Annotated in this window: 119 protein-coding genes, 2 tRNA genes and 1 pseudogene (2 of these 122 cut by a window edge); 62 read left to right on the forward strand and 60 right to left on the reverse strand. The window is 61.3% G+C overall.

From position 1 onward, the window contains the following. Window positions 1–292, forward strand: partial view of an Asp-tRNA(Asn)/Glu-tRNA(Gln) amidotransferase subunit GatB gene (gene gatB, locus GJR98_RS00285; protein WP_151134301.1) — the final stretch only. Its footprint begins 1,199 nt before the window's first position; 292 of the gene's 1,491 nt are visible here — the last part of the coding sequence; its start codon lies off the left edge, out of view; the stop codon is at window positions 290–292. A gap of 66 nt (window positions 293–358) precedes the next feature. Here the strand turns inward: gatB and GJR98_RS00290 are convergent, their stop codons facing one another. From GJR98_RS00290 to GJR98_RS00300, 3 genes are all read right to left on the reverse strand, one after another. Further along, the gene (locus GJR98_RS00290) at window positions 359–538 is read right to left on the reverse strand and encodes a hypothetical protein (RefSeq protein WP_151134303.1); all 180 of its coding nucleotides are present in this window, start codon (window positions 536–538) and stop codon (window positions 359–361) included. An 81-nt stretch (window positions 539–619) separates the two neighbouring features. Beyond that, window positions 620–1,312: a hypothetical protein gene (locus tag GJR98_RS00295; RefSeq protein ID WP_151134306.1), complete on the reverse strand. Its 693-nt coding sequence runs from the start codon at window positions 1,310–1,312 to the stop codon at window positions 620–622. A gap of 61 nt (window positions 1,313–1,373) precedes the next feature. Further along, window positions 1,374–2,777, reverse strand: a complete 1,404-nt coding sequence (locus GJR98_RS00300; RefSeq protein WP_151134309.1) for an MATE family efflux transporter — start codon at window positions 2,775–2,777, stop codon at window positions 1,374–1,376. Between the two features lie 249 nt (window positions 2,778–3,026). On the opposite strand from GJR98_RS00300, the gene GJR98_RS00305 reads away from it, so the two are divergent. Then, window positions 3,027–5,549 carry a DNA topoisomerase I gene (locus GJR98_RS00305; protein WP_151134312.1) on the forward strand — a complete coding sequence of 841 codons (2,523 nt, stop codon included), beginning with the start codon at window positions 3,027–3,029 and terminating at the stop codon, window positions 5,547–5,549. 107 nt (window positions 5,550–5,656) lie between these two features. Next, window positions 5,657–6,382: a phosphoglycerol geranylgeranyltransferase gene (locus GJR98_RS00310; RefSeq protein WP_151134315.1), complete on the forward strand. Its 726-nt coding sequence runs from the start codon at window positions 5,657–5,659 to the stop codon at window positions 6,380–6,382. Window positions 6,383–6,505: 123 nt separating this feature from the next. Here GJR98_RS00310 and GJR98_RS00315 read toward each other — a convergent pair whose 3' ends face one another. Then, window positions 6,506–7,054 (reverse strand): cupin domain-containing protein, encoded by a 549-nt coding sequence (locus tag GJR98_RS00315; protein WP_151134318.1) that lies wholly within the window; start codon window positions 7,052–7,054, stop codon window positions 6,506–6,508. A gap of 98 nt (window positions 7,055–7,152) precedes the next feature. Here GJR98_RS00315 and aspS point away from each other — a divergent pair, with 98 nt between their 5' ends. Next, window positions 7,153–8,457: an aspartate--tRNA(Asn) ligase gene (aspS, locus tag GJR98_RS00320; protein WP_151134321.1), complete on the forward strand. Its 1,305-nt coding sequence runs from the start codon at window positions 7,153–7,155 to the stop codon at window positions 8,455–8,457. A 91-nt stretch (window positions 8,458–8,548) separates the two neighbouring features. Here aspS and GJR98_RS00325 read toward each other — a convergent pair whose 3' ends face one another. Then, window positions 8,549–9,073, reverse strand: a complete 525-nt coding sequence (locus GJR98_RS00325; RefSeq protein ID WP_151134324.1) for a hypothetical protein — start codon at window positions 9,071–9,073, stop codon at window positions 8,549–8,551. Then, on the reverse strand, window positions 9,074–9,376 hold the full coding sequence (locus GJR98_RS00330; RefSeq protein WP_151134327.1) for a UPF0175 family protein: 303 nt from the start codon (window positions 9,374–9,376) through the stop codon (window positions 9,074–9,076). Window positions 9,377–9,496: 120 nt separating this feature from the next. Here GJR98_RS00330 and GJR98_RS00335 point away from each other — a divergent pair, with 120 nt between their 5' ends. The 3 genes from GJR98_RS00335 to GJR98_RS00345 all read left to right on the forward strand — a co-directional run bounded on the left by GJR98_RS00335 (window position 9,497) and on the right by GJR98_RS00345 (window position 11,663). Further along, window positions 9,497–9,922 (forward strand): SHOCT domain-containing protein, encoded by a 426-nt coding sequence (locus GJR98_RS00335; protein ID WP_191965395.1) that lies wholly within the window; start codon window positions 9,497–9,499, stop codon window positions 9,920–9,922. Window positions 9,923–10,012: 90 nt separating this feature from the next. Further along, entirely contained in the window at window positions 10,013–10,846 is an 834-nt protein-coding gene (locus GJR98_RS00340; protein ID WP_151134330.1) for a pantoate kinase, read from the forward strand. A gap of 67 nt (window positions 10,847–10,913) precedes the next feature. Next, entirely contained in the window at window positions 10,914–11,663 is a 750-nt protein-coding gene (locus GJR98_RS00345) for a 4-phosphopantoate--beta-alanine ligase (protein ID WP_151134334.1), read from the forward strand. Here GJR98_RS00345 and GJR98_RS00350 read toward each other — a convergent pair. Then, on the reverse strand, window positions 11,660–12,733 hold the full coding sequence (locus GJR98_RS00350) for a molybdopterin-dependent oxidoreductase (RefSeq protein WP_151134337.1): 1,074 nt from the start codon (window positions 12,731–12,733) through the stop codon (window positions 11,660–11,662). The two genes, GJR98_RS00345 and GJR98_RS00350, sit on opposite strands and share 4 nt — an antisense overlap. Before the next feature lie 173 nt (window positions 12,734–12,906). On the opposite strand from GJR98_RS00350, the gene GJR98_RS00355 reads away from it, so the two are divergent. Further along, window positions 12,907–13,881 carry an LLM class flavin-dependent oxidoreductase gene (locus GJR98_RS00355; RefSeq protein WP_151134340.1) on the forward strand — a complete coding sequence of 325 codons (975 nt, stop codon included), beginning with the start codon at window positions 12,907–12,909 and terminating at the stop codon, window positions 13,879–13,881. 96 nt (window positions 13,882–13,977) lie between these two features. Here the strand turns inward: GJR98_RS00355 and GJR98_RS00360 are convergent, their stop codons facing one another. Continuing rightward, window positions 13,978–14,955: a glutathione S-transferase family protein gene (locus tag GJR98_RS00360; RefSeq protein WP_151134343.1), complete on the reverse strand. Its 978-nt coding sequence runs from the start codon at window positions 14,953–14,955 to the stop codon at window positions 13,978–13,980. 209 nt (window positions 14,956–15,164) lie between these two features. On the opposite strand from GJR98_RS00360, the gene GJR98_RS00365 reads away from it, so the two are divergent. From GJR98_RS00365 to GJR98_RS00375, 3 genes are read left to right on the forward strand one after another with little or no spacing between them, the layout of a single operon-like run. After that, entirely contained in the window at window positions 15,165–16,220 is a 1,056-nt protein-coding gene (locus tag GJR98_RS00365; protein ID WP_151134346.1) for a thiamine pyrophosphate-dependent dehydrogenase E1 component subunit alpha, read from the forward strand. Next, window positions 16,217–17,227 carry an alpha-ketoacid dehydrogenase subunit beta gene (locus GJR98_RS00370; protein ID WP_151134349.1) on the forward strand — a complete coding sequence of 337 codons (1,011 nt, stop codon included), beginning with the start codon at window positions 16,217–16,219 and terminating at the stop codon, window positions 17,225–17,227. The genes GJR98_RS00365 and GJR98_RS00370 overlap by 4 nt, the downstream gene beginning before the upstream one ends. After that, a complete protein-coding gene (locus GJR98_RS00375; RefSeq protein WP_151134352.1) occupies window positions 17,228–18,223 on the forward strand; it encodes an NAD(+)/NADH kinase in 996 nt (331 codons plus the stop codon). It begins immediately after the preceding gene. A gap of 33 nt (window positions 18,224–18,256) precedes the next feature. Here the strand turns inward: GJR98_RS00375 and GJR98_RS00380 are convergent, their stop codons facing one another. The 5 genes from GJR98_RS00380 to GJR98_RS00400 form a co-directional block, all read right to left on the reverse strand. Next, the gene (locus tag GJR98_RS00380; RefSeq protein WP_151134355.1) at window positions 18,257–19,840 is read right to left on the reverse strand and encodes a 2-oxo acid dehydrogenase subunit E2; all 1,584 of its coding nucleotides are present in this window, start codon (window positions 19,838–19,840) and stop codon (window positions 18,257–18,259) included. Between the two features lie 78 nt (window positions 19,841–19,918). Then, complete coding sequence (locus GJR98_RS00385) at window positions 19,919–20,623, reverse strand: class I SAM-dependent methyltransferase (protein WP_151134358.1); 705 nt, start codon at window positions 20,621–20,623, stop codon at window positions 19,919–19,921. Continuing rightward, a complete protein-coding gene (locus GJR98_RS00390; RefSeq protein ID WP_151134361.1) occupies window positions 20,623–21,522 on the reverse strand; it encodes a thiamine-phosphate synthase family protein in 900 nt (299 codons plus the stop codon). The genes GJR98_RS00385 and GJR98_RS00390 overlap by 1 nt, the downstream gene beginning before the upstream one ends. Then, window positions 21,519–22,112, reverse strand: coding sequence for a dCTP deaminase (dcd, locus tag GJR98_RS00395; protein ID WP_151134364.1), 594 nt, complete (start codon window positions 22,110–22,112; stop codon window positions 21,519–21,521). The genes GJR98_RS00390 and dcd overlap by 4 nt, the downstream gene beginning before the upstream one ends. A gap of 71 nt (window positions 22,113–22,183) precedes the next feature. Next, the gene (locus GJR98_RS00400; RefSeq protein ID WP_154269675.1) at window positions 22,184–22,330 is read right to left on the reverse strand and encodes a hypothetical protein; all 147 of its coding nucleotides are present in this window, start codon (window positions 22,328–22,330) and stop codon (window positions 22,184–22,186) included. Between GJR98_RS00400 and pth2 the strand changes: the two genes are divergently transcribed. Continuing rightward, the gene (gene pth2 / locus GJR98_RS00405; RefSeq protein ID WP_151134366.1) at window positions 22,329–22,667 is read left to right on the forward strand and encodes a peptidyl-tRNA hydrolase Pth2; all 339 of its coding nucleotides are present in this window, start codon (window positions 22,329–22,331) and stop codon (window positions 22,665–22,667) included. The genes GJR98_RS00400 and pth2 overlap by 2 nt on opposite strands. Then, the gene (gene truD / locus GJR98_RS00410; RefSeq protein WP_151134369.1) at window positions 22,667–24,013 is read left to right on the forward strand and encodes a tRNA pseudouridine(13) synthase TruD; all 1,347 of its coding nucleotides are present in this window, start codon (window positions 22,667–22,669) and stop codon (window positions 24,011–24,013) included. The genes pth2 and truD overlap by 1 nt, the downstream gene beginning before the upstream one ends. Window positions 24,014–24,052: 39 nt before the next feature. Here the strand turns inward: truD and GJR98_RS00415 are convergent, their stop codons facing one another. Next, window positions 24,053–24,835 carry a hypothetical protein gene (locus GJR98_RS00415; RefSeq protein ID WP_151134372.1) on the reverse strand — a complete coding sequence of 261 codons (783 nt, stop codon included), beginning with the start codon at window positions 24,833–24,835 and terminating at the stop codon, window positions 24,053–24,055. 127 nt (window positions 24,836–24,962) lie between these two features. Between GJR98_RS00415 and GJR98_RS00420 the strand changes: the two genes are divergently transcribed. Further along, complete coding sequence (locus GJR98_RS00420; protein ID WP_151134375.1) at window positions 24,963–25,688, forward strand: DUF2103 domain-containing protein; 726 nt, start codon at window positions 24,963–24,965, stop codon at window positions 25,686–25,688. A gap of 32 nt (window positions 25,689–25,720) precedes the next feature. Here the strand turns inward: GJR98_RS00420 and GJR98_RS00425 are convergent, their stop codons facing one another. Next, a complete protein-coding gene (locus tag GJR98_RS00425) occupies window positions 25,721–26,725 on the reverse strand; it encodes an NAD-dependent epimerase/dehydratase family protein (protein ID WP_151134378.1) in 1,005 nt (334 codons plus the stop codon). A 101-nt stretch (window positions 26,726–26,826) separates the two neighbouring features. Between GJR98_RS00425 and GJR98_RS00430 the strand changes: the two genes are divergently transcribed. The 5 genes from GJR98_RS00430 to GJR98_RS00450 are packed head-to-tail and all read left to right on the forward strand — an operon-like array spanning window position 26,827 to window position 28,208. Beyond that, entirely contained in the window at window positions 26,827–27,096 is a 270-nt protein-coding gene (locus GJR98_RS00430) for a 50S ribosomal protein L37ae (protein WP_151134381.1), read from the forward strand. Window positions 27,097–27,129: 33 nt separating this feature from the next. Beyond that, entirely contained in the window at window positions 27,130–27,264 is a 135-nt protein-coding gene (locus GJR98_RS00435; protein ID WP_151110295.1) for a DNA-directed RNA polymerase subunit P, read from the forward strand. A 1-nt stretch (window position 27,265) separates the two neighbouring features. Beyond that, a complete protein-coding gene (locus tag GJR98_RS00440) occupies window positions 27,266–27,535 on the forward strand; it encodes a KEOPS complex subunit Pcc1 (protein WP_151134384.1) in 270 nt (89 codons plus the stop codon). Between the two features lie 43 nt (window positions 27,536–27,578). Next, window positions 27,579–27,953: a prefoldin subunit beta gene (locus GJR98_RS00445; protein WP_151134387.1), complete on the forward strand. Its 375-nt coding sequence runs from the start codon at window positions 27,579–27,581 to the stop codon at window positions 27,951–27,953. Beyond that, complete coding sequence (locus tag GJR98_RS00450) at window positions 27,954–28,208, forward strand: DUF3194 domain-containing protein (protein ID WP_151134390.1); 255 nt, start codon at window positions 27,954–27,956, stop codon at window positions 28,206–28,208. A 90-nt stretch (window positions 28,209–28,298) separates the two neighbouring features. On the opposite strand, the gene GJR98_RS00455 is transcribed toward GJR98_RS00450, so the two are convergent. After that, complete coding sequence (locus tag GJR98_RS00455; RefSeq protein WP_151134393.1) at window positions 28,299–29,153, reverse strand: DUF7847 domain-containing protein; 855 nt, start codon at window positions 29,151–29,153, stop codon at window positions 28,299–28,301. A gap of 213 nt (window positions 29,154–29,366) precedes the next feature. Here GJR98_RS00455 and GJR98_RS17885 point away from each other — a divergent pair, with 213 nt between their 5' ends. Next, complete coding sequence (locus tag GJR98_RS17885; RefSeq protein WP_151134396.1) at window positions 29,367–29,573, forward strand: HVO_0649 family zinc finger protein; 207 nt, start codon at window positions 29,367–29,369, stop codon at window positions 29,571–29,573. A gap of 77 nt (window positions 29,574–29,650) precedes the next feature. On the opposite strand, the gene GJR98_RS00465 is transcribed toward GJR98_RS17885, so the two are convergent. The 3 genes from GJR98_RS00465 to GJR98_RS00475 form a co-directional block, all read right to left on the reverse strand. Beyond that, on the reverse strand, window positions 29,651–31,564 hold the full coding sequence (locus GJR98_RS00465) for a DUF2070 family protein (RefSeq protein WP_151134399.1): 1,914 nt from the start codon (window positions 31,562–31,564) through the stop codon (window positions 29,651–29,653). Between the two features lie 117 nt (window positions 31,565–31,681). Beyond that, window positions 31,682–32,233: a GMP synthase subunit A gene (locus GJR98_RS00470; RefSeq protein ID WP_151134402.1), complete on the reverse strand. Its 552-nt coding sequence runs from the start codon at window positions 32,231–32,233 to the stop codon at window positions 31,682–31,684. Window positions 32,234–32,323: 90 nt separating this feature from the next. Beyond that, window positions 32,324–32,848 carry a DUF7097 family protein gene (locus GJR98_RS00475; protein ID WP_151134405.1) on the reverse strand — a complete coding sequence of 175 codons (525 nt, stop codon included), beginning with the start codon at window positions 32,846–32,848 and terminating at the stop codon, window positions 32,324–32,326. Window positions 32,849–32,944: 96 nt separating this feature from the next. On the opposite strand from GJR98_RS00475, the gene GJR98_RS00480 reads away from it, so the two are divergent. Further along, window positions 32,945–33,292: a DUF192 domain-containing protein gene (locus tag GJR98_RS00480; protein WP_151134408.1), complete on the forward strand. Its 348-nt coding sequence runs from the start codon at window positions 32,945–32,947 to the stop codon at window positions 33,290–33,292. Window positions 33,293–33,520: 228 nt separating this feature from the next. Beyond that, window positions 33,521–35,059 (forward strand): (R)-citramalate synthase, encoded by a 1,539-nt coding sequence (locus GJR98_RS00485; RefSeq protein ID WP_151134411.1) that lies wholly within the window; start codon window positions 33,521–33,523, stop codon window positions 35,057–35,059. Window positions 35,060–35,101: 42 nt separating this feature from the next. Here GJR98_RS00485 and GJR98_RS00490 read toward each other — a convergent pair whose 3' ends face one another. Beyond that, window positions 35,102–35,281: a hypothetical protein gene (locus GJR98_RS00490; protein WP_151134414.1), complete on the reverse strand. Its 180-nt coding sequence runs from the start codon at window positions 35,279–35,281 to the stop codon at window positions 35,102–35,104. Between the two features lie 80 nt (window positions 35,282–35,361). Further along, window positions 35,362–36,027: a dihydrofolate reductase family protein gene (locus GJR98_RS00495; protein WP_151134416.1), complete on the reverse strand. Its 666-nt coding sequence runs from the start codon at window positions 36,025–36,027 to the stop codon at window positions 35,362–35,364. A 56-nt stretch (window positions 36,028–36,083) separates the two neighbouring features. On the opposite strand from GJR98_RS00495, the gene GJR98_RS00500 reads away from it, so the two are divergent. Next, complete coding sequence (locus GJR98_RS00500) at window positions 36,084–36,428, forward strand: hypothetical protein (protein ID WP_151134419.1); 345 nt, start codon at window positions 36,084–36,086, stop codon at window positions 36,426–36,428. Between the two features lie 200 nt (window positions 36,429–36,628). Here GJR98_RS00500 and GJR98_RS00505 read toward each other — a convergent pair. Further along, a tRNA-Ser gene (locus GJR98_RS00505) sits at window positions 36,629–36,713 on the reverse strand. 146 nt (window positions 36,714–36,859) lie between these two features. Here GJR98_RS00505 and GJR98_RS00510 point away from each other — a divergent pair. Further along, window positions 36,860–37,810, forward strand: a complete 951-nt coding sequence (locus GJR98_RS00510; RefSeq protein ID WP_151134422.1) for an AAA family ATPase — start codon at window positions 36,860–36,862, stop codon at window positions 37,808–37,810. 33 nt (window positions 37,811–37,843) lie between these two features. On the opposite strand, the gene GJR98_RS00515 is transcribed toward GJR98_RS00510, so the two are convergent. Genes GJR98_RS00515 through GJR98_RS00530 form a run of 4 tightly spaced genes read right to left on the reverse strand, consistent with a single transcriptional unit; the run spans window position 37,844 to window position 41,243 of the window. Further along, window positions 37,844–38,350: a DUF7519 family protein gene (locus GJR98_RS00515; RefSeq protein ID WP_151134425.1), complete on the reverse strand. Its 507-nt coding sequence runs from the start codon at window positions 38,348–38,350 to the stop codon at window positions 37,844–37,846. A 6-nt stretch (window positions 38,351–38,356) separates the two neighbouring features. Then, window positions 38,357–39,625 (reverse strand): DUF58 domain-containing protein, encoded by a 1,269-nt coding sequence (locus GJR98_RS00520; protein ID WP_151134428.1) that lies wholly within the window; start codon window positions 39,623–39,625, stop codon window positions 38,357–38,359. Next, window positions 39,622–40,260, reverse strand: a complete 639-nt coding sequence (locus GJR98_RS00525; protein WP_225316343.1) for a DUF7269 family protein — start codon at window positions 40,258–40,260, stop codon at window positions 39,622–39,624. The genes GJR98_RS00520 and GJR98_RS00525 overlap by 4 nt, the downstream gene beginning before the upstream one ends. Further along, window positions 40,257–41,243 carry a DUF4129 domain-containing protein gene (locus GJR98_RS00530; protein WP_151134431.1) on the reverse strand — a complete coding sequence of 329 codons (987 nt, stop codon included), beginning with the start codon at window positions 41,241–41,243 and terminating at the stop codon, window positions 40,257–40,259. The genes GJR98_RS00525 and GJR98_RS00530 overlap by 4 nt, the downstream gene beginning before the upstream one ends. Window positions 41,244–41,983: 740 nt before the next feature. On the opposite strand from GJR98_RS00530, the gene GJR98_RS00535 reads away from it, so the two are divergent. Further along, on the forward strand, window positions 41,984–43,210 hold the full coding sequence (locus GJR98_RS00535) for an orc1/cdc6 family replication initiation protein (protein ID WP_151139348.1): 1,227 nt from the start codon (window positions 41,984–41,986) through the stop codon (window positions 43,208–43,210). Window positions 43,211–43,333: 123 nt separating this feature from the next. Here the strand turns inward: GJR98_RS00535 and GJR98_RS00540 are convergent, their stop codons facing one another. After that, on the reverse strand, window positions 43,334–45,577 hold the full coding sequence (locus GJR98_RS00540; RefSeq protein ID WP_151134434.1) for an amino acid permease: 2,244 nt from the start codon (window positions 45,575–45,577) through the stop codon (window positions 43,334–43,336). Next, complete coding sequence (locus tag GJR98_RS00545; RefSeq protein WP_151134437.1) at window positions 45,574–46,050, reverse strand: universal stress protein; 477 nt, start codon at window positions 46,048–46,050, stop codon at window positions 45,574–45,576. The genes GJR98_RS00540 and GJR98_RS00545 overlap by 4 nt, the downstream gene beginning before the upstream one ends. A 537-nt stretch (window positions 46,051–46,587) precedes the next feature. Between GJR98_RS00545 and GJR98_RS00550 the strand changes: the two genes are divergently transcribed. After that, window positions 46,588–47,382: an Lrp/AsnC family transcriptional regulator gene (locus GJR98_RS00550; RefSeq protein ID WP_151134439.1), complete on the forward strand. Its 795-nt coding sequence runs from the start codon at window positions 46,588–46,590 to the stop codon at window positions 47,380–47,382. On the opposite strand, the gene GJR98_RS00555 is transcribed toward GJR98_RS00550, so the two are convergent. From GJR98_RS00555 to GJR98_RS00575, 5 genes are all read right to left on the reverse strand, one after another. Further along, window positions 47,365–47,823, reverse strand: a complete 459-nt coding sequence (locus GJR98_RS00555) for an RNA-guided endonuclease TnpB family protein (protein WP_225316404.1) — start codon at window positions 47,821–47,823, stop codon at window positions 47,365–47,367. The genes GJR98_RS00550 and GJR98_RS00555 overlap by 18 nt on opposite strands. Window positions 47,824–47,871: 48 nt before the next feature. Further along, a complete protein-coding gene (locus GJR98_RS00560) occupies window positions 47,872–48,066 on the reverse strand; it encodes a hypothetical protein (RefSeq protein ID WP_151134443.1) in 195 nt (64 codons plus the stop codon). A gap of 47 nt (window positions 48,067–48,113) precedes the next feature. Next, window positions 48,114–48,725 carry a class I SAM-dependent methyltransferase gene (locus GJR98_RS00565; RefSeq protein ID WP_151134446.1) on the reverse strand — a complete coding sequence of 204 codons (612 nt, stop codon included), beginning with the start codon at window positions 48,723–48,725 and terminating at the stop codon, window positions 48,114–48,116. Window positions 48,726–48,798: 73 nt separating this feature from the next. Continuing rightward, window positions 48,799–49,407, reverse strand: coding sequence for a zinc ribbon domain-containing protein (locus tag GJR98_RS00570; RefSeq protein WP_151134449.1), 609 nt, complete (start codon window positions 49,405–49,407; stop codon window positions 48,799–48,801). Between the two features lie 95 nt (window positions 49,408–49,502). Continuing rightward, window positions 49,503–49,919 (reverse strand): MoaD/ThiS family protein, encoded by a 417-nt coding sequence (locus tag GJR98_RS00575; RefSeq protein ID WP_151134451.1) that lies wholly within the window; start codon window positions 49,917–49,919, stop codon window positions 49,503–49,505. A 284-nt stretch (window positions 49,920–50,203) separates the two neighbouring features. Here GJR98_RS00575 and GJR98_RS00580 point away from each other — a divergent pair, with 284 nt between their 5' ends. The 5 genes from GJR98_RS00580 (at window position 50,204) to GJR98_RS00600 (ending at window position 56,767) form a co-directional block, all read left to right on the forward strand. After that, window positions 50,204–51,367, forward strand: coding sequence for a carboxylate--amine ligase (locus GJR98_RS00580; RefSeq protein WP_151134454.1), 1,164 nt, complete (start codon window positions 50,204–50,206; stop codon window positions 51,365–51,367). 131 nt (window positions 51,368–51,498) lie between these two features. Further along, on the forward strand, window positions 51,499–52,422 hold the full coding sequence (locus GJR98_RS00585) for a UbiA family prenyltransferase (protein ID WP_151134457.1): 924 nt from the start codon (window positions 51,499–51,501) through the stop codon (window positions 52,420–52,422). Window positions 52,423–52,544: 122 nt separating this feature from the next. Continuing rightward, window positions 52,545–54,299, forward strand: coding sequence for a histidine kinase N-terminal 7TM domain-containing protein (locus GJR98_RS00590; RefSeq protein ID WP_154269756.1), 1,755 nt, complete (start codon window positions 52,545–52,547; stop codon window positions 54,297–54,299). 68 nt (window positions 54,300–54,367) lie between these two features. Further along, window positions 54,368–55,255, forward strand: a complete 888-nt coding sequence (locus GJR98_RS00595) for a halocarboxylic acid dehydrogenase DehI family protein (RefSeq protein WP_154269679.1) — start codon at window positions 54,368–54,370, stop codon at window positions 55,253–55,255. A gap of 93 nt (window positions 55,256–55,348) precedes the next feature. Then, window positions 55,349–56,767, forward strand: a complete 1,419-nt coding sequence (locus GJR98_RS00600) for a hypothetical protein (protein WP_151134463.1) — start codon at window positions 55,349–55,351, stop codon at window positions 56,765–56,767. A gap of 36 nt (window positions 56,768–56,803) precedes the next feature. Here the strand turns inward: GJR98_RS00600 and GJR98_RS00605 are convergent, their stop codons facing one another. Together GJR98_RS00605 and GJR98_RS00610 are read right to left on the reverse strand one after the other, a co-directional pair. After that, window positions 56,804–57,304, reverse strand: coding sequence for a VOC family protein (locus GJR98_RS00605; RefSeq protein WP_151134466.1), 501 nt, complete (start codon window positions 57,302–57,304; stop codon window positions 56,804–56,806). A 183-nt stretch (window positions 57,305–57,487) separates the two neighbouring features. Then, window positions 57,488–58,339 carry a universal stress protein gene (locus tag GJR98_RS00610; protein WP_151134468.1) on the reverse strand — a complete coding sequence of 284 codons (852 nt, stop codon included), beginning with the start codon at window positions 58,337–58,339 and terminating at the stop codon, window positions 57,488–57,490. A gap of 398 nt (window positions 58,340–58,737) precedes the next feature. Between GJR98_RS00610 and GJR98_RS17890 the strand changes: the two genes are divergently transcribed. The 6 genes from GJR98_RS17890 (at window position 58,738) to GJR98_RS00635 (ending at window position 66,980) form a co-directional block, all read left to right on the forward strand. Continuing rightward, a complete protein-coding gene (locus GJR98_RS17890) occupies window positions 58,738–59,178 on the forward strand; it encodes a hypothetical protein (protein WP_394349856.1) in 441 nt (146 codons plus the stop codon). A gap of 1,791 nt (window positions 59,179–60,969) precedes the next feature. Beyond that, window positions 60,970–62,088, forward strand: a complete 1,119-nt coding sequence (locus tag GJR98_RS00615) for a hypothetical protein (RefSeq protein ID WP_151134470.1) — start codon at window positions 60,970–60,972, stop codon at window positions 62,086–62,088. Continuing rightward, complete coding sequence (locus GJR98_RS00620) at window positions 62,088–63,191, forward strand: hypothetical protein (protein WP_151134472.1); 1,104 nt, start codon at window positions 62,088–62,090, stop codon at window positions 63,189–63,191. Before GJR98_RS00615 ends, GJR98_RS00620 begins: the two co-directional genes overlap by 1 nt. After that, window positions 63,184–65,232: a VirB4 family type IV secretion system protein gene (locus tag GJR98_RS00625; protein ID WP_225316344.1), complete on the forward strand. Its 2,049-nt coding sequence runs from the start codon at window positions 63,184–63,186 to the stop codon at window positions 65,230–65,232. Before GJR98_RS00620 ends, GJR98_RS00625 begins: the two co-directional genes overlap by 8 nt. A 39-nt stretch (window positions 65,233–65,271) precedes the next feature. Beyond that, window positions 65,272–66,699, forward strand: a complete 1,428-nt coding sequence (locus GJR98_RS00630) for a lamin tail domain-containing protein (RefSeq protein WP_151134474.1) — start codon at window positions 65,272–65,274, stop codon at window positions 66,697–66,699. Next, window positions 66,696–66,980: a DUF3006 domain-containing protein gene (locus tag GJR98_RS00635; RefSeq protein WP_151134476.1), complete on the forward strand. Its 285-nt coding sequence runs from the start codon at window positions 66,696–66,698 to the stop codon at window positions 66,978–66,980. Before GJR98_RS00630 ends, GJR98_RS00635 begins: the two co-directional genes overlap by 4 nt. Before the next feature lie 18 nt (window positions 66,981–66,998). Here GJR98_RS00635 and GJR98_RS00640 read toward each other — a convergent pair whose 3' ends face one another. Further along, on the reverse strand, window positions 66,999–67,928 hold the full coding sequence (locus tag GJR98_RS00640) for a transcription initiation factor IIB (protein ID WP_151134478.1): 930 nt from the start codon (window positions 67,926–67,928) through the stop codon (window positions 66,999–67,001). 84 nt (window positions 67,929–68,012) lie between these two features. Continuing rightward, entirely contained in the window at window positions 68,013–68,246 is a 234-nt protein-coding gene (locus GJR98_RS00645) for a hypothetical protein (RefSeq protein ID WP_151134480.1), read from the reverse strand. Window positions 68,247–69,158: 912 nt separating this feature from the next. Between GJR98_RS00645 and GJR98_RS00650 the strand changes: the two genes are divergently transcribed. Beyond that, window positions 69,159–70,085, forward strand: a complete 927-nt coding sequence (locus GJR98_RS00650) for a hypothetical protein (protein WP_225316345.1) — start codon at window positions 69,159–69,161, stop codon at window positions 70,083–70,085. A gap of 45 nt (window positions 70,086–70,130) precedes the next feature. On the opposite strand, the gene GJR98_RS00655 is transcribed toward GJR98_RS00650, so the two are convergent. Beyond that, on the reverse strand, window positions 70,131–71,144 hold the full coding sequence (locus GJR98_RS00655) for an alcohol dehydrogenase catalytic domain-containing protein (RefSeq protein ID WP_151134482.1): 1,014 nt from the start codon (window positions 71,142–71,144) through the stop codon (window positions 70,131–70,133). Window positions 71,145–71,513: 369 nt separating this feature from the next. Between GJR98_RS00655 and GJR98_RS17585 the strand changes: the two genes are divergently transcribed. From GJR98_RS17585 to GJR98_RS00670, 3 genes are all read left to right on the forward strand, one after another. Further along, the gene (locus GJR98_RS17585) at window positions 71,514–72,374 is read left to right on the forward strand and encodes a hypothetical protein (protein WP_225316346.1); all 861 of its coding nucleotides are present in this window, start codon (window positions 71,514–71,516) and stop codon (window positions 72,372–72,374) included. Beyond that, window positions 72,371–72,928 carry a hypothetical protein gene (locus GJR98_RS00665; RefSeq protein ID WP_151134484.1) on the forward strand — a complete coding sequence of 186 codons (558 nt, stop codon included), beginning with the start codon at window positions 72,371–72,373 and terminating at the stop codon, window positions 72,926–72,928. The genes GJR98_RS17585 and GJR98_RS00665 overlap by 4 nt, the downstream gene beginning before the upstream one ends. A gap of 269 nt (window positions 72,929–73,197) precedes the next feature. Then, window positions 73,198–73,866, forward strand: a complete 669-nt coding sequence (locus GJR98_RS00670) for a hypothetical protein (RefSeq protein ID WP_151134486.1) — start codon at window positions 73,198–73,200, stop codon at window positions 73,864–73,866. A gap of 32 nt (window positions 73,867–73,898) precedes the next feature. Here GJR98_RS00670 and GJR98_RS00675 read toward each other — a convergent pair whose 3' ends face one another. Further along, window positions 73,899–75,164, reverse strand: a complete 1,266-nt coding sequence (locus GJR98_RS00675) for a phage NrS-1 polymerase family protein (RefSeq protein ID WP_151134488.1) — start codon at window positions 75,162–75,164, stop codon at window positions 73,899–73,901. Window positions 75,165–75,350: 186 nt separating this feature from the next. After that, window positions 75,351–75,860 carry a hypothetical protein gene (locus tag GJR98_RS00680; protein WP_151134490.1) on the reverse strand — a complete coding sequence of 170 codons (510 nt, stop codon included), beginning with the start codon at window positions 75,858–75,860 and terminating at the stop codon, window positions 75,351–75,353. A gap of 236 nt (window positions 75,861–76,096) precedes the next feature. Between GJR98_RS00680 and GJR98_RS00685 the strand changes: the two genes are divergently transcribed. After that, window positions 76,097–76,543: an ester cyclase gene (locus GJR98_RS00685; RefSeq protein WP_151134492.1), complete on the forward strand. Its 447-nt coding sequence runs from the start codon at window positions 76,097–76,099 to the stop codon at window positions 76,541–76,543. A gap of 34 nt (window positions 76,544–76,577) precedes the next feature. Here the strand turns inward: GJR98_RS00685 and GJR98_RS00690 are convergent, their stop codons facing one another. Together GJR98_RS00690 and GJR98_RS00695 are read right to left on the reverse strand one after the other, a co-directional pair. After that, window positions 76,578–77,042 (reverse strand): MaoC family dehydratase, encoded by a 465-nt coding sequence (locus tag GJR98_RS00690; RefSeq protein ID WP_151134494.1) that lies wholly within the window; start codon window positions 77,040–77,042, stop codon window positions 76,578–76,580. Window positions 77,043–77,510: 468 nt separating this feature from the next. Continuing rightward, window positions 77,511–77,876 (reverse strand): group I truncated hemoglobin, encoded by a 366-nt coding sequence (locus GJR98_RS00695; protein WP_151134496.1) that lies wholly within the window; start codon window positions 77,874–77,876, stop codon window positions 77,511–77,513. Between the two features lie 179 nt (window positions 77,877–78,055). Here GJR98_RS00695 and GJR98_RS00700 point away from each other — a divergent pair, with 179 nt between their 5' ends. The 8 genes from GJR98_RS00700 to GJR98_RS00735 all read left to right on the forward strand — a co-directional run bounded on the left by GJR98_RS00700 (window position 78,056) and on the right by GJR98_RS00735 (window position 87,492). Beyond that, entirely contained in the window at window positions 78,056–78,607 is a 552-nt protein-coding gene (locus GJR98_RS00700; protein WP_151134498.1) for a heme NO-binding domain-containing protein, read from the forward strand. Between the two features lie 323 nt (window positions 78,608–78,930). Beyond that, window positions 78,931–80,850: a methyl-accepting chemotaxis protein gene (locus GJR98_RS17895; protein ID WP_191965396.1), complete on the forward strand. Its 1,920-nt coding sequence runs from the start codon at window positions 78,931–78,933 to the stop codon at window positions 80,848–80,850. Between the two features lie 43 nt (window positions 80,851–80,893). Continuing rightward, window positions 80,894–81,397: a chemotaxis protein CheW gene (locus tag GJR98_RS00710; RefSeq protein ID WP_151134502.1), complete on the forward strand. Its 504-nt coding sequence runs from the start codon at window positions 80,894–80,896 to the stop codon at window positions 81,395–81,397. 70 nt (window positions 81,398–81,467) lie between these two features. Next, window positions 81,468–81,845: a response regulator gene (locus GJR98_RS00715; protein ID WP_151134504.1), complete on the forward strand. Its 378-nt coding sequence runs from the start codon at window positions 81,468–81,470 to the stop codon at window positions 81,843–81,845. A gap of 55 nt (window positions 81,846–81,900) precedes the next feature. Next, on the forward strand, window positions 81,901–85,032 hold the full coding sequence (locus GJR98_RS00720; RefSeq protein ID WP_151134506.1) for an ATP-binding protein: 3,132 nt from the start codon (window positions 81,901–81,903) through the stop codon (window positions 85,030–85,032). Next, window positions 85,029–85,682 (forward strand): chemotaxis protein CheC, encoded by a 654-nt coding sequence (locus tag GJR98_RS00725; RefSeq protein WP_151134508.1) that lies wholly within the window; start codon window positions 85,029–85,031, stop codon window positions 85,680–85,682. Before GJR98_RS00720 ends, GJR98_RS00725 begins: the two co-directional genes overlap by 4 nt. Further along, window positions 85,679–86,977: a chemotaxis protein CheC gene (locus tag GJR98_RS00730; protein WP_151134510.1), complete on the forward strand. Its 1,299-nt coding sequence runs from the start codon at window positions 85,679–85,681 to the stop codon at window positions 86,975–86,977. Before GJR98_RS00725 ends, GJR98_RS00730 begins: the two co-directional genes overlap by 4 nt. Continuing rightward, the gene (locus GJR98_RS00735; RefSeq protein ID WP_151134512.1) at window positions 86,974–87,492 is read left to right on the forward strand and encodes a chemotaxis protein CheD; all 519 of its coding nucleotides are present in this window, start codon (window positions 86,974–86,976) and stop codon (window positions 87,490–87,492) included. Before GJR98_RS00730 ends, GJR98_RS00735 begins: the two co-directional genes overlap by 4 nt. Window positions 87,493–87,570: 78 nt before the next feature. On the opposite strand, the gene GJR98_RS00740 is transcribed toward GJR98_RS00735, so the two are convergent. The 11 genes and pseudogenes from GJR98_RS00740 to GJR98_RS00785 form a co-directional block, all read right to left on the reverse strand. After that, a complete protein-coding gene (locus GJR98_RS00740; RefSeq protein WP_151134514.1) occupies window positions 87,571–88,029 on the reverse strand; it encodes an OsmC family protein in 459 nt (152 codons plus the stop codon). A 64-nt stretch (window positions 88,030–88,093) separates the two neighbouring features. Beyond that, window positions 88,094–88,276 (reverse strand): annotated as a pseudogene (locus GJR98_RS18035) (hypothetical protein); the annotation flags it as partial. After that, window positions 88,260–89,273 (reverse strand): pyridoxal phosphate-dependent aminotransferase, encoded by a 1,014-nt coding sequence (locus GJR98_RS00745; protein WP_151134516.1) that lies wholly within the window; start codon window positions 89,271–89,273, stop codon window positions 88,260–88,262. The gene GJR98_RS00745 and the pseudogene GJR98_RS18035, both read right to left, overlap by 17 nt. Before the next feature lie 88 nt (window positions 89,274–89,361). After that, window positions 89,362–90,117 (reverse strand): adenosylcobinamide amidohydrolase, encoded by a 756-nt coding sequence (locus GJR98_RS00750; RefSeq protein ID WP_151134518.1) that lies wholly within the window; start codon window positions 90,115–90,117, stop codon window positions 89,362–89,364. Then, entirely contained in the window at window positions 90,110–91,120 is a 1,011-nt protein-coding gene (gene cobD, locus GJR98_RS00755; RefSeq protein WP_151134520.1) for a threonine-phosphate decarboxylase CobD, read from the reverse strand. Before cobD ends, GJR98_RS00750 begins: the two co-directional genes overlap by 8 nt. Before the next feature lie 20 nt (window positions 91,121–91,140). Further along, on the reverse strand, window positions 91,141–92,142 hold the full coding sequence (locus GJR98_RS00760) for a nicotinate-nucleotide--dimethylbenzimidazole phosphoribosyltransferase (protein WP_151134522.1): 1,002 nt from the start codon (window positions 92,140–92,142) through the stop codon (window positions 91,141–91,143). Then, window positions 92,133–92,759, reverse strand: a complete 627-nt coding sequence (locus GJR98_RS00765) for an NTP transferase domain-containing protein (protein ID WP_151139354.1) — start codon at window positions 92,757–92,759, stop codon at window positions 92,133–92,135. Before GJR98_RS00765 ends, GJR98_RS00760 begins: the two co-directional genes overlap by 10 nt. Beyond that, window positions 92,759–93,523 carry an adenosylcobinamide-GDP ribazoletransferase gene (gene cobS / locus GJR98_RS00770; RefSeq protein WP_151134524.1) on the reverse strand — a complete coding sequence of 255 codons (765 nt, stop codon included), beginning with the start codon at window positions 93,521–93,523 and terminating at the stop codon, window positions 92,759–92,761. Before cobS ends, GJR98_RS00765 begins: the two co-directional genes overlap by 1 nt. After that, window positions 93,514–94,416 (reverse strand): CobD/CbiB family cobalamin biosynthesis protein, encoded by a 903-nt coding sequence (locus GJR98_RS00775; RefSeq protein ID WP_151134527.1) that lies wholly within the window; start codon window positions 94,414–94,416, stop codon window positions 93,514–93,516. Before GJR98_RS00775 ends, cobS begins: the two co-directional genes overlap by 10 nt. Beyond that, the gene (locus GJR98_RS00780; protein ID WP_151134529.1) at window positions 94,407–95,042 is read right to left on the reverse strand and encodes an HAD family hydrolase; all 636 of its coding nucleotides are present in this window, start codon (window positions 95,040–95,042) and stop codon (window positions 94,407–94,409) included. The genes GJR98_RS00775 and GJR98_RS00780 overlap by 10 nt, the downstream gene beginning before the upstream one ends. An 89-nt stretch (window positions 95,043–95,131) precedes the next feature. After that, the gene (locus GJR98_RS00785) at window positions 95,132–96,334 is read right to left on the reverse strand and encodes a M24 family metallopeptidase (RefSeq protein WP_151134531.1); all 1,203 of its coding nucleotides are present in this window, start codon (window positions 96,332–96,334) and stop codon (window positions 95,132–95,134) included. A gap of 158 nt (window positions 96,335–96,492) precedes the next feature. Here GJR98_RS00785 and GJR98_RS00790 point away from each other — a divergent pair, with 158 nt between their 5' ends. Both GJR98_RS00790 and GJR98_RS00795 read left to right on the forward strand, forming a co-directional pair. Beyond that, window positions 96,493–96,972, forward strand: coding sequence for a peroxiredoxin family protein (locus GJR98_RS00790; protein ID WP_151134533.1), 480 nt, complete (start codon window positions 96,493–96,495; stop codon window positions 96,970–96,972). Window positions 96,973–97,140: 168 nt separating this feature from the next. Beyond that, window positions 97,141–97,734, forward strand: a complete 594-nt coding sequence (locus tag GJR98_RS00795) for a flavin reductase family protein (protein WP_151134535.1) — start codon at window positions 97,141–97,143, stop codon at window positions 97,732–97,734. A gap of 45 nt (window positions 97,735–97,779) precedes the next feature. Here GJR98_RS00795 and GJR98_RS00800 read toward each other — a convergent pair whose 3' ends face one another. After that, window positions 97,780–98,763, reverse strand: a complete 984-nt coding sequence (locus GJR98_RS00800; protein ID WP_151134537.1) for an aldo/keto reductase — start codon at window positions 98,761–98,763, stop codon at window positions 97,780–97,782. A gap of 192 nt (window positions 98,764–98,955) precedes the next feature. Here GJR98_RS00800 and GJR98_RS00805 point away from each other — a divergent pair, with 192 nt between their 5' ends. Then, window positions 98,956–99,984 carry an AI-2E family transporter gene (locus GJR98_RS00805; protein ID WP_151134539.1) on the forward strand — a complete coding sequence of 343 codons (1,029 nt, stop codon included), beginning with the start codon at window positions 98,956–98,958 and terminating at the stop codon, window positions 99,982–99,984. A 106-nt stretch (window positions 99,985–100,090) separates the two neighbouring features. Here the strand turns inward: GJR98_RS00805 and GJR98_RS00810 are convergent. Then, window positions 100,091–100,164 (reverse strand) — tRNA-Tyr (locus tag GJR98_RS00810). Between the two features lie 115 nt (window positions 100,165–100,279). On the opposite strand from GJR98_RS00810, the gene GJR98_RS00815 reads away from it, so the two are divergent. The 3 genes from GJR98_RS00815 (at window position 100,280) to ftsZ (ending at window position 102,494) form a co-directional block, all read left to right on the forward strand. Beyond that, the gene (locus GJR98_RS00815; RefSeq protein ID WP_151134541.1) at window positions 100,280–100,891 is read left to right on the forward strand and encodes a double zinc ribbon domain-containing protein; all 612 of its coding nucleotides are present in this window, start codon (window positions 100,280–100,282) and stop codon (window positions 100,889–100,891) included. Between the two features lie 216 nt (window positions 100,892–101,107). Then, complete coding sequence (locus tag GJR98_RS00820) at window positions 101,108–101,293, forward strand: ribbon-helix-helix domain-containing protein (protein WP_151134543.1); 186 nt, start codon at window positions 101,108–101,110, stop codon at window positions 101,291–101,293. Between the two features lie 4 nt (window positions 101,294–101,297). Continuing rightward, a complete protein-coding gene (ftsZ, locus tag GJR98_RS00825) occupies window positions 101,298–102,494 on the forward strand; it encodes a cell division protein FtsZ (RefSeq protein ID WP_151134545.1) in 1,197 nt (398 codons plus the stop codon). 145 nt (window positions 102,495–102,639) lie between these two features. On the opposite strand, the gene ncsA is transcribed toward ftsZ, so the two are convergent. Then, a complete protein-coding gene (gene ncsA / locus GJR98_RS00830; RefSeq protein ID WP_151134547.1) occupies window positions 102,640–103,605 on the reverse strand; it encodes a tRNA 2-thiolation protein NcsA in 966 nt (321 codons plus the stop codon). Window positions 103,606–103,706: 101 nt separating this feature from the next. Here ncsA and GJR98_RS00835 point away from each other — a divergent pair, with 101 nt between their 5' ends. Further along, complete coding sequence (locus GJR98_RS00835; protein ID WP_151134549.1) at window positions 103,707–104,354, forward strand: DUF7095 family protein; 648 nt, start codon at window positions 103,707–103,709, stop codon at window positions 104,352–104,354. 2 nt (window positions 104,355–104,356) lie between these two features. Here the strand turns inward: GJR98_RS00835 and GJR98_RS00840 are convergent, their stop codons facing one another. Further along, on the reverse strand, window positions 104,357–104,539 hold the full coding sequence (locus GJR98_RS00840) for a hypothetical protein (protein ID WP_151134551.1): 183 nt from the start codon (window positions 104,537–104,539) through the stop codon (window positions 104,357–104,359). 74 nt (window positions 104,540–104,613) lie between these two features. Here GJR98_RS00840 and GJR98_RS00845 point away from each other — a divergent pair, with 74 nt between their 5' ends. Next, window positions 104,614–104,829 carry a zinc ribbon domain-containing protein gene (locus tag GJR98_RS00845; protein WP_151134553.1) on the forward strand — a complete coding sequence of 72 codons (216 nt, stop codon included), beginning with the start codon at window positions 104,614–104,616 and terminating at the stop codon, window positions 104,827–104,829. 30 nt (window positions 104,830–104,859) lie between these two features. Here the strand turns inward: GJR98_RS00845 and GJR98_RS00850 are convergent, their stop codons facing one another. Both GJR98_RS00850 and GJR98_RS00855 read right to left on the reverse strand, forming a co-directional pair. Then, window positions 104,860–105,660: a class I SAM-dependent methyltransferase gene (locus tag GJR98_RS00850; protein WP_255518391.1), complete on the reverse strand. Its 801-nt coding sequence runs from the start codon at window positions 105,658–105,660 to the stop codon at window positions 104,860–104,862. Window positions 105,661–105,752: 92 nt separating this feature from the next. Further along, window positions 105,753–106,634 carry a deoxyribonuclease IV gene (locus GJR98_RS00855; protein ID WP_151134555.1) on the reverse strand — a complete coding sequence of 294 codons (882 nt, stop codon included), beginning with the start codon at window positions 106,632–106,634 and terminating at the stop codon, window positions 105,753–105,755. Window positions 106,635–106,727: 93 nt separating this feature from the next. On the opposite strand from GJR98_RS00855, the gene GJR98_RS00860 reads away from it, so the two are divergent. Beyond that, complete coding sequence (locus tag GJR98_RS00860) at window positions 106,728–107,252, forward strand: redoxin domain-containing protein (RefSeq protein WP_151134557.1); 525 nt, start codon at window positions 106,728–106,730, stop codon at window positions 107,250–107,252. 113 nt (window positions 107,253–107,365) lie between these two features. Here the strand turns inward: GJR98_RS00860 and GJR98_RS00865 are convergent, their stop codons facing one another. Then, the gene (locus tag GJR98_RS00865; RefSeq protein WP_151134559.1) at window positions 107,366–108,187 is read right to left on the reverse strand and encodes a lipoate--protein ligase family protein; all 822 of its coding nucleotides are present in this window, start codon (window positions 108,185–108,187) and stop codon (window positions 107,366–107,368) included. Window positions 108,188–108,337: 150 nt separating this feature from the next. Between GJR98_RS00865 and GJR98_RS00870 the strand changes: the two genes are divergently transcribed. The 3 genes from GJR98_RS00870 to GJR98_RS00880 form a co-directional block, all read left to right on the forward strand. Next, window positions 108,338–108,985, forward strand: coding sequence for a VOC family protein (locus GJR98_RS00870; RefSeq protein ID WP_151134561.1), 648 nt, complete (start codon window positions 108,338–108,340; stop codon window positions 108,983–108,985). A 172-nt stretch (window positions 108,986–109,157) separates the two neighbouring features. Then, window positions 109,158–110,069, forward strand: a complete 912-nt coding sequence (locus GJR98_RS00875; RefSeq protein WP_151134563.1) for a serine/threonine-protein kinase RIO2 — start codon at window positions 109,158–109,160, stop codon at window positions 110,067–110,069. 339 nt (window positions 110,070–110,408) lie between these two features. Further along, window positions 110,409–112,077 carry the 5' portion of a methyl-accepting chemotaxis protein gene (locus tag GJR98_RS00880; RefSeq protein ID WP_225316406.1) on the forward strand. Its footprint extends 530 nt past the window's final position, so 1,669 of the gene's 2,199 nt are visible here — the first part of the coding sequence; it begins with the start codon at window positions 110,409–110,411; the stop codon falls past the right edge of the window.

Raw genomic sequence — 112,077 nt, forward strand, 5'->3', positions numbered from 1 at the left:
CGACGAGGTGACGACGAAGAACGCCGAAGAAATCGTCCTCCGCAAGATGCTCGACGAGGGCACCGACCCCGACACCATCGTCGACGAAGAAGGACTCGGCAAGGCCGATGACGACGAGATCGGTGGGTTCGTTCAGGACGCAATCGACGAGAACCCCGACGCCGTCGCCGACTACCACGAAGGAGAGGGTGGCGCACTGAACTTCCTCGTTGGACAGGTCATGCAGAAGTCCAAGGGGAGCGCCGACCCCGGCACGGTGAACCAACTGCTCCGCGAGAAACTCGACGAATAAGTACGCGTCGCGCGCGGGCTGTCCGCGCCACCGATTGTTCGCTGTTTACTGTTCCGGAGAAGCCAGTTACGCCGTCTTGTGGCGGACGTACTGTTCGAACGTGACGAAGTCCGTAGAGCCGCAGGCCGCGCACTCGTCGGGGGCGCTGTAGTGGTACGTGTCGTCCTCGTGTCTCACTGTTCCGGCGTACACTATGTGGCAGTTAGTACAGACGTATCGCTCTGGGAGTTCTGGGGTGTGCGACATGGATATACAATGTACCTCAAAGTACATGATACTATGCTGTAAGGATGCTCCCGTTCGTGCCACAGTTCACCTCAGTTCGTCTCAGTTCGGATTCGAGTCGCGACCGAACAACATCGCCGCGCCGAAGACGACTGCGAACCACGTCAGTAGCTCCTCGAACTGGGCATTGTCATTCAGTGACTCGTGGACGCCCGACTGGTAGACGAGGTAGAACTCTCCATCGAGTTCGACGACACGTGCCCCGTCCTCACTCGGCCACAGTTCCTCGTCTGTGGTCACGGTACCTTCACGAACCGCTGTTACGGCCGCATCGGGGAACGAACTCGCTGGGTCTGCGACCGTTTCGAGCGCCGCTGCCGCAGACACTCGTTCGGTCCAGAGAACGTAGTGACCATCTTCCCACGTTGAGTTGTACGCGAACACTCGGCCGTCGTAGTAGGTGAGGTAGTTGTCCGCAGTGGAGAGGTGACCTGAACTGCTGTACTGGACGTTTGGATTGTCGACTTCGACGCGTCCGTTCAGTGTCGTCGCTTCGAGCGTGCAGTATCGAGATGGTCCGAGGTCGTAGAAACAAGCGAATCCAGCCACACCAGTGAACAGGTCGCGTCTGTCGTCCTCGTCCGGAATCACGAGGCGATTGTCTTCGACCACGATTTCTGTCGACTCGTAGGTGTAGTCGGGACCGGTCAGGTCCAGTGCTGGACCCCACAGCGGCGTCAAGACGAGGAAGACACCGAAGAGGATACGGCGCGTCTGGGGGGAGGGCAGTCGCATACTGTTGGACCACACTCGATTCGAAAAGTCGTTTCGGCTGTCAGTTCGAGGAAGGTGGTCGTCAGTCGTCACCCGCCGCTGGCGTCGGTTCGTGGTCCAACACACCTTCACGCCACGTCCCGGCACGGAACCACGCGACTGCGACGACGAACGACGCGACTGCACCGACGACGTACGCCCACCAGAGGCCCTCGACGCCCCACCCGAGACTCGAGACGGGGCCGACGAGTGGAAGCGTCACCGTCCACGAGAACGCGACGACGATGGCGACAGGGACGCGGAATATCCACCGTGAGAGGAACGAGAGTGCCATCGCGGCTTTCGTGATGCCAGCACCGCGGAACGCACCCTGAATAATCATCACGCCGCCGAAGAACGCCCACGACGGGGCGATGATTCGCAGGAACGTGACTCCTTCCTCGACGACGGCCTGTTCGCCGATGAACAGGCGCATGGCTTCGCCGGGGAACGCCACGACGAGACCGGCGGCGGTGAAGAGAATCCCCATCGTCGCAACCATCGCAGTCCACGTGACTGTCGCGGCACGGTCGGGCGTTCTGGCGCCAAGGTTCTGGCCAACACCTGTCGATGTGGCCTGTCCAACGGCGCCCGAGACAGTCCACGAGACGGACATCAGCCGAACACCGATTCCGTAGGCGGCAGTGGGTATCGGCCCGAATCGGGCGACGAACCCAGCCATCACGACTGCCGAGAAACTGCGGGCCCACCCGTCGAGTGTCGCCGGCGACCCGATATCGACGAGTTTCTTCAGTCGCACCGGGTCGGGGCGGAGGTCTTCGAGGTGGAGTTTGACCCCCCAGTCGCCGCGGAGCAGAATGTAGACCCCAACGGCTGTCGCAAACAGGCGGGCGATGAACGTCGCGATAGCCGCTCCGCGTGTTCCCATGCCGGTGATGGGACCCCATCCGAGGATGAGAATCGGGTCGAGGACGACGTTCAACCCCGCGGAGACGACCATGAGCCACATCGCAGTCTTGGTGTCGCCTGCACCCTGCAACGCCGCGCGGAACGCGAAGAAGAGGAACGTGAGTGGGAGCGAGAGGAAGATGACTTCGATGTACGCGAGCGCTTCCGTGTAGACCGCCCCCTGCGCACCGATGAGTTCCAGTAACGGCTGTCGAAAGAGGAATCCGAGCGTCGCGAGGGCGACGGAGACGGCGATCGTCAAGAGAATCGTCTGGCCGACGACGTGGTCGGCTTCTCTGTCCTCACCGGCACCGACGTGCTGCGAGACGAGTGCAATCGTCGCTGCGGTGATTCCCATGGCAGTCGAGACGAACATCCAACTCATGGGGAACATGAGCGAGACGGCGGCGACCGCGTCTGCGCCAACCCGCCCGACCCAGAACACGTCAGCGAGGTTGTACAGCGTCTGGAGGAGGTTGCCAGCGACGAGCGGCCACGAGAGGGCGAACAGTTTGGGGGCAATCGCCCCGTCTGTCATATCTATTCGCGATTCACTCGACACGTTCGGGAGTTGGAGTGAGTCGCGTTAAGAATGTGGGTCGCGGAACTGGAGGGAGACGTAGAACCGTGCAGTCGACTCCCTGCGTGGCGTGAGCGAGCGTATCAGTTACCTCTCGCGCGCGTAGCGCGCCCTCGCCCACACACCCGCACACGTGCGTTCTGAGGCTTCTACCCCTCGAATCCGCCCACGAAAGGTTTAGGACAGCGCCCGACATATCGCCGGGCAATGAGTCGTGGCCCCGACCTCATCATCACAGAGAAGGACAACGCCGCGAGACGTATCGCCGACATCTTGAGCGGCGAGACGGCCTCCGCAGAGCGAATGAACGGCGTGAACGTCTACAAGTGGGGCGGCAAGCGCTGTATCGGCCTGTCAGGTCACGTCGTCGGCGTTGACTTCCCACCGGAGTACAACGACTGGCGTGACGTCGAACCGGTCGAACTCATCAGCGCTCCCGTCGAGAAACACCCCACCCAAGAGAACATCGTCGCCGCCCTCCGCCGACTCGCCCGCCGTGCCGGGAGCGTCACCATCGCGACAGACTACGACCGCGAAGGTGAACTCATCGGCAAGGAGGCGTACGAACTCGTCCGCGAGGTGAACGAAGACGTCCCCGTCGACCGGGTTCGATTCTCCTCCATCACGAAACGCGAAGTGACGGAGGCGTTCGATAATCCCGACGACCTCGACTTCAACCTCGCCGCCGCCGGTGAAGCCCGCCAGATTATCGACCTCGTGTGGGGTGCCGCACTGACGCGGTTCCTCTCACTCTCTGCTCGCCAACTCGGAAACGACTTCATCTCGGTCGGCCGCGTGCAGGGGCCGACACTGAAGCTCATCGTCGACCGCGAGCGCGAAATCGAGGCGTTCGACCCCGAAGACTACTGGGAACTGTTCTCCAACCTGACGAAGGACGCCGATGGGGCCGCCGAATCCTTCGAAGCCCAGTACTTCTACATCGACGAGGACGGTACCGAAGCCGAGCGCATCTGGGACGGAGACGCCGCCGAATCCGCCTACGAGACACTGCTCGGCGTCGACACTGCCGAGGTCACGTCGGTCAAACGGCGCACGCGAACGGACACGCCCCCAGCGCCGTTCAACACCACGCAGTTCATCCGTGCCGCCGGGTCGATTGGCTACTCCGCCCAACGGGCGATGAGTATCGCAGAAGACCTCTACACCGCCGGTTACATCACCTATCCACGGACCGACAACACGGTCTACCCGGACGATTTGGACCCGCGCGAACTCCTCGGCGCGTTCGAAGGTGACCGCCGCTTCAAGGACGATGCGGAGTCTCTCCTCGAACAGGAAGAAATCGAACCGACCGAAGGCGACAACGAGACGACTGACCACCCGCCAATTCACCCGACTGGAGAACTGCCCTCCGCGTCGGACATCTCCGAAGACGAGTGGGACGTGTACGAACTCGTCGTCCGGCGCTTCTTCGCCACCGTCGCCGAAGACGCCGTGTGGGAACACCTCCGTGTCGTCGCCGAGGCCGCCGGCCTCTCGATGAAGGCGAACGGCAAGCGCCTCCTCGAACCCGGGTACCACGAGGTCTATCCGTACTTCAACTCCAGCGAGTCGTTCGTCCCCGACGTCGAAGAGGGCGAATCGCTCGCAGTTGCCGACACGCACCTCGACGCGAAGCAGACCCAACCGCCACGTCGCTACGGCCAGTCGCGCCTCATCGAGACGATGGAACAGATGGGTATCGGGACGAAGGCGACTCGGCACGACGTGATTCAGAAACTCTACGACCGTGGCTACATCGAGAGCGACCCGCCGCGCCCGACCCGTCTCGCGCGGGCCGTCGTGGAAGCCTCCGAAGACTTCGCGAAACTCATCGTGAGCGAGGAGATGACCTCGCAACTCGAATCCGACATGATGGCAATCGCCCGCGGCGAGGCCACCTTGGCGGACGTGACCGAAGAGTCCAAAGAGATTCTCCAGGACGTGTTCGAGGGGCTGATGGAGTCCCGCGAGGAACTCGGCAAGCAACTGCAGGACTCGTTGAAAGCCGACAAGACAGTCGGACCGTGTCCCGACTGCGGTGGCGACCTCGTCGTCAGAAAGAGTCGCCGCGGGTCGTACTTCATCGGGTGTGACTCGTACCCCGACTGTACATACACGCTCCCACTGCCATCGACGGGCAAACCGCTCATCATGGAAGAGACGTGTGACGAACACGACTTACACCACATCAAGATGCTCGCCGGGCGCAAGACGTTCGTCCACGGCTGTCCGCTCTGTAAGGCCGAAGAGGCCGACGAGGAAGAGGACATGGTCATCGGCACCTGTCCCGAGTGTGGCGAAGAACACGGCGGTGAGTTGGCTATCAAGCGCCTGCGCTCTGGCTCTCGTCTCGTTGGCTGTACCCGCTACCCGGACTGCGACTACTCGCTTCCGCTCCCGCGTCGCGGCGACATCGAGGTGACGGAGGACTCGTGTGACGAACACGACCTACCCGAACTTCGCATCACCTACGACGGTGACCGCGAACCGTGGGAGCTTGGCTGTCCCATCTGCAACTTCCGTGAGTATCAGGCCCAGCAGAACAGCGAGGGCGGGTCTGAGTTAGAGAGCATCAAAGGCATCGGCGCGAAGACCGCCGAGAAACTGAAAGAAGCAGGCTTCGAGGACGTGAAGACGCTAAAGTCGGCCGAACCCGACGACGTGGCCGAGAAGGTCGAAGGTGTGGGTGCTGACACGGTCCGGAAGTGGCAGTCTGCAGCGGACTGATTCCGGTTCCGACACCGCTGACCACCACAAAGATACGTGTCATCGCTGACACTGCCCTCCCAATTCATCCGCACGCTTTTTAGGCCCCCTCCGGCATAGAGCGACCAATGAGCTATCCGTGGGAAGACTGGGACCATATCACCAAAATCGACCCAGACAAAGACCTGGTGGACGGAGAGACGTTCGAAGACGTGTGTGAGACGGGCACCGACGCCCTCGAAATCGGTGGCACACTCGACATCACCGAAGAGAAGATGGAGCGCGTCATCGAAGCGACCGCGAAGTACGACGTGCCCATCTATCAGGAACCGTCGAACCCCGGCGTCGTCATCGACGACCCGGGCCTCGATGGCTATCTCATCCCAACGGTGTTCAACGCCAGTGACTCCTTCTGGATTACCGGCGCACACAAAGAGTGGGTCCGCATCGAAGACGGCCTCGACTGGGACCGCACCCACACCGAGGCGTACATCGTGATGAACCCCGATTCGTCCGTGGCCGAGTACACCGACGCCGACACCGACCAGACGGCCGAAGACGTCGCGTCCTTCGCCCGCGTCGCCGAGAAGATGTTCGGCCAGAAAATCGTCTACATCGAGTACTCCGGGACGTACGGTGACCCCGAGAAGGTCGGCGCCGCCCACGACGCCCTCGACGAGGCGACGCTGTTCTACGGCGGCGGCATCCACGACTACGACTCGGCGTACGAGATGGGCAAACACGCCGACGTCATCGTCGTCGGGAACCTCCTGCACGACGAAGGCGTCGATGCGGTCCGCGAAACCGTCGAAGGCGCGAAAGACGCGTCTGCGGAACTCGTCGGCGCAGAGTAACGCCACGACGAGACGACCACTCTCTGAGTCTCTCTTCTCGATTACGCCGCTTCGAAATCTGAACTGTCCATGTCTGCGGCGGAGTTGTCCCGTTTTCGTATATAAACATCACCTCGATTCGAGCTACTCCTCGTCAGTCGGTTCACCGTCCCAATAGCCGACTGCAGCGTCTCGCGGGAAGTACTCGTGGAGGGTCCGGTCGCTGGACTTGCCGCCGGGTGCAGACCCGCAAAAGACACCGACTTTGTCCGAATCGGGATAGACGCTCACGTCAGGATGGTTCATCGTCGAGAGCGCGAGATACCGAAGTGGTGCGTCGCCGTCGTTTTCGACCTGCCGAACGTAGTCGGCACCGGCTGGTAGTGCGACGTAGGTGTCGGGCCGCAATTCGAGATTGTCTGCGCCGTCACGTGTGTGGAGCGTGCCGCTTCCAGAGAGAACGTAGAGCGCCTCTTCGTTTCCCTCGTGGTAGTGCGTCGGCCACGGGCGCTTTCCAGGTGGGACTTCGTAGAGTGAACAGCCGAGTTCTCTGCCACCGGCGGCGGAACCGAGTTGCTTTCGACGAAAGGCAAACCGAGACCCGCGTTCAGCGTCGGCCCAGTCGAGGTCTGGTTCGTAGGCGGCGCGGGGGACGGCGGGCTCGTCGTCTGCTTGTGTCGGGTCGGATTCCATAGCGGACACAGACACCGCCAGACAAAGTAACATGGTACACAGTGACGCTCGAAGTCGAAACGACCGTATTTATCAGGAACGGTCGGCAAACACGTCGTATGCGAAACCGAACGTACACGGCCGACGCCGAACCCGGCGACACGGTCACCGTCGCCGGCTGGGTTCACGAGATTCGTGACCTCGGCGGTATCGCGTTCCTGATTCTCCGCGATACGACGGGCAAGATTCAGGTCAAATTCGAGAAAGACGAGATGGACGACGAACTCGTCGAGACGGGTCTGGGCGTCCACCGCGAGAGCGTCATCACCGTCACCGGTGAGGTCGCAGAAGAACCACGCGCACCCACGGGCGTCGAAGTCACGCCCGAGAGCCTCGAAGTCATCGCGGAAGCCGAAGCGCAACTCCCACTCGACCCGTCGGGTAAGGTCGACGCCGAGCTTTCGACGCGCCTCGACAACCGCACGCTCGACCTCCGCAAGGACGAAGTGAAGGCGATCTTCGAGATTCGCGCAGAAGTCCAGCGCGCCGTCCGCGACAAGTTCCGTGACCTCCGCGCTACCGAGATCAACACGCCGAAAATCGTCGCCACGGGGACCGAGGGCGGCACCGAGCTGTTCCCCATCACGTACTTCGGCAAAGAGGCGTTCATGAACCAGTCGCCGCAGCTGTTCAAGCAGCTGATGGTTGGCTCCGGTCTCGAACGCGTCTTCGAAGTCGGCCCAATCTTCCGTGCAGAAGAGCACAACACGCCGCGCCACCTGAACGAGGCGACCTCCATCGACTTCGAGTCGTCCTTCATCGACCACACCGAAGCGATGGACGTCTGTGAGGCCGTCGTCAAGGCCGCCTACGAGGCAGTCGAAGAGAACTGCCAGGACGAACTCGAAGCACTCGGCCTCGCCGAGGAGTTCGAAGCGCCGTCCGGCGAGTTCCCACGTCTCACCTACGAGGAAGCCATCCAGCGCATCAACGCGACGGGCGCACTCGACGAACAGCTCGTCTGGGGCGACGACCTGCCCACGGAAGGCGAGAAGGCACTCGGCGAGGACGTCGGCGAGCACTACTTCATCACCGACTGGCCGAGCGAAATCAAGCCGTTCTACATCAAGGACCACGACGACGACGAGACGCTCTCGACGGGCTTCGACATGATGCACCCGAACATGGAGCTCGTCTCCGGTGGCCAGCGTGAACACCGCTACGACCAGCTCGTCGCTGGCTTCGAACAGCAGGGCCTCGACCCCGACGCGTTCGAATACTACACGAAGATGTTCAAGTACGGTATGCCCCCGCACGCAGGCTTCGGCCTCGGCGGCGAGCGTCTCATCATGACGATGCTCGGACTGGGGAACATCCGCGAGGCAGTTCTGTTCCCACGCGACCGGCAGCGTCTGAGTCCTTAGACGAAGACCTGACGGACCAACGAGAGGAGCGTCAGCGACTCTCGTCAGGCCGGCAGCGTCTGTCGCCATAGGCGACGGAATTCAGACTCGACTATTCTTTCGAAGCCTCGTCGATGAGCCGATAGGCTGTCTCTCGAAGTTCGCCAGTCATGTGCAGTCCGTGTGAGTCGATTCGTCGAATGAGGTCTTTGGCTTCGTCTGGGTCCAGTCCTTCGTGGACGGCGCGGACGACGACTCCGACAGTTCCGGTGACGGTCGCACCAAGTCCTTCAGCGACGGTTCGGACACGCCGGTCGTCGGAGACGATGGCAATCTCTGTATCGATATCACGCTTCCACAGTACCGTCTCGATGAGCACAACGTCGCCACTTGGCGATTCTTCACCCAGTATCTGCTGCGCCTTTTGCCGATACTTCGGAATCCGGTCACGAACACCAGAGAGGCGAGCATCCTCAGGTTCCAACAGCGAATCGACGTTCGCCCGTGCTGGCTCCGTAGTTACCTCTTCGCGCACCGCTGTTGGAACGACGACATTACCGTCGAAATTCAACAACAACTCCAACTCCCCAACCGTCCCCAACGCTATCAGCGTCGAAGCGCCGACGTAGATATCCATCTACAAATCGAGCGCCGCGTCTGCTTCGCGTTCTACTTCCTCGGGCGACAACTGCGAGGTGAGGTTTCTATCTCGTGCAATTTCGAACCACTCTCCCAAACTCACGCCAGCCAGTCGTGCCGCTTGGTTGAGTGAAACGTCGCCAGATTGGTATCGCTCGATCGCGACACGAATCCGCAGTTCTCGAAGTCCCTCTCCGAGCGCTTTCCGAATCACCGTACTCCGGTCTTCGCCTAGCAGTTCCGCAACGTCCTCCAGTTCATCTCGTTCGTCGTCGGGGATGCGGGCACTGATAGACGGCATTTGTATACATTGTATTACTGCGTATTCGTATTTGAACATACGCACTGTCAGCGAAACAGTCGTTATCTCTCCGACGAGTTACAGTAGCATGCACGAGAGTGGTCGCCGAAGGAGGCCAGCGTGAGCGACACGAAGCGAATCGTCGACGACGTGGTAGACGACGACGATACCCCCCTCGAACAGATAGTCGCTGGTGCGGTCATGGCCCTCACCTTCCTCGTTGGATTCGGCCTGCTCGCACTCGGATACTGGTGGTTCTGGATTGTGTTCCCCATCGGATTCGCGGGCGTCCTTCCAGCCGCTATCGGTCTCGTGAAGCTCTACGAGTCACGCCGTCGCGAAGACGAATCGGAGTCGCACTCAGAAACCGAAGAGGCACTGGCGACGCTTCGCCGACGCTACGCGAACGGCGAACTCACAGAAGCGGAGTTCGAGGAGAAAGTCGAGCGACTGCTGGAGACCGAGACAGTCGCCGACGCCCGCACCACCGTTGCCGCGCGTCGTCAGCGAGAGACCGAGACTGACGTCGAGTTCGAGGACCGCTGAAGCAGAGTGCGTGAGTGGGTAGCGTACACTCGGGTCGCACAGAGAGACGAAACGCAACACCGTTAACCGACCCCCATCGTAGAAAGACCGATGAGCGACGACGCGACGGCATTCGTCCCCGGTCACATTACGGGCTTTTTCAGCGCCCATCCCGACGACGACCCGGCAATCGCTGGGTCGCGCGGCGCAGGCGTGACGCTCTCACACGGTGTCACCGTGACTGTCGAACCGGCGGCCGAGACCGTCGTCACCCTCGATGGAGAAACAATCACGATAGACCCCGTCTCGGGCGTCCTCCAGAAACTTGGCGTGACAGCGTCGGTCGACGCAGAAAGTGAGTTGCCGCTCGGGTCGGGCTTTGGTGTCTCCGGTGCGGTGGCGCTCGGAACGGCGCTCGCGGCCAACTCGGCCTTCTCCTGTGGCCACTCCGAGAACGAACTCGTCACGATGGCCCACGAGGCAGAAGTCACAGCAGGGACTGGGCTGGGCGACGTCGTGGCACAGGCCCGTGGTGGGATGCCCATCCGCGTCGAACCCGGCGGACCGGACCACGGGCGAATGGACGGCATCCCGGCGCGTCCACACATCGAGTACGTCACCTTCGGTGGCCTCTCGACGGCCGACATCCTCGGCGGCGATACGACCACGCTCACCGCCGCCGGCGAAACCGCACTCGACGCACTCGTTGAGCGACCGACGGTCGACCGATTCCTCAGTGAATCCCGACGATTCGCACGCGACGCCAACCTGCTCACCGACCGCGTCGAAACGGCAATCGAAGACGTACGAGACGCCGGCGGCAACGCGGCGATGGCGATGCTCGGTGAGACGGTGTTCGCCGTCGGAACCGGGCTTTCGGACGCTGGCTACGACCCCGAACGGTGCCGTGTTCACCCTGCTGGGGCGACACTGCAGAGCGACTGATTGTCGGTGCGAGTTCCGCGGCGGCGATGAGAAAACGTGTTACTCCCGGAGTGTCGACGCTGTTGCAATGAGCGACATCGAGATTCCCGAGAGCCACCCACGATATCAGTCGCTTCTCACCCGCCATCGAATCGAAGCAGGCGTCGAGAAGGGCATCACGAGTCAGCAAGGTCTCATCGCGCAGGGTCGCGGCGAGGCGTTCGACTACCTCCTCGGCGAGGAGACGATTCCCAGTGCTGACGACGCCGCGCGTGTCGCCGCGGCGCACCTGCTTCTCGCCGACCATCCCGTCATCTCCGTCAACGGGAACGTCGCCGCGCTCTGCCCCGAGGAAATCGTCGAACTCGCCGACGCAGTCGACGCAGACATCGAGGTGAACCTGTTCAACCGAACCGAAGCGCGAATGCAAGCCATCGTAGACCACCTCCGCGAACACGGCGCCGACGAGGTGAAAGGACTCACCGCAGATGGCCGGATTCCGAATATCGACCACAAACGCGCCAAAATCGACGCCGACGGTATCGGCAGTGCCGACGTGGTCGTCGTCCCACTCGAAGATGGTGACCGCGCGGAGGCTCTTGGTGCGATGGGGAAGACCGAAATCGTCGTCGACCTCAACCCGATGTCGCGGTCTGCACGGGCAGCCACGGTTCCCATCGTCGACAACATCATGCGCGCCGTCCCGAACATCACTGCGCACGCCAACGCCCTGAAGGACGCCTCACGCGAGGAACTCGAAGCCATCGTCGCCGAATTCGACGCCGAAGACGCACTCGAGGCGGCTGAGCGTGCGATTCGGTCGAGCGACGACACCTAACTGAACCCACTGACGAGAACGGCGAGCCACTGCGCCGAGTCGCGGTGTCGCCGCAGTTCCACCGTGTCTATCCACTTGACCCACTGGAACCCGCGTCGGTTCGGCGCGACGAGACGGAGCGGTGCCCCGTGGCCGTGCGAGAGTGGTTCGCCACCGACGTGGGTTGCAAGGAGCATCTCTCGGGCTTCTTCGATGGGGAACGACCACCGAAAGCCCGTCACCGACCGGACGGTGACCCACCGTGCTGACGAGTGAACGCCGGCGCTCGTGAGGATGTCACCGAGTCTGATACCGGTCCACGCTTGTTCTGTGTACCACCCGCTCGTACAGTCGAGGAGAACCGACTGCGTCTCGTCGGGGTCAAGGTCCGAGACACCGAGCGTGATGGGTCGCTCGACCAAGCCATCTATCGAGAGTCGCCACGTCTCGGTTTCGATTGGGTTGGGGTCGTCGGCGACCCAACTGGTGACCGGGAACGCCGCGTTTCCCTCACCCGGAGGGAGCGGCCGAGAGCCAGTAAACCGCCGTTTCACACCCTGGAACGAGCCGGCTGCCTCTGTCGCGCGGTACGCGGCCGCACCGAAGACGAGAAGTGCGCCGTACTGAAGCGCTCGGCGGCGACCCTCGAAGTCGGCCCGGCGAGGCATGTGGAACCGAGACCGAAGGTGGACGAGGAGTATCGGAACCACGAGGAGGCCGAATCCGATGTGGACGTTGAGGAGCGTCCAGAAGCCGACCCTGACGGTGACGCCGCTGACCCACGCGATGCCGGTTCCCAACGCTGCGAGTGCGACGAGAGCGAGGAGTATCGAAGTCGCCGTGTGCCGGTCGTAGAGACGCGAGTCGAGCACGCGGTAGCGGACTCGGTAGAGTTTGAACCCGACGAGTGCCACGAGCGTGAGTCCAGCGACACCGTGGAGGAGAAACAGCACCCCGTTCGCCGGGTGGCCAGCGCCGAGGCTCAACACACCCGACAGTGCCTCGAACATCACGAGGACGAGAATCGACCAGTCGACCGCTCGGGGCGGCGGTTCGACTCGTCTGAGTGCGCGGACGAACCGACTCTCCATGCGAGTAGATACCAACCCGACGAGGAAGTATCCGTCGCGGGGTCGAAACCCACGAGAAGCGTCGTCGGAATCGCGGTTTTGAGCGGGGTCGCGTGTCTGAGACGCCCGATGTGTTCGACAGTCGTCCCCCGATGGGCGGAGATGTTTTATGTCCCTGTTCAGACAGTGGGAGTATGCCGACCGGTCTTCTCGTTCCGGGGGATTACGACGATATCGCAGGGTTCGCAGAACGCGCAGAATCACTCGGATACGATTCGCTCTGGACGCCCGAACTGTGGGGCCGAGACGCGTTTGTCGCACTCACGGTCGCCGCACAACGGACGGAGACTATCGACCTTGGAACCGCCATCGTCAACGTCTACGGTCGCTCTCCTGCGACCCTTGCACAGGCAGCAGCGACACTCGCAGACGCCGCAGACGGACGCGTTCGGCTTGGGGTGGGGACGAGTACCGCCAAAGTTGTCGAAGACCTCCACGGCATGGCCTTCGACAATCCGCCACGACGACTCCACGAAACCATCGAACTCACGAAGTCGTTCCTCCAGGGCGACGGTCGAGTGAACTACGAGGGACGACTGTTTTCCGTCGCCGACTTTCCAGGACTCGACTGCGATATTCCGGTGTACGCTGCAGCACTCGGTGCTGCGAACCGACGTGCGACTGGACGAGTCGCCGACGGCTGGTTACCCCACAACATCCCCTTCGACCGACTCGCAGCGGCGTACGAGACCATCGTGGAAACCGCCCGAGCGGCAGGCCGTGAACCGAACGACATCACGGTGTCACCGTACGTGCCATGCGCGGTGAGCGACGATGCTGACGAGGCGTACGCGGCGATTCGGAACCACCTCGCGTACTATCTGGGAAGCAGTGACGGATACAAAAATGCGGCCGCGCTGGCGTTTCCGGAGCAGGCGGCCCAAGTCGCCGATGCGTGGCGCGACGGTGACCGTGACGCGGCCCGTGAAGCCGTCACCGACGAGATGATGACACAGTTGGCAATCGTCGGCCCGCCAGAGAAGGCCCGCACACAGTTCGAAGAACTGGCCGCTCGTGACGTCGTCGACGAGATAATCGTCTCGATTCCACTCGGTGCGAGCGACAGCCTTCGCGAGCAGACGATTGCCGAATTAGCACCTCACGAGTAGCGACTCTCGGTGATGAAGAAACGCAGTCATCTCGGGGAGAAAGGGGACGCGGTCACCTCCGATGGAAAGGTGACGCAATCACCCGGTTGGTGAGCCTCAGTCGTCGGCGAGGACTGGCGGAAGGTCCGCATCGAACCGATTTCGGTCGTGCGGTTCGGTGAAGTCGAGGTCGGGGCCGACTCCGTAGATACGCTTCGGGTTGATGTCGCCGTGACTGACGAAGTAGTGCCGGATGATGTGGTCCATGTTGACCGTCTCGGCGATGCCCGACAGTTGGTAGATGTCCTTCGTGTAGTTCCAGAGGTTGTCGTACTCGTGGATTCCCTTCTTGTTACACTTGAAGTGCGTGTGGTAGACGTGGTCGAACCGAATCAGCGTCACAAACATCGCGATGTCCGCCTCGGTGAGCACGTCGCCGGCGAGGAAGCGCTGGTCGTCGAGGACCGAGTCCCAGTGGTCGAGCGCGTCGAACAGTTCCTCGACGGCGTTCTCGTAGGCCTCCTGCGTCGTCGCGAATCCAGCGCGGTAGACGCCGTTGTTGACGGGTTCGTAAATCTCGTCGATGAGACGGTCGACGTCGTCTTCGTATCCCTCGGGGTTCAGGTCGACGTCGTTCTCGGCGAGGGGGTCGAACGCCTCGTTCAGCATCCGCATTATCTCTCGCGATTCGTTGTTCACGATGGTCTCACGTTCTGTGTCCCACAGGACAGGAACGGTGACGCGCCCGGTGAACTCGTCGTCGGCACGGAGGTAGACGTCGCGGAGGAACTCCTCACCGTAGAGCGGGTCTGGGTACTCTTCCGAGAACTCCCACCCGTCGTCGATACGGACCGGTTCGACGAGCGAGAGTGAGATGACGTCTTCGAGTCCTTTCAGTGCGCGCGTCATCGCGGTTCGGTGTGCCCACGGGCACGCACGGCAGATGTACAGGTGGTACCGTCCTGCTTCGACGGGGAACCGGTCGTCTTCGCCGACCCAGTTACGGAACGTCGTCGTCTGTCGTTCGAACTCTCCGTCTTCGTTGTTGGCGACGAACTTCTCTGTCGTCCACTCGCCCTCGTAGAGCATATTCATGCTACCACGACCTGGGTTGTTCGCATCACCGGCCGTAGGGGACTCACGAACAAAAGTAGACAGGCGACACGAGTGTAACCGGGTGACGACGGACACTGACGAGCGTGCTGACACTGAGCGTGAACGCCATAATGTCATCTAAATACTATTTATATTCTGTTACTTGGAGAAAGCATCATTAACGATGGTGCAAAATGTTGGTACACCACATGGTGGTAATTGACATAGAGACGGAAGATGGACAGCGTGAGGCCCTTCGTCGGATGCAGACTATTCGGTCATTTGACTCGAAGGCAGGCGACCTGTTTGCGGACGGTGAGCTTCCAGGATTCGTTCACCTCTACGTTGGTGAGGAGGCGGTCGGAGTCGGTGCGTGTTCGGCTCTCGAAGAGAACGACTATATTACCAGTACGCACCGAGGCCACGGCCACTGTATCGCGAAGGGACTCGACCCGAAGCAGATGATGTCCGAGCTCTACGGAAAATCCGGAGGCTACTGTAACGGCAAAGGTGGCTCGATGCACATCGCGGACGTCGACGCTGGGATGCTCGGTGCGAACGGCATCGTTGGGGCCGGCCCGCCGCTGGCGACAGGTGCTGCACTTACCGCACAGCTCAAAGGAGAAGACAAAGTCGCACTCGCATTCTTCGGTGACGGTGCAGTCGCACAGGGTCAGGTCCACGAGGCAATCAACATCGCAGCGACGTGGAACCTTCCGGCTATTTTCGTCGTCGAGAACAACCAGTACGGCGAGGCGACGCCGGTCGAAAAACAACACAACGTCCAGAACCTCAGTGAGACTGCAGAGGCGTACAATATCCCCGGTTTCACCGTCGACGGGATGGACATCACTGCGGTCTACGAGGCAGTCAAAGAAGCCCGCAAGCGCGCCGCAGACGGCCAGGGTCCGACGTTCATCGAAGCAGAGACGTACCGGTACCACGGCCACTTCGAAGGTGACCAGCAGGTGTACCGGACCCAAGAGGACGTCGATATCTGGAAGGACCGCGACGCAATTGAGACGTTCAAGACCCGACTCATCGACGCAGGTGTCATCACCGAAGATGAGTACGACGAGATGAAAGCCGAAATCGACGAGGAAATCGAGGATGCGGTAGCCGAGGCGAAAGAGGCACCGTACCCAGACCCGAGTGAGGCCTACGAAGACATGTTCAGTGCGACAGTGCCAGAGATTAGTCAGTTCTCGAGTCAGATGCGAGCAGATGGTGGACGTGGGCGGACTGATGGAGGTGAGGACCAATGAGTACCGACACCGCCTCCGGAACCGGTCCAGCAGACACCAAAGAGATGACCTTCCGGGAAGCGATTCGACTCGCCCTCCGTGAGGAACTCGAACGTGACGAGAACGTCTTCGTCATGGGCGAAGACGTCGGAAAGTTCGGCGGCGTCTACGAAGTTACCGGTGACCTCGTCGAGCAGTTCGGTGAGGAACGCCTCCGGGACACACCCATCAGCGAGGCCGGATTCATGGGTGCTGGCGTCGGTGCGGCGGCGACCGGAACACGGCCAGTCGTCGAAATCATGTTCTCGGACTTCATCGGCGTCTGCTCCGAGCAAATTATCAACCAGATGGCCAAGAACCGGTACATGTTCGGTGGGAAGACGGAGATGCCCATCACCGTCCGAACGACCGAAGGCGGCGGCAGTGGTGCCGCCAGCCAACACTCCGGGACGCTGCACACCTGGTTCGCCCACTTCCCCGGCGTTATGGCCGTCGCACCCGGCACGCCTGCGGCAGCCAAAGGCCTGTTGAAGTCGGCTATTCGGTCGAACGACCCGGTCATCTTCTTCGAGAACAAGGAGATATACGGCCAGACCGGCGAGGTCCCGCTCGACGAGGACTTCACCCTCCCAATCGGGGAGGCGAGTGTCGAACGCGAAGGCGAGGACGTGACCGTCGTCGCGACCCAGCGCATGGTCGGTGAATCGCTCGAACTCGCGGAAGAACTTGAGGGACAGGTCAGCGTCGAAGTCATCGACCCACGGTCGTTGTACCCACTCGACACGGACACGCTCGTCGAGAGCGTAAAGAAGACCGGCCGGCTCGTCATCGCTGATGAGAGCCCGCTGTCGTACGGGACGCACGCTGAGATCGGCATGCGCGTCATGGAGAACGCGTTCTTCAGCCTCGACGCACCCATCCAGCGTGTTGGTGTCGCCGACGTGCACATCCCCTTCAGCCCCGTGCTCGAAGATGAGGTCCTCCCGCACGCCTCGGACGTGGAAGCCGCAATCAACCGCATCGTATAAGTGGCGTCAACAGTCGGTCTCGTCGTCAACCCAGCCGCCGGACGCGACATCCGGCGGCTCACCGGCGGCGCCAGCGTCAGTAACAACTACGCGAAACGGCGCACAGCAGGGTGTGTACTCGCTGGGCTGACACTGGTCGACGACGTCGACGTGCTCGTGATGCCGGATAGCTCCGGCCTCGCGGACCGAATCGTCGACGACGCACCGTCAGAACTCGACGTTAGCTTCGTCGACATGCCGGTGACTGCATCCGGCCAAGATAGTCGCACTGCGGCCGCACACTTCGAAGAACACGCGGACGCCGTGGTCGTTCTCGGCGGTGACGGGACGACCCGAGACGTTGCCCACAACATCGGCGACGTCCCAGTCGTGAGTATCTCCACGGGGACGAACAACGTCGTCCCCACGCCAATCGATGGAACCGTCGCGGGTGAAGCCGCGGGCCTCGTCGCAACGGGACTCGTACCCGCAGACGAAGCGACGATTCGTCACGGAACTATCGAAGTCGACGTGGAGAGAGACACGGGAACGAGTAAGATTCGCGGCCTCGCAACGGTCGGCGTACTCGACCGTGCGTTCATCGGAACGAGGGCTATCCTCGAACCCGACGACATCATCGGCGGTGTCGTCTCGCGTGCGTCACCGGCAGAAATCGGTATCTCCGGTATCGCAGGCGGTCTCGTCACACATCGTCCAGACGAACCCGGTGGCGTCGGCTTCCGACTGGCCCATGATGGCTCGTCCGGAACACACGTCCGTGGGATTACCGTCCCCGGGACGCTCTCGGACGTTCAGGTCGCGGACTATCGGGTTCTCGACGACCGCGAGGCGTACACCTTCGAGGTCCCTCGCGGCGTCGTCAGCGTCGACGGCGAACGCGAGCACGAAGTGAAAGACGGCGTCGTCAACCTTCGACCGGTTTCGGATGGGCCGCGGCTCGTCCAGATAGAATCGGTCGTCGAACGAGCAGCCCACGAGGGCTACTTCCGCGCGTAAAAATTTTACTTCTTTTTTAGCGATTCGACCGTCCTACTGCCCACCTGCCGCGATGACGAGTGGCCACGGGTTCTCGACGTGTCCGACGAGACTCCCGAGGTAGCGTGCCGCGTCGGCACCGTCGACGATACGGTGGTCGAACGACAGTGAGAACGAGATGCGTCGGCGAACGGCCACGTCTCCGTCGTCGGTCGGAACGACCTCCTTGCGAATCGTGTTGACGCCGAGGATGGCGACCTGTGGCGGGTTGATGATCGGGTCGAACGACTCCACTCCCAAGACGCCGAGGTTGGAGATGGTGAACGTCCCACCGGTCAGGTCGTCCATCGTGTAGTCACCCGAGAGTGCCCGTTGGGTGGTCTCTTTGCGCGTCTCGGCGAGTTCGGCAAGCGAGAGCGAGTCGACGTCGCGGACAACTGGGGCGATGAGTCCCTCCTCGATGTCGACCGCCATACAGATGTTGTGCGACTCGTGGAGTTTGTGGACCTCGTCTTCGAACGTCGCGTTGAACGCGGGGTACTCGTCCAGTGCCGCTGAGACCGCGAGAATGAGAACGTCGGAAATCGACACGTCGACGCCGAGCGCATCGTCCGCCGCGTCTGCGGCCGCGAGGAGTTCTTCCGCATCGGCGCTCCGGTTGACCGTCACGTGGACGGACTCACGGTAGCTCTGTCCCAATCGGTCGGCGATAGTTCGGCGCATGCCGGAGAGTGGGCGCTCCATCTCGACAGGCTCAGACGTGGCGGCTTCCGCTGCACCACCTTCTTCGGCTGCTGCGCGCACGTCAGACTCCGTGATGCGGCCGTTCTTCCCCGACCCGGAGACCTGCGAGATGTCCACACCAAGTTCGCGGGCTAACCGGCGAGCGCTTGGCGGGGCGAACACGCGCGTGTCCGATGCACCCTCTTCACTGGTCGCTGCTTCTGCAGACGATTCGCTCGATGCCGACTCTGCTGCGGCCTCGACGTCAGATTCGGTAATCGAGCCCTGGAAGCCAGTCCCTTCGACGGTCGAGAGGTCGACACCGAGGTTCTCTGCGAGTTGTTTCGCTCGCGGCGACGCCTGCACGTCAGCAGCTGCCGACTCGGCCGACTCGGCCGCTTCCTCGACGTCGGATTCGGTAATCGAGCCCTGGAAGCCAGTCCCCTCGACTGTCGAGAGGTCGACACCGAGGTCGTCCGCGAGTTGTTTCGCTCGCGGCGACGCCTGCACGTCGCTCGATGCCGACGCGGACGACTTCTGCGTGCCTGCGGACTGGGCTGAACTAGACGCTTCGGCAGTCGACGACTCGCTCTCTTCTGCCTCCGCTTCAGCGCCTCCACCTGCATCTGCTTCAGCGGCCCCACCAGCCTCTGCTTCGAGCGAAGAGATGTCCGCGTCCGCCTCAGCGACGATCGCAAGCGATCCACCAGGTTCCACCGAGTCACCTTCGGCGAGAATAACCCGGCGGAGAACACCGTCTTCTTTCGCTGTAATCTCCGCAGTCGTCTTCTCTGACTCGATTTCAGCGATTGGCTCACCTTCGGTGACGTCATCACCTTCTGAAACCAACCACACAGAGAGCTCCCCCGACTTCATTTCCAGCCCAAGCTTGGGCATTTTGACAACATATGCCATGTTACAACCATACACAATTGACCATGATATACTTTAACCGGATGGCGAATATTCTGCGAGGTAGCTAATTACTGTCTATCATTCAACAATACCGGCTCGAACCCGTGCAAACCCAAACGCGTGGGTTGTCGCGTTAACGTCGTAGCACCGTGATTCGAGCGCTTGATGGGCCGCGACCAGTCGCTCGTCGAGCATCGCCGTCGGCGACCCGTGCATCGTTCGCGTCCCGGGTGGCGCAGTCACGCGGACGAGTGCTCGGAAGAGCGGGTTGAGCGCTCGCCACGTCGGGGCCGTCGTTCGTGCGAGGTCGACCAAGCAGAGTCTCCCGCCGGGGCCGACGAGGTCTGCCCACGACGAGACCACTGCGTCGGGGTCTGCGAACATCCCGGAGACGAACGTCGCGAGGACGGCATCGGCGTCGTCGACGGGCGGTTGAGTCGCGTCGGCGCGGACGAGGTGTACGTTTGGATAGTCGCGAACCCGTTCGCGGGCGACGTCGAGGACGCCCGGTGAGAAGTCGAGACCGACGACAGTCCCGTCGGGGCCAACGCGGTCTGCGAGGTAGGGGAGGTTCGCACCCGTTCCACACCCCATCTCGACGACGGTGTCTCCCGAGGAGAGTCCGAGGGCGTCCGCCGCTTCGGTTCGGACACTCCCGACACCGGGCGTGCGGCGAGCGATGGCGTCGTAGAGGGTCGCCCACCGCGTGTAGAACGACTGCGCAACTGTCGATGGCGACGGAGCGGACGCACCGTCCGTGGAGGGCAGTGGGTTGGGGGACATCAGAGCAAGACGCGAATCACGTCGGCGACTGTGGGGGCGTCGGGGCCGAGGACGTACGTGATTGGTTCGATACCATACCCACCCGTCTGGTAGACGACGAACGTCTCGGGGAGGTCACGCCCTTCGAGTGTCGCACGAACCGGGTCGGTCGGCGCGTCGGGGTCGAACTCGATACACTCGTAGCCGGCCGCTTCGAGGTCGCCGACGAGCCCAGCATCGTAGACGAGGTTGAGCGCCGCGTTCACGTCGGCACCGGCAGACCGAGCAGACAACAGCACGCTGGCGACGTGTTCGCTGACGCCGAACTCTGGTTCGCCCGGAACCGTCGCTTGCCCTTTCACGTCGAAGATGCGGCCGGGAATCGCGGCCACGTCGTCGATGTTGTCGGCACCGGGAACCGCTTCGACGAGGTTCGACCCCACGTTCGGGATGAGGCCTGCGAACCCGGACGTGTTGGTGAGTATTCGAAGTCCCCGTCGGACCGACGACCGAACCTGTTCGACCGTCCGGAGGTGTCCTTCAGGGTCGTGGATGCTGTGGAACCCGTCGTAGGAGGCGAGTTGCGGCATCTCCTCTTCGTGGAGGTCCGACAGGAGGTCGCCTTCTTCGAGTTGACGGATGAGAACCTCGGCCTCGACGAGTGCCTGGACGGGCGTCATGTCACCGGTAGAGAGGCCCTCACCGACCCGAGCGACGAGGTCGTGAACGCGAGCATCGTCGGCGATACGGTCGTTCATCGTGACCTCGCCGTGGGCGTACTTCGAGACGGCACTCTGGCTAATGCCAAGCGCGTCGGCCACCTCAGCCTGCGTAAAGCCCCGATTGCGGAGGTCTTCGGCGAGCAGCGCTCGGAACGTGGGAAGAAACGCGTCGACGACGATTTCTTCGATGAACCTCATGCGTCGTCGGAGGCGTTGAACTCGGGGTCAGACCCGATTCGCGAGGCTTGTGGGCCGCGCTGGCCCTGATACTTCGACCCGCGTTCTGCGCCGTAGGGGCGCTCTGCGGGCGACTTCATCTCCGTGAACACGAGTTGCGAGATGCGCATACCGGGCGTGAGTGCCACAGGTGCAGTACCGAGGTTCGAGAGTTCGAGCGTAATCTGGCCTTCGTACCCGGGGTCGACGATTCCGGCCGTGGCGTGGATGACGACGGCGAGTCGGCCGAGCGACGAGCGCCCTTCGACGGTTGCGAGGAGGTCCGCAGGAATCTCGACGCGCTCTTTGGTCGTCCCGAGGACGAAGTCACCGGGGTGGAGGATGAAGTCGTCGCCTTCCGGGACGTGCGTCTCGCGGACGTACTTGCTCACTTCGTCTTCACGGGTGGGGTGGATGCAGGAGATGTTCGTGCGCTGGAACTCCAGAAAGTCCGTCCCGAGCCGGAGGTCCACGCTCGCAGGTTGGACCTGCATGTCGATGTCGTCGATTGGGTCGACGACGAGGTCACCTTTTTCGAGACGAGTGAGGATGTCTGTGTCCGAGAGTATCATTGTCGGAATGAGCGCGAGGAGGCAACGTAAATCCATCTTCTCGTCGGAGGACGTTCGAAGTCGACAGGTGGTTAGACGAGTTCGAAGAGGAGGCCGAGGAGGCTCAATCCAACCGTGACGACCGCAGCATCGCGAAGGTCGAGGTTTCTTCTGGCTGCCGGCGTGTCGACGCCCGCGATGGGAGGACATTTACCGCGTCGGTGGGGAGAACACGCCATGAAACAGGCCATCGTCGCCCGAGCGGACCTCGGTATGGGTCGAGGGAAACTCGCCGCGCAGGTCGCCCACGCCTCGCTGTCCGCGTACGAAGACACGGACACCCGGACACGGAAACGCTGGAAGGGTGGCGGACAAAAGAAGGTCGTCCTCAAGGTGAACGGTGAGTCGGCGCTGTTCCAACTCGCCGACAAAGCTGAGCGCGCAGGGCTCCCGACCGCCATCATCCGCGACGCAGGACACACCCAAGTCGACCCCGGAACGGTGACTGCACTCGCCATCGGCCCTGGTGACGACGACGAAATCGACCGCGTGACGGGCGACCTCTCGCTGTACTGATGCGCGAAGCACACGCACTCGAACGCGCCGTCGGCATCGACTACTACGTGAGCGACGCAGACGGCATCGGTGGGACGCTCCGAGTCGCACCCGAAGACTTCCGCGTCCGCGAACTCGAACTCGACTCGCTCAACATCCGGCCACTGGATGCACACACCGGCGACTTCCCCAACCTCGTTCTCCGCGTCACCCTCCGTGGGTGGGACACCAACGACTTCGCCGGACGCCTCTCGGACGAACTCGGTGTGAGCAGAGAACGCGTCTCCTGGGCCGGAACGAAGGACAAACACGCGGTGACGACACAGCTGTTCACCGTCCACGGAGGAGAAGCCGAGTCTGTGCCGGAGATTCCCAACGCCGACATCGAACTCGTCGGCCGACTCGGCCGCACCCTCGACTTCGGTGACCTCGCTGGCAACGGGTTCCGAATCCGCGTCCGCGACCCCGACCACCCGGAGAACGCGGCGGCGATTACCGAGGCGCTCCGCGACTTCGGTGGCCGCGACGACATGGTCGGCGTCCCCAACTTCTTCGGTCACCAGCGTTTCGGGAGCATCCGACCGGTCACGCACAAAATCGGCTTGCACGTCGTCCGCGGTGAGTGGCGCGAGGCCGTCCTCGCGTACTGTGGGAGTCCAAGCGAAGACGAACCCGAAGAGACCCAGGAGGGCCGCGCCATCGTGGACGAAGAAGCAGCGTCTGCGGACCCGGACTGGCACCGTGCGCTCGACGCGATACCGGGCTACCTCGGGTACGAACGTGGGATGCTCCACCGCCTCGCCGAAGACGGCGCAGAGACCGACGACGACTGGCGCAACGCGCTCGAATCGGTCCCCTCGAACCTCCAGCGACTGTTCGTCAACGCCGCCCAGTCGTACGTCTTCAACCGAATCCTGTCGGAGCGACTCGCCCGCGGCCTCCCATTCGACGAACCCGTCGAGGGCGACGTCGTCTGCTTCGCCGACCGAGACGCTCCCGAGGGCCTCGAACTCCCCGACGTGAGTCGCCTCCAGTCGGCGACCGGCCGGCGTGTCGACGTGATGGGCCGCCACATCGAACGTGGTCGAGCCTTCATCACCGCACCACTCGTCGGAACAGAGACGGAACTCGCCGACGGAGAACAGGGAGAAATCGAACGAGAAGTCCTCGACGAGTTGAACCTCGAACCGAGCGACTTCGACCTCCCCGGAAACTTCCGCTCGACCGGGACGCGGCGAGCGATTCTCGTCCGAACCGACCTCACCATCGACGAAGACGAGTTCGCCGTCGATTTCGCACTGCCACACGGGTCGTACGCGACGGCCGTGATGCGCGAGTATCTGAAAGCCGGGCCGCTGGACCTCTAAGAACCACAGCGGACGCGGTCAGTCGTCGGTTCTCGTTTCTTATTCTGCTGCGCCAGATGCCTCTGTCGCGCGCGTCGTCGCGTAGCCAATCGCGGCGAACGGAAGCGACAGCAGTGTCGCGACGAGCGCGAATCCGACGGCGAGCGCGACGGTCCAGAGTTGGAACCCGGAGGCTTCGGCCGCAGGCGGGAAGTAGAACCACACCGGAACTGCGAAGGCGAGCGCCGAGACGGCCGCACCGAGTTGGTGTTGGCCGCGCGCGCTCGCCACACCGAGTGCGTAGCCAACGGCGAGGGGGAGGGCGAGCGTGGACGTGCGGGCGACTGATGGACCGACGGCAGCGAAGGCGATACCCGCACCGAGTGCGATAGGGGCCATCGCGTACAACGACCCTGTGACGACACCTTCGGTGTTCGAACGCCCGGCGAAGACCGCGCCCGCAGCAGCGAGGAAGACGACGCCCGTGCCGACGACGACCACGGGCCTGTCACGGGCGAAGACGGCGACGAGCGGAATCCCAGCGGAGGCGACCAACGCGAACACGAGTTCTGCCGTCGTGCGGGTGTCTGCGGGGTCTCGGTGCACGAAGAACGCACTGAACGTGCCGGCGGCAAGCCACGCGAAGAATGCGAAGAGAACCGTCGAGATGGGTGCCGCCCGGCGAAGGTAGGATGCGATGGCGACGCCAGTCTCGATGGCTGACCGACCCAGTTGCGTGGCGAGTCGGACAGTCGTCTCCGGGTCGAGTGCGAGGGCGACCAACCCGACGAGACCGGCGAGAGCGAGTGGAGACAAAGACGCCAGAAGGGCACGACGACGCATACCTCGGTGTCACGGACCCGGCACCAATAGTTTTCGCCACCGAGGCGGTGTCGCCCGAACAGAGCGCGGTCCGCTTCCAACTTTCGACATAAACGCCCTTTTGTACGCGCACGCCCGAACCGACAGTATGCATTGCCGGCGGTGTGGAAATCCGTTAGACAAACCGGGAGACTACTGTCTGACCTGCAACACCGCCAACTGTGACGCCGTCGTCGCCGTCTTCGAATCCGACCGCGCGACGCTGACGTTCCTCGACGAAGACGAGGTCGTCGGCGAGACGGCTGTCACGACGATTCCCGAGACGGACGACGACACCAAAATCATCCAACTCCGGAACTTCGCAGGCCTCGTCGCCGACGAGATTCGGCGAAAGCGTCCGGAGACAGTGTACGCCGCTGGCGAACGCGACCCCTTGCGCGAGACGCGCGCGCAGCTTCATTACGAGTTCTACCGCGTCACCGACACGGACCCAGTAGAGTCAGTCATCGCCCGGCACGGCGAACGGGCGCTCGAAGTCGTCGACATCCCACCAGCAGAGAAACTCGGTGGGAGTCACACGACGCTCATCGGCGGACGAAAGGGACGGCGAGCGATTGGCGTCGTCGCCGGGCACCCACACGTCAAGAAAGTCATTCCAGGACCCATCGACGCCAGCGGCACCGGGTCGCGGACGGGACTCCGGGCCAAGGTCACGCGCGCCGACAACAACGGGAACGTCAGACTCCTCTTACGCGACGGGTCGAGCGTCCAAGAGAACCGCATCGTCACGACGGCGATGAACTACGAGACGGGTGAGCGTGTGCGCGACGACCTCAACGAAGCACTCCGCGAAGAAGAGTTACAAGACGAGTGAGCCACCGACTGGTGGGTCGCTTCCGTTGACGCTTATTGATGGGTCGCTTCAGACGGTCGGTCTGTGTCTGTGGACAGGCGAATCGGTTGTGTCGCAATCGCTTCGTCGCGGTACCACGCGACAGTCTCTTCGATAGCCGTTTCGAGCGGTGTCGCCGTCACCGCGTCACCGAAGGTGTCTCTGAACTTCTTGTCGGAGACGACGTAGGGGGCTTCGAACGAGTGTCGCTGTTCGAGGAGCTCGCTGAGGGGCGAACTCACGTACCCACCGAGGGTGAGCGGCACACCGGACACGGCGAGGATGCGCGGGAATCCGGGGTCGATGCCGACGGCGTCGTAGACGAGATAGACGAACCGCCGCGTCGAGACGGTCTCTGGATTCGGAACGTGCCACGCCTCACCGAGTGCCTCGTCACGCTCGCCGAGGAGAACCAACGCCCGTGCGAAATCCGGGACGTAGGTGTACGTGTGGGGGAGCTTCGGATTTCCGAAGACTCTCGCTCGCTTCCCTTCGACGGCCTCGCCGAACACCTGCTCACCAACGGCTGATTCTCGAACACGCGGGCCGAAGAAGTCGCTGGCGCGGCCAATCGTGGCCTCGATACGTCCCTCGTCGTGCGCATCGAGCACCATCCGGGCGCATTTAGCGCGGGTTCGTCCCTTCGGTCCGGTCGCCGCGTACGGGAGGTCCTCGGTGATTCGGGCGTCGACGTCGCCGTACATGTACAGATTCTCGGCGACGACCAGTCGCGCACCAGTGGCTTCGACACCCTCGACGATACCGCGCGTCAGGTCGGGGAAGAGTTCGGGCCACAGGTGGTACGGTGGTTGCGCGCAGTGGTAGACCACGTCGGCGTCTTCGAACGCCGCTTTTGCGAGGGCTGGGTCGGTCACGTCGATACGTCGATGCTCGGCCCCCTCGGGGAGTCTTCCAGAGAGATGTCGCGCCACCACCGCGACGTCGTCGCCGCGCTCTCGGAGGTGTTCTGTCACAGCCAATCCGACGGGACCCGCCCCGACCACGACGTGTTTTGTCATACCACTCAGTACGCAAAGGAGCGAGAAAGCCGTGTCTAGGCCGGCACACTCCGGCACGACTCGTAGGGTTTATCCATACTGCTGAGGTAGTTGGCGGTACTATGGCCGACAAGAAGGCACGATCCGTCGGAAGTGCCGGGCGCTTTGGGGCTCGGTACGGCCGCGTCGCCCGCCGCCGCGTCAAGGAAATCGAAGCAGAGATGCGAAGCGCAAAAGTCGACGGCGACGACGTCACCCGCGTCGGAACCGGCATCTGGAAGAACGAGAAGACTGGCGAGGTCTTCACTGGCGGTACCTACCGTCCCCAGACCCCGGCCGGCAAGCAGGTTCGACGCTCCATCCGCGCCGCACTGACTGGCGAGTCGGAATAACACCGAGCTAGCCTCGATTCCTCACATCTCACAATGAGCTACAAGTGTTCCCGGTGCAAGCGCGACGTCGAACTGGACGAGTTCGGTGGCGTTCGCTGCCCCTACTGTGGGCACCGCGTCCTGCTGAAGGAGCGGACCCCCAACGTGAAAGAAGTCAACGTCGAGTAACGTGCGCTCAGCGCACAGCGCTTCTCTCGAGTTCGACTACCCCGACGAGCGGCGCGCCCGTATCGTCGAACAGAGCGTCGCGGTCGAAGTCGGCGAGATCGACGACGCCCGGTCGCGCGCCCGCGTCCACCGCGAGGGCCGAACTGTCGTCGTCACCGTCGACGCAGGAGACATCGTCGCGCTCCGCGCCGGCGTAAACACGTGGATTCGCCTCGTCGAGACCGCAGAAGCCGTCTCAGCCGGAAGCGAGAGCCGTTCACAATCTGCGTAGGAGACCGCGGGTGTTTTAGGGCCGGCGTCCCGTCCGTTCGGGTATGCAGGGAAGTCTGCCGCCAGAAGCCCAAGAGAAGCTCGAAGAACTGCAGAACCTTCAGGAGACCGCCCAGAACGTCTCCGAGCAGAAGCAGTCTTCCGAAACGGCGCTCAACGAAGCCCAGACGGCACTCGAAACGCTCGAGGACGTCGACGCTGACTCGAAGATGTACCGCGAAGTCGGCGAACTCCTCATCGAGACCGACTACGAGACCGCTCAGGAAGACCTCGAAGAGAAGGTCGAGAGCCTCGAAGTCCGCGTCGAGCAGCTGACGAAGCAGGAGTCGCGCGTCCAAGAGAAGTTCGAGAGTCTGCAGGAAGAACTCCAGCAGATGCTGCAGGGCGGTGCCGGCCCGATGGGCCCCGGCGGCGCATAAATGCCAGAGCCAACGGACGAAGAAGTGGTCGAGACCGCCGCAGAGGCGGCCGAAGGCCTCATCTTCGCCCGGTTCAAGCAGTCGCGCGTCAAGGACTTTGACGTCACTGTGACGTTCGAAGACGGTGTGCTCGACGTCGACGTGTACATCAACGCACCCGACGACGCCGAGAACGCCGACGCAGTCGCCGACGAGGCGGCCCGAACGGCGCAGGAAGCCGTGGACGAACTGTTCGCGGCCGCTGACGAAGAGTAAGGGTCATTTTCGCGGGAACCCCCCGCACACTTTCCACACCGCGAGCGACGCGTCTGTATCGTCCGATGGAGAGACGAGCGTGTTCGTCCGTCAGTTCGCCTGAATCGGTCGAATCGACCGATAGAACGCCGTCGAGTACGTCGCGAAGAATGCGCCGAGGACGCTACTGACGACGACCAGGAGAACCACGAGTCCAACCGTCGCGCCGAGTCCGACCGATGGAAGACCGAACAGTTCTGGGGCCGTTACGGGAGCGGCACCGACGTCAGCGACTCCGGTCGACTGAGCCGGAAACACGGGACCAGTGAGCAGCGAGAACAACGCGCCGAAGACACCGAGGACAGCACCACCGACAGTGACGACGACGGTGTACCCGAGTACAGACACGAGGTTGTGCCGGACACACCACACGCTCCGTTTGATGGCGTCGATGGCTCCCAAATCGTCGATGACGATCGCGTGGCCGAAGAACTGTGAGACGAACAGGACGGCAAAGTAGACGAAGAAGATAGCCAGGCCAATCACAGCGATGGTTGCCAAGAGGGCGAGGCCCGGTTGCGACCCGTTCGCCAACAGAATCACGCCGCCGAACCCGACCACAAAGACGCTCACGAACCCTAACACGAAGTACAAGACGAGGAGTCCGAAGTACACGGCCAGTATCGACACGTAGTGGGCTTTCCCCTCACTCATGAACGTCTCGACGGTCGTTCGGCCACTCGTCGCCTCGTTGGCCATGCCGATGACGCCGCCGATGAAGAACGGTATGACGAATAGCAGAACTCCGCTAAACACGAGCGAGATGAGACTCCCGAGGAGTGGACTGATAGCCTGTGCGAGTAATCCGGGGAGTTGAAAGAGACTGATTGCTGCGGTCACCGCGAACAACACTGGGTTTCGCCGAAGCGACTCACCTGCTGTTCCGAGGGCTTGGAGGGCGGCCATAGTCACGAGATAGTGACAATCAATAAAGAATTACTGGTTGACACGAAGTGCGTAATCGGTCGAGTACACACTTGACATCCATAGCCAACACCGGGGTGGACCACGACGGAAAAGGTGTAATGGCGAGTTCAGTTTCTGATTCCGCAGAATAACGTGGTAGTAACTGTACAATCGCCCGGTACTATTATCAAGGAATGTGGTGTATGTTACCTCATGTCAGTTAGACGTACCCCGAGAGGGACGACTGCGTTGGACCGACTCCGAGAACACTACACCGACGTAGACCGGCTGTGTTCGAAGTGTGGACACGTGGATACAGAGGGTTCGTGGTCGGCGAAGACGACTGGTTCGACGGTCTTCTACAGACATATCTGTCCGAGTTGCGGTGCCATCGAGACGAGAACGCTCTCGTTGAAGTAGTGCGACGAGGCCACTCCTCTCGTCGCGTGACGCTGTCCGGTGAGTGACGACGCCGCGACGAAAAATGTGAGGCCGAATTAGGCCAAGAAGAACACGAGCAAACTGACGGCCATCGACGCGAGGATGACCGCGAGTGCCAACGCACCGCCCATCGAGACGACTGCGTTCGCGTGGCTTGCGAGCGTCTCGGTCCGGTCGTTCCCGAAGATGGTCACCTCGGCGCGTTGGGTCGCCATCCCACCGGTGACGGGTTCGCGGTCCGAGCGCGCCTGTTCGACGAGGTCTTCGATAGTCGCGAGCAGTTCGTCGTGGTCGATCGCCGCACCGACCTGATTTTCGGCTTCGACGGTGTTGACGATGTGCGTGTCCGTCGTCATCACCTCGGCGACGTCTGCCAGTGCATCAGGACCGGTCGTCAGCGTGTCCACGATGTGGTCGCGGAGACCGGGTTCCATGTTGTTGCCGTCGATGAGGACATATGCCGTCACCTGGTCGTTCACGTCCGTCACGGCGACGCGGATCCCGAGTGGACCGATTCCTTCGCGCGGTACCCAGTTGGTTTCGTCCCACGCGGTGCCGAGTGTGAGTGTGCCGCGAGACGTATCTGAGAGTTCATCGCCTGCGAGACCCGCCGCCGTTATCATGTCGAACGAGCGCTTGCTCCCGGGCGTGACGTGACCGAGGTCTGCGCCTTGCAGGCCGTTGTTACAGTTGTGGGCGTCCACCAAGAGGACGTTTTCCAGCCCCGTCGTTCGGGCCTCGGCGGCCGCCGAGAGGCCGACAGCGTACTCAACGTCGTCTGCGAACAGGGGTGCGTACGTCGAGACGAGGACGGCGTCGTCGCCGAATCCCTGTCCGAGCATCTTCGCATCGCCAGACTCGACGCGGACACTCTCCGTCGCCTCGTCGGTGTATTCGATTGTCTCGTAGGCGGCGTCGGCGGCGTCGAGGACCACGTCGACTTCGCGTTCGGTCACGAGGTTGAAGTCGTGGCCGGCAGTCGCGTGAGGCGGGAACGCGAGTCCTTCGGCACGGCGAGCGACTCGCTCGGGGAAGTTTCCGCCGCCGATTTCACCCATCGGACCGGGGTGAATCATCGGGAGGACGAAGCGGGCCTTCTCGGTTCCGTCGTTTCTCTGGAAGGAGAGGACGGTCACGGGGACGATTGCCTCCTGACCGAGTTGCTCGAAGAAGTCTTCGAGTTCGCGCGTTCCCTCTGCGACGTGACCGATGAACCCTCGGATGAAGTCGAGAACGGACACGCCGAGACTCCGGCGCCACGGTCGGTCGACGACGCGGAGGAAGGTGTAGACACCCAGCGAGTAGATGACGCAGGTAATCGCGAGGAGTTGGAAGTGACTGAGCGCGATTGCCGAGAGTTCGGGTGGTGCCCGGTCGGGGCGGGCGAGATACGGCAACAGATACGCGTCGAGGATGGGGCCACCCACTTCGAAGAACCGAAGCGTTCCGCTGTAGATGAACAGCAAGGCCGCGGACGTGAGCGTCTGGATGCTCGCCGGAACCGCTGCAATCGGAAGCGACGACCGGGACACAGCCATGATGATGAGCAGACGGAACGCGAACACTGACGCGAGGGCGACGACGAGGGCGTCGAAGACGAATCGCTGGCCGAGTCCGGTGAACACCGAGATGATGGCCGCGATGGTGACGAAGGTCACGATGATGACTTCGCCCGCCAGTGCGAGGAGCGACGAGCGGTTGTGGGTCAGTTTTCCGCCGACGAATCGGTCGACGCCGGTGGTTCCGAACGCCGCGACGACAGTCGGAATGCCGATGAAGAAGATACCCTCCCAGGCGTCTCTGCCGAGGAAGAAGATGCCTCGCCACGAGCCTGCGAGGTCGCCGGAGTCGAACGCCGCGATACCGGCCATCGCGGCGACGAGCAAGGCGAACCCGAGACTCGTATACCAGTTGGGCGCGCGGAAGATGAACCGCGACAACCCAGCGAGGTCGCTCTGCGTGGAGGTCATTTTCCGAACAGACTGATTCGAGTGGGGTAAATCCCTCGTATTATTCCGACCGGAAAAGGCTGAGAGATAGATGAGGGTCGAGCAGGCCTGCGATTTGTCGGCCCGACGCGACCGAGTTTATTGTTCGCAGATGGCGATGAAGTTCTCGAAGACTTCCTCACCCTCGTCGGTGTGAGCCACTTCGGGGTGCCACTGGACGCCGTAGAGGTTTCGCTCGGTGTTGCTCATCGCTTCGATGGTACACACGTCGCTCGTGGCAGTGTGCGTGAACCCTTCGGGAACTTCCTTCACTTCGTCGGCGTGGCTTGCCCAGACGCGCGTCTCGGGGGCGAGCGAGCCGATGAGTGGGTCGTCTTCGTCGAGAACGTCGACGTCGACGTCGGCGTAGCCACCGTAGTCGCCAGAGCCAACGCGGCCGCCGAGTTCTTCGGCCAGAATCTGCATGCCGAGACAGATGCCGAGAACCGGAACGTCGAGGTCGAGGTAGTCAGCACAGCGGCCGATGCGGTCCATGTCCGGGCCGCCGGAGAGGACGATGCCGTCTGCGTCGATGTCTGCAGGGTCCGTGTCGTTGTCGATGAGGTCGGTGTCGACGCCGAGGTCACGGAGTGCGCGCTGTTCGAGATGAGTGAACTGCCCGTGGTTGTCGATGACGACGATGCGGGTCATGTCCCGCATTGGACTAGCGTGCCTAAAAGTGGTTCGAAGGACGTCCGAGATGCGCGTATCCGTGCATCACATTGGCATATTTGTCGAGCATCACTCGTCGGTGGCGCGTTCCCGTGCCGACTGAAATCCCATTTCTTCGAGCTCCTTCGTCCGTCGCGCTTCACGTGCAGCGATGGCCTCCGGGTCGGGAGCGGCGTCGTCGTCGATACGGGCGAACGACTTGTGGACTTTCGTGTGGCACCATCGACACAGTGCCACGGTTATCTCGTGTGATGGGTCCGGTCCGTCACGACTACCGTACGAGAGGTGGTGTTCTTCGAGGAGCGGACGGGCAGTCGAGTCGTGTGCCATACGGACCTCTTCGATGCCACAGCGGGTACACTCGCGGCCATTCGTCGTCGAGGCGTAGTGCGGACAGTCACGAAAGTCACAGTCTTCGGCGGCGGCGACACACTCGTAGTCGACGCGTGCACGCTCGCGGGCGAACGCCGGGTCGCGGTCGGCGTACTCGCGGGCGAGGCGGCACTTCCCGTCGCTGGTGAGGTGGTCGCACCGCCCAGCGTGGTCGTAGGGGTCGTCGACACCTACGGGCGTGCCTGTCGGCGTCTGCTCCATGCTGCGGGGTCAGGCCGGCGTGTGTGTAAACGTTGCTCTCGTGGAGACCGTCTTCTTGGCGGTGGATTCATCTTTCACTCTGTCGAATATACATCTGTGAGGCTCGTACACCGACAGAACGGCGACCAGACGACGCTCGCTTCGAACGTCGAAACCGCCGATTCGTTCCTCTCGAAGGCCCGCGGCCTAATGTTCCGTGGGTCGGTCCCCGACGACTATGCCCTCGTCTTCCGATTCGACGACGCCGACCACCACAGTCTCCACATGGTGTTCGTTCCGTTCGACATCGACGCACTGTGGCTCATCGGCGACGAAGTCAAACAGAAAAAGCGCCTGTCTGCGTGGACAGGTATCGGACTCGGGATGGCAGACACCATCATCGAACTCCCCGCAGGCGCCGCCGAGGACGTCAATCCAGGCGACCTCGTCCAACTATCCGAGTGAGACGGGCGCGTCGGCAGCGTGAGACAGCCGTGTCGTCACCGAGTGACGTAGCGTTAGCGCCAAGGAGACACCAATTTCTGTCAGAACCATCTCTTTTATACACTCTTCGACATATGTGTTCAATTACTATGTCGGGAGATACCACACCGACGGAGGATAGAGTAAGTCGTCGCGAGACGGCTGGCTGTGAAATTCAACGGTTCTAACTTACAAGGACACGATTCTACCGTGAACGAACGATTCGGGAAGACCCCCGAGCTACGCACTTCTGAGTCAGTACAGCTGTTAGACACGACACTTCGCGATGGCGAGCAAGCGCCCGGCGTCTCGTTGACGCCGGGCGAGAAAGCAGATATCGCACGCGCACTCGACCGCGCGCAGGTCGACTACATCGAAGCAGGAAGCGCCTGCACCGGTCCCGGCGAACGCGAGACCATCAAGCGCGTCACGTCGCTGGGTCTGGATGCGACGGTGACGAGCTTCGCTCGCGGCGTCCAGAGCGACATCGACCTCGCACTCGACTGTGACGTCGGCGGCATCACACTCGTCGTCCCGGCGAGTGAACGCCACATCGAGTCGAAAGTCGGCACGACCCGCGAGGGTGTCGTCCAGACGACCAACGAACTCGTCGCGTACGCCAAAGACCACGGTCTGTGGGTCGAAGTCATCGGCGAAGACGGCTCTCGTGCCTCGCCGGAGTTCCTCGAAGAACTCGCGCAGACGTCTCACGACGCCGGCGCAGACCGGTTCTGTTTCGCCGACACGGTCGGCCACACCAGTCCCGAACACACGTACGAAGTCGTCTCACGACTCGCCGAGTACGGGCCGACGTCGACCCACACGCACGACGATTTGGGGCTCGCGATGGCGAACGTTCACGCCAGTCTGGCCGCGGGTGCGGACCTCGTCCACACCACGGTCAACGGCATCGGCGAACGCGCCGGCAACGTCGCCCTCGAAGAGGTTGCAATCGCGCTGAAGCACTGCTACGGCGTCGAGACCGTCAAACTCGACGAACTCTACGGACTGGCCCAAAAAGTCGCCCACTCGACGGGCATCGACCTGCCGCCGAACAAGGCAGTCGTCGGCCAGAACGCGTTCACGCACGAGAGCGGCATCCACACCGACGGCACGCTCAAAGACGACGCGATGTACGAGCCGTACCCACCGGAGATGGTGGGGCGCGAACGACGCCTCGTCCTCGGAAAGCACGCCGGTCGTGCCGGCGTCAAGGCCGCACTCGACGAACACAACGTCGATGCGACCGACGAGGAAGTCATGGCCGTCGTCAACCGGGTGAAGGAACTCGGCGACCGTGGAAAGCGCGTCACCGACGCCGACCTCCTCGCGTTCGCAGAAGACGTCCAGGGGCGCGAACGTGACAGACAGGTCGAACTGCTCGACCTCACGGCAGCGTCCGGCGGTGGAACACCGACTGCGAGCGTGCGACTCCGCGTCGACAACGAAGAGCGCGTCGCCTCCGGAACTGGTTCTGGTCCGGTCGACGCCGCGGTGAAAGCAGTCCGAAAAGCACTCGGCCCCGACGCAGACGCCCAACTCGACGAGTACCACGTCGACGCAATCACCGGCGGGACCGACGCCGTGGTGACCGTCGAAGTGACCATGTCGCTCGGTGACCGGAGTGTCTCTGTCGCGGCATCGGACGCGGACATCACGCGGGCGAGTGTGCAGGCGATGGTCGATGCACTCGACCGTCTCCTCGAACCAAGCCACACAAAAGCAGAGCCTGCATCTGCTGACGACTAATTCGTCGTCCCGCTGTTCGCGATCGTCCTCGCTGTGTCGCGGTCAGCGCGTTTCTTTTGCGACGAGGTAGGTCCATCCACCTCGGCGCTCGAACCCGATGGCGTCCTCGCCGAGGGTCGACTCTGCGTAGTCGGCAACCCGTCCGGTTCGGACCGTCGTGACGTCTATTCGGCGCGTCCCGCCGTCTTCGCTCGTGTTCGTGTTCGCCGCATTCGCACTCATACAACGGCAAATGTCCGGAGAGGATATGTATCGAATCCTAGTAGAGTGAAAGTGAAATCGGCAGACAACAACGAGTCGTGTCAAACAGTGTCGTATCGAAGCCAGACGAGGCCATCGTCGAGTAGCTCGACTGCTCGCCGGCGGAGTTCGATACCCTCATCGGCCATGGTTGGGCCAGGGTCAGGGCCACGACAGAACGTCCGAGCAGACTCGCCACCGACGAGTCGCGGGTGGGCGAGAACGCTCACCTCGTCGACGAGTCCGGCACGGAGGAGGACACCCGAGAGGGTTCCGCCGCTATCGACGAGTACAGTCTGTGCGTCGTACGCTGATTCGAGTGTCGCGAGCGCGGCCGCGAGGTCGACTCGGTCGTCACCCGCTTCGATGGTCTCGACGCCGACCTGTTCGAGGTACACGCGGTACTCGTCGGGCGTGGAGTGGGAGACGAGTGCGACGCCGCGACTCCAGAAGGGAGTTTCGAGGAGGCCACGCCAGTTTCGAATCCGCCCGCGACTGTCGGGGACGACGAGCAGTGGACACGAGTCGTCTCGACGCTCGAACGGGCTGAGTTCGTCGGGGTCGTCTGCCGGTGGGTTTGCCTCGTCCGCGAGGAGCGTCTCACTCCCGACGAGGTGGACATCGGCGTTCCACGTGGCCGCGAGTTCGTAGAATGTGCCAACGTCTGCGGGGAACCCTTCGATACGGCCGTCGAGGCTGACGGCGTTGTGTACGACGACGTGAACCATACGAGACGTAGGTCACACACGGGCAAATCGACACCGCGCCGTACAAGGCCCCGGAGATGCGATATCCGAACGTGACAGACGCCACGTTCGTCGTCGACATCAAGCCCTCGGCCCGCCGAACCAACGGCGCAGTCGGAACGCTCGTCAACCGGCGAGGACGGCGTCACGTGTTCAGTTCGCGCGACGACGCCGAGATGTGGGCGAGTGGACTGTCGAGTCGTGGTGGAGTGTCTGTGTGGATTCGCCGCGCCGACCCGCGAGACGAAAGCGACGTGGATGCGTATCTGGTCGGCAGGCGTGGGCGAGAGCCAGTGCTGGCCGGTGCGTACGACAAGCGACGGCGCCGGTTGCGTGGCGGTGAGGATGGCGAGCAGAAGGCGTTCGAGTCGTTTACCGATTGAGTAGTGCTGGGTGACTGACGCTCCGCGTCACCGACTGGTTCTTGAGAGAATGTAGCGCCGAGGGTGAGAGTTGAACTACGTCCAGACGTGCTCGCTTCGCTGCGCGCGACTGGCCTCGTTAAAATCTCAGGTCGTCGAACATCCTCGTCACGCGGGGCGAGAGACACGGAAGTCTCTCGCGGGGTGACGTTCGGAAGAAGCGCCGAGGGTGAGATTTGAACTCACGTGTCCGAATGGACAGTAGATTTCGAATCTACCGCCTTGGCCGGGCTAGGCTACCTCGGCTTCCATCAGTTCATCTCTCGCGGATAGTTTAATCCGTTTCGATTTCGAGAAGCTTCGGGTGGCGTGACCACGTGACGAAACGGCGACGACTAACGGACCAGTACGACGACCAACGGGACTAAGTTTCACGCAGACGCGGGCGTAGCATGGACATCGACCAGGCGAGCGAGACGTGTTCACGGGTTCTGGACACCATCTCGGGCGCCGTCATCGCCGAGCGGTCGTTCCTCGAAACCGTTCTCACGGGCGTCCTCGCCCGTGGTCACGTCCTCCTCGAAGACGTCCCCGGTACAGGGAAGACCCTCACCGCCCGCAGTGTTGCGACTGCACTCGGCCTCTCGTTTTCGCGCATCCAGTTCACTCCCGACCTCCTGCCCGCCGACGTGACCGGGACGAACATCTACGACGAACGCGACCGGTCGTTCGAGTTCTCACCCGGCCCCGTCTTCGCCAACGTCGTCCTCGCCGACGAGATCAATCGTGCGCCGCCGAAGACGCAGGCCGCGCTCCTCGAAGCGATGGAAGAAGGACAGGTGACCGTCGACGGCGAGACGCACCAACTCCCGAAGCCGTTCTTCGTCATCGCCACGCAGAACCCCGTCGAACAGGAGGGGACATTCACGTTGCCGGAAGCACAGGTCGACCGATTCGTCGTGAAGTCGGCGATTGGCTACCCAGACCTCGACGGCGAAGTCGAACTGCTCCGCCGACGCGCCGGTCGTGAAGAACAGAGCCCGAGCATCGAACGCGTTCTCGACCGCGAGTCTGTCGTCGCCATCCGGCGCGCACCAGAACAGGTCCGCGTCGACGACGACCTGTTGCGCTACATGGCCGAACTCACCCGTGAGACTCGAACCGACCGACGCGTCCGTGTCGGCGTCTCACCACGCGGAACCCAACGACTGTTCGAAGCGACACGCGCCCGCGCCGTCATCGAGGGCCGGACGTTCGTCACACCCGACGACGTCAAGCGCGTCGCGCAGTCCGTCCTCGCTCATCGACTCGTTCTCACCCCGGACGCCCGCGTCGAAGACGTGCAGAAGGCAGACGTGATTGCCGAGGTTCTCGACCGGGTGTCTGTGCCGACGGTAGACTGAGCCCACGTACTCCTCCATCGTCCGCGAACGACGTCACCTCCTGACCCACGCGACGAGCGCGATGACGCCAACGAGGAGTAACACGACGGCCGCGATGGGTTGCCCGCCAGACGCGACAACCCAGAGTGCGTAGACGACGCCAACCCCGACAGTGAGGACGAGGAGCGTCGTCGCCGCGTGGACGACTTCGAGACGGGTCGTGTCCGTCTCTCTGCCGAGGTGGTCGCCGACAGAGAGCGCATTTTCACCGACGTCCCACGCGAGAATCGACGCGACGGCCCCGAGGAGGAGTGCTTCGACGCCGACACCGCCAACACCGCCGAAGATGAGTGCGAGGAAGAACACGCCACCAGCCACGTCGAGGATGCGGCGAGACCCACGGGCCAGTCCTGCGGCGAGGACGACGGTTCCGACGAGGCCACCGAAGCCTGCAGTCGTCGTCGAAAAGGCGAGTGCAAGGGTGGCGAGGCCCCCTGCAGAGAGCGCCATCGCCGTTCCAGTCCGCGTTGGCCGTCGGGTGATTTCACTCATTTCGTTCACCTCCGCTCACTGCGACCACCCCAACTCCGCTCTGGCGAGCGCGACTGCGAGTGGTTCGTCTCCCCAATCGACGACGCGAATCCCGGCGCGCCGCAGGTCGCGGAGACGCAAGTCACGTTCGAGGCGGGCGAGGCGGGCACCGACGGTTCGTGTGGTAGTCGGGTCCGGTGAGACCACCGTGACTGCGTGGCCGTACGCCTCCAGTCGTCGGGCGACGGAGACAGCGTAATCGTCGGTGAGTGGCGAACAGAAGATGACCTGTGCGTCACTGGAGAGGCGTCGTCGCAGGCGGCGAATGGCGACAGAGGGGAAGAATGCCTCAGTCGGCGGTGTCGGTGCGAACGCGGGATGCGTCGCGAAGACTCGTCGAGCCCGAGCGCGGTGGTCGGTCCCTGCCGACGGTGCGACCCAGCACTCGTTCGGCCCGAACGCGGCGATGCCGACGCTATCGCCGCTGTCGAGGAGCGCCGAGAACGCGATACTCGCCGCATCGACGCTCCGCTCGACGGCCGTCTCGGCGTCGGCGTTGGGGGCGACGTGTGCCTCTGCCCGTGTGTCGATGACGAGGACGACAGCAGCAGCGCGTTCTTCGCGGAACTGCACCGTCGCGAGTTCACCTGTTCGAGCGCGACGATTCCAGTCGATACGCCGAATCGGGTCGCCGTGGCGGTACTCTCTGATGGAGGCGAACTCCAGTCCCGACCCGGGAACGTCTGTTTCGACGCGACCGGCGTACTTCGAGGTGAGGCCACGAAGTGGGAGGTCTGCCGTCGCCGCGAGTTCGGGTTCACATCGCATCGTGGTCTCGGTACGCATCGTCTCACGGCGCTCGACGGTTCCACTCGGGTCGCGGGCGATGACGACAGTGTCGTCCCACGTGTGTTCGCCGCGAATCGCCGAGACGGTGTACGTCGTCGTCGCGGTTGCACCGGGGCGAAGCGCCGTTCCGAGCCGGGCGGGGCCGTCAGAGACTGCCAGTGCCGGCGGGACACCGTCGACGATTCGGAGGTCGAAGAGCGTTCGCGACCCCTCGTTGGTGACGCTAAGCGTGACTTCAACGTCTTCGTCCGGTGCAGGCGTCGAATCAGAGAGTTCGCGCTCGATGTGGAGTTCGACCTCCGGAACTGCAGCGATGCGGACGTATCCGAGGAAGACGACGCCGAGTCCAGCGAGTAAGAGTGGTGCTGGTTCACGGGTCAACACGCCCGCCGCCGCGGCGATGAGGACCAACCCTTCGAGGCCGCTCCAGCGTTCGGTATCGAATCCTCGGGTCATTCGCGTTCTCCGTCGGTCGGCGATGCACGCGCAGTTTCGTGTGGGTTGGCGTGTTCCGTGCCTGTCGAACCGGACTTGGCGTCCGTCGAGTCGCGTCCAACACGCTCTATCGCCGCGACTGTCCGCTCGACGCGAGCGACCAACACAGACTGTCCAGACAGGAGGAGTCGAAGTCGATACCCGAGTGGAACCGACACGTCCGCACCGAGGAATCGGGCCGCGACGACGTCGTCTGTCCAGCCGCCGGTGTCAACGAGCGTTGCTGCAGCCTCCGGGGTTCGACCGTCACGAAGGACGAGCGCACGCACTGCACGCTGTTCGAGTCGGTCGGTGAGTCGCTCGCGAGCGCCCCACGTTCCCCGGCGCGTCATGGCCGACACGAGTTCGGTGTCGAAGTCAGCACCGGGGGCGGGAACTTCGACGCGAACCTCCGGGTCGCTGGTCGTGGTGGTTCGTGTGGTCGTCGCGCGGCGGCGTTGCACGTATCTGAGGCCCTGAAGCGTAGCGAGAGCCGCGACCAACCCGAGGAAGACGTCGGTAAGTTGGAGGCCGAGCGAGACACCCGCGACGACGGCGAATCCAGCACCTGTCGCGGCGACACCGACGAGAAGCGCGAGCGACCGTCTCCTCGTCATCGTCGTTCCCCTGGTCCGCGGTCAGTTGCCGCCTGCCCATCGGCCGCGTAGTTCGACTCGATGTTGCGGAGGGCGTCGACCGCACGCTGTTCGCGGTCTGTCGTCGCTTCGGCCCCACCGTATCGGACCTCCTCGAACAGCGTCGTCAGTTGCGTCACGTCTTCTCGCGCCATGCCTGCTTCGACGGCAACGGCGGCGAACTCTGCGGGAGTGGCGGACTGTCGGTTGGGCACAGAGAGGAGGGACGTCATCTCTGCCCACGCGCGGAACACCTCGTTTTCGACACCCCCTGTCCCGGACTCGATTCGTTCGGCAGCGTCGCCAGCGGCCCGGCCGACGGCAGCGACGTCCGGTCCATCTTCGGGAACTGTCGCTTCGGTACCGTCGTCACCGTCAGGTGAGTCACCGGTGCCGGTGACGAGCATGACGAGGGCCGCCACGAGTGCGACCACGAGCAAGAGACTGAACAGTGCCGTCGGGGGTGAAACACTCTGGACTCCGCCAGCACCCTCTCCGAGGCTTCCACCACCACCGGGGGCGAACACCGAGATGTTTCCCACGGCGGCAGCGGCCTGTGTCGAAAGCGAGAACTCTCGGCGACACGCGGTCAGGAACCCGAACAGAAGGACGACCGGGGGACCAAGTGCCAAGACGACGGCGACCGGCGGGAGGAGTGACCGCGTCTCCCAGTAGGCGTATCCACCGAGGAGCAGGAACCCAGCGAGGACGAGGCCGACGACTTCGGGAGAGAGAAGCCACGGGAGACACGGCGTCGGAATGCTGATTCCTTCGGTATCGCCCGAGAGTGGCTGAAATCCAGTGTCCTGTGTCTCGCCAGCGCCACTGCCTCCAGCGTTACCAGCACCGAATCCAGAGGGACCGCCGTCTGTCACGACGGTCGAGTCGATCGTAGCCGCCGCGACGGCGAGCGCGACGACCGCGAGGAGGGCTAGTGCGAGCGCACCGTACGCAGAGCGGTCCACGACACAAAGTAACAGTATCCGAGGTAAAGACATTTCGAGGACGACACCACGCTGGCACGGAAATTGCACCACGAGAGGCCCCACAGCGACTTACAGCGACTCACAACGACCCACACCGAAGCGGTGATAACTCGTAGCGAACTCAGCGTGATGGCCGATGGGACAGACCACCGATGCACGTGAATGTGCACGCACAAAGTTCACTCAGAGACCGGCAGCTCAGCCCTCACACACCACGTTTACAAGTGAATGGCGGGGGCTGACCGAAGGTAAAACCGACCCACAGACACCACCGTTTCATGTGAAGCGCTGCGAACATGCGAGGGGCCCGAGTTCGGAGAGACCACGATTACAAGTGAATTGGTTCGAGTGACCGTTGTCGGTTACCCACCACCACTGCAGGTGAATCACGGGGCATAACGCCTCTTCTCGTCGAATTACCGCGTCGAGAATCACGTGCGGCTGTGGTTCCGACCACCCCTTCATGTCAGCGCTTTAGTTGAAGAGACGCACTGTTGTTCTTCTAGAGACTCTCGTCTCTCACTATTCACTTGTAACAGTGGTGTGTGTCTGTTCAGTAGTAGTCAGTCAGAGTAGTAGTCAGTACCAAGATAGACCGGTCGTCCAACCAACGCCCAACCCGTACCCCACCGTCCACAGACGAACACCGCGAACGAATTCACATGAATCAGATGAAATCGGGGTTTTAAATAGGGGGACGGCACAACGACCCGATGTTAATGCGCCGGTTCGAGCGAAAACAGAACGTCTTCGTCAACAAGGACGCCCTCGGAGAGTCCTACAAACCCGAGCGCATCGAAGAGCGCGACGACGAAATCTCGGAGTATATGGACGCCCTCCAACCCGTCGTCGACGGGTGGGAACCGAACAACGTCTTCCTGTACGGAAACACCGGCGTCGGAAAGACGGCGGTGACGGAGTTCCTCCTCGAGATGCTCCTCGAAGACGTCTCCCAGTACGACGACGTCGACCTGAGCGTCATCTCGATCAACTGCAAGACGCTCAACTCGTCGTATCAGGTCGCGGTCGAGCTCGTCAACGAACTCCGGCCGGCCGGCGCGGAGATTAGTTCGACTGGCTACCCCCAACAGACCGTCTTCAAGAAGTTGTTTCAGGAGTTAGACGACGTCGGTGGGACGATTCTCATCGTCCTCGACGAAGTGGACTCCATCGGCGAACGCGACGAACTCCTCTACGAACTTCCTCGCGCACGCTCGAACGGCAAACTCGAAGATGCGAAGGTCGGCCTCATCGGCATCTCGAACGACTTCAAGTTCCACGACCAACTCGACCCACGCGTTCAGGACACGCTGTGTGAGCGCGAACTTCACTTCCCGCCGTATCAGGCCCCGGAACTCCAGAACATCCTCGAATCGCGTGCAGAAGTCGCCATCGCCGCCGACTCCTGCGAAGAAGGTGTCCTCAACCTGTGTGCCGCGCTCGCTGCCCGCGACAGTGGAAGCGCACGACAAGCCCTCGACTTGCTCAGGTTAGCGGGCGAACACGCCGAGAACAAAGACGACGAGCGAATCACGCTCGACCACGTCGACATCGCACGACAGAAACTCGAACAAGAGCGCGTCGTCGAAGGGATGCGAGAACTCACCGAGAACGGCCACTTCGCACTCCTCGCAGTGGTCTCGAAGGCGGCCCACGACGAGACACCCTGCCGCATGCGAGACCTCTACCAGGAGTACCTCCGTCTGTGCAACTCCGCCGGTATCGACCCACTCGCACAACGGTCGGTTCACAACCACCTCTCGGACCTCCGGATGCTCGGCATCCTCTCGGCCGAAGAGAACCGCACTGGGTCGCGTGGGAACTACTACAGTTACGCGCTCGACGTTCCCTTCTCCAGCGCGATGGAGGCGCTTTCGGACGTGCTGTCGCTCGACTCCGTCCTCGGCGAGATTCGAACGAAAGCCCACAAGACCGAAGCAGTCTGATCGGGAATCCGACATCGTCTGAACAGGCACGTCAACGTAGTCTGAACAGGAAGCAAACGTCGTCTGTTTTCCCCGAGACCAACACGCACTAAAAAAGAGCGTCGCGGCCGTTCAGGCCACTGGTCAGCCGAACAATCTCTCCCGAACGGACCGCTTCCGGGGGCGTTCGGCCAGCAACACTGTCGTGTCGAGGTCGTCGAGCACGGACAGGTTCAGCGACCCACCGACGATTCGAGACAGGAGCCCTCGCTCCGTCGCCCCGACGATGACGAGCGACTTCTCTGCCGCTGCGTTTCCGATGGCTGTTTGGACGTCGCCCGTCTCGACCAGCAGTTCCACGTCTTCCAGTTCGTGGTCCGCGACCCACTGCTCCAGGAACTCCTGACCAGTCGCGAGGTCGTCGGCGACGTGCAGCACCGAGACGTGCGCGCCAGTCGTCTCCTGCAACGCCCGCGCAACCGCTGCAGACAGGTCAGATGAGTGGCCACCCGCCGTCGGCAAGAGTATCTCACTCGGGTCGAATCCTCGTTCGTCGAGGACGAGCACGTCACACGGGAGTTCGTGGGTCAGTTCGTCGAGCGCGCCCTCGGCTCGCCCGCCGGCGAGTTTCGTTCCGCTGTGGCCCATGACCAGCCTGTCTACCTCGTGTTCGCGTGCCACGTGGAACACCTCAGCGAGCCCCTCGTGAGAGAGAATCGTCCGAGTTTGGACTGGAACACCCAACTGCTCGGCGTCGCGTTGTGCATCGGCCATGAGTCCCCGCGACGTCTTCGAGAGACGGTCACGTTGCTCGGCCGCGGCTTCCAGCGACGTCTGGTCTGGCACCTGTATGACGTGCGTCGCGAGAACATCGCCGCCGTCGTGTTTCGCGAGTGCGGCCCCGAGCGTCACGAGTGCTCGCTCAGTTTTGGGGTTCGAGAGTGCGACCATCGTCGTAGTGGTGGTCTCGGAAAGGCCCGAACCGTCCGGTGCGACAGTTGCCGCCGCACCGACCACGGACGGTGGCAGGTCGTCGCGTCTGTCGAGGATGTAGCGGCCAAGGAGCCCTTGTCTCGTCGTCTGCCGGCGTGCGTACAAGGCGTACCAGACGACTGCACCGACGACGAACAGCGCAGACAGGATGAGTTCCTGTCCACCGACGAACGCGAGGAGCCCCAGCGACAGGACGATGCCGGCGAGTGGCGTGAACGGGTACAGCGGTACCTTGAACGCCGGGTCGTACTCTGGGTCGGTCTCCCGAAACACGATGAGTGCGGCGTTCATCAGCGCGTAGACGACGAGGTGGAGCACGCTCGCGGCCTTCGCAAGTACCTCGATATCCCGGCCCAGTGCGGCGATGAAGACGATAATCACGGCACCAGTGATGATGATAGACCGGTAGGGCGTCGCGAACTTCGGGTGAATCTCGTTGAGCCAGTTGGTGACGATTCGGTCGCGGCCCATCGCGAAGTTGATTCGGGCAGACGCCAGAATCGATGCGTTCGCGCTCGAGGCCGTCGCCAGCAACGCGCCCAACGTCACGATCGTGACTGCGACGCCTGCGAGACCACCGGGGAACGCGACTTGCGTCGCCTGCGTGAGCGGTGCGCTCTGGCTGAGTTCCGGCCACGGAACCACGCCCAGCATGATGCTCACGAGAATCGCGTAGAGAACGGTCACGATGGCGACGCTCCCGATAATCGCCAGCGGGAGGTTTCGCCCGGGGTTCTTCAGTTCCTCGGCGACGGTCGCAATCTTCGCGTAGCCGAGGAAGGAGACGAACACCAGTGCCGTCCCCGGGAGGATTGCACCGTATCCGAACGGTGCGACCCCACCGTCACCGAGGAACGTCGCAAGGTCGAACGACAGCCATCCCTGTACTGCGAACAGGGCGAGGATTGCCAACAAGATGGTGACGATAACCGTCTGCACGCTGCCAGTCTCCTTCGCGCCGATGTAGTTGACGCCGACGAAGATTGCGCCAGCGATGAGCGCGCCGACCTGCACCTCAGTGAGGAAGAGGATTTCCGGCATCGAGACGAGCGTGGCGAGGTACTGCCCGAAGCCGATACTGTAGAACGCGGAAGCGAACGCTAACCCCACCCAGTCGCCGAGGCCCGCGATCGAACCGAACAGCGGACCGAGGGCACGGTTGACGTAGTAGTACCCACCGCCTGCTTTCGGCATCGCAGTTCCAAGTTCGGACACGGACACTGCGTTCACCAGTGCGATGAGCCCACCAACGACGAACGATGCGATGACGATGGGTCCGGCGGTACTGGCAGCAACCCCCGGTAAGACGAAGATGCCCGCACCGACCATCGTTCCGATGCCGATAGTCAGTGCCGACAACAGTCCGAGGTCTTTCGCGAGTTCCTCGTCGCTCATCCGCTGACCTCCGAATCGTTCGTTCCCGAACCCACTCTTCGTGACGAGCGGGCCTCGTCAACCGCGTGGAGCGACACGACTGGCACCTCAGAGTTGGCGACCAGTCGGTCTGCGGTGTCGCCCGAGAGTAACCGGACGAAACGGTTGCCTCCACGGGGGAGGAAGGCGATAGCTGTGGCGTTGGCGTCGAGTGCCGTCTCGACAATCGTCTCTGCAGGGTTCGTTCCAAACTCGACGCGTGTCTCGATGGGAACGTCGTCGTCGAGTCGTGATTCGAGGGCCGAGAGAATTCTCGTCGCATCGGAGAGTCGCTTCTCCATGGGTGCTTTATCCACCACTCCACCGCCTTTTTCGATGACGTGAACGGCGGTGATGCGCTGGAGAGTGTCGAGATGCGGGGACAGCGCTGTCGCGGTTGCGATCGCGTCGTCCTCGTTTGCGATGGGGACGACGATGTGGTCGAACAGGGACATCCTGTCAGCCACCTCCGCCGACCGTCGACGAGAACCAGCGTTGACTCGCCTGGGTATCTGTCGTTTTCGGCCACGATGGGACTCTCGATGCCTGAGTGGGCAGACGAGACGTGGTTCTCACTGGAGTTTCGTTCCGGGAGTTGCTGTCGATTGGCTCACTATCCATGCCCGCACCTAGTTCCGATACAATATAAATTTGCCCAATATATTTTCTATACCGAAAATTCACGCACCATAATTTTTCAATACCGAAATGGAGGCGGGTGGCCGGAAACTTCGGTACACGTCAGTTCGCCACACTCCCCGAATCTGACCCACGACCGAGTCGACAGCGCCTGTGAGCGCTCTCGCGCCACGCCTCGGTCTGGCGTCGTGACTCCTCGAATCGCGCTCCAGTCGTGGTTTGTCGGCCGACAGCGTGAGTGTGGGCAGCCTCACGCGGGGTGGTTTCAGCGTGAAAAAGAGCTGTTTGAACCAATCGTTATATGAGTCTGGTGTGTACCGGATTTCGGAAACCGAAATTTCGCCCACCCGCATATGCCATATCGAAACACCGACCATCGACTCGACGAAATCGACCGACGCATCCTTCACGCACTCATGGACGATGCTCGTAACACCTCCGCCAGCGCGCTCGCGGCAGAGGCCGGTGTTTCCGGAGCGACGATTCGCAATCGCATCCACAAACTCGAAGACGTGGGTATCATTCGCGGATACACCGCACAGGTCGACTTCGAGTTGGCTGGTGGCAAACTCGCCAACCTCTATCTGTGTGACGTTCCCTTGACCGAGCGCCAAGCACTCGCCCACGAGGCGCGTGCGATTCCCGGCGTCATCAACGTCCGAACGCTGATGACCGGCCGCCGAAACCTCCACGTCCTCGCAGTCGGGGACAACACCAGCGACCTCCGACGTGTCGCTCGGCAACTCACCGACATCGGAATCCACGTCGAAGACGAAGACCTCCTCGAAGAGGAGTTGTTCGCCCCGTACAGCCCGTTCGACCCTGACGACGGTGAACAGGCGCCCGAGGCGAACGACTTCATCAGTCTAACTGGCAACGCGAGCGTCGTTGAGGTCACCGTCCAATCGGGGGCGGCCATCGCCAACCTCGCGCTCGAAGACGCCGCCAAACAGGGCATTCTGGACGAAGAGACGCTCGTCATCGCAATCGAGCGCGGAGACCTCGAACTCACCCCACACGGTGACACCGTCATCCAACCGGACGACATCGTGACCGTCCTCTCCAGAACTGGCGGAGACGCGGATGCGCTGTCGGCATTTCGGGAAGCTGAACCAGAGTCGACCACACAGTCATCGACCCACGACTGAAGTCGTGGGCTTGTCCGTGGACTCCCGGTCTGACGACGAAACGTCGTAGGCGGTGTAATCGCCATTCCCGTTCACCATCCCAGACTTGAGGGCGAGATGACCGTCGCCCAACCCATCGGGACGTTTGCCCGATGGTAAAGTTAGCAACTTCAAACCGATGTTCTTCGAGGCGTTGTAGTCACCGTCAACCGAGTAGCCACACTCGTTGCACTCGAACCAGCCATCCAAATTACGATTCGTGCTGGACTGATGGCCACACTTCGAGCAGGTTTGACTCGTAAACGCGGGCGGAATCTCCTCAACACGAATCCCATACTCGGTGGCCTTGTACGCCAGCATCTCTTGGAGTTCGCGGAACGCCCAGTTGTGCATCTGACGCTTCACTTGGTCGTTCCCGTTGCCCATCCGCTCGCGGATGTGGGTCAAGCGTTCGACGGCGATGTACGCAGAGGCCGTCTTTCCGAGCGACTGTGGCCTCCACGTCGCTACTCAGGCCGGTCGGTCTTGTTGGAAGAGTCGCCAGAGCAGTATCACGCTCACGAGTGAGAAAGCCACGAACAGGACGAGTGACCCCGAGGCCGGTGCGTCGCTGAAGACACTCTCTGCTTGACTCACCGCACCGACCAGCGTAATCACGAAGAAGATGACCAGGCCTCTCCGACTCGGACCGACCGGACTGTCCATAGCTATTCATGTGCGCGAAGATACATGAACTTGCGGGAGGCTGTGAGTCAGGAAGAGAGGTTCGCCGCACGTCGCGCGAACACGAACTCACTCTTCGTTCCGAGGGGGTCGTCCGCGACGCGCGTCTCTAACTGGTCGAAGCCTGCATCTCGGAGGAACTGCAGTGTCTGTGACCGCCCAGGCGACGAGAAGAACATCTTCCCTCCCATCCACCCACGCCGGACGGTTTCGAACCGCCCACCCGGAAGCGTCATCAGGAGTGTTCCGCCGGGTTTCACCACGCGTGCGAACTCACGATAGACCGCCGGATGCGACTCACTCGGGACGTGAAACACCGCATGATACGCCGTGATGGCGTCGACTGAGTCGTCACGGAGCGGCACCGAGAGCATGTCGGCCAGCACCAACTGTGCGGCCGGAACCGTCGCCGTTGCCAGTTCGAGTCCGCGTCGAGAGAAGTCGAGACCGATGCTCCCCGCTGGGAGGTTCGCGAGCGTCCGCGCACCGTCGCCACATCCGACGTCGAGGACGACTGGATTCTCTGGGAGGTCTCTGAGGAGGTTAGAGAGGAGAGCGGCATCAGACCCTGTCGGATCTCGGGTTCGGGCGTACGCCTCGGAGACGGCATCCCAGGCGTGACGAACCGCGTTTCGGTCCATGTCAGTCGTAGGAAGCGGGACGAGATAACGGTCTGTCCGTAGAAAAAGGTCTCAAGACGCCGTTAGAGTCGTCTCAGGTGGCAGTCTCGTCTTCCCTCTCGGAGGCTGCATCAGTCTCTTCGTCTTCCAATTCTGCATCCTCGTCCACCTCACCAGTTTCCTCCTCAGTCTCTGCTCCCGTTTCAGTGTCGCCTTCTGCGACGGCACTCGATTCGGTCTCGATTAGCTCTGGACCATCGGTTTCTACCGCAGGTGCGACGGGCACTTCGTGCGCGTGTTCTTCGGCCCGAAGTGCTTCCGCCCGAAGTTCCGCCCTCGTGTACGCATCGTAGATCGAGAACAGCCAGACCGCGGGGAACAGGATGAACCCCACGAACAGGAGCGTCGATATCGCCGCGCCAATCGTCGCCACGATGAAGACGAGGCCGCGTTCGAGTTCGCGGTTGTATATCTGACCGAGTCCCGGAAACAGCGCCGAGAGCACGGCCGCGACGAAGGGGTTTCCACCCTGGAGGATGTCGTCTACCGCCGAATCGACAGACGACTTCGGCGGCGCACGCTGGCGGACACCACACGAGGGGCAGATTTCGGCCTTCTCGTCGATGATTTCCCCACAGTTGCGGCAGAACACCTCGTTCGGACCGCGCTCTCGACCGGGTGTGTTAGCAGAGGACGTAGACATACTACTGATAGTTCTCGAACACTCCTAAACTTACCCCGTATCGAGAGACGAGGAGACACGCAGCAGGTGTCGGTACAGAAAGAGACGAGAAGAGGTCACACACAGAACATAAACGGGTAGACGAGTGCCACCCGGTCACCGTCTTCGAGGTGCGTATCTAACCCGTTCAGATTCTCGTTGAACACGCCGTTTATCATTACTCGCGCGTACGCACGAGTCTGCTCGCCTTCCGGGTTCTTTCGCCACGTCCCGGGGAGGTGCTTGGCTTTGACCCAGCCGCGGGTCGTCGAATCCGACTCTCGCGTTGCCATCACCAACTCGCGAACGTCGTACTCGTCGAAGAACGCGTCGAGGAACTCTCGGAGCGTCTCGCCCTCGAAGCTGTACTCGAGTCGGTGAGTTCCAATCGCCGTTCGCACGTGACCGGTGAATCGTGCTTCCACCGTCGTCTTGGATGAGGTCGCACTCGTGGTCGAGTCGTCCGTGGTCGACTTGCTGCCTATTGTTCTCATACGGTCTAATACGCGAGTCAGACAGATGAGTGTGGACCCGGACATGTTCAGATGCCACGGACAGGCCACCACTATGTAGACCGCAAGAAACCACCGTTGGAACCCCACCCCCGCGAATATTATCTACTTAGAAGTCGAATAGTCACCTCAGTGTCTATTTCATTTCGTTCTCACTCGCCGGGAGTTAGGATTGCAGACAGGCGGTCAGCTCCCTCGTCTGTGGGGTGCCGGGAATCAACAGTAGCGTGTCGAACAACCAGACCGTCACAGACAACTCACCTGTAATGACGACAGTATTCGTGACAGACGGGCAACGACGCAGTGCACTTGCTGTCGTTCGTTCCCTTGGTCGCCACGGCGTGACGGTAGTCTGTGGCGAATCGACGAGAATTACCACCTCGTTTGCTTCGAAATACGTCGACAAACGAGTCGTCTACCCCGACCCGCAGACCCATCCCGAGGCGTTCGTCGACTTTCTCGACGAGTATCTCAGTACCCACGACGTCGACGTGTTACTCCCGGTCGAACACGCTTCGACGCGGTTGGTCAACAAACACAAAGACCGACTCTCGAAACACACACTCGTCCCAGTCGCCGGACACGAGGCGTTCGAGCGTCTCGTCCGAAAAGACCACGTGATGCAACAAGCCGAGCGGCTGGGCATACCGGCCCCACGAACGGTGTACCCGGATACTGCCGATGAGGCGTACGAACTGGCCAGAGAGCTCACGTTTCCAGTCGTCATCAAACTCCGCGATGCAGCAGGGTCGAAGGGGATTCAGTACGTCGACGACCTGGAGGCATTCCGAGACGCGTATCGAACCGCGTGTCAGCTGGGCGACCGCCCACTCGTGCAAGAACGGATCCCACGAGAGGGACGCGGCGTGGGTGCTGGAATCCTCAGGTGGGATGGAGAGATAAAAGCACGATTCGAGTATCAGCGCCTTCGTGAGTTCCCGCCGAGCGGTGGCCCCTCGACACTCCGTGAGAGTATCCACGACGACCGGTTGTTCGAGGCAGCGAAAACGCTCCTCGACGATGTCGACTGGCAGGGTGTGGCCATGGTCGAATTCAAACTCGACCCTCGGACGGACACCCCGATGCTGCTGGAGGTCAACCCTCGGTTCTGGGGGTCTCTCCACCTCCCGTACCGTGCCGGCGTCGAGTTTCCATGGCAGTTAGTGCAATGTGCACTGGGAAACGACCCAGAGCCGGTGACAGACTACCCCGAAGGGGTTCGATGCCGATTCTTGCTCCCTGGAGATATCTTGAATCTCGTCAGTCGACGCGACCGGGCCGCCCTCCGCGAGTTCTTCCCACTCGTCGAACCAGGCGTCTACTACGATATCCTCGACCGCACTGACCCACTGCCGACCGCAGCGAGATGTGTGGCGATGGCCCGGTACACGTTCGACCGAAACATGTGGAAACACGCGATACTTCGCTGACTGAGAGCGAATACGGAGTGTCACGTCACAGTTCTGCAGTCGACAGCCGTAGACTGGGTAACAGTACGAATCCGATAAATTCTCATCGGCCGTGAGAACCATATCGTCTTTCGGTTCACATTGTAGACGCTATGCAACCCACACCAGCACGGGCTCCCAGTGTAAACACTCTCCAAGGCTTCCCAACACAGGTGTACGCCGCTGTCGTTCACAGCTCGTTGTTCCTCGGCCTCGCAACGATTGGAGAGGTGTACGTCGCGTCGTCGCTCGCTGGAGTCGGGGCCAACACCGCCCTCGTCGTCGGACTCCTCGCGACCGTCGGGGTCTACAACCTCGACAAACTCGCAGACCTCGAAACCGACGCCGTGAACTACGCTGAGCGAACGGCGTTCGTTTCGGCGTACCCCCGCGTGTACGCCGCCCTCTCGATTATCGCCGTCGTGGGCGCGGTGGCACTCGCAATCCAGTACGGTGGGCTCTACGGACTCGGGTTGACGCTGTTCCCCGGCGCAATCGCCGCAGTCTACAGTTTCCCCATCATTCCCAGCGAGTCTGTCAAACGCCTCAAAGACGTCTTCCTCGTCAACACAACTGTCGTCTCACTCGCGTGGGCAGTCCCAGTCGCGTTCGTCCCAGTCGCCGTCGCCGTAAATGGGTCCGGACACCTCCCTGGTGCGGCCGTCGCTGCACTCTGGTTCTTCTTTCGCTCTGCGGTCTCAGTCGAAGTTCACAACGTCCGTGACGTCACGGGAGACGCCGAAAACGGGGTCGAGACGCTGCCGACGGCACTCGGTGTCCGGCGAACACAGTACGTGCTGTACACGATGGAGGTGCTTTCGCTGGTTCTCGTCGTCGCCGCTGCGACGCTCGGGTACATCCCGTGGTGGGCACCCTCCGCACTCACGCCCGCCCTCGTCTACTCGACGTGGATTACGTACTCACTCACTGACACGAACTGGTCTGTCGAGCGCCTCTGCACGCTCCGAGATGGAGAGGGTGTCTTGATGACCGTCGGCGTCGCGGTCGTGGTGTTTGGGATGCCGTTCGTCGCCTAACCGACTGGACGATTTGTACCGACACCGGGCAAATTCCGGTACAACATAGTCTTTTGTCACTTGAATAGAAACACCCATTCGTGAACACGAACGAGTGGGCCACGACTGGGCAGGCGCCGGCGCTGGATATCGCGTCAGTCGCCGCTATCACGACCCACCCCATCTCGTTCCTCTCGCTCGCCCTCGCGTTGACGGCGATTGCCGGTGTGGTGAGTCTCGGTGTTGCGGTGTACGCGTGGCGACGCCGCTCGACACCCGGTGCAGTTGCGTTGGCCGTACTCTCGCTCGCCAGCGGGTGGTGGTCTCTCGGCTACCTCGTCGAACTCGTCGCCGAGGACCTCTCGACCAAACTCCTGGTAGCGAACCTCGAGTGGGCCGGCGTTCTCGTCGCACCCGTGGCGTGGTTTATCTTCGCGTCCAACTACTCAGGTCGAGACCGGTACACGTCTATTCCGTCGATTATCGCCGCGTCACTCCTCCCGATGGTCGCGTTCGTCGCCGTGTGGACCAACTCCGCACACCACCTCATGTGGTCTACTGTCACCATCGACCCCGCGAGTCGCGGGTACATTACGATTCTCCAGACCGAGTGGGGGCCGCTGTACTGGGTGATGCTCGGCTACGGTTACTTACTGTGGCTCGCTGGGTCGGCGATTCTCGTCCGGACGGCGTTCGACATGCCGACCATCTACCGATTACAAGCCGGGACACTCGTCGTCGGCGCGCTGATGCCCGTCTTCGGAAACTTCGCGACGACACTCCTCGAACTCGAAGGGGCGTCGTTCGACATGACTCCTGCGTCGTTCACGTTTGCGGGCCTCGCCTGTGCCGTCGCCCTCAGTCGGTACGACCTCCTCGAATCACGACCAGTCCCCCGGTGGATGGCCCGTGACCGCGTGGTCCAGACGATGAACGACGCCATGCTGGTGACGGACACGAAGTGGCGTGTGACCGACCTGAACGAAGCGGCAGAGACCCTGTTCGACACGCCCGCCGCGGAACTCAAAGGGCAACGTGTTGGGTCGCTCGTGCCCGAGTTCTCTCCCTTTCAGGGAGACTGCAGTCCAGTCACGTTCTCACTCGACAGTACCCAGCGGTACTTCGAACTCCTGACCAACGAGTTCACCGACGCACAGGGCCGGACGATTGGCCACGCGGTCATCCTTCGGGACGTCACCGACAGGCGTCACAACCTCCAGCAACTCGAAGTGATGAACCGCGTTTTGCGGCACAATCTCCGGACCGAGGCGAACCTCTTGGAAGGCTATACAGACCTCGTCTTCGACGACCTCGAAGACGGAGATCTCGACTCTGCACGCTCGCACGCCAACGTCGTCCGCACACACGCGACGTCGCTCGTCAACATCAGCGAGAAGGCTCGAAAACTGGGCGAACTCCGCGACTCCAATAACGCGGGTGGCAGCATTCGAAGTACGCCCGTCACTGTCCAGATACGGAGTGCTGCCGACACCATCACAGCAGACTACCCCGCGGCGACCGTTCGGTTCGAGTCGCCGCCCAGCGGCGACGTCGTATGCTCGTCGACGCTCGAATTCGTCGTCACCGAACTCCTCGAAAACGCGGTCGAGCACACACTCTCGGACGAACCAGTCGTCACCGTCTCAGCAACCGTCGAAGACGAAACGCTCGAACTGCACGTCGTCGACGACGGCCCCGGTATCGACCCGAGTGAACTCGCGGCGATCGAAGCCAACGAAGAGACCCCACTCCAACACGGGAGTGGCCTCGGTCTCTGGCTCGTCACGTGGGGTGCCGACCAACTCCACGGCGAGGTTTCCTTCGACCAGCGAGACGAAGGCGGAACCGACGCCGTGCTTCGAATTCCGATTCATCGACGACGGTTAGACGACAGGTAGTCGCAGTGTCAGTCAGCGCTGGTTTCGTCAGAACGCCTTTTACCCCACCCACTGTGCGTACCTGTATCATGACCATCGACGTGAGCAAACAGGTGTACGAATCGGAGGCGACAGGGTGGCAACGAGGACTCTACGACGACCTCAAGACCACGTTTCGGGCACCGGTCGTCAACTGGTTCTTCCGGGCGCTCATGGCGAACCAACCCGAGTTCCTCCGATACGCGTGGGGGCAACTCAAACCGGCGTTCGAGACGCGGTCGTTCGCCCGTTACGAGGTCGAATACCGTGACACGATTCTCGCTGTTCTCGAAGACGACCGAGCGCTCCCGCACTACACTCCGAGTGCCGTCGGCATCTCGCCGGCAGAGTTCCGAGAAGTGCGCGGACAACTCGTCACGCTTGACACTGTCGTCCCCCGACTCGCGTTCGTCTTCGAGGTGCTCGACCGAGCACTCTCCGAAGACCCGGTCGGCGAGTCACCCGCCGAGGACTGGGAGGCGACCGCGCCATTCCCCGAGCTGAACCGCGAGACCGGTCGGTCGGTCACCATGATTCCGTACGAGGACGTCCCCGACTCACTCGCAGCGACGGTGGGGTCCATTCAGGACGTCCACGGGTTCGACTCCGGACTCCCGACCATCTATCGGAGTCTCGCACAGTGGCCGTCACTCCTCGACACGATGTGGGCCGACCTCGAATCGGTCCTCGAATCGACGGCGTTCGAAGCGGCCTGTGTCGCCTCGTGGTCGAACGCCGCAGAACAGGTGTCGTCGCTCCCGTACACGCCGCGTCTCGCGCCGGACGACCTCCGCGACGTTGGGTTGGCAGACGACGACATCTCGGCGCTGCAGGACCTCGCCGAGCAGTTCCGACACGGTCCTGTCGAGACGGTTCTCCCTGCGGTCACGCTCTACGCCGCCACGCTCGGGGCGACCGGGCCGCGACGACTTGGGTGACACGAGCATCGGTGTGTGCTGAAACACCCAAACAGGAGCCACGGCTTATTTGACACATTTATTTAATATCTTACACTGACTATCAGGTTTGTAATGAATAGTCGAGCGGACACCACTGACGTCGCGTCCGAATCATCCCCAACAACGACGCGACGGCGACTACTCGCGGCCAGTGGTAGTCTCGGCGTCGCTGGGCTGAGTGGCTGCCTCGGGCGGGTCGCACGCGCGACGACCAACACCGGGGCGGCCCCAGCACTCTACTACACCGGCGATGCTTCCTCGGAAGACACAGTCACCGATGGTGATGGGACCGCTCGGGTCTACGGAGTTGGACACGCGGATATCCGCCACATTCCATCGACGGTCAGCGGTGGGTCTGGGCTTCTCTCTGCCGAAATCGAACTCGACGGGTGGGCCACGAGCACCTCCACGAAAGCACAGGACTACAACTCCTCTCGGTCGAACAAACCGAGGACCAGACGAGGAGACGACGATTCCGACGACGATGGACTACCGGACGGTAAGGAGGAACTGTACGAGTATCTCGATGGAGAGCCGACTATCGGTGAGCGGTTCACCGTCTCTCTCCCCGACGCACGCCTCCCGGGCAATCGCGGTGCAGTCGCTGACGAACTCACACCACAGCGACTGTTGGATTACTTCACCGGCGAGCCAAACAGCGACCGATGTGCGGAGAACGCGAACAGTCGAGCACTTCTGGTTCACCGGGATATCGCGTGCCGTAATCTCCTCTCTGCGACGCTCGAAGAAGACAAATCGAAGACGCGAAAAGTCGCCGTGTTCACCACCTCCGGTGGGGTCGTCGTCACGGGCGCGACACCCGAAGCCAAGCAAGCTGAACGGATGGTACTCGTCTCGGAAGATGGGACCGCGAGCACACTCGAGACGCTCGATTCGTGGGGGGACGAACGTGTCACCGGTGCTGTTGGCGTGACGCCGACGCTCGTCTGCCCGATGTCTGTGACGCCAGCGGACTGTCCGAGTCCGATGCCTGCGCTGTTCTACGTGCGGCGGATTCGCCACGACGACCAGTACCTCTACACCGGTGGCTGGGTGGTCGACGACGGCGCACTCTACGAAAACACGGCGACCCTGCTGGTCGGCGAAGCCCCCAACGAAGTCATCGGACTCACTCCGTCGGACATCGAGCGCAGTGCGACGGAACTCCGGTCGATTATCAGGAGAAGACGGCGAGGCAGGAGCGCCAAAGACGCGACTGTGCTGTTGAGTAGGTACGACGCAGAGGCAGACACTCTCCCAGATGGCGTACACTCTGTTTGCGGTACAGACGGTGGAGGCTACTGGAGAGTACAGTCCAAGGAAGCGCTTGCCAGCGGAACCGGCGACTGTGACGACACCGACCCCAGCCCCACACCAACGAGTGTCGTGACGGCGCTGGATGCCCCGATACTCCATCTCGTCGAAACGAGTGAGCTCTCGAACGAGGTGAAGTTCAAAGCAGGAGCAGAGCTGTCGAAAGCGGTCAACTGAGCGTTGCACCGTGAAAAAAGGCGGGGTCGATATCTCTCAGGGATACTGTCTGTCAGGCTCAGGAATCGCTTCGAGGTTCGTCGCCGTCTCGAAGATGACACCGTTCATCTGGTCAGCCGTATCAAAGTACCAGTACGGAACCTCGTCGTAGACACCGCTCTGGAGGACGGGCATGCCGTTCTCCTCGAACGTCTCGACCACCGCTTCGGTGTCCTCGAACGCGAAGCACGCGACGTGGTGGAGGCCCTCGCCGTGTTTGTCCAGATGCTCGGTGTAGATGCTCTCTCCCTCCTGCGGTTCGATGAGTTCTATCATCGTGTCGCCCGCGTAGGTGAGCGCCAGCGTCATCGAATAGTCGTGTTCTTCTCCTTTGTAGGTCGTGTCGTGGAGCGTCGGTGAAGCGAACTCGTAGACGTCCCACGGGCCAAGTCCGAGGATAGCTCCAAAACGGTCCATCCCGTCTTCGATGTCTTCGACCACGAACGCTATCTGTGTAATCTCCGGAATCTCGATTCCGAGGTCAGGTACGTCGACCATGAAGGGTAATCGTCCTCGACCACAATATATCAATTCTAAGACATTCTTGACAGTCAGGTATGACGACTCGTTGAACGAACGGGTGGGCGAGTGCCACCACGGGAAGTGCGGGTGATTCGTCTCCCACGGACGAGGACCACCACGTCACTGTTCAGAGACGGAGCGCCGACGACGTCGTGTCTCTCACTCGTCCAGTGGCGCTCGAACCGTCAAGACAGGCACTGGTGACGTTCGGAAGAGTTTCTCTGCGACGTTACCGAGCAGATACCGGTCGATTCCTGTTCTCCCGTGGGTTCCGACGACGACGACGTCGACGTCGTGGTCGTCGATGAACGCGGTGATAGCTCGGTGAACCGAGGTCTCGGATTCGACAGTCCCCGTCACAGAGTCGACACCTGCATCGCGAGCGAGTTCGACCGCGTCGTGGACCACGTCGTGTGCGTTCGAATCGATGAGATTGATTTCGATATCCGCAGTGATGTCAGCGCCGAGCAAACTGGTGTCGACGACCGACAGCACGTGGAGGTCGGCGTCGTCGGTTCTCGCGAGGTCGACGCCTAGGATAAGCGCAGCATCCGCACACTCGCTCCCGTCTGTTGGAACGAGGACGGTTCGGTAGGGAGCAGCCAGTTCGTCGACGCTGTCCGGCCGAACCGTGAGCACGGGAACGTCCGAGAGGCGGAGAACACGGTCTGTCGTACTCCCGAGGAGCAACCGCCGGAGCCCTCGCCGGCCGTGCGTCGGCATGGCGATGAGGCCGATATCGTGTGTGGTAGCGTAGTCGAGAATTTCGAGGTACGGTTCGCCGTTGACGACTGCAGACACCGCGTCGACTCCCGCCTTGTCTGCGCGCTCTACCGCGTCTTCAAGGAGTTCGTCGACGTCGTTTGTTTTCGGACGACGGCGTGGCTCTTCGGGGGAGACGTGGACGATATGGAGGGTTGCGTCGTGTCTACTCGCCAGCTGACAGACGTGGTCGAACACGCGGTCTGCGCCGGCGCTCCAGTCCGTGGGAAACAGAATCGACTGAATCATCGCTACGAATACGCGCCGAGATGACAAATAGTCGCCTCGCGAGCTGTGCAGTCGGCCGCGACATTGGTGTCGGTGAAGCCGTCTTCGACTACGAGTTAGTCGTCAGTGGGCACACCCCTCAGCAGTTGTCTGTACACTCTGCTGGTGGCCACCCAACTTTGTGAGTTTCAAGTTAGAGAATTTTATTCACTAATGCGATAAACCCCAGTGAAATCGCTAATGTGGGTGGTTTCACATACACACACATTATCTAAATTGATAATGCCTCGTTATGTTTATGTCTAGAAATATGGTATGAAGCTCAGTGATTAGCTGGAGTAGTCTATCTGGCTGACACTGCCCTGGTGACTCGTTCACCACAATTGGGCGACTTGTCGTCCACTCACTACCCAACTTACATGACGCATACAAACTCTGCAGTCGTTGGAGGTACAGATCCATCTTCTGTCCCCACCACACCAGCAGCAACTCGCTCGATTACGCACCGAGTCGTCACGCACGGCTTCATCGGACTTGTCGTCCTCAGTTTCATCGCGGTTGAGCCCGCACTTGCCCAAGAGAGTATCGTCTGCGAAGCAGAGCGTCTTCCGACGATGATTTCAGGCTTCTTTCAACTCACGACAGGGATTGGAATTGTCGGCTTAGTCGTCGTTTGGCAAGCGAATTCGCTTACAGAGATGTTTACACTGAGCCCAGACCAGCGAGAAAAGATCAAGCGACAAAAGCGAACCGCGCTTAAATCGACGCTGACGTTAGTTCTGCTTGGTCCGCTCTACACGGTTGCCGGCAGTACAATGGGGCTTCCACTTGCCTCCTGTGTCGACCTCATTCCTGTGTGACCCGCGGGCGTGACTCGCCACACCAACTACGCTGTTGTATTGGTCACTGTATTCTGGGCTGTCTGCGTGATGGCCGGGACAGTTGGAGCAACAGCGCCAGAGAATACGACCCCGACACCACCGCAATCGAACGCCACACTGTGGTCTGACGATGCCGATTCGTGCATGAATACGACAGACTACATGGCCACATACGACGTCGACGCTGTGCCGTCGACTGTTGACCTGCTTTCGACCTGCACGGACGTCGTATATGACAGTCCCCCCACAACTGGACAGGCAAACGCTCACCTCATCAGCGGCATCAAACCGGGTGACAAAACGACGTCCATCGCTCCGCACACGGCGACAGTGAACTCGAGCGGGCGACTTCGCGATGTTCATGCGTCGCTTGTTGCTGTCTCACCATCGACGCTCGTACATCAGACAGAATCGCGTACCGTTCGCTATGCCCGACCCAACGGGACGATATACGGGTTCGTCGACTACCGACTCGATACAAAAACCGTTGAGAAGGAGAACACGACCATTTCGTGGTCTGTTCTCTCTCACGGAGTCGACGCTGTCGAACTCGTCACTGAGAACCGGACTCTCGGTTCGACGACTGGAACACAGACGCCACGATTCGAGTATCAGAATCTTGGTCTGGGTCGGACACAGGTTGTGTTGCACGCGACGGTAACTGCACAACTCAAGAAGACCGTCACTGTCGAGACGAACGAATCCACGGAAACGACGAGCGAAGTGATCTCAGAGCGGATTACAGTCAGCGAGTCGATTCCTGTCCACATCACAGAGCCGGCAGCGAGTGTGGATGTCGTTGCATATCCGGACGGTACAGACGAAGTCCTCCTTTCAACCCCTACTCCGTGGAGTCAATACACTGTTGAGGGGCACCCAGACCTCCAAGTCCAGAATGTCTGGGAGTTCTATACCGCTGGTGACCCAGCCTGGGAGACGCTCGTCTCTCGGACGTCGACAACGACCGACCGAGTCCACACTCGCCACCGACCGCTCGTTGTCCATGCCGTCCCAACGACTGGCCATCCACAGGTCGACGAACAGTGGGGTTCACTCTCGATTCAGGACGTTTCTGGACAGTGGGTTGACTCGGCCCCCACTGTCGATTCAAACGTCACTGTCTCTCCAACGGCGTATCAGCGACCAGTACGCCTTCGCCTCCGCCATCCGTCGACCTCGGCAGTTCGACTGACTGGTATCGTTTCTGGAGGGGAGACGACGATCAAACTCCCGCAAACTCCGCCCGTCGCACAGCAGCCTGCACTGTCGATTAGGGTTGTGTCGCAATCGACGACCGAGGCGACGTTGCGTGTCACGCTTCGTAACAACATGACCGGGACACCGCTTGCTGTTGGGCCGACCACATCGAATCACAGTGCGGGCGTACTCACAGTGGGGGAGCAGCCTGTCGCCCTCAATTCATCCGGGAGTGCGACCGTTGTTGTGACGACCCCTGGCGTCTACACAGCTGTCTTCGAGCCAACACCGTGGGTGCCTGGTCAACAAGCGTACACATCAGCCGACGCAACGGTTGCATGGCACCCACTCATCTCGACACCTGGACTCACAGCAGTGGGGTGGGACATTTTCCAGCTTGCAATTCCGATCGGACTCGTCCTTTTTGCAGGGCGGCACCTCGGCGCATTCCTCTCATGAGTATGAACTTCAATCACAGACCACCAGATCCACAGTCGGCACGACTAACGCACAGCTTCAGACCTCGATGCGAGCCTCACCCCGCCAGACGAGTTGCAGGGTCTCGGAGGTACGATGGCTGAACTCTCACTTGCAGAGCTTGGGAGTGAATGGTTCAACGATATCCTTACTGCAGTCACCGGGTGGCTCCAACAGGGCATCGCTGAGGGGTACAACCAACTGACGCAAGCAGCATTCGGAACACCAACCCCTGAGACGGGAAGTGTCCTGGGTGTTGGGACCCCCGTCAACGAACCGTGGGTCTCACTTCACGACACACTCGTGGCAGGCGAAACCACATTCCTTGCACTGTTGATTCTGGTCATCGCTGTCCAAGCGCGGAATACCATCCGCGTGTTCAATATCGGAAATCCACTGACCGCACGAGCAACCTCACAATCTGCATGGATTGGCGGTGCATTCATCGTTCTGTGGTACTGGATTGCAGCGGCCTCGCTCACCCTTGTTGATGGCCTCACCATTCTCCTATTGCCACCAGTCGAGAGCGTGGGAACACTTGTCGCTGATCTGCTCATCGTGACGATTACAAACCCCATTCTTGCCTTTGGATTGGGTCTCGTCGGTGCAGTCGCCATGTGGGTCTTACAGGCGTTGTTCATTGTTCGTGACCTGCTTATCTTCGGCTTCGTCTACGCCATGCCGTTTGGCCTCGCAATCGCGTATTCGAACATTCCCGTCGTCTCTCGCCTTGCAGCCTCGCTGTGTCGTCGCTTCATCCCACTGCTCGTGTTTCCGCTTCCGGTTGCACTGCTGTTTGGGGCGTACGACCTCGTCCTCACATCCGCGCTCGACGTTGGGCTACTCCCTGTCTCTGCATTTGCACGCTACCTCGTTGGAGTCTCGCTCCCTGTGATTTCGGTGTACGTCGTCTGGCGACTCTTCACCGATGTCGCACCGAAGACGACTCGTGTTGTCCGCCGGACCGCTGGCACCGCTGCAACCGTTGGAACGGTCGTCGGTGCCGGTGTCGTCGGTGGGCCAGCAAGCGCGACGACTGTCGCGAAGGTCGGTGCTCGTGCCGCAGCGATCCGCGGTGTCGAACACCGGATTGGAGATTCCAGTCAGGGCTCACCACAGTCCAGCACTCGCAATGATAACATCGCCTCCGATGCCCACGGCCAACGCGGCATCCCCTCGTACCGCCGAACTGAGAACGATCCTGGATATTACTGATGTCAAACGATACACCTGCAGAACGACGACTCATGAAGACACTCGGTGAAGAGGCTCGGATTCCCATCCTCAACATCGACGAAGGAGACCTGTACCCCATTATTGGCTTTCCAATCGCAGGGGTGTTCATTGCGGGATTGGTCGGCATCGACTCACTGTTGTGGCCACTCGGTCTCGGTGGGCTCGTCAGTGGCCTGTTGACCGTCTACGCAACGCCCTCACATCGAACGACGACTGAGTGGCTGTCCGACCTCAGTCGCCATTATTTCGCCCGGCCATCGACAACGAATGCATACTCTTCAGATGTGAGTGCCGCTGGGAACGATTCGGCGTCACATGTCGGCGACTACAGTCCGTTCACACCAGATGAACGAACGCAAGACCTCACCCACGTCGAACACGCGTGGCCCGGTGCGGGAGCGCTCGAACGCACTGATGGCACGATGGTCGGCATGGTCGAGCTCATCCCGTCGAATATGGATTTTGCGATGTCGGGCGATTGGGCACAACGACAGGCCATTGCCGAAACGTTCGCGAATAACGAACTTGACTTCCCACTCTCACTCCACGCGACGACGAAACCGTTCCCAGTCGACCGACTCGTCGAGCGTATCGATGAGCGACTCACTGACGAAGATGTCCAGCAAAACCCTGCGTTCGAGAGACTACTGGCTGAATATCGAGAGGCACGTCCGAAGGAGATGGCTGGAACCCAGGAGATTCGGTACTACCTCGGTGTCGAAGTCTCTCCGTTCGAAGTCTATCACGACTCTACCGACGAGCAGACGCCACTCGAACGACTGACGAAGATTCCATTCCTCGGCCTCGTTATCACACCGTTCGTCACGCGGCGTGAGCGACTTACCGAGGGTGAAGTTCGCGCTCGATTGTTCGATGCGGTCGAAGCGCGCTGTCGGACCCTCGAAACAGAGTTCATCGGAAAACAACATGGCTGGGCCGCTCGTCGGCTCCCAACGACTGAGCAGTTCCTGCTCTCGGTCGAATTCTGGAATGGCTCGGGCCACGAGTATGGGGCTCCAAATGAGAGTGTTCGGTCAGGTCCAGTACTTCGACAGAGCACACGAGAGGAACGAGATGCATAATCTCTCCGCGTTACAGGTGGGTGAAGGGTTCACGCCAGTGCCACTCACCGAGGTGGTGTTCGCGATTGCACTTGGGTTCCTCGCTGGTGTCATCGTTGTTAGTGTCTGGGCACGAAGAAGCAGCTCTCCCGAGTCATTCGACCCAACCGCAGTACTCGATCCATCCACGCTGGAAGCCGCATCCAACGAGATGTCCATCCTCGAAGCGGCCGACTCACTCCACGCTGATACTGTCGCACCGGCCGCGATTGAGTGGGACACTCGCGCCGCTCGTGTTGGTGAGCAATGGACGACGACGCTCTACCTCGCGTCATATCCAGACTATCCCAAAGACGGCTATCTGAACGAGCTGTTCAACCTCACCGATATCGAGTTCGACTGCACGATCCGACTTCATCCCAAGAACCAGACGCGTGCTCGTGATGAGCTCCAAACGCTCGCAGACAACTTGCAGGTTGATGCGAAGCTCGAGCAGACCGTTCGTGGGTCGTATCTCCAAACGCGCGCTGATGAAGCAACTGCGACGTACACTGCAGTCGAGGAAGGTCAGCATGTCTTCTCTCAAGCGATGTTTCTGACGGTTCGTGCGGAGACACGCGACGAGCTCCGTGAAGCTGTTCGAACGGTCAAACGACGACTCCGAGACCATCCTGCGAATCTCACACCGAAGACGGCAATTTGCGCGCAGGACCGCGGCCTCCAAGCAGCATCACCCCTCGGACCAAACCCGTTCGACGAGGACGTAGTTGCCCTCGGTGGCGCTGTGGGTGCATTGTTGGCGTCGCCACACAACCCAACGATTCTCGAACCAGATGGTGTTGAAGTCGGGATTCATCGACACAACGATAGCCCAGTGGTGGTCGACGCATTCGCTCGTGAGAACGGCTACGCGATGTTCACCGTCGGTGACCCTGGCTCTGGGAAGTCTTTCGGTGCGAAGCAGAACTTCATCCGATCGATTTCGAATTCGAACGACCGGATTGGGATCATTCTTGAACCACTCAATAACTGGACTGGCGTTGCCGAGGCACTCAACGGCCACCGGATTACTGTTGGTGGGAGTATGGGGCTGAACCCACTCGAAATCAAACCGATGCCAGCGCGCGTCCAACAGACACTCGGCGATGACGCGAGTCCGTTCAATGAGAAGATAGACAGCGTTCTGAGCTTCCTCACCAATTTCTTCTCACTTCGGGGAATCCACCTTGGCGACCGTCGAACCACACTCGAACTCGCGATTAGCGAGGCCTATCGTCGGAACGGAATTACTGATGACATCGCCACCCACAGCAACGAGAGTCCGACGATGCGGGATGTCCTCGACGTACTGACTGCACTGTCTGAAACGCCTGAGGAATTCGTCGTCCGGACATCTGTCGAAACCGAGAAGCTCGAAGCCGATGCTGCCTGGCTCATCGACCAGCTTCGCCCCTTCGCTGAAGGAGGCCGATACGAGAATCTCGGTCGGCAGACCGACTTCGAGATCCGCGACGAGAACGTCATCTATCTCGACCTCGGCCAGCAGGAAGGAACCGTCGGTGGGAGTACGAGTCTGCTTATGCAGTTGCTCATCTCTGTTGTCTACGAACGAGCGAAAGAGACCGACAAAGAGGTTGTCTTCGTCATCGACGAGGCTCGCTACATCATGCAAGACACAGAGAGCCTGTCGTTCCTCGAGACGGTGTTCCGCCATCATCGGCATCACGACCTCTCGGTTCGACTCGTTACCCAGACCGTCGACGAGTTCTTCCAGCACCCTGAATCAGAAGCGATTCTTGACCAGTGTGCTATCAAGCAGTTCCACCGTCTCGACGGCATGGACGAACAGTGGGCGAATGAGTTCGGACTGAACCACGCCCAGATGCGGTTCGTTCAAGATGCCGTTCCTGGGTCCGACCGACTCGGCTACTCACAGGCACTCGTCGGCCTCGATGGCGACTGGCGCGGTATCGAAGTGCGAGCGATGCCGTACGAGAAGGAGGTCATCGACTTCGACCCGAGTGATAGCAATCGTACACAGAACTCACTCATGACTAACTGAGCAAATAGAGGTAACTCCCTCGCAGTCTACTACTCAGATATGACTGCGTCTCTCCGGACGGTTGTTGTTGTCGTCCTCGTCCTTTTCGCGGGTTGTACCGGTGGTGGGTCGCTCGATGTGGGCGAGTCACCTGGTCAACCAACGACTGCAACAGAGGCAACAGCAGCGCAGACCACGACTGCGGCCGCATCTCCTAACGGAACGCTCGAGGTCCACTTCATTAACGTCGGGCAATCGGTCAGTACGCTCCTCGTCGCACCGAATGGTGAGACGATGCTCATCGACTCTGGTGATTTCCGTGACGATGGTGAGCACGTCCTCGCGTATCTCCAGGCCCACGATATCCAGCGGTTGGACTACTTGGTGACCTCGCACGCTGACGCAGACCACATCGGTGGAAACGCAGCCATCATCGAGTATTACGAGACACAGGCGAATGGTGTGGGTGCAATCTACGACCCCGGTATCGCATCCACCTCACAGACCTACGCTGCATACCTCGATGCCGTCGAAGAACACGACGTCCCACTGTACCGAACACAAGCCGGTGACCAGATTTCGATGGGGCTGGTGACGGCAACAGTGCTGTCTCCGCCTGAAGGCTACCTTGCGAGTGAAGACAGAAACGAGAACAGCATTGTTCTGATGACGCAGTTCGGGTCGACACGGTTCTTATTCACAGGTGATGCCGAACACGAAGCTGAAGAGTACCTTATCGACACGTACGGTTCGAATCTGCAAGCGACGGTTTTGAAGACCGGCCACCACGGCTCGAAAGGGAGTACAAGCGAGGAGTTCCTTCAGGCTGTCCAGCCCAAGGTCGCGGTTGTTTCGAGCGACTACGACTCACAGTACGGCCACCCGAATGAGGAGACGCTCGAACGATTGGATGCACAGTCAATACCGACGTACTGGACCGCAACACACGGTACGATTGTCTTTGCGAGTAACGGCGATCAAGTGAGAATCAGCACGCAGCAAGCGGCACCGACGCGCCCAATAGAACTCCGTGACGGAACTGCAATTGAACCTGGGACGGAGCCTGACGTGACTGTTCGAACCGAAATCACGGCGGGTGGGAGTCTGACGACTCTCACGCCGGTTGCGACTGATGGTGGAACAGACACGACGGACGCTTCGCTTGCTGTTGTGGAAGTCCATGCAGATGCAGCTGGGTCCGATACTGAGAATCTGAACGACGAGTACATTGTCTTCAAGAATACCGGAAGCGAATCACTCGACCTCTCGGGATGGACAATCTCCGATGCATCTGGTCGGACGTACACCGTCCCTGATGGCACGACACTGGCTGCGGGCGCAACCATCACACTTCACACCGGGTCTGGAGCCGACACGTCGACTGATCTCTACTGGGGCTCAGGTTCTGCTGTCTGGAACAATGATGGCGATACTATCACCGTACTGAATAATACCGGTGCAACCGTACTTGAGGAGACGTACGCATGATTCCAGACGGGACCTACACCGCGACAGTCGACCGCTTCGAAGACGACCTGGCAGTCTTACTCGTCGAAGAAGACGGCCGCGATATCGACCAGCTCGTTGTCGACCGCGACGACTTGCCGTGGCGTGCAAGAAAACAAAATTCAGTCCTCACAGTCACCGTCTCAGATGGGGAGTACAAGAACGGGACGTACAAGCCAGACGAGACAGAAGAACGAACCGAAGCCGCTCAGTCACGGTTTGACCGACTCTCGCGTCGGCCACCACAAGACGACGAGTCGTAATCTCGGCGCTGCCGTCACTCACACCCGCTCAGTGAGTTCGTAATACCTCGCTCTGAGTGTTGGGACCGTTACGTCTGCCGTTGTCGCGAACTCCGCTTGGGTCTGCTTCCCGCCGTGTTGTTTTGTCGCGAGATACAGACAAGCCGCTGCCACACCCATGGGATTTCGTCCGTTCGTAATCCCATCGTCGTCAGCGAGTTCTGCGAGTTCGTACGCACGTGCTTGGATCGCAGATGAGACGCCGCAGTCCGATGCAAGCCGTGGAACGGCCGTCCGTGCAGTCACAATCTGTGCGTCGATTCCCAGTTCGCTGTTGAGGACACGATACCCCGTTCGAACCTGGATGACGGTGCACCGAGCGACGTTTGCAATTTCCGCTTGTCGGCGCGGGAGCCCACGCGCCCGGCACGTCGCATACAGACTTCCTGCAGCCATCATCTCGAGCGAACGTCCGCGAATGAGGTCCTGCTGTTGTGCCCGGCGGTACGTCTGACTCGCCTCTTCGACGACACTGTACGGGAGGTCGAGGGCACTTCCCATCCGTGCGATTTCTTGGAGGGCAGTCGCGAGGTTCCGCTCTGCTTTCGACCCAAACCGCGCACGGCGATGTTCACGGCGAAGTCGGTGAAGTTGTCGCTGCTTTTCTGACGACACCCGCTGGCCGTTCGCATCACGATTGTAGCCGATTTCTGCAGAGACGCCGCGGTCGTGACGAGTGGGAGTGAGTCGGCCTCCAGTTCGTCGTGTTGGAACTGGGTCGTCATCGAACACGCGTGGGCCGTGGGTGTGGTCGATGTAGTAGTGGTCGACGATGAGCCCACAGGCTTCGCAACTGGTTTCGCCGCCGTCCGTTGCGAGCCTCCCGTCGCACTCCGGGCAGTCAGTGGCATCAATTGATTTCCCGCACGATTCGTCGAACGTTCGTTCGTAGATTTCTCTCAGTGACATGCGTTCTGTGTGGCGCGCTACTGCAACGCCCCGCACCCTTGTGGGGCGAACAAAACTGCGGTCGGCTGGTTGTCTGAAGGGTCGTTAGTTGTTGGTCGGCCTGCTCGCTATGCACACCGCGTCGAACGCATCCTTGGACGCGTGTTCCTGACGGCACTCCGTACACCGCCAGAATCGACGACGGTCATGGTCGAACGCTGCAAGGTCTGCGAGTGAGTCAGTAGTCGACGCTCGCCACTCGGTGACGACGACGAGTTCGTGACCCAGTTCAGTCCGCTCGACGATACTCCCGACCCGTTGGGTTGTGTCTGTACTCATTCGGAATCAGCGAGGCACTGCCGCCCCGCACCCGTTCAGGGGGGCGATAAAATCTCTCGTGGGACACTCTATGACCGAATTCGGAGTCTCGTATCCCGATCGCACGTCGCAAATCGCCCATTCGGTTGAGGGAGGAGACGCGTCCGAATTTCGAAGATGACACGTCGAATGTGCTTGCACTCAACACCACGTTTCCGATGGTCTGGACACGAACACGTGCCCGCATGGACGTCAACTTTGTACGTCTTCCCGCTTGACGAAGCAGCCCTGTAAACGGGGCCGACATCACCGAACCGAACGTCCATCTCTTCGGTGAGTGCTTTCCACGTCCGTGATTCGTCGATGGAGTAGCCGCCATCGCTCAATAGTGTCTGACCGTCGGTGACCGGACACGATTCACGGAACTCTGATTTTTTGGTCCGCTCTTGGCCACACTTTCGGCACCGCCAGAATCGCGTACGGTAGCCATTGAGGTCAGAAAGTTCGATATCGTAGTCGGTCGGTTCGCTGCCTGGCACCCATTCAGTGATGCGGACAAGGTCGTGACCGGTGTTCAGGGCTATGGGTAACCGCTGTCGTTCGTCGTCGGTTGAGACAGTCATAAGGTTCTTTCAGGGGGTCACTCGTGTGCGCCCCCGCACCCTTGTGGGGGTGATAAAATTGTCACCTCGTAGAAGAGCCACCTGAGCAACCTGTCCAGGTCGTCTCAGTAACACTTGACATCGAGAACCGGTAGCTCTTCTGAGCAGATGTTACGACTGGTATCTCTGATTTCCGTCGACCCCCCGGCCATCCACTGATGCATCGCGAACAGCGTCTCGATTACCAGCAGATTCGTACTCAAACCGCAACGCACCAGCGCCTGATGCACGCATCAACTCGGCACTCCCCTACACGACGCGCCTCCCACCGATGGTCGCGTACGATCCTGAAGCACATGCGGTCGTGTGCGACGAGTGTTCGACGCGATATGACCCTGCGCTCCCAGGTATCCGAAATGCCATCGAGTGCTGTCACAGTCTCGATGCTGTCGACCGCGACGATATCCCAATCTCGTATCTCCCGCTCAAACTCTCGGCAGTCGAACGCGGGAGTAGTGCGTTCACCGACGCACAGCTCCGCTTCCTTCAAGCAGTCTACTCAGCACACCAGCGCCGGTTCGACCCCGAGTTCGAGTACGACCTCATGTACGACAGTATGGTTCGCCTCCAGGAGTACACGGGCGTTTCACCCAAGGAGGTTCGCGAGCTCATCGATGGCGAGTCGCTCGCCCTCGACTGTACGTACCCACACAAACTCTACACTGTGACGCCGAAGGGGCGCCGTGCGATTGCGGTCCGCCATCGCGAGGGAGTCGCCCATGGCCATGGCCGTGGTGATATGAGTGAGTCGAGTCTGCACGTCGTTATGGTGGAACTCGGTCGACGGTATCTCGAACAAGCGTTTGTTGAGAATGACGAGTCAACAGCCGTCGAGGCCGTCTCCTACTTCGAACCCGACGACTCCCGTTCGCGTCTCGATGCCGTCTGTCTAGACGAGAATGGAAACATCGTCGTCACGCTCGAAGCCGAGCGAGCGAATCACGATATTCTGACGGGGGTGCCCGAAGACTACGATAAGATGGCTGCGTGCGACCCCGAAGCCGCTGTGTGGGTCGTCAAGAACCGGAGTGACGCACACGAAGTCCTTCGTGCATTGAACGAACCGAACGAAGGCCCGCCGCGCGTAGAGAAGACGTATAGTACGAACTCACCCCCATCGACGTTCCAGATTTCCCAGCCTGGGTTTACGGAGATGCACACGCTGCAGGAACTCAGGGATTCGACGCTAAGTGAGTGAGCGAGACGAGTCCTGAAACCACGTGAGCGTGATTCACAGCACCCGTTAGGGAGTAATCACAAGTTTGCCGACGCTCTCGCGGTTCTGCATGGCAGCGAAGGCGTCACCAGTCTGCTCCAGTAGGTAGGTGTCGTCGATGATGGGCGTCAACGCCCCCTCGGCAACCAGTTCGACGAGCGTCTCGAGGTCCGTCTGCGTGCCCATCGTACTCCCGATGACTCGTTTGTGTCCGAGAAACAGGTCTGCGATGTCGATATCAGAGAACTGCCCGGCAGTACGGCCACAGACGACCATCCGCCCACCGCGTCGAAGGACGTCGAGTCCGAGTCCGGTGTACGCACCACCGAGGTGGTTCAACACTGCATCCGGGGTTCCGATGGCCTGGACTGACTCACGGAGGTCGTCCGGGTCCGTGCCCTGGATTGCGTGAGCAAGGCCGATGCCTTCCAGCTGGTCGAGTTTGTCGCGGGATGATGATGTCCCGATTGTTCGGGCACCGAATATGCTCGCGAGTTGGACGCCAGCGACACCCACGCCACCAGTTGCACCCGGAATGAATACGAGGTCGGTTGGCCCAACGCGAGCCCGGCGAAGCATCTGATACGCAGTCATGTACGCCGTCGGAAGTGCGGCAGCCTGTGTCATCTCGACGCTATCAGGAAGGGTGACAAGACGGGCTGCCTCAACACAGGCAGCCTCTGCAAGGCCACCGTGATACAGTGAGTACGATTCACAAAGATTCTCGGGACCCTCGCGACAGAATCGACAGACTCCACAGGTCTCGTTCGGGCAGAGGACCACACGGTCGCCCGGGGTGACTGACGTGACGTCGTCACCGACCGCACGGACCTCTCCAGCGAGGTCCAGCCCGCTCACGAACGGCAGGTTATCTGCGGTGACCATCGCAGAGTCACCCTCGAGAATCCACAGATCGTGCCGATTGATCGAGGCCGCTTCGACATCGACAACCGCCTCGGTCGGTCCGGGTTCGGGGGTTGGTTGCTCGATAAGCGAGACTCCGTCAGGGCCGATGAGGTCGGTGAAGGCTGCGGCACGCATCGGGCTGGTATTCGGGAACCACGGCAATATGAGTAGTGACGGCCTCACGAAACCGGGGAGGACTGAAAGGGGCTGCGGCGAGCACGAAGACGGCCGACGCAAGGACCACAGGCCGCAGGCCGAGGACCGCAGCGAGGCCCTCGAGTGGTCGTCGCGGGGGCTTTCAGAGGGGCGTCTGACTATCGCTGTCCCTACTGAGACACCAACTATCTGCGAATCCACATAGCAATTTTATGCATTGTCTGAGTTGACTAGGATATGAAAGGAGACGAAGAGCCACCCGATTGGAAGTGTCTTGACCCGTGGTGGAGCGCGTTCACAGCGTCGGGTCCTGTTGCAAATGTCTCCATTCCAGCACGAGTGGTCGGCATGGATCACCTCGCCGACCTTTGGGACGAACTCGACTCATGGTGGGACACCTACTCCGAGACTGGGACTGAAACAGCAGTCCAACTCGCTGAGCACCTCCGCCAGTCCAATCGAGACTGGACCACTGCTGCCGCGCCGTTCGACACCGACCCGTTAGCTGTGGATCTCACACGAGACCGGATACGTCGAGGGCCGCTGCAGCCGAGTACCGAAGTCGGGTGGTCGCGGTGGCTTGCGCAGGTGTTGCGCCCGTCTGCAGCCCTCAGTACTGAACTGTTTGACCGTCCAGAGGGGCAGCCCCCACAAGAGGTCATCTTAGAAGACACGCTACCGAAATCAGATGGGTCGTCCAGGAGACCGGACATCCTCCTCTTGTATGACGACTGTGGCGTCTCAATCGAGGTGAAGCTCGATGATGAGAACTACCAAAAGACAGCTGAGACAGCGGCACTCGTCGAAGCGTATTACGACGACCTCGAGTGGTCGCACTATCTCCTCCTCCCGAAGCGAAAGATGAGTCGTCTCGACGCCATCGTCGAACCGTTACTCACCGAGTTGCCTGATGGTCGAACCGAGATTGCGTGGGACGACCCAGGCCCAGTCACTGTGTTACACTGGCGTGATGTTACCACCGCGATTCGAACGCTCCTGTATCATGCTGACATCGTCGACGACCACTGGGGGGCCAACGCGTATCTGTTCTGTGCGGTCGCTGAGCAACAACTCTTGAAGTTCCAATCGCAACCGGTGATTGAACAGCTGGCAGCCCCTGCGACCGTCGTCAACACAGCCCGTCCGATTCGGATTGCACACACACTCGGCGAACAACTAACATATCTCCGTGAGAGGGTGTTTCCATGACAGACGAATTCCTCACGAAGGGGCTCGAAGAAGATCGCTATGTGAAGGCACTCCAGCTGGTCGACCAATTCGAGAGTGAAATCGAGGCGCTACTGTTTGAGTTCGATCAGCGGATGGTCGACCAACACCCCGACCTATTTGACTCGAGTACTGACCCGAACGTGAAGTCGCAACGAAGTTCTTCTGCGCTCGCAATCCACCGACTCAATCACTCGATGAAGGGGCCTCTGGCGCCGACTGAGGGGAAGGCGTACACAATGAACGTCCATCTGTACTGGATGCCCCCGACCGAGTACGGTCGGACTGATATCGACGGCGCACTCCGTGCGTTTGGGTACAAGATCAAGCATGCTGACCGGAGCATCGATACCCGAGTTGCTGAACAGACGCGGGCCGGTGACTGGTCCGTTGAGATGTCCGGAAACCCGTATGACAAAAATACGGTCTTTTATCGACACGTCAGCTCGGCTGCGGAGATCGAGGAGACTGCTGACATCCTCGTTCGTCACTTCTCTGAATTCGGTGATGAATATGCGATGTCTCCAGATGCGTAACCGACGGTGACGCTGAGGGTGGGTTTCACCGTCCACTGTCAGTCATTTGGTGAGCATTCCGGTCACGCTTGATCACGCCGACCCTCGAGTGGTCGTCGCGGGGGCTTTCGACAACCTCGGTCCTTGTCCCTCATTCAGGACCATGGATGAGAGAACGCAGACGGCCCTTCCCCGAATCCTCCAGAACAACTCACCATCAGTCTCACGTGAATGACTGTCAAGCTAACAACGAATAAACATTAATTTTGTTACACGTTGTGTGGATAGATATGAAACTCGACCCAGTAATCGCCCAGCCTCCACGGAGTTTGCACCGCGCCGCACTCAGGGAGGAAGCAGAACGCGCGGTGGGAACACGAGCGGATGTCGGGGTCGAAGAAGAGGAAGAAGAAGTTGAGAGAGAACTGGATGTCCTCGTCGATGAACACCGCCGAGAGTTGGACGCTGTCGGCGAACGGATGGAGTTCCCTGAAGACATGGCTGGCGTGAGTGACGCACTGTACCAACTGAAAAACACCATCCCCACAGACGTGCTCATCCTCTGGGCAGCGGTTGAAGGGGCTGTCCGCCTGTACGGCCTCCCGTTCGAGGTGTACGTCGTGCTGGTCGCGTTCATTACGCTCGCGATGCCAGTGTACGTCTATCGAGCTATCAAGAAACCAGCGTCTCCGACGCTCGAAACCCCAGATGGCCAGTGGTGGGATAACGCCAATTTCCAGTGGCAGAGCGTTCTCTCCGCAGGCGCGTTCCTTGTCTGGGTGTACTACCTTGGTGGACCGTTCGCGATGGCTGGCCTCCAAGACCCAGGTATCGCGGCCGTCCTCGTCATCATCTATCCCGTAGTGATCGTCACCTCACAGTTCTACGGGAGTTACGTCATCTACCAACTCGAAAAGATCCGCAAGCCCGGAACTGAGCGGCCACAGGATACCGTTTGAACGCGTTGTGAAAATGCGTGTCTCATGGTGCATCAGTCCCGTCTGAACCACCGAACTAACCACCACCCATCATCGTCTGTGTCGTCTGCCGCTGCGACCTGCGCTTCTAATTCACGTCGCCGTTCGCGTTCGGCTTCCAACTCCGCTTGTAGTCGCTCGTTCTCTTCGAGCACTGATTCGAGGTGTGTCTGAAGGTCGTTGAGTCGCTCCAGGTGCGCAGTCTCGCGAGCGCGTGCCGCTCGGCCCACGTCCGCCGCTGACGCCTCTTTCTTCGTCCCATCTATCGCAGCATCGTCGTCACGCTCTCTCGTTCGCTTTCGAGAGCCACCTTTCCGCGTCGTCGATCGCCGGACTGCACTGGAAAATCCAGACGGGTCGTAGTATTCGGTCGTCCCTGCGATTGCTCTCTCGATTGTCTTCTCGCCGTAGGTCGACCCATCTGCGTAGTGCACCTCGTCCCATTTCTCTCGGTACAGTCTTGAGTCGCGTACCAGGCGATCCATCTGCTGTGCGTCGCCCCCGGTCCAGAACGCCAGGATCGAACTCAGTGCCATGTCAGCCTCTGAGTGACTGTCGTATGCGCCCGCGTCGCCTTTCCACAGGCGGCTGAATTTCAGGCCGTTGGCCGCGTTCGACGCTCGTTTGACTATGTCTTCGTCTGTGAGGCCGTTGCCTGTGAGTGTGGCGTCTTGACCGCCTGTCTCCGGTTCGACAACCCCGACTGTCGTCTTGGATGGTCCGCTGTTCGATGCTGTGTCTGGTGTCTCGAAGTACGCTGCGTGCAGCGCGGTGAGTTCGGCTGTCCGGTCTTCGATGTCGTTCGATGGGCCGTCAACCCGCTCGCCTGTCACGGTGAAGAAGCGCGCCTGGTCGTACAGTTCGAGGTTTCCTGTTCGGTTGCCGTCTGGGGGGAGGTCTCCGTTGATGATGATGTGATACCCCGTTCCCGAGGGGCTCACTTCCGTGTACGAGTCCATCCGGTCGATGATCATCTGCGACCATTCTTCGGTCTCGCCCGTCTCGCTGTCGCGACACTTGTCCAGGTCGATTCCCACGTACGGGTCGTCGTCGGTGAACACGAATCCCACGCCGTCTGCGTTCCCCGCTTCGGCGTATGCTAGTGCCTCGTCGAACGTTGTCCACGTCTTCGCGTCTGTCGCCGACGCGTACCCCCCGGTCACGTCCTGTGGAACCTTCGTTTCAGCTCCAGTTCTCGTCTGTTTGCGCCACCCTACCCACTGGGCTCGTTCACAGAGGTCATCTGGGAGTGCGTCGCGCGTGGGGAGTGGTGGTGTCATTGCTTGTGTGAGTGTCTCGGTGGAGGTCTAGTAGGTGTTTCGCGCCCGTACACCCTGCTCGATTTTGGCTGGTTTTCTACACCCTTTTGGGTATTTACCCCCTTCCGTCTCACCCGCTACACCCCCCGTCTTCAGGGGTGTACACCCACGCCATTTTCCCGCAAGGGTGTACTCGTCCTGGACGCGTCATGGGTGTACGACCACACCCTCGATGTCGGCGGCTGCCCTGTACTCGCGCTCGGCGATTCCCTTGTTTCTGGACTCGAGCGCCCTCATTGCCGGGTTTCTCACGTTGACGACCGCTGTGTCTCTGTCGTCGTCTGCCCTGGTTTTCCGGTTTCTGACGCCCGTCTCACACCCCTCAAACCCGGTACACCCTATCGTTAGTGGGGTGTATCGCCTGTTTTGGATGTGGCGTGTTGCCTGGTTTTTCGCTTCTTTGGTGCCCGCTTCCCCCTCGCTCGTCGCCCCGGTTCTCCCTTCTCGATTGCTGCCCACACCCCACTTTCTCTCGACGCTTACGCCCTGTGTCCCAGGTTCGTCTCGACTGGAAGGGCAGGGGTGTTTCGATGCATACGACTCGCCGTTTTTTTCGATGGCGCCTGGGTGTGGCTGAGCGATGGCAACCAAGGGTGTTGTTGCGGGGAATAGGAAGGGTGTACTCCAGTGGAACCAAAGGTAGGTTGTGAAACCCATATCGAGTCCAAGAACGAGCAGGCGAGACCACCATCGTCGTCGCAACCCCACGAACCCAGACAGACCTGACAATCGTCGTTCGGCCAGTGTGATGGCGCGGATGCGGAGGACCCACGAAATCGTTTTCCACCCTCTTTTGACAATTGTTAACGTCCCACACATCGAATGACTACCTAGTGCTCGAGTCGGAGGCAAGAGGAGACCGTCACCGAAGACGAGCGCTACGGAGTAAGACAATGGCATCAGCAAGTACACCAACCCCCGGAGCCGACGCGAACGCACTCATTGCTCGCCGGTACCCGGAAGACATCGCAACACAGGGGAACCTCGACCTCATCGACGAGATTTGTGTCGAAGACGTCCTCGACCACAGTCCGCTCGGCGACCTGAAGGGGCGCGAAGAACAGAAAGAACAGATGCGGATGCTTCGAGGGGCGTTCAGTGACTTCTCGGCGACAGTCGAGGACGTCGTCACCGAAGGCGACATGGTCGCCATGCGCGTCACCTTACGCGGAACCCACGATGGTGAGTTCATGGGCCGCGACGGAACCGGAAAGACGTTCGAGGTCTCGAACATGGTGTTCACTCGCATCGAAGACGGACTGATCGCAGAGCGGTGGGTCATCCCGGACATGATGGGAATGCTCACCCAACTCGGCATCGTCGACGCACCTCAGATGTGAGGGCACCGAACAGCGGTTTTTTCGGCGCGTGGACTTACTCGCTCGCCACGCCACCGATGGGCATCGTGTAGCAGACGGCAGTGCCCTTCAGAACGACCGTCCCATCGTCACGCGTAATCTCCGTTTCGAGTTCGGTAATCGGCTTGTCCTCGCGGACCTTCGTGACTTCGACCCACCCAGTAATCGTGTCACCGGGGCGGACCGGCGCGGTGAAATCCCAGTTCACGTTGAGGAACACTGACCCCGGACCGGGCAGGTCTTCGGCGACGATGGCGTTGAGAAGCGCGCTCGTGACGCCCCCCTGCACGACGATTTCACCAAACTGTGTTGCCTTGGCGACTTCCTCGTCGTAGTGGAGCGGGTTGTAGTCGCCGCTCAGTTCTGAGAACAGTTCGATGTACTCCGGTTCGATGGTCCGTGAGCGTTCGGCGTACTCGCCGACTCGCGGGGGGCCACGCGGCCAAATCGTATCGGGTGCGGAGGTGTCGGTGTCGTCCATACGAGATTGATTGGCGTTCTGAGACGATAGCCGTGCGGGAGGGAATACACGAGACGATGTGAGTACTCGATGGATGGTCTACTCCGACTCCAACACGCCAGACGAGGAAATTTCAGTCTCCGTCACGGACACAGTTAGGTACCTGAGTTGACCCCGGCGAATGAGCGACTGGAAACGCAGTCGCGACTCACTGAGAACAACGTCGAGAGAAGTAAGAGCGAGGGCGGCCGGGCACCCGCCCACACTCCACGGACACTGGGGAAAACTCCCCGGTATACGCAACCCAAGTGCAGGTATCTACCTGCAGTACATCTATTCAAACCCGGGGGTTAAAACGTTTTTCTAGTGTCATTTGCGGCGTGAGTTCACCTGACGCAGTTGGTGCGCCGCCGGTTACAGCACGTGCCCTCGCTGCTGGCCACTGCACGAAAATTCGAATGTCTGCTGAGGACTGTCTCAAGAACGGAGTCAGGCCGTGACGATCTCGTCTTCGAGGCTGGCGACTGCGTCGAGTACCTCGTCGATTTCGTTTTCCTCGACGTCGAACTCCTCCAGTGCGTCCTTGAGGTGCGTCGCCGTCGCCGCGAAGTCGTCGTGTGACAGCTCCAGGTGTTCGTGTGCCTCGCGCATGTCGGCGCCCGTGTAGTCGACAGGGCCGCCGGCCACAGCGCTGATGAACTGCACCTGGTGGGCTCGTTGTTTCTGCATGTCCGTGTCTTCGAAGTACGGTGCGAGCTCGTCGTCCGCCAGCATCCGGTCGTAGAACTCGTCGACGACTGCAGAGATAGCCTCTTTCCCGCCAAGTCTCTCGTAGAGAGTTTTATTGCCCGACATTAACCGGATATTAAGTTACTCTTTGATAAGCTTACCCCGGAGTGTCACTTAACTGATTGAAAATATTTTATACGATTACGTAACATATTGCTCCCAGCGTGATAACGACCACTTTCCCCGCGTCCCTGACACGGGCACCCCAGCAATCGATGGCGCGAACACTCGGAGGGCGTTGAGTCGTGCACGGAATCGTCCTCAACCAGTTGAAAAGCTTCGTCGTCGAGACGTACGACCGCGACACGTGGGCGACGTTACAACAGGAGGCGGGCCTCCCGGGCAAACTGTACGTTCCAGTGACCGAGTACCCCGACGAAGACGTTCTCGCACTCGTCGAGACGGCATCTGAACTGACGGAGATACCCATCCCTGACTTGCTCGAAGCGTTCGGCGAATTTCTGGTACCGCCACTCCTCGAAACGTACGGCGTCCACGTCGACAAAGACTGGACCGGGCTCGAACTCATCGCGAACGTCGAGCGGTACATCCACATCGCACTCCGGGCGAAACAGGTTTCGACGTACACACCACCCGAACTCGAATCGGGGTGGCGAGACAACAATACGGTCAGCCTCGTCTATCAATCAGACCGTCAACTGTGCCACCTCGCGAGAGGCATCATCACAGGTGTCGGCGACCACTTCGACGAACCGTTCGAGATCGAAGAACCGGTCTGCATGCACGAGGGTGACGAGTACTGCGAACTCCTCGTTCGACACGCCGAAGCAGCCTAACGAACCCTCCAGACGTGGTCGTCGCCAGCAGATTCACCATCTGCGTGGCACTCGAACCCATCTGAGACTCGACCGAACGAGCGTCAGCCCTCCGATAAAATCGACCGTTTAGCGCCGCTTAATCCGTCATATAATGCCAGAATAGTTTGGAAAGAAGACTGTCAGTACTGTGCGAAGGTTTATAGTATCAGATGAGACATTCGTGGCATATGGTAGATATACTCGGTCTCCTTCTACCTAGGTTCATACGCCGACGGTACCCACTTCGGTTCGGAGTGGTACTGGGCGGTATCGGCGTTCTCGTCGGTGCCGTGGGTCTAGGTGTGGGGCGAACAACAACGTATCAAGTCCCGACGGAGGTCGTCGCTGCGGCCGCCGGGGGTATCGTCGTGAGCGGGGTGCTCGGCGGGCTGATGGTCAGAAGCACGATGAAATCGGTCGACTCCATCAGTTCGAGCACCGAGACGATGCGCGACGGAAACCTCGACGTCGAAGTCGAGAACGGTCGAATCGACGCTGTCGGCCGGCTTTCGGAGTCGATTGCTGGCTTCCGCGACGCCGTCGCAGAACGGCTCGAGCAGACGAACTCCGACCACGAACAACTCGAGACGGAGCTTCGCAAGGTCGAAGGTGTCGCTGACCACTACAGCGGTGAACTCGAAGCGGCCCTCGACGACCCCTCGCTTCGTGTCGATACCAACGCCCCGAACGAGGCGATGGCCGCGCTTGCGAGGGCAACCAACGACGTTCTCGACGCACGAGAAGACCGAGTCGACGAACTCGCAGACGTGCGTGAGCAGGTCGACGCACTCCACGCAGAGCGTGACCGACTGGACACCGAGAACCAGCAGCTGAAAGCCATGGCGGGCGAGTACGCCGAGGTTCTCAAGGCGTGTGCTGACGGTGACCTCTCCCAGCGGATGGACGAAGACGTCGAAAACGAGGTCGCGTCCAGATTCGCCGCCCAGTTCAACGAGATGATGACCGAGTTCGAACAGACCACGGTCAAAGCCGAGAACTTCGCGAAAGAGGTCGCGACACTGAGCAACGAAGTCACAGTGAGTGCGACCGAAGTGCGCGAAGGGAGCGAACAAGTCTCCGGCAGTCTCCACAGCATCTCCAACGTGGCAGAGACCCAGTACGACAACCTGGAGTCGGTCGCCATCGACATGAGCAACCTCTCTGCGACCATCGAGGAGATCGACGACTCGTCGAGTGACGTGGCCGAGATTGCCCAACAGACGGTCGAAACCGGCCGCGAAGGGCGAGAAGCCGCGACGGAAGCAATCAAGGGGATGAAAGAGATCGAGCAGGAGTCCGTCGACACGGTCGAAGAGATCGAACGACTGGAGTCCGAAGTGCAGCAGATCGACGACCTCATCGACTTCATCCGCGAAATCGCAGAGCAGACGAACATGCTGGCGTTGAACGCCAACATCGAAGCGTCCCGTGCCGGTGAGTCCGGTCAGGGCTTCGCCGTGGTCGCCCGCGAAATCAAGGAACTCGCAGAGGGGACCAAGGACGCGGCCGCAGACATCGAGACGCGACTCGAAGAGATTCAGTCGCAAACCTCCCAGACGGTGGCAGAAGTTCGCGACACGCGAGAGCAGATTGCGCGACACACCGACTCCGTCCAGAACGCTGCGGAGGCACTCAACCAGATTGCCGAGAACGCACAGGAGACCAACACTGGTGTCCAGGAGATCAGTTCGGTGACGAGCCAACAGGCGGACGCTACGCAGGCAGTCCTCTCTGCGGTCGACGACGCGACCGAGACTAGTGCCGAGACGGTCGAAGAGGCATCGGCAGCGGCGACAGGTGCCGAACAGCAGACGCTTGCACTGTCTGCAGTGTCGGACAGCGCGAGTGCGCTTGCGACGCAGGCGAACCGCCTCAACGACACGCTCGACCAGTTCAAGACCGAGATGGCCGTCACAGTGCCGGCCGACGAAGACGCTGGTGAAGCCGACGAGGCTGACCCACTGGAATCCGACGAAGACGTTGGCGAAGCCGACGAGGCTGAAGACGTTCTGGCTGACGCAGACGGTGACGACCCACTGGCCGAAGACCCGCTGGCCGAAACGCCCGCTTCGGACGAGTCGACGTTCCGTTTCGACGGGGAGCCCGGCGACGAAATCGACTTCGACGAGGTCGAATCCGACGTGGAACTGGCCGACGAAGCCGAGGGAGAACCGAGCGACGAGACCGAAGAGTCGCCTGTAGACAACACCGCGGAGCGATGATGCAATCGAAGCTACCGTCTCTCTGCTCAGAAGGGGTGAGCAGATGAGCGAACAGTCGGCCGACGTTGGCGGCGGTGACACCGTCGCACCTGAGTCGGTCATCGAATTCCTCGAGTTCCGTCTCGATGGAGACCGATACGCACTGGAGTTGGGCCGGGTGGGGCAAGTCATCTGGAAACCTGCGATTACTCGTGTTCCGAACGCCCCCAACGGAATCTACGGGTCGGCGACAGTCGAAGGCGACGTCGCCGTCGCCGTCGATACGTACGCAGTCGTCGACTGTGAGCGGCCGTTTTCTGACCCCGAGGACGCGTACCTCGTTCTCTTAGACCGTCAGGAGACGCCGCAACTCGTTGGCCTCCTCGTCGAAGCGGTCGACGGAATCTATCGACACCACGTCGATACGGTGTCTCAACTGACGGACGGAGACGTCCCACTCGACGACCGCTGGTTTAGGGCCGTAATCGAAGATGGCGAGACGCCCGACATACACGTCTTCGACAGCCATCAACTCATCGCGGCCATCCACCCACTGGAAGCACGATAACACGATTTACGAAACAGACAGACACAGACAGATGATCACAACCGAACCGAGGTTCACGTAGGACGCACACATGTCAATCGGGATTCTAATCGTCGACGACTCAAGCTACATGCGAAGTAGGCTCAAGAGCGCGCTCGACGATGACACGTACGAAATCGTTGACGAAGCACAGAACGGCGCATGGGCAGTGCAGAAGTACAAAGAACACGGCGATGACATCGACATCGTCTTGATGGACATCGTGATGCGAAAGGCGAACGGTGTCAAGGCGACTGCCGCCATCAAGCATCTCGACAAAGACGCCCGCGTCATCATGTGTACGAGCGTGGGACAGCGGAAGAAGATGGAACTCGCCGCCCGGGCAGGCGCAGACGGCTACATCACGAAACCGTTCGACGACGACGAAATCGTCCGAGCCATCGAGAGTATCCTTTCCGACGAATCATGAGACACAGAGAGGTACCGCCCACGAAAACCGTCGTCAGTAATCGCGGGAGGCCGCCGTGAGCCGAAACGACGAATTCGTCCGCGAGACGCGGACGTCCGTGCGACAACTGACGAACGGACTCGTCGAACTCGAACGAGACGGAAGCAGTCGGGAACTGGTAGACGACCTGTTCCGGACGGCGCACACGCTGAAGGGGAACTGCAGTATGGCCGGTCTCGACGGTGCGAGTCGGCTCGCCCACGCAGTCGAAGACTTCCTCAGCGGTCTCCGTGACGGGTCACTGGGTCCGAACCCAGACCTGATAGACGCCGCACTCGCAGCAGTCGACGACATCGACGCGATACTCGACGAGTGGGCCGACGGAGACACCGTCGAAACCGACCCCGAGTCGTCGGTGTCGGCGCTCCGCACGGAGATGGAACGCTACCGAGGTGACCCGGGTGCGAGCGACGAGATGGCATCACGGGACGCAGACGCGCCGAGTCCAGAGTCGATGCCCGACCCGGACACGGCGGAGTTCGACCCGACAGTCGTCGATGCGCTCGAATCCGCGAGCGGGTTCGACGACCTCGAAGGGTTGCTCGCCGAGATGGACGACCCCGATGTGGACGAAGACGAAGCGCAGTCCCGCTGGGGGACGTTCGACAAGCGTGACGCTGACGACCCGTCGGCGGGTCACGGTTCGGCAGGGAGCTCTCAAAACGAGTTCGACGCCATCAAAAGCGGCGTCGACACGGACGACGTCTCGTCACTCGACCGCGAACTCGTCGAAACCGAATTCGGCGAGTTCGACGACGACGACCAGCTCTCGATTCAGGACCTCATCGAAGGCGAAGTCGCCGGCCCTGACGTGGAGGACGAAGACGCAGACCAGTCGGACGACGCCGACGCAACCGCCGACTCGTCGAGTTCGACAGTCAGCGCCGACGCCGACACGGCAAACGACGCCATTCGCCCCGAAGACTTCGGCTACACCGCTGCTACCTCGTCGGCCAGCGACGACACCCCAGTGAGTGCAGACGAGGGTGCATCAGAGACGCCAGCGGGTGCGACTGCATCCGGAGCCGACGCGGCAAACCCGTTCGAAGGCGCCGACGTCGTCGACCCCGACGAAGACCCGGCAGACGACGGCGTCTCGGTAGCAGGCGAGTCCGACGTGGCCACCGAACAGCCAGCCTCGACAGAATCTGTCGACGCAGACCTCGAACGCGAGGGAGAAGACGACGCAGAAATCTCGTTCCCCGACGGCAAGTCGTTCGACCCCGAGAGCGAGGAGTCGTCCGCGTCTGAGGAACCGGCGCTCGGATTCTCCGCAGACAATGCATCCGAGGCGTCGGACGACAGTCCCGACGACTTCGAGGAGTTCGACGACGCTCCCGACCCCCTCGACGACGTCTCCGACGAGTTCGACCTCCCAGACGAGGGTGCCGACGGACCCGGACACTCCGAAGAGATTACCGAAGACGACCTCTCCGGCGAGTTTGGAGACGACAGTTTCGACCTCGCAGACGACGACCAGCAGGGCGACATCTCCGACGAGGACCTCGGCATCCCCGAGGACTTCCTGAGCGGTGGTATCGACCTCGACGTCGGGCAGACAGCGAACGACTCGGCGAGTTCGGCAGACGACGCCGGGTTGTCGGTCGAACGCGGAGTCGAGGGACTCGACCTTCCAGACATCGACCTGCCAGACGTCGACGAACTCTCTGGCGCATCCCTCGCCGACGAGTTCGACGGGAACTCGGCCGCCGACGTCTCGTTCGAACGGGACGAACACACGATGGCGTTCGAGTCCCGCTTCGCCGAGCGATTCGGTGGCAGTGTCGGCGACGACGACGTCCAACTCCTCCAGGTTGCCTCCTCGACGATCGAGGAGAGTAGCCTCGATGCCGCCAGATACCAGTCCAGCGGGACCGCGTCGTACCCACCCGACTTCGGTGACACGCGAGAGACCGACCAGATTCAGTCGCTCACCGTCGACGTCCAGAACGCGGACTCGCTTTTGAACCTCGTCGAAGAACTGTCGCTGACGCAACTGCGCATCAAACAGTCCGACGGAGAGGACATCGACGACCACCTGTCGGTGATGGATTCGGTGACGGCCGAACTCCGGCGCGCCGTGATGAATTTACGCCTCATGCCGCTTTCGACGGCCATCGACGGACTCCCACGAGTCGTCCGCGACATCGCACGCAAGCAGGACAAACAGGTCTCCTACGAAGTGTCCGACGAGGGTGTCAACCTCGACCGAAGTATCGTCGAGAAACTCGGCGACCCACTCGTCCACCTCGTTCGGAACGCCGTCGACCACGGCATCGAACCGCCGGAAGAGCGCACCCGACAGGGCAAGAAACCGGAGGGGACCGTCGAACTCAGAGCACGACGAGACCGCGAACACGTCGTCATCGAAGTCGAAGACGACGGTCGGGGTATCAGCGCCGAGCGAATCCGACAGCAAGCGATCGACAACGACATCATCTCCAGAGAACGGGCCGAGCGCATGTCGTTCGACGAGGTGTACGACCTCGTCTTCGAACCCGGCTTTTCGACCGCAGACGAGGTCACCGACGTCTCCGGCCGTGGTGTCGGCATGGACGCCGTCAGGCGAACCATCAACTCGCTGGAGGGGACCGTCGAACTCACGAGCGAGTCGGGGTCGGGAACGACGGTCCGCATCCGTCTTCCCGTCTCGATTGCCGTCGCGAAGATGCTGTTCGTCCGCGTTGGCCACGAACAGTACGCGATTCCGGCGAGTGCCGTCGAAGACGTCGAAATCGTCGACGAAGACAGCCTCTCCGACGACGGGTTGGTGGCTGTCGACTGGCCCGAACACGTCACAGACCGCCCCGACCGCATCCCGCTTCTCCGTCTCGGGAAGGTGTTAGGTGTGGAAGACGCGGCCAGTGGTTCCGGGACGACCGACTCCACCGACAACCAGTCCGGTGCGTCCGAATCGACCGCCGCGGGAACCGCACAGGCGGACAAACGCTCGCACAGCAAACGCGTGCTCGTCCGACTGGACCCCGCGACGCGGGAACTCGCACTGCTCTGTGACGAAGTCGACGACGCCCGTGAAGTCGTCGTCAAACCGTACGAGAAACTGCTCGGCGACGTGCCCGGAATCAGTGGCGCGACGATGAGTGGGGATGGAACGCTTGTGAACATCGTAGACGTGACAACACTATGACCGAACTGAATCAATCAACGACGGGACAGCACCGAATCGACATCGAAAAACTCGGCGTCTTGAACTACCTCGGCGAGTTGGGCGTCAGTGGTGTCGAATCTCGACTCGGAAAGTTGGCCGGCAAGTCGACGGCCGTCAGGTCAGAAGTCGTCAAGAACGGATTCGTCGACGAATCGACCGTCGATTTGGCGTTCGACGCCGAGAAGCGACTGGGCGTCAGGGTCGGCCTCAACGGCGTTCCGCACGGGTGTATACTCGTGTTGTTCCCGCCAGCGAGTGCGAAGCGCGCCGTCCGAATGATGCTCGCAGACACGAACGAAGACGTGGCCGATGTGTCGAACGACATGGCGGTCAGTTCCATCGTCGAACTCGGCGGGATGGTGGCAAACGGGTTCCTCGACGCGCTCGCCGACACGTTCGACCAGCACATCGCGACGTGGCCGCCGGTGACGCGGAACAGCGAACTGCCACAGATTATCGAGCGAGCAGTCACCGACGAAGAAGACAGAGGTCTGTACCTCGAAACAAAGTTCCACATCACGAGTCACAACATCGACGTCGAACTCTACTTGTTCCCAGAAAACGAGGTGTTCGTAGAGATTCTGAACCGCCTCGACATGGACGCAGTCACCGAGGGGGCTGACACGTGAAGCTGAACGTCAACGCACTGGGGACCTTCTACGAGATGGCCCGCGAGGGTGCCGGACTCGCGGCCACTCGCCTGAACTCGATGTCGGAGTTCGAGAGTCGTGTGAAAGTGACGCGACTCCACTTCACCCACCGGTCGGAGATCCGCAACGAACTCGATGATGGCTCCGAGAAAGTCGGCATTCGTGTCTCGATGGACGGCGAACTGTCGGGCACCTCCCTCCTGTTGTTCGACCACGAGAGCGCACTCTCCGTCGCCGGAGCGCTCGTCGACGACGTCGACGACGAACCGACCAACGAACTGGCGACGAGCGCCATCGTCGAACTCTGTCACATCATGAACAGCGGATTCGTCGACGGGTGGGCAGACGTCCTGCAGGCCGAAATCGACGTCGACGCCCCCGAGTACGTCATCGGTGATACGGCGGGCGCATTCATCGACGAAGACGAGTTCGGTAACATGCACGAGGAGTTGGCGCTCGTCTTCCAGAGTCAAATCGAGACGACGGGAACCGAGTTCGGATTCGAACACTACCTCATCCCCGAACACGAGTCAATCGCTCGACTGTTCGAGACGCAGACGGACGACGAGGGCATCGAGTACGAGAAACTCGCCGGATTCGACCAGATGGCACAACACGGGGCCACGCGCGTCGCCGAGAACCTCTCGCGGATGACCGGAATCGAGATGGACGTCGATATCCGCCGCATCAACTTCATCTCGCTCGACGCCATCCCAGAGACAGTACCGAACGAACCGCTCGTCAGCGTCGCGTTCAGTTTCAGCGGCACGCTCGGCGGCTATCTCCTGTTCCTGTTCGACCCAGAGTCAGCGAACGAACTCGTCGCGGCCACGGTCGGTGACTCACCCGGCGGCGGGTTGGGTGCGTTCGAACAGGACGCCATCAAAGAGTTGAGCAACGTCATGACGAGCGGTCTACTCGACGGGTGGGCGAACATGCTCGACGCCACCATCGACCACTCGACACCCGCGTACTCACACGACATGGGTGCGGCCGTCGTCGACCCGCTCATCGTCGGCCTGAGTGAAGTCCAGGAGTTCGCGTTCGTCTTCGACACGCGCATCCACGCCGTCGACCGAGAGTTCGACGTCGACATCTACGCGATACCCGACGAGACGGACCTCGAAGCAGCGCTGGACCGCCTCGACGCGAGACGTATCGACGAGTCACTCTCACACGACGTTGAGGAGACGGAGTTCGAAGCACGAGAGTTCGACGCCGACCTCGTCGAAGAGATTGCCGCTGGCACGTTCGAGGAGGTCGAAGAGCTATGAAGACGTTCGACTTCGGCACCGACGAAGAGGAAGCGACTCGCGAAGAACGACTCGTCGGCGTCTCTGGATACCACGTCACGAGCGAGGGTGAGACGCTCATCGCCTACGGGCTCGGGGCGTGTGTCGCAATCGCCCTCTGGGACACCGACAGCAAGGTCGGCGCACTCGCGCACACCCTCTTACCCCGGCAGGAAAGCGGCCTCGGTGCCTCTTCAGGAAAGTACGTCGATGCCGCCATCCAGACCATGCTCCGCGAGATGGTCGAAGAAGGTGCAGGCTACTCGTCTATCGAAGCACGACTCGTCGGCGGCGCGGACATCTTCGAACTGAAGGCTCTCGGCAAGGGCGTCGGTAAGAAGAACGCCTCCGTCGCTCGCGAAGAGTTGGCGAGACTCGACGTCCCAATCGTCGCCGAGTCCACCGGTGGCGAACACGGGCGAACCGTCGAATTCGACACGGCAACCGGGCGACTCGAAGTCACGACCGCCCACTCCGACGACGTCGAAGTGCTGTAGCTCCCGGTCTTTTGTCGTCGCTATCGATTGGAAGGAAGCAGGAACCGTCGGGCGTTCCGACCGTGTTCTCGTCTGTCTCTATTGGAACGTGAAAGAGAGTGCGAGCGGCGTCGAGTTGACGAGGTTGTCGCTGACCGGGCAGCGCTCTTCGACCGTCGAGAGCCACGTTCGAATCGTCTCGTCGGACGCGTCCACGTCGGCCGAGACGTCGACACGAATCTCTTCGTATCCGGCGCGCGCGTCGTCGCTCAGTCCCATGAACTTCGCGGGGTCGAGGTCACCCTCTATGTCGATTGTGAGGTTCTGAATATCGAGTTCCATCTCTCGGGCAACGAGGTGGGCGGTGACGTTCAGGCACCCCGCGAGTGCGCCGAGGAGGTACTCGACGGGGTTCGGTCCGACGTCAGTCCCACCGAGGTGTTCGGGCTCGTCGACGACGAACTCGAAGCCACGGGTCGAGACGCGGGTCTGGGTGGGGGAGTCGGCTTGTGCGCTGATGTCGAAGGAGATGGTTTGTGGGCGAGTTTCTATGGACATAGTTGAACTATCGTCTGGTGAGAGTATAGCCCCGAATGGCGCTTCTCAGGCGCCGAGAAGCGTGTTAGTGAGTATCTGAGCCGTGCTGTGTCGAAGCGTGATGTTCCTCGTCTTCGTGGTCGTCGTCGAGTACGTCGTCGAGACCCCACTCTGCACGCGCACGTGCCTCTTCTCGCGCTTCGGAGCGAATCGCCTCGATCGCGTCGGCATCCGCGGATGACGACTCCTCGTCAGATTGCTTCGGCGAGTGCGTCTAGAAGTGCGTCGTTTTCGTGTGGGCGGCGGACGTTGATGCGAACGTGGGAATCGAGTCCCTGATAGTATCGGGCGTCACGAACCGCGAATCCGCGTTTCCGGGTTTCGTCGAGGACGCGGTCGACGTCGTCTGCTCGGAACAAGATGAGCGAACTGTCGGCCGGTGAGACGTCGTACCCGAACGACTCCAGTTCGGCGACCATCCGTGGACGCTCCCGTTCGATTCGGTCGCGGGTGGATTCGAGGAAAGAGTCCTGTTTGAGACAGTAGGTTGCCGCCTCGACAGCAGGTGACGACAGCACCCACGTACACCGAGCACGCTTGAGTTTTTCACAGACTTCGCCGGTTGCCGCAGCGAACCCAGCGCGAAGTGACGGCACGCCGAAGACGTTCGTCACCGAGTGGAGTGTGATGACGCCGTCGAGGCCGGCGGTGCTCGGGAGGCGCGTGAATCCGAGAAACGACTCGTCGACGACGAGTGGCGTGCCGGCACGCCGACATGCATCGATGAACACGCGGAGGTCCTGTGTCGGGTACGCCGACCCCATCGGGTTACTGGGGTGACTGAGAATCACCACCGCGTGTTCGGCGGGGTCGACCTCCTCGAATATTCGGTCGTACGGGACGTGAACTGGTTCACCCCCCTGCAGGCGGATTTCGCGAGCGTACTCGCCGCAACACGGTGCCGGAATTGCGACGGTATCCCCGGGTGAGACGGTCACGCCGAGTGCGAGTCGGAGCGCTTCGATGACGCCTGCTGCGGGGACGACTTCGTCGGGGTTGCATCCCACGTAGTCGGCGGCGGCGACGCGGAACTCCGAGTAGTCGTCCAGCGAGTAGCGACGGGAGGACGAAAACGAAGATTCGTAGACACCTGCGAGACCAGGAGGTCTGTCTGGGTTCGACCCCAGACTGAAATCTACGAGGGAGTGGTCGGCGGTCCCGCCGTGCGTTACCGGGTCAACGTCGGGAACCGAACTGGGGTCCATGCCAGATTCTCGTAACGAAACATAATCAATGCTTCTTAATAGACATCTTGTATACCACTGACAATTCGTCAGTTTTTCCACAGAATCGCTAATGGATTTGCACTTGAGAAACGGTCGCACGCTCGTCGGCGACGACACCAAACTGCGCGGCTTCGACACCCCGGGGAATCGGTGTCGTCGCGTATCGAGAGTCGAGACTGGCTAACACCGCATCACGCACACAGACACGCGACGCGTGTCCGACCGTGGTCGCACTCCCGGAGAACGCCTCCGGTTCGCCAGCGGGGTCACACGCGGCGATAACGGCATCTGTCGTCGTGCCCGGCGACCCACACCGTGACAGAAGCGTCGCTGCTTTGGCTTCGGCGGCCACTGCGACGAGGTTCGCCAGCGCACCCGGTTCCAACGACCGTGTCGTTCCGACGACGACGTTCACTGTTCCGACGTGCTCGTCTTCGCCGCCAGCAGGAGACGACGGCCCACCAGTCTGTTCGAGGCTACCATCACAGTCGGTCGCCGTATCTCCGCCCTCGAACTCGGTTGGCAGTGCGGCCGGGTTGGACACCCCAGCAGTGACGACGGCCTCGACTGGGCCAAACTGGGCACGACGAGCGTGCGCTTGGTCGACGCCCGTCAGCAGTGTCGGGCCGGCCTCGTCGAACCCAGCAGCAGCACGACGGCGTTCGATGTACGTATCGAGGTCAGTCTCGGGCCAGCCTTTGGGGACACTCACGTTGTACGCGACTGAGCCGTGTGACTCTCCGCCGGCGTACCCTGTCGAGAGCCATCGTGTCTCCGGGCGATAGAGTCGACAGACACCATCGCGACGGGTGACCTCAAACATCGGCGAGTGCGCGGAGGAGTTCGTCGTTCTCGTCTGGGTGTTTCACGGCGACTCGGACGTGGGAATCGAGTGTCGGGAACGTCGTTGCGTCGCGAATGGCGACGCCGCGTTTGCGGGCCGTCTCGACCACCGAACGCACGTCTCGGTCACCCACGTCGAGGAGGAGAAACGGTGCATCTGACGGAACCACGTCGAACTGCTCCGACAGTGAGTCGGCGAGTCGCTCACGTTCGCGTGCGACGCGGGTGCGTGTGTCTTCGACGAAGTCCGTCTGTCGCATACAGTAGGCACCGACCGCGGCCGCGGGAGTCGAAAGCGACCACGAACGCCGGGCGACAGCGAGACGCGCACCGAGGTCGCCGGTGGCGACGGCGAATCCGGCCCGGATACCAGGGAGGCCGAACATCTTGGTCAGCGAGCGAGCGACGACGACGCCGGGTTCGCCCGCGAGACTGGGTGCATCCGTGAAGTCGAGGAATGCTTCGTCGACGACGAGAACCGTGTCCGACTCGCGGCACCGAGCTGCAAACGCACGGAGTCGCTCGGTATCGGCGAGTTCTCCCGTCGGGTTGTTGGGCGTGCAGACGACGGCAACGTCGTGTGGACGCGGGTCGACATCGAGAATCTCGTCGGGAGCGACGGCGACGGGGTCGGCCCCCTGAAGACGAATCTCACGGTCGTACTCACCGAAACTCGGTTCGGGGACGAGCGCCGAGTCGCCGGGGCCGAGTGTAACTTCGAAGGCGAGTCGCAGGGCTTCGAGGCCGCCGGCAGTCGGGACGACCGATTCAGGGTCGCATTCGACGTACTCGGCGGCTGCCGCTCGAAAGTCTGCGTAGTCGTCGTCGGGGTACCGCGTCGCGGCAGCGAGTGCCGACGCGTACACGTCGTCGACGCCGTCTGGTCGGTCAGGGTTGGTGTTCGCGCTGAAGTCGAGCACCGTCTCGTCGGTCGTCCCGCCGTGAGGGACGCGCGCCGTTCGGGCGACAGAGTCAGGGTCCATACTCGGCCCCGTCGGACGCCTCAGCGGCCATCTTCGACCTCGTCGACAGCTTGCGGGTCCAACCGCGAGAGCACGTCGAGCGTCGCTGCTTCCACGTCGTCGAGGACGCCCATCCGGTCGGCGAGCATGAGCGCACCGCCCATTCCCGCTCCCTCCTTGGCCTCGCCGGCGGCGTATCGGTCGAGCGGGTGCGTCTCGAATCCGGGGTCGGTGACGACCACGTCGACGTCGAGTTCGGCGGCCGCAGTTTCGAGTTCGGGAACGTCGTCGGCGAGGTACGACGTCGTCGCGAGCGTCAGGTCACCGACTGCACCGGCGTGTCGGACGAGTGCTGCCGCCGCGAGCAGTTGGGTCCCGCCGCCGAGTGTCACGTCGATGCCCGCTTCGAGTGCGCCGACGGTCAGGCCAGCGACAACCGGGAGGACTGGGTCGCCGAGATATCGTGCGGCGAGTTCTGGTTTGTGGGCGGCATCGCCGGGCGAGAATCCGCTCGCGTCCAACGCTTCGGCGACGACGTCTTCTTTGAGGCTCGTCGGGTTCTCTGGGAGCGACGACGAGACGGGGAACGTCTCTCCGAGGGCGCGGAACACCGCGAGCGCAGTCGTCGTCCCGCCGGGGACCGTCTCGCCGATGACGAGTTCGTCGTCAGGGAGCGCCGACCCGACCTGCCGGGCGGCCTCGAATGCACCCGGTGCGGTCGGGACAGGTTCGGGTTCTCGGACGTCGCGACCGGGTTTCGCACCCACGTCCATCGTCGGTGCAGCGGTCGGTTCGGCGAGGCCCGCGTCGACGACGAGAACCTCGAATCCGGTGAGTTCGCGGACCGAGCGGGTGATTGCGGCAGGTGTCGGACACCCAGTCGGGCTGACGGGCGTCACGGGCGAGCGAACCGTCTGCCCGTACTCGATAATCTCGGCGTCGGCGCTCGGCGTGTGGTCTACGACCGACGGGTCGGCGCCGGCGGCGCTGATACCGGGAATCTTCGCTGTTGCCGTCGTCCCGGCGACGAGAACTACTCGCATCCGCCCTCCGCGAGTTCGATATCTGTCGGACGGTTCACGTTGAGTGCCAATCGGGAATCGGTTGTGAGGTACACGGTCGAATCTGTGTCTGAATCGTCGGTGTGTTCGGAAGTTGCTTCGTCAGTGTGTTCGGTTGCTGATTCGTCAGGCTGTGCCGAGTCGGCGCCAACGACACCCAGTCCGGCCGGACAGACTGGGGTGCCGCGGTAGTCGAAGACGAGTGATTCGTCGACGCTGCTGCCGAGTGAGCGTTTTCGGGCGACTGGGACACACACCGTGAGTGACCCGCCCTCGGCGGCCTCCACTACCGCATCGACGTGGTCGGGGAGCAACAGCGGGAGGTCGGCGACGACGGTCACGACCGGACGTAAGACACGGTCCAGCGCATAGCCGAGGTCGGAGACGTATCCGTCACCCGGTGCGTCGATGCAGTGTAATTCGAGGTTGCTCGCACGCGTTCGCGTCTCGGGCGTATGCGGAGAAGTCACTGCGTAGATTGTTTCTACTCGGGACTGCTGGAGTGCCTCGACGACGTGGTCCAGCATGGGTCGGCCGCACACCTCGACGAGCGGTTTTTCGACCGGAGCACCGAGACGAGTTCCACGGCCGCCGCACATCACAAGAGCGTCCACGTGACCACCCCCACGTGAATCGCCGTCGCCCGAGCAAGTTCGTTCGTCGCGCCGAGCAGGTCACCCGAGACGCCCCCGAGGCGCTGTCGCCCCCACGAGCGAACGAGTAGAGCGACGACGGGACCGCAGACGAGCGCAGCGACGACGGCAGGACCGCCAGTGGCCGGTGCGAGTGCGACCACCGGAATGCAAGCGACGGCGACGGCGAGAAGCCCTGAGGGGCCGTTTTCGCCGACCAGTGCGGACCCGAGGCCCTCGTGTGCTGGGTCGCCGAGACAGACGAGAGTCGCCATCCCCGCCTTTGCGCCTACTTCTGCCGCGAGCGCGATCGCGACGCCGGCCGTCACTGCGAGACGACCACCTGCGCCGGCGAGACCGAACGCCCCGAGTGCGAGGACAACGAGTGTCAGTCCGAGCGCGAGAAGCCCACCGACACCCGTCTGCGAGTCCTTCAGGACCGAGAGGCGGCGTTCGGCGTCACCGTGAACGACGGCCGCATCGCCGAGGTCAGCGAGCCCGTCTGCGTGGGTGACGCCCGTCACGAGGTAGATGGTGACGAGATAGAGCGCCGCCACCGTCGGAATCGGAAGTGGGAGAAGCAGTGGAAGCGCAGCGAGTCCGCCGACCACGTAGCCAACGAGTGGAAACACGACGGGTGCTCGTCTGAAAGCGTCCCACTCTGACTCGCCACCGCCGACGGGGAGTCGAGTGAGAAAGCCCAGTCCACCGCGGACCGCGCTCAGAACCACGCGACCACCCCCGTGAGGGCGAAGGCGACGAGCCCAGCCCGAGAGACGAGGCCGACGCCACGTGTGGCCGTTTCGACGTCCGGGAAGTCGGCACCGGCGTCTAACAGGTAATGACCCCGTTTCTCCAGTCGCGTCCCGAGAAGCACCGCGAGCGTCGCCATCGGCCACCCAGAGTTGGGTGAGGCTGGGCGACGAGCGAGCGACCCGACTCGTGTGACCACATTCGGTGACCCCGCAGCGAGTGCGAGTAAGACGGCAGAGACGCGCGCCGGAAGCCACATCACCACGTCGTCGAGGCGTGCAGGGACGCGCCCGACTGGTTTGTGGTGGTACCCGAGCATCGAGTCGAGAGTGTTCACGGCCTTCACCCACGCCGCCGCACCCGCCGCGAGTGGAAGCGAAACAGGTGCGAGGAGCGCAAACGCGACCAGCGGCGCGACCAGTCCGTCGGCGAGGTTCTCGGCCGCACTCTCGACCGCAGCACTGCGAATCTCGGCCGCAGAGAGCGACGACGGGTCGCGTCCGGCGAGCGCACGGAGTTCCGACCGGGCCGTCTCGACGTCGGTTGCGGTTGCGGTGACGACAGTCTCCGTTACGTCGAGCAACATCTGCAAACTCGTCGTCGAAAAGAGGACCAGTGCGGCGACAGCAACGCCAGCCCACAGGGAGACGAGTGACATCCCCCACGTTGCACCGGCAGCGACGCTGCCAGCGAGGACAGGGAGCGTGAGCGCGGCAACTGCACCGACTGCAACGGGGTGCGACCACTCACGGTCGAACGGGGCGACGAGGCGCCCGAACAGTGCGACCGGGTGAACCCGTGCTGGTGGTTCTGCAACCAATCGGTCGAGCGCTGCAGCGACGGCGACGGCGACTGCAGCAGTCACGGGCACGGGTCCCTCCCGCCCCGTAACCGGCTCGTGAGTTCCTCGAGCGTCGTCTCTCGGAGGTTTACGAACCGCCCGCCGACGCCCTCGACACCGCCGTCGGTGTCCGGGTCGTCACCGACGTGAACCAGTTCGGATGGGTCGACGTCGAGGTTGCGAGCGGCTGCCTCGAAAGCTTGCGGATGGGGTTTTCGCCACCCACAGGCGACGCTGGACGTAATCGCATCGAATCCGTGCCAGTCGAAGTCCGACCGGATGAGCGACCGTGGGACGAGTTCTGGGACCGAACAGTTCGAGAGGAGGCCGACCGGACCGACCTCACGAGCGGCCTCGACTGCCTCGACGGCGCCGGGGCGCGTCGTCACCTCGGGGTCGAACGCCGTGATGACTGCCCGACGGGCGGCGTTGTTGGGAGCATCGACACCGCGTGACCGGAGCGCCGCCGCAACGTGGGCGGGGAGCGGAACTTCCGCGCCCTCGGGAGCGTCGATGTGTACCTCGCGGTACGCGTCGTCCCAGTCGTCAGGGACGGCGACACCGTACTCACGGAGCGCATCAGCGACTGCCGCACCTGGGTCGACGGGATAGTCGACATCGACGAGCGTACCAAAGAGGTCGAACGTGACTGCCACTACAATTGCATTGGTGAAACTCTACTTGAATTTAGCGAAGCACGGGACGGGTCTGACGAGACACGAGTTGGCCGTCGTCGTGAGCACGTTCAAGCGCGAATCGTGTTCGACTCGATGTCTCGGGGAAAGTACGTGAGTGTCTCCGTTCCGGAGTCGGTGACGAGGACGGTGTCCGAGTGTCGATAGCCGGCAGTCTCGGTGTAGAGCCCGGGTTCGATCGTGTAGACTTGTCCAGCACCGATGTCGGCGTCTGACTCGGTGTGGTCTGTGTTCGGGTCGGCACAGTGGTCGGCCCAGCCGCGGTCGAGGTACGGTGGTTCGTGTGCCCCAAGTCCGATGTTGTGACCGACGTGGTGTTGCGCGAGGTCGGCTACACCCTGTTCTTCGAAGTACTCCCAGACGACGTGGTCGACGTAATCGACCGGCACGTCGGGTCCGAGTGCGTCGATGGCGAGTTCCTGTGCTTCCAGCATGAGTTCGAAGTAGTATCTGTCGTCGTCGGAGGGGTCTCCGAGAAACATCGTCCGCTCCAGTTCGGAGTGATAGCCGTCGACGTTCGCCGTCGCACCGGTGATGATGACGTCACCTTCGGAGAGTCGTTCGTTTGGAGTGTACCCGTGTGGGCGGGCGGTCTGTGAGCCGGAGATGTAGCCGACGTGGACTGGCCCGACGCCACGTGTTCGAACGACGTATCTGTCGCCAAGTGTGTCGAGCATGGCGCGCGACGCCTCCATCGATGCGCGTTGTGAGACCGTAATCGGGTGTGCGCCGACAGTGGTGAGATTGGCGAGATACTGGTGGCCGAGGTTCGCCCACCGGACAGATTCACGAATACAGTCGATTTCGGCGTCGGTCTTCTCCCATCGCATCCGGTCGGCCCACGCCTGTTCGACCACCTCGACGGAATCCGAGAGTGACGGTCCGTGGTAGCCCATCGTTCCCGGCGCGCTGTCCATGTCGGCGGCGACACACCGGACGTCGAGTTCACGGAGCGTCTCGACTACGGTTCCAATCGGGTCACTCTGCGGGTAATCGAAGTACGACCGAACCCGGTCGAGTCGCTCTATCTCACTCGCACGCTCGAGCTCGAGACGGGGGACCACGAGTTCGACCCGGTCGTCGGTGACGACGAGTGCGACGGGTCGTTCAGTCTGGACGTGGTTGAACCCAGAGAGGTACTCGATGTTCGTCGCATCGAACCAGAGTGCTGCATCGGCGACCGTATCCACGAGACTTCCACGGATGGCATCGAGACGCGCGGCGAACTCACTCGACGGAAGACGTGAAGACATAACTATACTATCACTTCGTGTGCGGATAAGTAGCATGCTTATGTTCCCAATCGTCCGAAAAATCGGGTTTGACGGAGTGTACCGACTTCGTAGTGGTTATGCGCCGCCACTACCCAACTACCCCGACTATAGATACATGTAGTCCTTCGACTCGGCCGATGAGTCTGCTGGGAACCGAAGCCCCCGACTTTACACTCGAACGCACCGCCGGCGACGAAGTCACCCTCTCCGAGACGCTGGAGAGTGGTCCGACCGTCGTCCTCGTCAACCGCGGCCACTGGTGCTCGTTCTGCGCCGAACAGCTCCAGACCTTCGACGAAGTCGCGTACGACCTCTGGTTCAACGACGGCGTCGACGTGCTGCCCGTCGTCACGAGCGACGTTGGCGACCTGACCGAGATGCGTGACCGCTTCGACCTCGACTTCCAACTCGCTGCCGACCCCGACGGTGCTGTCGCAGATCAGTACAGCGGAACCGAAGAGACGAGTCACGGCGTGACCGGTGTCGCAGGGACGTACGTCATCGACGAAGACGGCGTCGTCCAGTACGAGCAGGTTGCAGACCACCCCGCCGACCGAACCTACGGAAACTGGGTTCGCTACTTCATCCGCAACGACTACGAAGACATCTTCGCGTAACACGCGTAGACGCTCCCCCGGCTATCTCCCCCTTTTCGGCCCACCTCCGTCTCGGACCGTTTCACCCACTCGTAGTGCGACCCACCCGAGAAGCCAGATGACTGTCGGTCGGGTCCTGTCGGCCGTCATGAGTGAACGTTTATCACGCTTGTTCGCAGATGAGCGGTGATGGATATCGACCCAGCACAGGCTGTCGACGATATGTACCGACTCCTGACGAGCCTCATCATCCCTCGCCCCATCGGGTGGGTATCGACTCGAAGTGCCGACGGAATCGACAACTTAGCGCCGTACAGCTTCTACATGGGTGTCATCGAGGCAGAGCCACCCGTCGTGATGTACTCCACCGAGCACCGAGCAGACGGGACGTTGAAAGATTCGGCGCGGAACGTCCTCGAGACGGAGGCGTTCGGCCTCAACCTCGTCACCGCCGACCTCGTCGAGCAGATGGACCGGAGCTCCGAGTCAGTCCACCCAGGCACCGACGAGTTCGACGTCGTCGGACTGGAGCGACGTGAAGCGACCACCATCGACGTCCCGCTGGTCGCTGCCGCGAAGGCGACGATGGAGTGTACGCTCTACGACACCATGGATATCGGAGACCATACCGTCATCTTCGGCCACATCGAACTCATTCACGTCGACGACGGCCTGCTCACGGATGGGAAAATCGACGTCGAGAAAATCGACGCCGTCGGTCGCCTGACCGGGTCGTACTACGCGCGTCTCGACCCGTTCAAGGTCGAGCGAGAGTGGCAGTAGAGACTGGGCTACTCCTCTCTCGTTCGGAGTCTACTCAGATTGTGGTCACCACCGATGGTGGACGTGGTCACGTGCGTACGTGTCGTACACCTCTTCGACGTGCTGGAACTGGTCGGCTGACAGCGGCGGAAGCGACGCGGCAGCGACGTTATCTCGGATGTGTGCCGGCGTCTTCGACCCAGGAATAATCGTGCTCACGGCGTCGAACGAGAGGATCCAGCGGAGCGTAAACTGCGCGAGAGAGACGCCGTCAGGGACGATGGTTTCGAGGGAATCCGCTGCGGCGAGCCCGTCTTCGAACGGTATGCCCGCGAACGTCTCACCCACGTCGAACGCCTCGCCGTCACGATTGTAGTTGCGGTGGTCGTCTTCGCCGAACTCCGAGTCTGCAGAGAGTGCTCCCGTGAGCAGTCCCGATGCGAGTGGGACGCGGACGATGACACCGACGTTGCGGCGCTGTGCTTCGCGGAAGAACAGTTCGGCAGGTCGCTGTCGGAGGGGATTGAAGATTATCTGGACCGTCTCCACCCCGTCGTACTCGATGGCCTTGAGCGCGTCTTCTACCTTCTCGACGCTCACCCCGTAGTGGTCGACCTTGCCCGACTGTCGGAGTTCGTCGAGGGCGTCGAACACTTCGGGTTGGTAGTAAACGTCGCGTGGCGGACAGTGGAGTTGGACCAAATCGAGGGACTCGACGCCGAGGTTCGTCCGACTCCGGTCGACGAACCGTTCGAGATTCTCGTGGGTGTACCGGCCCGCTTCGTGGGGGTCGAGGCGGCGGCCCGCTTTGGTCGCAACGACGGGGTCGTCGTCGCGGTCGTCCAGCACCGACCCGATACGCTGCTCGCTATCTCCGTCGCCGTACACGTCTGCGGTGTCGAGGAACGTGATTCCGGCGTCCAGTGCAGCCTCGATTGCATCGAAGGCATCTTCGTCGGACACGGGCCCCCAGTCGCCTCCGAGTTGCCACGTTCCGAGACCAATCTCCGAGACGTCGAATCCTGTCGTACCGAGCGGTCTGGTGTCCATACGATGTCGTACTCAGTGGGTGTCAGTAAACGCCGGGGTCACGGCGATGTGTACACCATTCGAGTGACACGGAGCGTGTTTCGTGGCAACAGACGTGGATTCGCTGGCCCAACCCACGTGCAGGTCGAACTCTCGTTCACGACAGTGATAGTTAGATGATAGTTTTACGAGAGCGGAACGTGTGAGTACAGTATGAACAGCGCCGACGGCACGTCCTCACGGTCATTCCTTCTCCTGTTGCTGATACTCTTCGGAACGCTCTCCGTATTCTTTGTCCTCCCATTCCTCCAGCCCGTCCTCTTGGGAGGCCTGCTGGCGTACCTCGTCTACCCGGTCAACCAACGGCTCACCCCACGATTGGGTCGCACCGGCGGGGCAGCCGTGACGATGCTCGCGACGATTACCGTCATCGTCGTTCCACTCCTCTTCATCCTCAGCGCTGCAGCCTCTCAGGCTGCCACACTCCTTCGCGGTGCCAAGCTCCCCGACACCGAGGCTGTCGACGCATTCTCTCAGGAGCAGTTCGGGACGAACGCCCCTACTGTCGAGACACTCTCCGGGCCGGTCAGCAACGCGGTCCAAACCGGGATTGGCGGGGTTGTGGGCGATATCGGTGGCATTCTCAGTGGTATCTCCGCGTTTCTCGTCGGGGGATTCATCTTCCTGTTCACCCTCTTTTTCCTCCTACGAGACGGCAACAAGTTCATCGCTTGGCTCCGAACAGCCGTCCCCCTCGACACAAAGACGACTGACGCACTCTTCGAGCGCACGAACGACCTCCTCTGGGCGGCCGTAATCGGAAACGTCATCGTCGCTGCGGTGCAGGCGATACTGACCGTCCTCGGCTTCCTCGTCATCGGGTTCGACAACCTCATCTTCTGGGGCGTCACCACGTTCGTCCTGTCACTGCTCCCCGTAATCGGCGCATCCGTCGTCTGGATTCCGGCAGTCATCTACCTCGTCTTCGTGGGGAGCATTCCGGAGGCAGTCGGACTCCTCATCTACGGTTCGTTCATCATCAGTGGGTCGGACAACATCATCAGGCCCCTCGCGATGGAACGCGGCGCGAAGCTCAACTCCGGTATTCTCATCCTCAGCATCTTCGGGGGAGTCGCCGTCTTCGGGTTCATCGGTCTCTTCGTCGGCCCCGTCGTCATCGGGTTGACGAAGACCATCGTCGAACTGCTGGCCGACAAACGCGCTGACCCAAGCAGTTCGTGAGGTGCGAGTCTCCCCGATTTGAACTCACTCGCAACTCAGAGAGTTGCTCGCTGCTCAGATCGGGTCGAGATGGACGTTTCACTGCTCACGTTGTTCGCAGGAAAAGTCCGCTCTCCCCGATTTGAACGGGGGACAAGCCGATCTACAGTCGGCTGCTCTGCCAGGCTGAGCTAAGAGCGGTCACTGATTTCTACCCGGTCGACGGTTTTAACGATTATCATTCGCCCCGCCGCCCGTGTGCTGTCCGTCAGACGGAGGCGAACATTAATATGCCAACAAACTGATTCCCGGATAGATGACAAAAATCACGTTCCGCGCCGACGATGCCCTCGTCGAGCGCCTGGACAGCCTCGACACGTCGAAGAGCGAGGCGATGCGCGAGGCACTCCGTGAGTACCTCGACCAGGTGGAGCGTGACGACACACCCTCGTTGGCACAGGCAGCCGCTGAGTCCCAACGAGACGACGAAACTGAACTCGATGCAGTACTGGCAAAGCGAGTCGAGCGACTCGTCGAAGCCCAGTTAGACGAACGTCTCCCGACGCTCGTCGACGAAGCATTGGCCGCTCGAGCAGACACACACCAGTCACCGTCGGAAGTAAACGTCAACATCAACGTCGATGGCGACGGTGCCAATTCGGGCGTAAACGCCGAGTACGACCGGGATTCGACGCCGAATCGAGACCGTAAGACACCCGAAACAATCGAGGACACGGAGGCGCACGAGACTGCATCGACGTGTGGCCAGTGTGGCGAATCGGTGGAGTCCTCGCACGTGTACTGCCCGAACTGCGGTGAGAAAGCCTCCCACCGAGTCTTCTGTGAGTGTGGTGACGAGCTCCGCTCCGATTGGGCGTTTTGCCCCGATTGTGGTCGTCGGACACCTGCGGCCGACGTGCTCGAGTAGAATAATCACCGATTAACGTCCGTATACGGGAGATTCAGGCCTCGTCTTACAATCGCCGTTACATTTATATCCTATCGCTTTGTGGTGACTATCGCGTAAGACGGTTGTCTTACAGCCACCCAACGACGGCCCGCAACCCGGCGTCGTCCGTTGGTTTTGGTCCGTAAGACACTCGCACACATGTGCGGCGCACCGTCTTACCGGGGGAATGAAAATATGGAGCGTGTGACACTACGAATTCCGAAGCAGCAAATCGAGGAGGTCGAGCGAATGGTCGAGACGGGAGAGTTCCCGAATCGGTCTGAAGCCATTCGATCCGCCGTTCGCGAGATGCTCAACGAACAGCCAACCGACAAACGCCAGCGCGAATCTACCAGCAAGCGCGGCTGGGCAAAGGTGTAAACCGATGCAAGATATCGTTCGCGAGGCGATGGAGCGAGACGAGGCAGAGCGCAAGACCAAACTGGAAGACACCGGTGACGACCAGTTTGGCGACCCTCGTATCGTGATTGTCGGCTGTGGTGGTGCTGGGAACAACACGATCAACCGACTGTACAACATCGGTGTCGAAGGTGCTGATACGGTCGCGATCAACACCGACAAGCAGCACCTGAAGATGATCGAAGCGGACACGAAGATCCTCGTCGGGAAGTCCCTGACTGCGGGTCTCGGCGCTGGTGGCGACCCCTCCATGGGGGAACGCGCTACCGAGATGGCACAGGGGACCGTCAAAGACGTCCTCGGTGACGCCGACCTCGTGTTCGTGACTGCGGGGATGGGCGGTGGCACCGGTACCGGTGCAGCACCCGTCGTCTCCAAAATCGCAAAAGAGCAAGGCGCAATCGTCGTCGGCATGGTCTCGACTCCGTTCAACGTCGAGCGTGCCCGGACGGTGAAGGCCGAAGAGGGACTCGAGAACCTCCGCAACGAGGCCGACTCCATCATCGTGCTGGACAACAACCGTCTCCTCGACTACGTCCCGAACTTGCCTATCGGCAAGGCGTTCTCGGTCATGGACCAGATTATCGCCGAGACCGTCAAGGGCATCTCGGAGACCATCACTCAGCCGTCGCTCATCAACCTCGACTACGCCGACATGTCTACCATCATGAACCAAGGCGGCGTCGCGGTGATGCTCGTCGGCGAGACGCAGGACAAGAACAAGACCCAGGAAGTGGTCAACGACGCGATGAACCACCCGCTGTTGGACGTCGACTACCGGGGTGCATCCGGTGGTCTCGTCCACATCACGGGCGGCCCCGACCTCACACTGAAGGAGGCCGAGGGTATCGCGAGCAGCATCACGGAGCGACTGGAGGCCGCCGCGAACGTCATCTGGGGCGCTCGCATCCAGGACGAGTACAAAGGGAAAGTCCGTGTCATGGCAATCATGACCGGTGTCCAGTCGGCGCAGGTCCTCGGCCCAACGACGCAGAAGCAGGCCGACAAGTCGCGCCAGAGCATCGAAGGACGGCAACAACAGCAACAACAGCGCTCGGAATTCAACAGTTCGCAGCGTGTCGAGACGTCGCAGAGCGGTACGTGGTCTGACGGTGGCCGCGACGAGACCGAGAAGAACAACGGTCTCGACGTCATCCGGTAACCACCCTGTCTGACCCGGTCGGACCCCGCCGCGTCCGTCCGACACAACTCTACTGTCGTGGGATTCGTCCCACTTTTACTACTATCGACGGACTACTCGTGAGTCACGACGACGACGGTGCCCGAGGAAAACAAAAACGAGTCGTCTACACCGCTTCGATCGATTCGAGGAGACGGCACTTCCGACAGACGTCACTGGCAGTCTTCGACCCACAGCGCTCACACTCGTTGAGGTCGACCTGCCCATCGCCGCGGTATTCGTCGGCGACCAATTCTGCGAGCTCTTCGTACCCTGCCATAATCGAGTGTCGCGTACCCGGGTGGTTCTCTTCGAGCTTCAACAGGAGTTGCTGAATCTCACCGCGGTACGCCTCTGACGAGTGTGGACACTCGGTGATGTGCGCGGGGAGGTCTTTCAGATGCGCGTAGAGGGCGACTTCCTTTTCGGGGACGTCACGGAGGGGTTTGGCCCGCGGGATGAAATCGCCGGCATCTCGGCGTTTTTCGAAGTCGCCGATACTGGCGTCGAAGTGTTTCGCCACCTGTCGCAGGTCGCCTTCGAAGAAGTTCATCAGCGCCGTCTGTGCCTCGTCGTCGAGGTTGTGGCCGGTGAACAGTTTGTCTGCGTCGAGTTCGTCGGCGAATCGTTCGAGGAGGTCCCGACGGAACACGCCGCAGTACGCACAGGCGGCCATGTTCTCGGGGTCTTTCTGGACGACGTCGTCCATCTGGACGCCGAACTCCTCTTCGTACGAGACGACTTCGTGACGGATATCGAGGTCGTCGGCGAGTTCGACACAGGCGTCGACCGACTTGTCGCGGTAGCCTTGGATTCCTTCGTGGATGGTCAACGCCACGAGTTCGATTCGTGGGTCGCGCCCGAACGTCTCGTCGAGGATGTGGGTGAGGACGACACTGTCTTTCCCCCCAGAGAGACCGATGACCCACGTCTGTGGGTCCTCAGGCGTCGCATCTCGGGGGAGCATGTTGTCTTCGCGGATACGGCGGCGCACACGTTTCTCGACCGAGGCACAGAAGTGGTCGTCACAGAGATGTGCCCCAGAGTAGGCCGCGTGCATCACCGCGTCCCGACTGCACTTGTCGCACTCCATTGCCGGTCGCTTGCTTGGCAGGAGGGATACCGGTTTCGCCTCGGGACGGTCACGGCCGCTGGTCGCAACCGGTTTGCCCCTTCGACTCTCACAGACACGCAATGGAACGAGACGCCGCCCTCGACCGAGTCGAGTCCATCGTCGACGCCGTCGAATCCGAGACGCTTCCGGTTCCGGTCCGCGAAGTGTGGGTCTACGGCGACGTCGCCCTCGGCCTCGACCCACTCGACCGACTCGACGTGTACGTGACGAAAGACATCCTCCTCCGTGGCGACCCCGACGCAGCCTCCGAATTCGAAGCGTCGCACGGCGTGAAGGGCGTCGGAAAGAGCATCCGTGCCGAATGGGCACGAGAACATCCCGACCTGATTCGTGCGAACTCGAACGGCTACGCCGCACCCGAGAAGTGCCTCGCTGCGCACCTCTTGCCCGACGACGACGAACCGGTCCACCTCGAAGTGTGCAACGCCTCCTTCGAAGACAACGTCACACAGCGATTGAAGGGTGCGATGGCCCGCGAGGCGTACGAACAGATTCTCGACCCACGTGGTGTCTGTCTCTACGCCGACGGCCAACGCTCACCGAGTGCAATCGAGAAACTCCGAAACAGCGAGTTCGCCTTCCCGACGCTCACCGGCGCACTAGAGATGCTCGGGTTGGAAGGTGACGAAGCCGAAACAGCGGTCGAAGCGATGCGAACGTACCGCGCCGAACAGACGGGGACGAGCGTTCGCGGCGACGTCGTCTGAGGTCACTCCCGACGGCGTGAAGACTGGTTGTATCTGGCACCTTCCTCTTTGGCCCGACGTTCCGCTTCTTCTCGGTCCATCCGCGGGAGGTTCTCAGTCTCTCGTTGCATTGCCCAGTAGAGGACGAGCGGGACGCCAATCGCGAGGGCGAAAACGAGCAGGAACACGGATCCATCGGCGGCCATACGTGGGAGTCGAACGGGAGCGTTGTAGCTGTACGGGCATCTGATTTATGTCATCTTCGGCGGCACATCTCGCTATGAGCCCTCCAACAGATGCCGACCGAGACGGCTGTCCGAAATGCGGCCACACCCAGACAGAGATGGACTCGATTGCGACGTCGGGAACCGGCCTGACGAAGATGTTCGACATCCAGAACCGACAGTTCACGGTCGTCTCGTGTACGAACTGCGGCTACTCAGAGCTCTACCGTGGGCGCTCCAGCGGGAACATGGTCGACCTCTTTTTGGGCTAACCACTCCACCCCACCCGTCCGTCCGACGCGTTAGACACGACCAGTCGTCACGTCGAACGGGACGACTTCGGCCCGTCGATACTCGCCGTTTCGAATCTGTTCGACCACTGTGCGCCCCATCTGTCGCCACTCACGACGAAGCGACTCGTAGGAGTCTGTCCCGTCGAGACCACGGCGGATGTCTGCTTCGTGGCGGTCGAGTCCCTCACCGGTCGCTTTCTGTGCCGCGCTCTGGATGTCTCCGTCGTCGTACGGTGGTTCAGTTAGCTTTCGGTGGTGGTAGCGTCGAGTTCCGACGACCGAGAGGTCTGCCTCGCCGAACAGTTCTCGGACGCGCTCGCCCAGTGCCACGTCAGTTTGGACCCCCGCGAGGAACGCTTCTCTCACCGAGCGTTCGAGGGGAACTTCCGCGGCGACGGTCGAATCGACGCCGACGGCGGCGTTGTCTGGTTCGACTGTCGCCACGAGGTCTGACGAGACACGCGCGAACTCGTGGAGCGCGGCCACTGGGTCTGGGAGGTTGACGAGCAACGCCTGACAGACCACGAGGTCGAAGCTCTCGTCGGCAAACGGGAGTCGCGTCGCGTCACCGGTGACCACCTCGATTCCGGGGCGGTCGGCCGCGACCGACAGGAGTTCCTCGTCGGCATCGACGCCGACGACGTGGGCGTCGGATTCGTCGGCGAGGACCCGTGTGAACTCACCGGTCCCGCACCCGACGTCGAGGATTCGAGCCCGGCCCCCGAGGTCCAAGTCGGAGAGGGCGGCCCGCGAGTCGTCCCACATCCCCTGTCGCGTCCGCTGGAGGTACGATTCCGAGAAACGTCGCACACTCGTCGTCGGACACCGCGAGGCAAAAATCAGTCGGTGCAGGGTTCGGTCACCCTGCGTTTGTACGCATCACCCTGCGCTGTGTGCAGTCGTCAGTTCGCGTCGTTGCGGTACTCGCGGACGCGCTCGATGTTCCACGCGAAGCCCTTGCCGTCTTCCGTCGGCGTTTCGAGGACCAGTGGAATGTCGTTGTCGACGATTGCCTCGTGGTTGATGAACGCGCGCATCCCTTCTTCGCCGATGAGTCCCTCGCCGATGAGGGCGTGTTCGTCCTTGTTCGTGCCACACTCGTGTTTCGAGTCGTTCAGGTGGACGCATTTGAGGTGTTCCAGCCCAACCTCGGCGTCGAGTTCCTCGAACGTCTCGGCGACGCCCTCGGCCGTCGAGAGGTCGTACCCGGCCGCGAAGGCGTGGGCGGTGTCGAGACAGATATCGAGGTCTTGTTCGGACTCTTCGAGGACGTACCCGAGGTGGGCGAAATCGTCACCCATCTTCGTGCCGGACCCGGCGTCGGACTCGATGAGAATGGTGACGCCGTCCGGGATGTCGAGTTCGTCGAGGACGGAGACGGCGTTGTCGAGACCCTGCTGTTCACCCGCGCCGGTGTGGGCACCGAGGTGAACGTTGACGTAGTCGATTCCGAGTTTCTCGGCCATGTCGACTTCCGTCTGCATCGAGTCGAGTGACTTCTGTCGGAGGCCGTCTTTCGGCGTACAGAGGTTGACGAGATACGACGAGTGGATGACCCACGGACCATCCAGTTTCTCAGTGGTCTCCTCACGGAACAGTTCAGCCTCTTCGTCGGAGATATCGGGGTCTCGCCACACCTGCGGAGAGGTCGTGAATATCTGCCCGCAGTTGCCGCCGAAGGCGACCTGCCGGAAGACGGCGTTGGTGATGTTCTTGTGCGGTGGCGTCTCCTCGTCGGAGGAGACCTTCGAACTAGACATTGAGACGTGTGCACCGACTCGCATGCCGAACCCCACGGGGTACCCGAACAAAGGGACTTCGGAGTCGGCGAACGGTGAGGTCGGAACGAATATCACGATTCGAGATGAGTCGAGGGTATGACTGGACTCGCCGTCGGTACGTCCGCCGACGACGTCGAGGCACCTCTCGTCACGCCGTCCGGCGACGTGACAGACCGCTGCCTCTCGGAACTCGCCGAAGAGAACCCTGTTCTCTTGTGCTTCTACACCGCCGACTTCAGCCCTGACTGTACCGACGAGTGGTGTGCGTTCCGTGACTTCGACTGGTTCGCCGCAGGGCAAGACGTGACTGTCGTCGGTGCGAGTAAATCCGGCGTCGGGATGCACCAGCGGTTCATCGACCGATACGACCTGACGTTTCCGCTGTACGCCGATACCGACCTCGAACTCGCGTCGGCGTTCGACGTCGTCTATCGAACCTTCGGCGTCTCGAAGCGTTCTCGTCGGTCGTGTTTCCTCCTCGATGAAGACCTGACCGTTCGGTACCGCTGGATTGGCGACCACTGGTTGGACCCGACGCGAGACGTTCCACCACTCACCGAAGTGCACGAAGGCATCACTGAAGCACTCGAACTCGAACCCGCCGAGAGCTTCGGGTTCTGACGACCAACTCTGAGGAGAGACCGCAACTCCGTTCTCCACCGACTCCGGCTGCTTCGTTCAGTTTACCGACAATTCTGTCTGCTCCGCTTGGCTCTCCGCGGATTCACTATTCACTACCGGTTGCGTGGGTCCCGTCGGACCCACTCGTCTGCGGCGTACTTCTCTTCGACTCGGGTTCGTGCCTTCTCGAGTTCTTCGTCGGTCCACGACCCTTCTTCGGCATCGACGAAGTCGGCCAGCGAGTCGGTCACGGCTTCGACGAACGTCTCACGTGAGACGTCCGCGAGTTCGTCGATGCCGACCACCCGGTCGCGGAACTCCGCCGGCGTCATCCCGTGTCCGTCGAACACGCCGAGATGCGTCTCGGCATCGACCGAGTAGGTGAGAGACCCGTGCTGTACGACGGCGTCTTTGCGGCGGTACTGCGCGTTCCCCGCGATTTTCCGGCCTTCGGCGACCATGTCGTGTGCGGGGTGAAGCGCCCGAAGGTAACACGCTGGGTGCCAGAGAACCGGCATATCCTCGTCCACGAAGTCCACGTCGACGCCGACCGACCGGATGGCGTCGAGAATCGGTTGACACAGCAGGTGGTAGCAGTCGATGAGGTCACCGGGCAACTCCGCTTTCGGGGCGACGATGGAGTACGCCACGTCGCCGTATCGGTCGTGGTAGATGCCGCCACCGCCAGTCGGTCGCCGCGTCACGTCGATTCCTTCTCGCTCGCAGAACTCCCAATCGACTGTCTCGGGGTCTTCACCATACCCAAGCGAAAGACAACTGGGTTCCCACGAGTAGACGCGAACCGTTCGCGGACCACCATCTGCGGCCGTCTCGCCGGCGACTTCGTCCAGCGCCATCTGCATCGGACCGGGACGGATGTCTTCGCGAATCAACCGCCACTCTCGGTCGGCGAGTGTGCCCTGCGAGTCGTTCATACTCGGGATTCGTCCATCCGGGAGAAAGCGATTTCGACGCGTGTAGTCGAACAGCGGTAGTTCAAGGGTCGCCGGACCACCGAACCGAAATATCGACGATATCGACGACACGAGCGATTCGACTAAACCGTCTCACGGTGACGTCTACCCATGCACGTCCACCGCGTCGCCATCGCCGCGACCGACCCGATTTCGCTCTGTGAGTTCTACGTCGAGACACTCGGATTCGGTTCGATTCCGGGTTCACAACGCTCTGCCACTGCAGGTGAGACTACTCTCTGGTTCGAACTCGGCGACACCGACGCCGACCACCTCGCGTTCACCGTGGCTGCCGACGTCGACTCCGTCGTCGCGTGGGTAGACGAACACGTTGGCGTCCTCGAAACCGACGAAGGGCCGAGTATCCGCTTCGACTTCATGGAGGCCGATTCAGTGTACTTCGAAGACCCGGAGGGCAACATCATCGAGTACGTCTGCTACGACGGCCACGCAACCGGCGAGTTCGACCCCGAGACAGACATCGTCGGTGTGACGGAAGTTGGGATGGCGGTCCCCGACGTGACATCGTTCGTCGCCGACCTCACGGCCGCCATCGACGTCGACGTGTGGAGCGAGTTCGGCGAGGGTGACATCGCGTTCGTCGGTGACCAAACAGCGCGGTTCGTCGTCTCGGCCGTGGGGAGGCCGTGGTACCCGACCGACAAAGAAGCGGCAGTCGACCCTGTGTCGGTACAGTGCGACGCCGACGGGACGTTCAACCCCGAGGGACTGCCGTACCGCGTGAACGTCGAGCAGTAACGCGACGAAACGGTCCTTCTGAGCGTCGAGAGAAGCGGAGAGACATCTTCTCGGAGTTGGTTCACGGTGAATTCGCACGCCGTTTCCCGATTTCGTATCGTCGCATGGGATTTATCGACCGTCGATTCACTGACTCGCGGCCCTTTTACGCCTCGCCCGCGGACAGGTGGACATGGTACGGAACGTCGCCGGCGTGATGGCCGAACTCGAGTCCGAGGACTTCTATCTCCTCTCGGGTGTCGAGCAGGGCATGCGCTTCAGCGAGTGGGTCAACCGCGGGAAACTCCCGAAGAACTCGGGGATGACCGCCGAAGAGGTCGACTATCGTATCGACCGGTGTATGACTCGCGACCTCATCGAGCGCAAGACCATCCAGTACGAAGGCTACAAACTCACGGTCGAAGGCTACGACGCACTCGCCTTGCGAACCTTCGCGCAGCGAGACACCATTCAGGGATTCGGTGCGCCTCTCGGCGTCGGCAAGGAAAGCGACGTGTTCGAAGTCCAGTCGTTCAAACCCCTCGCGCTGAAGTTCCACCGCGAAGGCTACACGAACTTCCGCGAAGTTCGCCGTGAACGCGATTACACCTCTGACAACCACCACGTGTCGTGGCTCTACACCGCGCGCAAGGCTGCCGAACGCGAGTACGAAGCACTGGAGACGCTCTTCCCGAAGGTGTCGGTACCGCGCCCAGTCGACCACAACCGCCACGCGATCATCATGTCGAAACTCGATGGCGTCGAACTCGGCAAGGCGCGACTCGATTCCGAACAGGTAGTTGGCGTGCTCGACCTGGTCCTCGACGAGATGGCCTCGGCCTACGAGGCCGGATTCGTCCACGCGGACATGTCCGAGTACAACGTCGCCGTCAGCGAGAAGGGAATCACTATCTTCGACTGGCCGCAAGCGGTCCCGACCGACCACAACAACGCCCGCGAGTTGCTCGCGCGCGACGTGAAGAACATCGTCCAGTACTTCCGCCGGAAGTACCCTGCAGAGATGCCCGACGACATCGACTTCGAGGCCTTGACCGACGCAATCGCCCAAAACGAGTTCGAGAGCGTCGAGCAAGCGAGCGTCTGAATTCCTGCTGTTGCACCCCTTCTGGAGTCGCCCTGAGACCGAGCCCACGCTCTCTATCGTCGGCTAATAAACCAAATAGTGCGATAGAGAATGAGTGCTGAAACAATAGCTATCGGCGAACGAGTGATGTCGTGTTCACATCCAATTCTCGGCGTCCCGTTGTGGAGTTTAATTTATAAACTACTTGACCCGTGAAGGCAAAAATTTCAGAAATATCTGTGCAGATAATTTGAACCCCGTCATTATGAGGGGTGTCACACACAAGACTGTGTGAGCCAGTCATTTCACCGGGTACTCCCGGCGCGATTCCAAGAACGGTATTTGTACAAACTCGTGGCAATGTTAAGCGCGCTCGTCGTCCTCACGTCGGGCGTCGGCGCGTACACCTACTACACCGTCTCCGACGAACTCCACGATTCGGTTCACAGCGAGTTAGAGAACACCGCCAGATTACAGGCCGAAGAACTCACGGTCTGGCTCGACGAGCGGTCACAGATTACTCGGATGTTGTCGCAGTTCCCCGTTCTCGATAGCAAAGACCCCACACAGATTTCGGCGTTCTTCGACAGCGAGATGGCGAACCTCCCCGACGACTTCGTCGCCATCCACTACGTCGATACGACATCGAACGAAGTCCTCGCGAGTTCGTCACGAGAGCGAATCGGCGGAACCGCCCTCGGAGAAGACCTTTCGTACATCCACGGGTCGCTGCAGTTCTCTAATGCTAACGAAGTCGCAGTCAGTGAGATGTACGAACAGGGAGACGAGACGCACATCTCCTTCGTGAGCCCAGTTCCTGATGCAGAAGACCGCGCCGTCGTCCTCGTCTCGTCGACCGCTCACCTCCGAGAGGTGTTCCACGCGCCGTTCGACGGGTCGTTCGTCCAAATCATCGACCGCGAAGGAATCGTCGAGTTCGACGAACGCGACGTTTCGAGCGGTGAACTGTACGGCGAACAGGGTTCACAGGCACTCACCGATGGATTCGCTGGCGGCATCGGTGCCTACGAGGCCGAAGCAAACAGTGCCTTCGACGAAGAGCACGTCGTCGCGTACGCGGGCGCAGAAGACCTCGTCGTCGTCATCCACGCGCCGACTAGTTCTGCGTACCACCTCCAGCAGACCGTCGTCACCGACATCGGGCTCCTCCTCGCAGTGCTGTTGCTCGGCATTGGTGGCCTGACCCTCGTCCTCAAGCGGAACATGCTCGAGCCACTCGGTGACCTCGAAACTACGTTGAACCGTCTCCGTGGTGGTGACCTCGACGTCGACCTCACGACCGACCGGCGAGACGAGTTCGGGTCGGTACTCGGCGCTGTCGGGGCGCTCCGTACGGACCTCGTCAACCAGCGCCGCGACGCAGAGGTCTACAGCACCGTGATGGATACCGCTGCGGCCGGCGACCTGACCGCCCGGATGGACACCAACAGCAACTCCTCCGACATGCGGACGATTGCGACGTCGTTCAACGCGATGATAGACGACCTCGAATCGACCGTCGGTTCAGTGATGGAGTTCGCAGACGAGGTGCAGTTACGCAGCGACCACGTCGCACAGGGGGCCCGCGAGGTGAACTCTGCCAGCGAACAGGTCGCCCAATCGGTCGAACAGATATCGCACGGTGCAGACGAACAAGCCGGGAGACTCACCCGCGTGTCCGAGGAGATGGATACCCTCTCGGCCGCCGTCGAAGAGATTGCGACTGCTGCCGACCAGTTGGCCGCAAACTCGGGTGAGGCCGCCGAACTCGGCGCGGACGGACAAATCGCCGCCGAAGGTGCACTCGACGGGATGGACGCCATCCGTGACGAGACACGCTCGACGGTCGAAGACGTGGCCGAGTTCGGGGCACTCACCGAGGAGGTCAGCGACATCGTCGGCGTTATCGGTAACATCGCCGAGCAGACGAACCTGCTCGCCCTGAACGCGAACATCGAGGCCGCCCGGGCGGGCGAAGCGGGCGAAGGCTTCGCCGTCGTCGCCAACGAGGTTAAACAACTCGCCGAGG

It is taken from the genome of Haloferax marinisediminis (assembly GCF_009674585.1).
Classification (GTDB): domain Archaea; phylum Halobacteriota; class Halobacteria; order Halobacteriales; family Haloferacaceae; genus Haloferax; species Haloferax marinisediminis.

Coding starts and splice junctions, on each gene's coding strand:
- GJR98_RS00290 (WP_151134303.1), bottom strand. CDS start 538: ATGTCGCACACCCCAGAACTCCCAGAGCGATACGTCTGTACTAACTGC.
- GJR98_RS00295 (WP_151134306.1), bottom strand. CDS start 1,312: ATGCGACTGCCCTCCCCCCAGACGCGCCGTATCCTCTTCGGTGTCTTC.
- GJR98_RS00300 (WP_151134309.1), bottom strand. CDS start 2,777: ATGACAGACGGGGCGATTGCCCCCAAACTGTTCGCCCTCTCGTGGCCG.
- GJR98_RS00305 (WP_151134312.1), top strand. CDS start 3,027: ATGAGTCGTGGCCCCGACCTCATCATCACAGAGAAGGACAACGCCGCG.
- GJR98_RS00310 (WP_151134315.1), top strand. CDS start 5,657: ATGAGCTATCCGTGGGAAGACTGGGACCATATCACCAAAATCGACCCA.
- GJR98_RS00315 (WP_151134318.1), bottom strand. CDS start 7,054: ATGGAATCCGACCCGACACAAGCAGACGACGAGCCCGCCGTCCCCCGC.
- aspS (WP_151134321.1), top strand. CDS start 7,153: ATGCGAAACCGAACGTACACGGCCGACGCCGAACCCGGCGACACGGTC.
- GJR98_RS00325 (WP_151134324.1), bottom strand. CDS start 9,073: ATGGATATCTACGTCGGCGCTTCGACGCTGATAGCGTTGGGGACGGTT.
- GJR98_RS00330 (WP_151134327.1), bottom strand. CDS start 9,376: ATGCCGTCTATCAGTGCCCGCATCCCCGACGACGAACGAGATGAACTG.
- GJR98_RS00340 (WP_151134330.1), top strand. CDS start 10,013: ATGAGCGACGACGCGACGGCATTCGTCCCCGGTCACATTACGGGCTTT.
- GJR98_RS00345 (WP_151134334.1), top strand. CDS start 10,914: ATGAGCGACATCGAGATTCCCGAGAGCCACCCACGATATCAGTCGCTT.
- GJR98_RS00350 (WP_151134337.1), bottom strand. CDS start 12,733: ATGGAGAGTCGGTTCGTCCGCGCACTCAGACGAGTCGAACCGCCGCCC.
- GJR98_RS00355 (WP_151134340.1), top strand. CDS start 12,907: ATGCCGACCGGTCTTCTCGTTCCGGGGGATTACGACGATATCGCAGGG.
- GJR98_RS00360 (WP_151134343.1), bottom strand. CDS start 14,955: ATGAATATGCTCTACGAGGGCGAGTGGACGACAGAGAAGTTCGTCGCC.
- GJR98_RS00365 (WP_151134346.1), top strand. CDS start 15,165: ATGGTGGTAATTGACATAGAGACGGAAGATGGACAGCGTGAGGCCCTT.
- GJR98_RS00370 (WP_151134349.1), top strand. CDS start 16,217: ATGAGTACCGACACCGCCTCCGGAACCGGTCCAGCAGACACCAAAGAG.
- GJR98_RS00380 (WP_151134355.1), bottom strand. CDS start 19,840: ATGGCATATGTTGTCAAAATGCCCAAGCTTGGGCTGGAAATGAAGTCG.
- GJR98_RS00385 (WP_151134358.1), bottom strand. CDS start 20,623: ATGTCCCCCAACCCACTGCCCTCCACGGACGGTGCGTCCGCTCCGTCG.
- GJR98_RS00390 (WP_151134361.1), bottom strand. CDS start 21,522: ATGAGGTTCATCGAAGAAATCGTCGTCGACGCGTTTCTTCCCACGTTC.
- dcd (WP_151134364.1), bottom strand. CDS start 22,112: ATGATACTCTCGGACACAGACATCCTCACTCGTCTCGAAAAAGGTGAC.
- pth2 (WP_151134366.1), top strand. CDS start 22,329: ATGAAACAGGCCATCGTCGCCCGAGCGGACCTCGGTATGGGTCGAGGG.
- GJR98_RS00400 (WP_154269675.1), bottom strand. CDS start 22,330: ATGGCGTGTTCTCCCCACCGACGCGGTAAATGTCCTCCCATCGCGGGC.
- truD (WP_151134369.1), top strand. CDS start 22,667: ATGCGCGAAGCACACGCACTCGAACGCGCCGTCGGCATCGACTACTAC.
- GJR98_RS00415 (WP_151134372.1), bottom strand. CDS start 24,835: ATGCGTCGTCGTGCCCTTCTGGCGTCTTTGTCTCCACTCGCTCTCGCC.
- GJR98_RS00420 (WP_151134375.1), top strand. CDS start 24,963: ATGCATTGCCGGCGGTGTGGAAATCCGTTAGACAAACCGGGAGACTAC.
- GJR98_RS00425 (WP_151134378.1), bottom strand. CDS start 26,725: ATGACAAAACACGTCGTGGTCGGGGCGGGTCCCGTCGGATTGGCTGTG.
- GJR98_RS00430 (WP_151134381.1), top strand. CDS start 26,827: ATGGCCGACAAGAAGGCACGATCCGTCGGAAGTGCCGGGCGCTTTGGG.
- GJR98_RS00435 (WP_151110295.1), top strand. CDS start 27,130: ATGAGCTACAAGTGTTCCCGGTGCAAGCGCGACGTCGAACTGGACGAG.
- GJR98_RS00445 (WP_151134387.1), top strand. CDS start 27,579: ATGCAGGGAAGTCTGCCGCCAGAAGCCCAAGAGAAGCTCGAAGAACTG.
- GJR98_RS00450 (WP_151134390.1), top strand. CDS start 27,954: ATGCCAGAGCCAACGGACGAAGAAGTGGTCGAGACCGCCGCAGAGGCG.
- GJR98_RS00455 (WP_151134393.1), bottom strand. CDS start 29,153: ATGGCCGCCCTCCAAGCCCTCGGAACAGCAGGTGAGTCGCTTCGGCGA.
- GJR98_RS17885 (WP_151134396.1), top strand. CDS start 29,367: ATGTCAGTTAGACGTACCCCGAGAGGGACGACTGCGTTGGACCGACTC.
- GJR98_RS00465 (WP_151134399.1), bottom strand. CDS start 31,564: ATGACCTCCACGCAGAGCGACCTCGCTGGGTTGTCGCGGTTCATCTTC.
- GJR98_RS00470 (WP_151134402.1), bottom strand. CDS start 32,233: ATGACCCGCATCGTCGTCATCGACAACCACGGGCAGTTCACTCATCTC.
- GJR98_RS00475 (WP_151134405.1), bottom strand. CDS start 32,848: ATGGAGCAGACGCCGACAGGCACGCCCGTAGGTGTCGACGACCCCTAC.
- GJR98_RS00490 (WP_151134414.1), bottom strand. CDS start 35,281: ATGAGTGCGAATGCGGCGAACACGAACACGAGCGAAGACGGCGGGACG.
- GJR98_RS00495 (WP_151134416.1), bottom strand. CDS start 36,027: ATGGTTCACGTCGTCGTACACAACGCCGTCAGCCTCGACGGCCGTATC.
- GJR98_RS00500 (WP_151134419.1), top strand. CDS start 36,084: ATGCGATATCCGAACGTGACAGACGCCACGTTCGTCGTCGACATCAAG.
- GJR98_RS00510 (WP_151134422.1), top strand. CDS start 36,860: ATGGACATCGACCAGGCGAGCGAGACGTGTTCACGGGTTCTGGACACC.
- GJR98_RS00520 (WP_151134428.1), bottom strand. CDS start 39,625: ATGACCCGAGGATTCGATACCGAACGCTGGAGCGGCCTCGAAGGGTTG.
- GJR98_RS00525 (WP_225316343.1), bottom strand. CDS start 40,260: ATGACGAGGAGACGGTCGCTCGCGCTTCTCGTCGGTGTCGCCGCGACA.
- GJR98_RS00535 (WP_151139348.1), top strand. CDS start 41,984: ATGCGCCGGTTCGAGCGAAAACAGAACGTCTTCGTCAACAAGGACGCC.
- GJR98_RS00540 (WP_151134434.1), bottom strand. CDS start 45,577: ATGAGCGACGAGGAACTCGCGAAAGACCTCGGACTGTTGTCGGCACTG.
- GJR98_RS00545 (WP_151134437.1), bottom strand. CDS start 46,050: ATGTCCCTGTTCGACCACATCGTCGTCCCCATCGCAAACGAGGACGAC.
- GJR98_RS00550 (WP_151134439.1), top strand. CDS start 46,588: ATGCCATATCGAAACACCGACCATCGACTCGACGAAATCGACCGACGC.
- GJR98_RS00560 (WP_151134443.1), bottom strand. CDS start 48,066: ATGGACAGTCCGGTCGGTCCGAGTCGGAGAGGCCTGGTCATCTTCTTC.
- GJR98_RS00565 (WP_151134446.1), bottom strand. CDS start 48,725: ATGGACCGAAACGCGGTTCGTCACGCCTGGGATGCCGTCTCCGAGGCG.
- GJR98_RS00570 (WP_151134449.1), bottom strand. CDS start 49,407: ATGTCTACGTCCTCTGCTAACACACCCGGTCGAGAGCGCGGTCCGAAC.
- GJR98_RS00575 (WP_151134451.1), bottom strand. CDS start 49,919: ATGAGAACAATAGGCAGCAAGTCGACCACGGACGACTCGACCACGAGT.
- GJR98_RS00580 (WP_151134454.1), top strand. CDS start 50,204: ATGACGACAGTATTCGTGACAGACGGGCAACGACGCAGTGCACTTGCT.
- GJR98_RS00585 (WP_151134457.1), top strand. CDS start 51,499: ATGCAACCCACACCAGCACGGGCTCCCAGTGTAAACACTCTCCAAGGC.
- GJR98_RS00595 (WP_154269679.1), top strand. CDS start 54,368: ATGACCATCGACGTGAGCAAACAGGTGTACGAATCGGAGGCGACAGGG.
- GJR98_RS00600 (WP_151134463.1), top strand. CDS start 55,349: ATGAATAGTCGAGCGGACACCACTGACGTCGCGTCCGAATCATCCCCA.
- GJR98_RS00605 (WP_151134466.1), bottom strand. CDS start 57,304: ATGGTCGACGTACCTGACCTCGGAATCGAGATTCCGGAGATTACACAG.
- GJR98_RS00610 (WP_151134468.1), bottom strand. CDS start 58,339: ATGATTCAGTCGATTCTGTTTCCCACGGACTGGAGCGCCGGCGCAGAC.
- GJR98_RS17890 (WP_394349856.1), top strand. CDS start 58,738: ATGACGCATACAAACTCTGCAGTCGTTGGAGGTACAGATCCATCTTCT.
- GJR98_RS00615 (WP_151134470.1), top strand. CDS start 60,970: ATGGCTGAACTCTCACTTGCAGAGCTTGGGAGTGAATGGTTCAACGAT.
- GJR98_RS00620 (WP_151134472.1), top strand. CDS start 62,088: ATGTCAAACGATACACCTGCAGAACGACGACTCATGAAGACACTCGGT.
- GJR98_RS00625 (WP_225316344.1), top strand. CDS start 63,184: ATGCATAATCTCTCCGCGTTACAGGTGGGTGAAGGGTTCACGCCAGTG.
- GJR98_RS00630 (WP_151134474.1), top strand. CDS start 65,272: ATGACTGCGTCTCTCCGGACGGTTGTTGTTGTCGTCCTCGTCCTTTTC.
- GJR98_RS00635 (WP_151134476.1), top strand. CDS start 66,696: ATGATTCCAGACGGGACCTACACCGCGACAGTCGACCGCTTCGAAGAC.
- GJR98_RS00640 (WP_151134478.1), bottom strand. CDS start 67,928: ATGTCACTGAGAGAAATCTACGAACGAACGTTCGACGAATCGTGCGGG.
- GJR98_RS00645 (WP_151134480.1), bottom strand. CDS start 68,246: ATGAGTACAGACACAACCCAACGGGTCGGGAGTATCGTCGAGCGGACT.
- GJR98_RS00650 (WP_225316345.1), top strand. CDS start 69,159: ATGGTCGCGTACGATCCTGAAGCACATGCGGTCGTGTGCGACGAGTGT.
- GJR98_RS00655 (WP_151134482.1), bottom strand. CDS start 71,144: ATGCGTGCCGCAGCCTTCACCGACCTCATCGGCCCTGACGGAGTCTCG.
- GJR98_RS17585 (WP_225316346.1), top strand. CDS start 71,514: ATGGATCACCTCGCCGACCTTTGGGACGAACTCGACTCATGGTGGGAC.
- GJR98_RS00665 (WP_151134484.1), top strand. CDS start 72,371: ATGACAGACGAATTCCTCACGAAGGGGCTCGAAGAAGATCGCTATGTG.
- GJR98_RS00670 (WP_151134486.1), top strand. CDS start 73,198: ATGAAACTCGACCCAGTAATCGCCCAGCCTCCACGGAGTTTGCACCGC.
- GJR98_RS00675 (WP_151134488.1), bottom strand. CDS start 75,164: ATGACACCACCACTCCCCACGCGCGACGCACTCCCAGATGACCTCTGT.
- GJR98_RS00680 (WP_151134490.1), bottom strand. CDS start 75,860: ATGGGTTTCACAACCTACCTTTGGTTCCACTGGAGTACACCCTTCCTA.
- GJR98_RS00685 (WP_151134492.1), top strand. CDS start 76,097: ATGGCATCAGCAAGTACACCAACCCCCGGAGCCGACGCGAACGCACTC.
- GJR98_RS00690 (WP_151134494.1), bottom strand. CDS start 77,042: ATGGACGACACCGACACCTCCGCACCCGATACGATTTGGCCGCGTGGC.
- GJR98_RS00695 (WP_151134496.1), bottom strand. CDS start 77,876: ATGTCGGGCAATAAAACTCTCTACGAGAGACTTGGCGGGAAAGAGGCT.
- GJR98_RS00710 (WP_151134502.1), top strand. CDS start 80,894: ATGAGCGAACAGTCGGCCGACGTTGGCGGCGGTGACACCGTCGCACCT.
- GJR98_RS00715 (WP_151134504.1), top strand. CDS start 81,468: ATGTCAATCGGGATTCTAATCGTCGACGACTCAAGCTACATGCGAAGT.
- GJR98_RS00725 (WP_151134508.1), top strand. CDS start 85,029: ATGACCGAACTGAATCAATCAACGACGGGACAGCACCGAATCGACATC.
- GJR98_RS00735 (WP_151134512.1), top strand. CDS start 86,974: ATGAAGACGTTCGACTTCGGCACCGACGAAGAGGAAGCGACTCGCGAA.
- GJR98_RS00740 (WP_151134514.1), bottom strand. CDS start 88,029: ATGTCCATAGAAACTCGCCCACAAACCATCTCCTTCGACATCAGCGCA.
- GJR98_RS00745 (WP_151134516.1), bottom strand. CDS start 89,273: ATGGACCCCAGTTCGGTTCCCGACGTTGACCCGGTAACGCACGGCGGG.
- GJR98_RS00750 (WP_151134518.1), bottom strand. CDS start 90,117: ATGTTTGAGGTCACCCGTCGCGATGGTGTCTGTCGACTCTATCGCCCG.
- cobD (WP_151134520.1), bottom strand. CDS start 91,120: ATGGACCCTGACTCTGTCGCCCGAACGGCGCGCGTCCCTCACGGCGGG.
- GJR98_RS00760 (WP_151134522.1), bottom strand. CDS start 92,142: ATGCGAGTAGTTCTCGTCGCCGGGACGACGGCAACAGCGAAGATTCCC.
- GJR98_RS00765 (WP_151139354.1), bottom strand. CDS start 92,759: ATGTGCGGCGGCCGTGGAACTCGTCTCGGTGCTCCGGTCGAAAAACCG.
- GJR98_RS00785 (WP_151134531.1), bottom strand. CDS start 96,334: ATGTCTTCACGTCTTCCGTCGAGTGAGTTCGCCGCGCGTCTCGATGCC.
- GJR98_RS00790 (WP_151134533.1), top strand. CDS start 96,493: ATGAGTCTGCTGGGAACCGAAGCCCCCGACTTTACACTCGAACGCACC.
- GJR98_RS00795 (WP_151134535.1), top strand. CDS start 97,141: ATGGATATCGACCCAGCACAGGCTGTCGACGATATGTACCGACTCCTG.
- GJR98_RS00800 (WP_151134537.1), bottom strand. CDS start 98,763: ATGGACACCAGACCGCTCGGTACGACAGGATTCGACGTCTCGGAGATT.
- GJR98_RS00805 (WP_151134539.1), top strand. CDS start 98,956: ATGAACAGCGCCGACGGCACGTCCTCACGGTCATTCCTTCTCCTGTTG.
- GJR98_RS00815 (WP_151134541.1), top strand. CDS start 100,280: ATGACAAAAATCACGTTCCGCGCCGACGATGCCCTCGTCGAGCGCCTG.
- GJR98_RS00820 (WP_151134543.1), top strand. CDS start 101,108: ATGGAGCGTGTGACACTACGAATTCCGAAGCAGCAAATCGAGGAGGTC.
- ftsZ (WP_151134545.1), top strand. CDS start 101,298: ATGCAAGATATCGTTCGCGAGGCGATGGAGCGAGACGAGGCAGAGCGC.
- ncsA (WP_151134547.1), bottom strand. CDS start 103,605: ATGGAGTGCGACAAGTGCAGTCGGGACGCGGTGATGCACGCGGCCTAC.
- GJR98_RS00835 (WP_151134549.1), top strand. CDS start 103,707: ATGGAACGAGACGCCGCCCTCGACCGAGTCGAGTCCATCGTCGACGCC.
- GJR98_RS00840 (WP_151134551.1), bottom strand. CDS start 104,539: ATGGCCGCCGATGGATCCGTGTTCCTGCTCGTTTTCGCCCTCGCGATT.
- GJR98_RS00845 (WP_151134553.1), top strand. CDS start 104,614: ATGAGCCCTCCAACAGATGCCGACCGAGACGGCTGTCCGAAATGCGGC.
- GJR98_RS00855 (WP_151134555.1), bottom strand. CDS start 106,634: ATGCGAGTCGGTGCACACGTCTCAATGTCTAGTTCGAAGGTCTCCTCC.
- GJR98_RS00860 (WP_151134557.1), top strand. CDS start 106,728: ATGACTGGACTCGCCGTCGGTACGTCCGCCGACGACGTCGAGGCACCT.
- GJR98_RS00865 (WP_151134559.1), bottom strand. CDS start 108,187: ATGAACGACTCGCAGGGCACACTCGCCGACCGAGAGTGGCGGTTGATT.
- GJR98_RS00870 (WP_151134561.1), top strand. CDS start 108,338: ATGCACGTCCACCGCGTCGCCATCGCCGCGACCGACCCGATTTCGCTC.
- GJR98_RS00875 (WP_151134563.1), top strand. CDS start 109,158: ATGGTACGGAACGTCGCCGGCGTGATGGCCGAACTCGAGTCCGAGGAC.